At 55.4% G+C, this 114943-nt stretch carries 105 protein-coding genes, 2 tRNA genes, 1 rRNA gene and 1 riboswitch (1 of these 109 cut by a window edge); of the genes, 48 read left to right on the top strand and 60 right to left on the bottom strand.

The genetic code is table 11. The features are described from left to right. Positions 1-123: the 5' end (the start) of a class II aldolase/adducin family protein gene (locus FD737_RS14280; RefSeq protein WP_097119393.1), read on the bottom strand. Its footprint begins 642 nt before the window's first position; only the first 123 of its 765 coding nucleotides appear in the window; its start codon is at positions 121-123; the stop codon falls past the left edge of the window. A 238-nt stretch (positions 124-361) separates the two neighbouring features. Here FD737_RS14280 and FD737_RS14275 point away from each other — a divergent pair, with 238 nt between their 5' ends. Both FD737_RS14275 and FD737_RS14270 read left to right on the top strand, forming a co-directional pair. Next, positions 362-1966: an EAL domain-containing protein gene (locus tag FD737_RS14275; RefSeq protein WP_097119467.1), complete on the top strand. Its 1605-nt coding sequence runs from the start codon at positions 362-364 to the stop codon at positions 1964-1966. Further along, entirely contained in the window at positions 1941-2900 is a 960-nt protein-coding gene (locus FD737_RS14270; protein WP_034819735.1) for a D-2-hydroxyacid dehydrogenase family protein, read from the top strand. The genes FD737_RS14275 and FD737_RS14270 overlap by 26 nt, the downstream gene beginning before the upstream one ends. Here FD737_RS14270 and FD737_RS14265 read toward each other — a convergent pair. After that, positions 2892-3359, bottom strand: coding sequence for a hypothetical protein (locus FD737_RS14265; RefSeq protein ID WP_160833798.1), 468 nt, complete (start codon positions 3357-3359; stop codon positions 2892-2894). The two genes, FD737_RS14270 and FD737_RS14265, sit on opposite strands and share 9 nt — an antisense overlap. A gap of 572 nt (positions 3360-3931) precedes the next feature. Between FD737_RS14265 and proP the strand changes: the two genes are divergently transcribed. The 3 genes from proP (at position 3932) to FD737_RS14250 (ending at position 7621) form a co-directional block, all read left to right on the top strand. Further along, positions 3932-5437, top strand: coding sequence for a glycine betaine/L-proline transporter ProP (proP, locus tag FD737_RS14260; RefSeq protein WP_034819744.1), 1506 nt, complete (start codon positions 3932-3934; stop codon positions 5435-5437). A gap of 117 nt (positions 5438-5554) precedes the next feature. Then, complete coding sequence (gene hemB, locus FD737_RS14255; protein ID WP_034819746.1) at positions 5555-6532, top strand: porphobilinogen synthase; 978 nt, start codon at positions 5555-5557, stop codon at positions 6530-6532. Between the two features lie 114 nt (positions 6533-6646). Further along, the gene (locus FD737_RS14250) at positions 6647-7621 is read left to right on the top strand and encodes a diguanylate cyclase (RefSeq protein WP_034819748.1); all 975 of its coding nucleotides are present in this window, start codon (positions 6647-6649) and stop codon (positions 7619-7621) included. 40 nt (positions 7622-7661) lie between these two features. Here the strand turns inward: FD737_RS14250 and FD737_RS14245 are convergent, their stop codons facing one another. Next, positions 7662-8687 (bottom strand): alpha/beta fold hydrolase, encoded by a 1026-nt coding sequence (locus tag FD737_RS14245; RefSeq protein ID WP_160833797.1) that lies wholly within the window; start codon positions 8685-8687, stop codon positions 7662-7664. A gap of 322 nt (positions 8688-9009) precedes the next feature. Here FD737_RS14245 and FD737_RS14240 point away from each other — a divergent pair, with 322 nt between their 5' ends. Next, complete coding sequence (locus tag FD737_RS14240; protein ID WP_097119397.1) at positions 9010-9498, top strand: helix-turn-helix domain-containing protein; 489 nt, start codon at positions 9010-9012, stop codon at positions 9496-9498. A 196-nt stretch (positions 9499-9694) separates the two neighbouring features. Here FD737_RS14240 and FD737_RS14235 read toward each other — a convergent pair whose 3' ends face one another. Beyond that, positions 9695-10696, bottom strand: coding sequence for a GlxA family transcriptional regulator (locus FD737_RS14235; RefSeq protein WP_160833796.1), 1002 nt, complete (start codon positions 10694-10696; stop codon positions 9695-9697). Positions 10697-10784: 88 nt separating this feature from the next. Between FD737_RS14235 and FD737_RS14230 the strand changes: the two genes are divergently transcribed. Continuing rightward, positions 10785-11480 carry a cysteine hydrolase family protein gene (locus FD737_RS14230; protein WP_160833795.1) on the top strand — a complete coding sequence of 232 codons (696 nt, stop codon included), beginning with the start codon at positions 10785-10787 and terminating at the stop codon, positions 11478-11480. On the opposite strand, the gene FD737_RS14225 is transcribed toward FD737_RS14230, so the two are convergent. After that, positions 11481-11828 carry a hypothetical protein gene (locus tag FD737_RS14225; RefSeq protein WP_160833794.1) on the bottom strand — a complete coding sequence of 116 codons (348 nt, stop codon included), beginning with the start codon at positions 11826-11828 and terminating at the stop codon, positions 11481-11483. 280 nt (positions 11829-12108) lie between these two features. On the opposite strand from FD737_RS14225, the gene FD737_RS14220 reads away from it, so the two are divergent. Beyond that, positions 12109-13101: a glycosyltransferase family 32 protein gene (locus FD737_RS14220; RefSeq protein WP_097119399.1), complete on the top strand. Its 993-nt coding sequence runs from the start codon at positions 12109-12111 to the stop codon at positions 13099-13101. A 66-nt stretch (positions 13102-13167) separates the two neighbouring features. Here the strand turns inward: FD737_RS14220 and FD737_RS14215 are convergent, their stop codons facing one another. Further along, positions 13168-14352 (bottom strand): NAD(P)/FAD-dependent oxidoreductase, encoded by a 1185-nt coding sequence (locus FD737_RS14215; RefSeq protein ID WP_097119468.1) that lies wholly within the window; start codon positions 14350-14352, stop codon positions 13168-13170. A 243-nt stretch (positions 14353-14595) separates the two neighbouring features. Here FD737_RS14215 and pitA point away from each other — a divergent pair, with 243 nt between their 5' ends. Further along, complete coding sequence (gene pitA / locus FD737_RS14210) at positions 14596-16095, top strand: inorganic phosphate transporter PitA (RefSeq protein ID WP_160833793.1); 1500 nt, start codon at positions 14596-14598, stop codon at positions 16093-16095. Between the two features lie 63 nt (positions 16096-16158). Here pitA and uspB read toward each other — a convergent pair whose 3' ends face one another. Then, entirely contained in the window at positions 16159-16494 is a 336-nt protein-coding gene (gene uspB / locus FD737_RS14205) for a universal stress protein UspB (RefSeq protein WP_034819764.1), read from the bottom strand. A 421-nt stretch (positions 16495-16915) separates the two neighbouring features. Between uspB and uspA the strand changes: the two genes are divergently transcribed. Continuing rightward, entirely contained in the window at positions 16916-17353 is a 438-nt protein-coding gene (gene uspA, locus FD737_RS14200) for a universal stress protein UspA (RefSeq protein WP_034819767.1), read from the top strand. A gap of 101 nt (positions 17354-17454) precedes the next feature. Here uspA and rsmJ read toward each other — a convergent pair whose 3' ends face one another. Continuing rightward, positions 17455-18204, bottom strand: coding sequence for a 16S rRNA (guanine(1516)-N(2))-methyltransferase RsmJ (gene rsmJ / locus FD737_RS14195; RefSeq protein ID WP_160833792.1), 750 nt, complete (start codon positions 18202-18204; stop codon positions 17455-17457). An 8-nt stretch (positions 18205-18212) separates the two neighbouring features. After that, positions 18213-20255, bottom strand: a complete 2043-nt coding sequence (prlC, locus tag FD737_RS14190; RefSeq protein WP_160833791.1) for an oligopeptidase A — start codon at positions 20253-20255, stop codon at positions 18213-18215. Positions 20256-20478: 223 nt separating this feature from the next. Here prlC and FD737_RS14185 point away from each other — a divergent pair, with 223 nt between their 5' ends. Together FD737_RS14185 and FD737_RS14180 are read left to right on the top strand one after the other, a co-directional pair. After that, the gene (locus tag FD737_RS14185) at positions 20479-21321 is read left to right on the top strand and encodes a 23S rRNA (adenine(2030)-N(6))-methyltransferase RlmJ (RefSeq protein WP_034819774.1); all 843 of its coding nucleotides are present in this window, start codon (positions 20479-20481) and stop codon (positions 21319-21321) included. A 62-nt stretch (positions 21322-21383) separates the two neighbouring features. Further along, positions 21384-22199, top strand: a complete 816-nt coding sequence (locus FD737_RS14180; RefSeq protein ID WP_160833790.1) for a CPBP family intramembrane glutamic endopeptidase — start codon at positions 21384-21386, stop codon at positions 22197-22199. Here the strand turns inward: FD737_RS14180 and rnz are convergent. Next, positions 22196-23107, bottom strand: coding sequence for a ribonuclease Z (rnz, locus tag FD737_RS14175; protein WP_160833789.1), 912 nt, complete (start codon positions 23105-23107; stop codon positions 22196-22198). The genes FD737_RS14180 and rnz overlap by 4 nt on opposite strands. A gap of 125 nt (positions 23108-23232) precedes the next feature. Between rnz and gorA the strand changes: the two genes are divergently transcribed. Beyond that, complete coding sequence (gene gorA / locus FD737_RS14170) at positions 23233-24585, top strand: glutathione-disulfide reductase (RefSeq protein ID WP_034819777.1); 1353 nt, start codon at positions 23233-23235, stop codon at positions 24583-24585. A gap of 27 nt (positions 24586-24612) precedes the next feature. Here gorA and FD737_RS14165 read toward each other — a convergent pair whose 3' ends face one another. Then, a complete protein-coding gene (locus FD737_RS14165) occupies positions 24613-25611 on the bottom strand; it encodes a LacI family DNA-binding transcriptional regulator (RefSeq protein ID WP_283003407.1) in 999 nt (332 codons plus the stop codon). A gap of 108 nt (positions 25612-25719) precedes the next feature. On the opposite strand from FD737_RS14165, the gene FD737_RS14160 reads away from it, so the two are divergent. The 6 genes from FD737_RS14160 (at position 25720) to FD737_RS14135 (ending at position 32399) form a co-directional block, all read left to right on the top strand. Next, on the top strand, positions 25720-26469 hold the full coding sequence (locus tag FD737_RS14160; protein WP_160833787.1) for an SDR family oxidoreductase: 750 nt from the start codon (positions 25720-25722) through the stop codon (positions 26467-26469). Between the two features lie 19 nt (positions 26470-26488). Continuing rightward, the gene (locus tag FD737_RS14155; RefSeq protein WP_160833786.1) at positions 26489-28102 is read left to right on the top strand and encodes an FGGY-family carbohydrate kinase; all 1614 of its coding nucleotides are present in this window, start codon (positions 26489-26491) and stop codon (positions 28100-28102) included. Between the two features lie 230 nt (positions 28103-28332). Next, positions 28333-29265, top strand: coding sequence for a nucleoside recognition family protein (locus tag FD737_RS14150; protein ID WP_160833785.1), 933 nt, complete (start codon positions 28333-28335; stop codon positions 29263-29265). A gap of 259 nt (positions 29266-29524) precedes the next feature. Next, positions 29525-30304: an L-threonylcarbamoyladenylate synthase gene (locus FD737_RS14145; RefSeq protein WP_160833784.1), complete on the top strand. Its 780-nt coding sequence runs from the start codon at positions 29525-29527 to the stop codon at positions 30302-30304. A gap of 230 nt (positions 30305-30534) precedes the next feature. Next, the gene (locus FD737_RS14140; protein ID WP_160833783.1) at positions 30535-30963 is read left to right on the top strand and encodes a hypothetical protein; all 429 of its coding nucleotides are present in this window, start codon (positions 30535-30537) and stop codon (positions 30961-30963) included. An 8-nt stretch (positions 30964-30971) separates the two neighbouring features. Then, positions 30972-32399, top strand: coding sequence for an XRE family transcriptional regulator (locus tag FD737_RS14135; protein ID WP_160833782.1), 1428 nt, complete (start codon positions 30972-30974; stop codon positions 32397-32399). 184 nt (positions 32400-32583) lie between these two features. Here FD737_RS14135 and FD737_RS14130 read toward each other — a convergent pair whose 3' ends face one another. Both FD737_RS14130 and FD737_RS14125 read right to left on the bottom strand, forming a co-directional pair. Continuing rightward, positions 32584-33600: an NAD(P)-dependent alcohol dehydrogenase gene (locus FD737_RS14130; RefSeq protein ID WP_160833781.1), complete on the bottom strand. Its 1017-nt coding sequence runs from the start codon at positions 33598-33600 to the stop codon at positions 32584-32586. Positions 33601-33734: 134 nt separating this feature from the next. Further along, on the bottom strand, positions 33735-34556 hold the full coding sequence (locus FD737_RS14125) for an SDR family oxidoreductase (protein ID WP_160833780.1): 822 nt from the start codon (positions 34554-34556) through the stop codon (positions 33735-33737). A 95-nt stretch (positions 34557-34651) separates the two neighbouring features. Between FD737_RS14125 and FD737_RS14120 the strand changes: the two genes are divergently transcribed. Next, complete coding sequence (locus tag FD737_RS14120) at positions 34652-35554, top strand: LysR family transcriptional regulator (protein WP_097119410.1); 903 nt, start codon at positions 34652-34654, stop codon at positions 35552-35554. 1 nt (position 35555) lies between these two features. Here FD737_RS14120 and FD737_RS14115 read toward each other — a convergent pair whose 3' ends face one another. Beyond that, positions 35556-36197 carry a hydrolase gene (locus FD737_RS14115; protein WP_034819796.1) on the bottom strand — a complete coding sequence of 214 codons (642 nt, stop codon included), beginning with the start codon at positions 36195-36197 and terminating at the stop codon, positions 35556-35558. Between the two features lie 253 nt (positions 36198-36450). On the opposite strand from FD737_RS14115, the gene FD737_RS14110 reads away from it, so the two are divergent. After that, positions 36451-37368: a bestrophin family protein gene (locus FD737_RS14110; protein ID WP_160833779.1), complete on the top strand. Its 918-nt coding sequence runs from the start codon at positions 36451-36453 to the stop codon at positions 37366-37368. 120 nt (positions 37369-37488) lie between these two features. Here the strand turns inward: FD737_RS14110 and FD737_RS14105 are convergent, their stop codons facing one another. The 4 genes from FD737_RS14105 to FD737_RS14090 form a co-directional block, all read right to left on the bottom strand. Then, a complete protein-coding gene (locus FD737_RS14105; RefSeq protein ID WP_097119413.1) occupies positions 37489-38334 on the bottom strand; it encodes an alpha/beta hydrolase in 846 nt (281 codons plus the stop codon). A 526-nt stretch (positions 38335-38860) separates the two neighbouring features. Next, positions 38861-39208: a hypothetical protein gene (locus FD737_RS14100; protein WP_160833778.1), complete on the bottom strand. Its 348-nt coding sequence runs from the start codon at positions 39206-39208 to the stop codon at positions 38861-38863. 26 nt (positions 39209-39234) lie between these two features. Then, on the bottom strand, positions 39235-40584 hold the full coding sequence (locus FD737_RS14095) for a sodium:proton antiporter (protein WP_097119415.1): 1350 nt from the start codon (positions 40582-40584) through the stop codon (positions 39235-39237). Between the two features lie 53 nt (positions 40585-40637). Beyond that, on the bottom strand, positions 40638-41846 hold the full coding sequence (locus FD737_RS14090) for an MFS transporter (RefSeq protein ID WP_160833777.1): 1209 nt from the start codon (positions 41844-41846) through the stop codon (positions 40638-40640). Between the two features lie 92 nt (positions 41847-41938). On the opposite strand from FD737_RS14090, the gene FD737_RS14085 reads away from it, so the two are divergent. Next, on the top strand, positions 41939-42868 hold the full coding sequence (locus tag FD737_RS14085) for a LysR family transcriptional regulator (RefSeq protein ID WP_097119417.1): 930 nt from the start codon (positions 41939-41941) through the stop codon (positions 42866-42868). A gap of 39 nt (positions 42869-42907) precedes the next feature. Here FD737_RS14085 and FD737_RS14080 read toward each other — a convergent pair whose 3' ends face one another. The 9 genes from FD737_RS14080 to FD737_RS14040 form a co-directional block, all read right to left on the bottom strand. Then, positions 42908-43405 carry a TIGR00645 family protein gene (locus tag FD737_RS14080; protein WP_034819827.1) on the bottom strand — a complete coding sequence of 166 codons (498 nt, stop codon included), beginning with the start codon at positions 43403-43405 and terminating at the stop codon, positions 42908-42910. 54 nt (positions 43406-43459) lie between these two features. Then, a complete protein-coding gene (gene kdpD, locus FD737_RS14075) occupies positions 43460-46135 on the bottom strand; it encodes a two-component system sensor histidine kinase KdpD (protein WP_160833776.1) in 2676 nt (891 codons plus the stop codon). Between the two features lie 45 nt (positions 46136-46180). After that, the gene (gene kdpC / locus FD737_RS14070) at positions 46181-46753 is read right to left on the bottom strand and encodes a potassium-transporting ATPase subunit KdpC (RefSeq protein WP_160833775.1); all 573 of its coding nucleotides are present in this window, start codon (positions 46751-46753) and stop codon (positions 46181-46183) included. 11 nt (positions 46754-46764) lie between these two features. Beyond that, positions 46765-48813, bottom strand: a complete 2049-nt coding sequence (gene kdpB / locus FD737_RS14065) for a potassium-transporting ATPase subunit KdpB (protein WP_160833774.1) — start codon at positions 48811-48813, stop codon at positions 46765-46767. Between the two features lie 7 nt (positions 48814-48820). Further along, complete coding sequence (kdpA, locus tag FD737_RS14060) at positions 48821-50500, bottom strand: potassium-transporting ATPase subunit KdpA (protein WP_160833773.1); 1680 nt, start codon at positions 50498-50500, stop codon at positions 48821-48823. Beyond that, positions 50500-50589: a K(+)-transporting ATPase subunit F gene (gene kdpF / locus FD737_RS14055; protein WP_100701897.1), complete on the bottom strand. Its 90-nt coding sequence runs from the start codon at positions 50587-50589 to the stop codon at positions 50500-50502. Before kdpF ends, kdpA begins: the two co-directional genes overlap by 1 nt. A gap of 108 nt (positions 50590-50697) precedes the next feature. Beyond that, positions 50698-51861 carry an HD-GYP domain-containing protein gene (locus FD737_RS14050; RefSeq protein WP_160833772.1) on the bottom strand — a complete coding sequence of 388 codons (1164 nt, stop codon included), beginning with the start codon at positions 51859-51861 and terminating at the stop codon, positions 50698-50700. Between the two features lie 180 nt (positions 51862-52041). Then, a complete protein-coding gene (locus FD737_RS14045) occupies positions 52042-53001 on the bottom strand; it encodes a 2-hydroxyacid dehydrogenase (protein WP_160833771.1) in 960 nt (319 codons plus the stop codon). Then, positions 52982-54376 (bottom strand): MFS transporter, encoded by a 1395-nt coding sequence (locus FD737_RS14040; protein ID WP_097119425.1) that lies wholly within the window; start codon positions 54374-54376, stop codon positions 52982-52984. Before FD737_RS14040 ends, FD737_RS14045 begins: the two co-directional genes overlap by 20 nt. Before the next feature lie 503 nt (positions 54377-54879). Between FD737_RS14040 and FD737_RS14035 the strand changes: the two genes are divergently transcribed. After that, on the top strand, positions 54880-55794 hold the full coding sequence (locus FD737_RS14035; RefSeq protein ID WP_097119426.1) for a sugar ABC transporter substrate-binding protein: 915 nt from the start codon (positions 54880-54882) through the stop codon (positions 55792-55794). A 67-nt stretch (positions 55795-55861) separates the two neighbouring features. On the opposite strand, the gene FD737_RS14030 is transcribed toward FD737_RS14035, so the two are convergent. Then, a complete protein-coding gene (locus FD737_RS14030; RefSeq protein WP_097119427.1) occupies positions 55862-56356 on the bottom strand; it encodes a GNAT family N-acetyltransferase in 495 nt (164 codons plus the stop codon). 61 nt (positions 56357-56417) lie between these two features. Here FD737_RS14030 and FD737_RS14025 point away from each other — a divergent pair, with 61 nt between their 5' ends. Then, entirely contained in the window at positions 56418-58250 is a 1833-nt protein-coding gene (locus FD737_RS14025) for an ABC transporter ATP-binding protein (RefSeq protein WP_160833770.1), read from the top strand. Here the strand turns inward: FD737_RS14025 and FD737_RS14020 are convergent. The 3 genes from FD737_RS14020 to FD737_RS14010 form a co-directional block, all read right to left on the bottom strand. After that, the gene (locus FD737_RS14020; protein WP_160833769.1) at positions 58247-59371 is read right to left on the bottom strand and encodes a GNAT family N-acetyltransferase; all 1125 of its coding nucleotides are present in this window, start codon (positions 59369-59371) and stop codon (positions 58247-58249) included. The two genes, FD737_RS14025 and FD737_RS14020, sit on opposite strands and share 4 nt — an antisense overlap. 164 nt (positions 59372-59535) lie before the next feature. Beyond that, positions 59536-59865 (bottom strand): type II toxin-antitoxin system RelE/ParE family toxin, encoded by a 330-nt coding sequence (locus FD737_RS14015; protein WP_160833768.1) that lies wholly within the window; start codon positions 59863-59865, stop codon positions 59536-59538. After that, the gene (locus FD737_RS14010; RefSeq protein WP_034819879.1) at positions 59834-60070 is read right to left on the bottom strand and encodes a ParD-like family protein; all 237 of its coding nucleotides are present in this window, start codon (positions 60068-60070) and stop codon (positions 59834-59836) included. The genes FD737_RS14015 and FD737_RS14010 overlap by 32 nt, the downstream gene beginning before the upstream one ends. Positions 60071-60262: 192 nt before the next feature. Between FD737_RS14010 and FD737_RS14005 the strand changes: the two genes are divergently transcribed. From FD737_RS14005 to FD737_RS13995, 3 genes are all read left to right on the top strand, one after another. Beyond that, complete coding sequence (locus FD737_RS14005; protein ID WP_160833767.1) at positions 60263-61162, top strand: LysR family transcriptional regulator; 900 nt, start codon at positions 60263-60265, stop codon at positions 61160-61162. A gap of 99 nt (positions 61163-61261) precedes the next feature. Beyond that, entirely contained in the window at positions 61262-62203 is a 942-nt protein-coding gene (locus tag FD737_RS14000; protein WP_160833766.1) for a glutathione S-transferase family protein, read from the top strand. Between the two features lie 11 nt (positions 62204-62214). Next, positions 62215-62820: an alpha/beta hydrolase gene (locus FD737_RS13995; protein WP_034819904.1), complete on the top strand. Its 606-nt coding sequence runs from the start codon at positions 62215-62217 to the stop codon at positions 62818-62820. Here the strand turns inward: FD737_RS13995 and FD737_RS13990 are convergent. Both FD737_RS13990 and crcB read right to left on the bottom strand, forming a co-directional pair. Next, a complete protein-coding gene (locus FD737_RS13990) occupies positions 62817-63614 on the bottom strand; it encodes a sugar phosphate isomerase/epimerase (protein WP_160833765.1) in 798 nt (265 codons plus the stop codon). The two genes, FD737_RS13995 and FD737_RS13990, sit on opposite strands and share 4 nt — an antisense overlap. Positions 63615-63732: 118 nt before the next feature. Next, the gene (gene crcB, locus FD737_RS13985) at positions 63733-64110 is read right to left on the bottom strand and encodes a fluoride efflux transporter CrcB (protein ID WP_160833764.1); all 378 of its coding nucleotides are present in this window, start codon (positions 64108-64110) and stop codon (positions 63733-63735) included. Between the two features lie 91 nt (positions 64111-64201). Further along, positions 64202-64277, bottom strand: a riboswitch (Fluoride riboswitch). A gap of 107 nt (positions 64278-64384) precedes the next feature. Here crcB and FD737_RS13980 point away from each other — a divergent pair. Next, positions 64385-65302, top strand: a complete 918-nt coding sequence (locus FD737_RS13980) for a nucleoside hydrolase (protein ID WP_160833763.1) — start codon at positions 64385-64387, stop codon at positions 65300-65302. A 478-nt stretch (positions 65303-65780) separates the two neighbouring features. Here the strand turns inward: FD737_RS13980 and FD737_RS13975 are convergent, their stop codons facing one another. Then, entirely contained in the window at positions 65781-66809 is a 1029-nt protein-coding gene (locus tag FD737_RS13975) for a zinc-binding alcohol dehydrogenase family protein (RefSeq protein ID WP_097119435.1), read from the bottom strand. Between the two features lie 135 nt (positions 66810-66944). Between FD737_RS13975 and FD737_RS13970 the strand changes: the two genes are divergently transcribed. After that, positions 66945-67847, top strand: a complete 903-nt coding sequence (locus FD737_RS13970; RefSeq protein ID WP_160833762.1) for a GntR family transcriptional regulator — start codon at positions 66945-66947, stop codon at positions 67845-67847. 172 nt (positions 67848-68019) lie between these two features. Then, the gene (locus FD737_RS13965) at positions 68020-69372 is read left to right on the top strand and encodes an MFS transporter (RefSeq protein ID WP_097119437.1); all 1353 of its coding nucleotides are present in this window, start codon (positions 68020-68022) and stop codon (positions 69370-69372) included. 144 nt (positions 69373-69516) lie between these two features. On the opposite strand, the gene FD737_RS13960 is transcribed toward FD737_RS13965, so the two are convergent. Together FD737_RS13960 and FD737_RS13955 are read right to left on the bottom strand one after the other, a co-directional pair. Beyond that, on the bottom strand, positions 69517-70425 hold the full coding sequence (locus tag FD737_RS13960) for a LysR family transcriptional regulator (RefSeq protein WP_160833761.1): 909 nt from the start codon (positions 70423-70425) through the stop codon (positions 69517-69519). A gap of 2 nt (positions 70426-70427) precedes the next feature. After that, entirely contained in the window at positions 70428-71477 is a 1050-nt protein-coding gene (locus tag FD737_RS13955) for a dipeptidase (protein WP_097119439.1), read from the bottom strand. Between the two features lie 199 nt (positions 71478-71676). Between FD737_RS13955 and FD737_RS13950 the strand changes: the two genes are divergently transcribed. The 6 genes from FD737_RS13950 (at position 71677) to FD737_RS13925 (ending at position 78434) form a co-directional block, all read left to right on the top strand. Continuing rightward, positions 71677-73272: an ABC transporter substrate-binding protein gene (locus tag FD737_RS13950; RefSeq protein ID WP_160833760.1), complete on the top strand. Its 1596-nt coding sequence runs from the start codon at positions 71677-71679 to the stop codon at positions 73270-73272. Next, positions 73272-74282: an ABC transporter permease gene (locus FD737_RS13945; RefSeq protein ID WP_160833759.1), complete on the top strand. Its 1011-nt coding sequence runs from the start codon at positions 73272-73274 to the stop codon at positions 74280-74282. The genes FD737_RS13950 and FD737_RS13945 overlap by 1 nt, the downstream gene beginning before the upstream one ends. Further along, positions 74279-75178, top strand: coding sequence for an ABC transporter permease (locus tag FD737_RS13940; protein ID WP_058960683.1), 900 nt, complete (start codon positions 74279-74281; stop codon positions 75176-75178). Before FD737_RS13945 ends, FD737_RS13940 begins: the two co-directional genes overlap by 4 nt. Continuing rightward, the gene (locus FD737_RS13935; RefSeq protein ID WP_097119442.1) at positions 75179-76006 is read left to right on the top strand and encodes an ABC transporter ATP-binding protein; all 828 of its coding nucleotides are present in this window, start codon (positions 75179-75181) and stop codon (positions 76004-76006) included. Positions 76007-76111: 105 nt separating this feature from the next. Further along, on the top strand, positions 76112-76852 hold the full coding sequence (locus tag FD737_RS13930) for an ABC transporter ATP-binding protein (protein WP_160833758.1): 741 nt from the start codon (positions 76112-76114) through the stop codon (positions 76850-76852). A 70-nt stretch (positions 76853-76922) separates the two neighbouring features. Continuing rightward, entirely contained in the window at positions 76923-78434 is a 1512-nt protein-coding gene (locus FD737_RS13925; RefSeq protein ID WP_160833757.1) for a serine hydrolase, read from the top strand. Between the two features lie 72 nt (positions 78435-78506). Here FD737_RS13925 and FD737_RS13920 read toward each other — a convergent pair whose 3' ends face one another. The 10 genes from FD737_RS13920 to mntP form a co-directional block, all read right to left on the bottom strand. Continuing rightward, positions 78507-79343, bottom strand: a complete 837-nt coding sequence (locus FD737_RS13920) for a fumarylacetoacetate hydrolase family protein (RefSeq protein ID WP_160833756.1) — start codon at positions 79341-79343, stop codon at positions 78507-78509. Between the two features lie 245 nt (positions 79344-79588). Next, the gene (locus FD737_RS13915; protein ID WP_160833755.1) at positions 79589-80410 is read right to left on the bottom strand and encodes a M55 family metallopeptidase; all 822 of its coding nucleotides are present in this window, start codon (positions 80408-80410) and stop codon (positions 79589-79591) included. 208 nt (positions 80411-80618) lie between these two features. Next, complete coding sequence (locus FD737_RS13910; RefSeq protein ID WP_160833754.1) at positions 80619-81665, bottom strand: P1 family peptidase; 1047 nt, start codon at positions 81663-81665, stop codon at positions 80619-80621. 2 nt (positions 81666-81667) lie between these two features. Further along, complete coding sequence (locus FD737_RS13905; protein ID WP_097119447.1) at positions 81668-82552, bottom strand: ABC transporter permease subunit; 885 nt, start codon at positions 82550-82552, stop codon at positions 81668-81670. Further along, entirely contained in the window at positions 82552-83481 is a 930-nt protein-coding gene (locus tag FD737_RS13900; protein ID WP_045814153.1) for an ABC transporter permease, read from the bottom strand. Before FD737_RS13900 ends, FD737_RS13905 begins: the two co-directional genes overlap by 1 nt. Before the next feature lie 73 nt (positions 83482-83554). Continuing rightward, entirely contained in the window at positions 83555-85096 is a 1542-nt protein-coding gene (locus FD737_RS13895) for a glutathione ABC transporter substrate-binding protein (RefSeq protein ID WP_160833753.1), read from the bottom strand. Between the two features lie 21 nt (positions 85097-85117). After that, entirely contained in the window at positions 85118-86986 is a 1869-nt protein-coding gene (locus FD737_RS13890; RefSeq protein WP_160833752.1) for an ABC transporter ATP-binding protein, read from the bottom strand. A gap of 15 nt (positions 86987-87001) precedes the next feature. After that, positions 87002-87967 (bottom strand): N-acetyl-D-Glu racemase DgcA, encoded by a 966-nt coding sequence (gene dgcA / locus FD737_RS13885; RefSeq protein ID WP_160833751.1) that lies wholly within the window; start codon positions 87965-87967, stop codon positions 87002-87004. A 1-nt stretch (position 87968) separates the two neighbouring features. Next, the gene (gene dgcN, locus FD737_RS13880; RefSeq protein ID WP_160833750.1) at positions 87969-88976 is read right to left on the bottom strand and encodes an N-acetyltransferase DgcN; all 1008 of its coding nucleotides are present in this window, start codon (positions 88974-88976) and stop codon (positions 87969-87971) included. Between the two features lie 441 nt (positions 88977-89417). Next, complete coding sequence (gene mntP, locus FD737_RS13875; protein ID WP_058960691.1) at positions 89418-89990, bottom strand: manganese efflux pump MntP; 573 nt, start codon at positions 89988-89990, stop codon at positions 89418-89420. A 283-nt stretch (positions 89991-90273) separates the two neighbouring features. On the opposite strand from mntP, the gene FD737_RS13870 reads away from it, so the two are divergent. The 4 genes from FD737_RS13870 (at position 90274) to FD737_RS13855 (ending at position 93458) form a co-directional block, all read left to right on the top strand. Further along, positions 90274-90516 carry a DUF1158 family protein gene (locus tag FD737_RS13870; RefSeq protein WP_160833749.1) on the top strand — a complete coding sequence of 81 codons (243 nt, stop codon included), beginning with the start codon at positions 90274-90276 and terminating at the stop codon, positions 90514-90516. Positions 90517-91048: 532 nt separating this feature from the next. Continuing rightward, the gene (gene mqo, locus FD737_RS13865) at positions 91049-92659 is read left to right on the top strand and encodes a malate dehydrogenase (quinone) (RefSeq protein ID WP_160833748.1); all 1611 of its coding nucleotides are present in this window, start codon (positions 91049-91051) and stop codon (positions 92657-92659) included. A 131-nt stretch (positions 92660-92790) separates the two neighbouring features. Next, positions 92791-93096 carry a type II toxin-antitoxin system HigB family toxin gene (locus FD737_RS13860; RefSeq protein WP_034820085.1) on the top strand — a complete coding sequence of 102 codons (306 nt, stop codon included), beginning with the start codon at positions 92791-92793 and terminating at the stop codon, positions 93094-93096. Beyond that, the gene (locus FD737_RS13855) at positions 93093-93458 is read left to right on the top strand and encodes a type II toxin-antitoxin system HigA family antitoxin (protein ID WP_080748118.1); all 366 of its coding nucleotides are present in this window, start codon (positions 93093-93095) and stop codon (positions 93456-93458) included. The genes FD737_RS13860 and FD737_RS13855 overlap by 4 nt, the downstream gene beginning before the upstream one ends. A 54-nt stretch (positions 93459-93512) precedes the next feature. Here the strand turns inward: FD737_RS13855 and FD737_RS13850 are convergent, their stop codons facing one another. Then, complete coding sequence (locus tag FD737_RS13850; RefSeq protein ID WP_160833747.1) at positions 93513-94100, bottom strand: LysE family translocator; 588 nt, start codon at positions 94098-94100, stop codon at positions 93513-93515. Between the two features lie 136 nt (positions 94101-94236). Here FD737_RS13850 and FD737_RS13845 point away from each other — a divergent pair, with 136 nt between their 5' ends. After that, positions 94237-95727 carry a PLP-dependent aminotransferase family protein gene (locus FD737_RS13845; RefSeq protein ID WP_160833746.1) on the top strand — a complete coding sequence of 497 codons (1491 nt, stop codon included), beginning with the start codon at positions 94237-94239 and terminating at the stop codon, positions 95725-95727. Here the strand turns inward: FD737_RS13845 and FD737_RS13840 are convergent. Further along, positions 95694-96317, bottom strand: a complete 624-nt coding sequence (locus FD737_RS13840) for a glutathione S-transferase family protein (protein ID WP_160833745.1) — start codon at positions 96315-96317, stop codon at positions 95694-95696. The two genes, FD737_RS13845 and FD737_RS13840, sit on opposite strands and share 34 nt — an antisense overlap. Before the next feature lie 113 nt (positions 96318-96430). On the opposite strand from FD737_RS13840, the gene FD737_RS13835 reads away from it, so the two are divergent. Then, positions 96431-97279 (top strand): PhzF family phenazine biosynthesis protein, encoded by an 849-nt coding sequence (locus tag FD737_RS13835; RefSeq protein ID WP_160833744.1) that lies wholly within the window; start codon positions 96431-96433, stop codon positions 97277-97279. Between the two features lie 96 nt (positions 97280-97375). On the opposite strand, the gene FD737_RS13830 is transcribed toward FD737_RS13835, so the two are convergent. Further along, positions 97376-98134 (bottom strand): SDR family NAD(P)-dependent oxidoreductase, encoded by a 759-nt coding sequence (locus FD737_RS13830; protein ID WP_160833743.1) that lies wholly within the window; start codon positions 98132-98134, stop codon positions 97376-97378. Between the two features lie 115 nt (positions 98135-98249). On the opposite strand from FD737_RS13830, the gene FD737_RS13825 reads away from it, so the two are divergent. The 3 genes from FD737_RS13825 to FD737_RS13815 all read left to right on the top strand — a co-directional run bounded on the left by FD737_RS13825 (position 98250) and on the right by FD737_RS13815 (position 101820). After that, positions 98250-99149 carry a LysR family transcriptional regulator gene (locus tag FD737_RS13825; protein ID WP_160833742.1) on the top strand — a complete coding sequence of 300 codons (900 nt, stop codon included), beginning with the start codon at positions 98250-98252 and terminating at the stop codon, positions 99147-99149. A gap of 45 nt (positions 99150-99194) precedes the next feature. Then, the gene (gene yhjD / locus FD737_RS13820) at positions 99195-100196 is read left to right on the top strand and encodes an inner membrane protein YhjD (protein WP_034819999.1); all 1002 of its coding nucleotides are present in this window, start codon (positions 99195-99197) and stop codon (positions 100194-100196) included. 289 nt (positions 100197-100485) lie between these two features. Next, positions 100486-101820, top strand: coding sequence for an MFS transporter (locus FD737_RS13815; protein ID WP_160833741.1), 1335 nt, complete (start codon positions 100486-100488; stop codon positions 101818-101820). Positions 101821-102083: 263 nt separating this feature from the next. Here FD737_RS13815 and ilvC read toward each other — a convergent pair whose 3' ends face one another. Continuing rightward, the gene (ilvC, locus tag FD737_RS13810; protein WP_160833740.1) at positions 102084-103559 is read right to left on the bottom strand and encodes a ketol-acid reductoisomerase; all 1476 of its coding nucleotides are present in this window, start codon (positions 103557-103559) and stop codon (positions 102084-102086) included. A 161-nt stretch (positions 103560-103720) separates the two neighbouring features. Here ilvC and ilvY point away from each other — a divergent pair, with 161 nt between their 5' ends. Beyond that, positions 103721-104602, top strand: a complete 882-nt coding sequence (gene ilvY / locus FD737_RS13805) for an HTH-type transcriptional activator IlvY (protein ID WP_034820008.1) — start codon at positions 103721-103723, stop codon at positions 104600-104602. Here ilvY and ilvA read toward each other — a convergent pair whose 3' ends face one another. The 6 genes from ilvA to ilvL all read right to left on the bottom strand — a co-directional run bounded on the left by ilvA (position 104603) and on the right by ilvL (position 111165). Then, positions 104603-106150, bottom strand: a complete 1548-nt coding sequence (ilvA, locus tag FD737_RS13800) for a threonine ammonia-lyase, biosynthetic (protein WP_160833739.1) — start codon at positions 106148-106150, stop codon at positions 104603-104605. A 6-nt stretch (positions 106151-106156) separates the two neighbouring features. After that, positions 106157-108007, bottom strand: coding sequence for a dihydroxy-acid dehydratase (gene ilvD, locus FD737_RS13795; protein ID WP_160833738.1), 1851 nt, complete (start codon positions 108005-108007; stop codon positions 106157-106159). Between the two features lie 61 nt (positions 108008-108068). Beyond that, positions 108069-108998 (bottom strand): branched-chain amino acid transaminase, encoded by a 930-nt coding sequence (locus FD737_RS13790; RefSeq protein ID WP_034820022.1) that lies wholly within the window; start codon positions 108996-108998, stop codon positions 108069-108071. A gap of 18 nt (positions 108999-109016) precedes the next feature. Beyond that, entirely contained in the window at positions 109017-109274 is a 258-nt protein-coding gene (ilvM, locus tag FD737_RS13785; protein ID WP_034820026.1) for an acetolactate synthase 2 small subunit, read from the bottom strand. Then, the gene (gene ilvG / locus FD737_RS13780) at positions 109271-110917 is read right to left on the bottom strand and encodes an acetolactate synthase 2 catalytic subunit (protein ID WP_160833737.1); all 1647 of its coding nucleotides are present in this window, start codon (positions 110915-110917) and stop codon (positions 109271-109273) included. Before ilvG ends, ilvM begins: the two co-directional genes overlap by 4 nt. 149 nt (positions 110918-111066) lie before the next feature. Further along, positions 111067-111165 (bottom strand): ilv operon leader peptide, encoded by a 99-nt coding sequence (ilvL, locus tag FD737_RS13775; RefSeq protein ID WP_071531048.1) that lies wholly within the window; start codon positions 111163-111165, stop codon positions 111067-111069. 327 nt (positions 111166-111492) lie between these two features. On the opposite strand from ilvL, the gene FD737_RS13770 reads away from it, so the two are divergent. Continuing rightward, positions 111493-113013 carry a YifB family Mg chelatase-like AAA ATPase gene (locus FD737_RS13770; RefSeq protein ID WP_160833736.1) on the top strand — a complete coding sequence of 507 codons (1521 nt, stop codon included), beginning with the start codon at positions 111493-111495 and terminating at the stop codon, positions 113011-113013. A gap of 30 nt (positions 113014-113043) precedes the next feature. Here FD737_RS13770 and FD737_RS13765 read toward each other — a convergent pair whose 3' ends face one another. Then, entirely contained in the window at positions 113044-113382 is a 339-nt protein-coding gene (locus FD737_RS13765) for a DUF413 domain-containing protein (RefSeq protein WP_007888811.1), read from the bottom strand. A gap of 121 nt (positions 113383-113503) precedes the next feature. Here FD737_RS13765 and hdfR point away from each other — a divergent pair, with 121 nt between their 5' ends. Beyond that, on the top strand, positions 113504-114325 hold the full coding sequence (gene hdfR, locus FD737_RS13760; protein ID WP_034820037.1) for an HTH-type transcriptional regulator HdfR: 822 nt from the start codon (positions 113504-113506) through the stop codon (positions 114323-114325). 123 nt (positions 114326-114448) lie between these two features. On the opposite strand, the gene FD737_RS13755 is transcribed toward hdfR, so the two are convergent. From FD737_RS13755 to rrf, 3 genes are all read right to left on the bottom strand, one after another. After that, positions 114449-114524: transfer RNA gene (locus tag FD737_RS13755), tRNA-Trp, on the bottom strand. Positions 114525-114531: 7 nt separating this feature from the next. Beyond that, a tRNA-Asp gene (locus FD737_RS13750) sits at positions 114532-114608 on the bottom strand. Between the two features lie 102 nt (positions 114609-114710). After that, positions 114711-114826: ribosomal RNA gene (rrf, locus tag FD737_RS13745) — 5S ribosomal RNA — on the bottom strand. Positions 114827-114943: the final 117 nt, after the last annotated feature.

Here is a 114943-nt window from a genome sequence, read left to right as displayed (position 1 = left end):
ATGGTCGGTCCAGCGCAGCCTGGCCGCCAGGTGATAGGCCTGCGCCAGCTTCACACGCGCCTGCCATTCGCCTTCGCTGATGCGTTGGCGCAGGGAAGCCACATCCAGGGTTTCAGTGCTCATTTTCGCTCCTCATTTCAGGTCAATATGCTTTCCCATCATCGTGGCACAGCGCTTTTCCCGCTGGGAAATGCCAATAACGGCAAAACATTGTCAATTAACGCAAAGCGACGCCGATATTTGACCTGAGTCAGCCCAGAGCAAAATCAAAACGCTAATATGCACGGCCCCTGGAAGTGTTATGCTGCTGACGCCGCAGCTTAGCCCTCATCTGCTGCTTAAAATGACCGAGGAAAGTCAGGTGCCACCGCAAAGAAAAAATCGCGATTTTGGCTGGCTGTTAATTGTCTGTGCCGGGTTATTACCACTGGTACTGGGCATCCTTTGTACGGCCATTGAAGCGCGGCACACGGTGAGCCAGCAGCAGATCTCCACCGCTGACTCCTTACTCACTCAAGCCGAAAAAATGAGTGATAACGCCTGGGATATGATCACCCAGCTGCGTCAGTACCATTATCAGCCTTGTGCGAAGATCGAGGATCAACTGCAGCGCGCTGGCACCCTCAACGCCTATTTCCGTTCCGTCGGTCTGCTGAGTGGCGAGAACATCAGCTGCTCATCAGCGTTTGGTTTGGTGCATGGCACCCTGACCCAGATGATGATGCAACCACCGCCGATCACGGGTAAAGCCTGGTGGAGCCTCTCCATTCGTGGCACTTACGGCGTGCCCAATCGGCCCGCCGTGGTGTTTGTGCGTCAACTGCCAGATAGCACCGGCTTCTGGGCGGTGATTGATGGTCAGTATCTGATGGACTTTATGCACGCGATTGGCGAATCGCGTGGCTATCAGATGAGCATGCGCTTTAGCGGCGGTGCACCCATTACCAGCGGCCCGGCCGATATCGAACCCGAACTGTATCTGAAAAGTGAGCCTTATCAGGCCGAATCCGGCCGCTACCCCATTAGCGTGAATGTCACCGTGCCTGCCTCCGAGTTGCTGAAAGCCTGGCGTCAGGCGCTGTTTATCTTCCTGCCGATGGCGGCGATTTTTTCTATCCTGCTGATGGTATTGACCGCCAACTGGCTGCGCCGCCGCATTTCGTGGGCCGATGAAATCCGCCGCGCGATGCGAAGCCGTCAATTCTCGGTCCATTACCAGCCGGTTTACAGCACGGAAATCGAGCGCTGCAAAGGCGCGGAAGCCCTGTTGCGCTGGCAATTGCCGAATGGTGAGATGATCCGTCCGGATATCTTTATCAGCCACGCCGAATCTGAAGGGATCATTGTGCAGCTGACCCAGCATTTGCTGGATCTGATGGCGGAAGATATTCAGGGCTGGCAGGTTGAGCCCGGTTTCCATATTGGCCTGAACGTGGCGGCAGAACACTTGCAACATGCCGATTTCGTGCAGGACATTCAGCGCTTTGCCCGCCGCATTAAAGACAAGCAGATGGTGGTGACGCTGGAGCTCACTGAGCGCAGCCTGATTGATGACGGCGAACTGGTGGCGCGTAAACTCCGCTACCTGCAGTCACACGGCATGAAAGTGGCGATTGATGACTTTGGTACCGGCCACTGCTCACTCTCTTATCTGCTGACCTTCCCGCTGGATTACCTGAAAATCGATCGCGGCTTTATTAACGCCATTGAAGGTCTGGAGGTAGAAACGCCGGTGCTGGATGCCATCATAAATCTGTGCCACAAACTCAAGCTGGATGTGCTCGGTGAAGGTGTGGAGACCTCGTTGCAGTTCGACTACCTGAAGCAACGTGGCGTTGTCTACATTCAGGGCTACTATTATGCCCGTCCGATGGATAATGACCGGTTTCGCGCCTGGCTCAATGAGCAAGGGCGTCAGCCACTTCTCGTTGAGGAATCCCATGAGCCTGAATTGCGTCATTCTTGATGATTACCAAAACGTTGCCCTGTCGCTGGCCGATTGGGCATCGCTGCAACCAACCGTACACACCACCGCACTAACCCAGCATTTTGACAATGAAGATGAGCGGGTGCGCCATATCGAACACGCCGATATCCTCGTTGTTATGCGCGAGCGCACACCACTCACGGCCGAACTGATTGGTCGCTTGCCTAACCTGAAACTGGTGGTCACCTCCGGCATGCGTAATGCCTCGATTGATCTGCACGCCTGTGCCGAGCGCTATATCGCCGTGTGCGGCACCGCCAGCAGCAGCGCTGCACCGATGGAGCTCACCTGGGGTTTGCTGATTGGGCTGGCACGCCACATCAGGTTAGAAAATCAGGCAATGCGCAATAACGGGCCGTGGCAGCAAACGCTGGGGCTCGGTTTGCAGGGCAAAACGTTGGGCTTAGTGGGGCTGGGTAAAATCGGTGGCGAGATGGCCAAAGTGGCGCAGGCCTTTGGGATGCGCGTTTGCGCATGGAGTCAAAATCTCACCGACTCACGCGCGACCGAATGTGGCGCAGAACGGATGCCTTCGCTGCACGCCTTGATGCAAGCGAGCGATTTTGTCTCGGTGCACCTGGTGCTCAGCGAGCGCTCGCGACACGTGATTGACCACGCTGCACTGGCGCAGATGAAGCCCGGCGCGCTGTTGATCAACACCTCACGCGCCGCACTTGTCGACCAGCAAGCGATGATTGCCGCGCTGCAATCCGGTCAATTGGCTGGGGCCGGAATCGATGTGTTCGAACAGGAACCGCTACCTGCTGACCACCCGTTGCGCCATCTGCCCAATGTGCTGGCCACGCCGCACCTTGGCTATGTCGCCGACAGCAATTACCGCACCTACTTCACGCAGGCAGTGGAAGATATTCAGGGATGGATAAGCGGCGCACCACTGCGATCGCTACTCTGAGCGACGGCGTTTTCCGGCGATACGCAGCGCCACTTCCAGTGTGTCATCCGCCAGCGTGACTGGCGGGCGCTGGCCATTCAGGCGCTGGTTAATACGTTCTAAGGTCGGCGTCAGCTGTCCCACCAACTGCTGATACTCATCAAGCTGGGTAATGGGTTGATTACGCGCGATACTGGTTTGCGTCAGGCGTTGCAGCTGCCGCAAACTCTCGGCCGCCTGGCTGGTGAGCAATCCCGCCTGCCGCCAGGTTTTCAGGCGTTTCAGCAGTTCATCAGGTTGTTGGGCCAGTAATGCCAATTGGGCATCGGCACGTTCACCGCAGTCAATCCAGCCAATCGGTGCCACAGGATCGGTAAACGTTCGCCGTGCATCAGGCGCATAATTGATAAGATTCTTTTCTTCACTGTCAATTTGCGACAGCCAGGGATTCTCAAACAATCGGGCGTTTTTTCTCGACATGAACACTCCACCTGAGCCAGGCGGCAGAGTATTACCGAATGATGACAGGCTGGCAAGCAAAGCTTACCGCTTCGCTTAATGATAAGAATTTCTTATTCATTTGCGCAACAATCAGGTATAGCAATCAAGCCGCCACTTGTCAGAACAATGGATTAATCAATCAGCGATGCGCAGTTGATATCGCTGATAATCATCAAAATTTTCCCCGCGTTTTTTCAAAAAAAAATAAATGACACCCTTTGCCACCCTTTTGAAGCATTCCTGGCTGAAACGCACGCATTACGCGGCCTGACGCGCGATAACCAGGATTTTATAAGCTGCGTTTTCCTTGTCATTCAGCCAGAGTTTTAGCCAAAAAATAGCCAGTTGCTGGCTGAAACATGACAAATATCACACAAAATCGGTATACTCTGTCGCGGGACGTAATCATTTCGCCCCTAATTATTACCGTTGCTACGCCGGATAAAGTCCTCTTTCACGGCTATGCTTAAATCTTCTCAACGCCGTGGACTGGCCACAAAATGTAGTCTGCAGCGTTGAGGATTTTTCGAATTCCAATACAGGGTTACAACATGAAACTACGTAGGAAGCGTGTAAAACCTATCGGGCTGGATGACGTCACGATTATCGATGACGCCCGTTTACGTAAAGCCATTACCGCTGCGTCTCTGGGCAACGCGATGGAGTGGTTTGATTTCGGTGTTTATGGCTTTGTGGCGTATGCGCTGGGTAAGGTGTTCTTCCCGGATGCATCGCCTAGTGTGCAGATGATTGCTGCACTGGGTACCTTCTCGGTTCCCTTCCTGATTCGCCCACTGGGTGGACTATTCTTCGGTATGCTCGGCGACAAATACGGTCGTCAGAAAATCCTCTCAATCACCATTGTCATCATGTCGATCAGTACCTTCTGTATCGGCCTGATCCCCTCTTATGCCACCATCGGCATCTGGGCACCAATTCTGCTGCTGCTGGCGAAAATGGCGCAGGGCTTCTCGGTGGGCGGTGAATATACCGGTGCCTCGATCTTTGTCGCGGAATATTCGCCTGACCGTAAGCGTGGCTTTATGGGCAGCTGGCTCGACTTCGGCTCCATAGCCGGCTTCGTGCTGGGTGCGGGCGTCGTGGTGCTGATTTCCACCGTCATCGGTGAAGCGAAATTCCTTGAGTGGGGCTGGCGTCTGCCGTTCTTCCTCGCGCTACCGTTAGGGATCATCGGTCTGTATCTGCGTCACGCACTGGAAGAGACACCGGCGTTCCAGCAGCACGTTGATAAGCTAGAACAAGGCGATCGTGAAGGTCTGCGTGACGGCCCGAAAGTATCCTTCAAAGAGATTGCCACCAAGCACTGGAAAAGTCTGCTGGCCTGTATCGGTCTGGTGATTGCCACCAACGTGACCTACTACATGTTGCTGACCTACATGCCGAGCTACCTGTCGCATAACCTGCACTACTCGGAAGATCACGGCGTGCTGATCATTATCGCCATCATGATGGGTATGCTGTTTGTGCAGCCGGTGATGGGCATGCTGAGTGACCGCTTTGGCCGTCGCCCGTTTATCATCATCGGCAGTATCGCGCTGTTCGCCTTCTCGATTCCGGCCTTTATGTTGATTAACAGCGGCGTGCTGGGGCTGATTTTTGCGGGTCTGCTGCTGCTGGCGGTGATCCTTAACGCCTTTACCGGCGTGATGGCTTCGTCGCTGCCGGCGATGTTCCCAACGCACATTCGTTACAGTGCGCTGGCCAGTGCCTTCAATATCTCGGTACTGATTGCCGGTTTAACCCCGACCTTCGCCGCGTGGTTGGTTGAAACAACCAACAATCTGTATATGCCGGCTTATTATCTGATGGTGGTCGCGGTGATTGGTTTGATCACGGGTATCTATATGAAAGAGACCGCCAACAAGCCGCTGCGCGGTGCCACACCGGCGGCGTCGGATATTGAAGAAGCGCGTGAAATCCTGCAGGAGCATCACGACAACATTGAGCAGAAAATCGAAGATATTGATGAAGAGATCGCTAAGCTCGAGGCGAAACGTAAAAACCTGGTGCAGCAGCACCCGGACATCAACGAGTAATCTTCCCCACTCCCGCCGCCCGGCGGGAGTTTTCGTTTCCGCACACAATCCTTCATCCCCGCTGGCGAAAAGGGGTAAACTGTTGTCACTTTTTTCACCAGCAAAAGTTGTACGAACATGTCTGAATTCAATCTTCTCCAACGTCCAAGAAGACTGCGCAAAAGCGCATCAATGCGTGAAATGTTCCAGGAATCCCACCTTCGTCTGAGCGATCTGGCCCTGCCAATCTTCGTTGAAGAAGGCGTGGACGATTACGTGCCGATTAACGCCATGCCGGGTGTGATGCGTATTCCTGAGAAACGTCTCGCCTATGAGATTGAGCGTATCGCCAAAGCCGGTATTCGCTCTGTGATGACCTTCGGTATCTCGCATCACACGGACGCAACCGGCAGCGATGCATGGAATGAGAATGGCCTGGTGGCGCGTATGTCGCGTATCTGCAAAGACACCGTGCCAGAAATGATCGTGATGTCCGATACCTGCTTCTGTGAATACACCAGCCACGGCCACTGTGGCGTGCTGTGCGATCACGGCGTGGATAACGACCAGACATTGATTAACCTCGGCAAACAAGCCGTGGTCGCCGCGCAAGCCGGTGCGGATTTTATCGCCCCTTCAGCGGCAATGGATGGCCAGGTGAAAGCCATTCGTCAGGCGCTGGATGCCGCAGGCTTCACCGATACGGCCATCATGTCTTACTCCACCAAGTTCGCTTCTTCATTCTACGGTCCGTTCCGGGAAGCAGCAGGAACGGCATTAAAAGGCGATCGTAAAACTTATCAGATGAATCCGATGAACCGCCGTGAAGCGATTCGCGAGTCCCTGATTGATGAAGCCGAAGGGGCTGATTCACTGATGGTAAAACCGGCGGGTGCTTACCTCGATATTCTGCGTGATATCCGCGAACGCACTACTCTGCCGCTGGCTGCGTACCAGGTGAGTGGTGAATACGCGATGATCAAATTCGCCGCGCAGGCGGGTGCCATCGACGAACGTAATGTGGTTCTGGAAAGCCTTGGTGCGATTAAACGTGCCGGTGCTGACCTGATTTTCAGCTATTTTGCCCTTGATCTTGCCGAGCAAAAAGTGCTCTGAAAATCGTTACGCTTAGCAATGGATATCGCAACCGTTGCTAAGCGCTTTATGCCGTTATGGCAGCAAAGCACCAGTCAAGTTGTACCCGAATAATTTAAAAGAAAGAGTAACGCGATGAAAGCACCTGCACTGCCTGCGGACGAGTCACGTCGTCTGGCCCAGTTACGTGCGCTCAACATTCTGCACACGCCTGCAGAAGAGCGTTTTGATCGTTTAACCCGCCTTGCTCGTCGTTTGTTCGGCGTGCCGGTTGCGCTGGTTAGCCTGCTGGAGGAGGACCACCAGTGGTTCAAATCTATCGCTGGCCAAAGCGCGGCGACCGCACCCCGTAATACGTCGTTCTGTGGCCACGCGGTCCTGCAAGACGATGTGATGGTGGTCGAAAACGCCCTTGAAGATGAGCGTTTCCACGATAATCCGTTAGTGAAAACCTCAGAGAATCCCGTGCGCTTTTACGCGGGTTGTCCGCTGCGTACGCCAGCGGGTGCCAAAGTGGGCACGCTCTGTATCGTCGACCACCATGCGCGCGAATTTAATGCGGATGACATGAATACGCTGCGCGATTTGGCCGCGATGGCCGAAGCAGAGTTGGTGGCGTTCCAGACAGCGACCTCGGATGAACTGACACAAATCACCAACCGTCGCGGATTTATGACGCTGGGACAGCTCGCGCTGAATGAGTGCGAAGTCAGGCAACTCCCGGCCAGTTTGACCTTCCTCGACCTCGACCGTTTCAAAGCTATCAATGATACGCTCGGCCACCGCGAGGGGGATCGTGCATTGATGGATTTTGCGGATGCGATGAAAGTGAGTTTCCGCCACGCTGATATCTTTGCCCGCCTGGGCGGTGATGAGTTTGTGGTGCTGTTTAACGGCTTACAGCAGGCCGATGCCGAGGGCGTTTTGGCGCGCTTTGATCGTTTCCTGCAAAAGCAAACTCAGGATCTCGACCGCCGCTACGCACTGCACTTCTCATCAGGCATTGTGGAGTTTGATCCCGACCATCCGCTGTCGCTGGAACAGCTGCTGGAAGGCAGCGATGCGCGTATGTACGAAGCCAAAAACGGCAAAAAAAAGCAGGCACAGTAATGCCAGGGCGTGCATAAGCACGCCCATTTGCCACCGCATCTTACAATGGACGCGCCAGATCGCTAATCAGCGTCTGATTAAACTTCTGCGGCTCTTCCATCTGCGGCGCATGTCCCATACCTGGGAACTCAATTAAATGTGCCTCCGGAATCATCTTTGTCACCTGTTTGCCCAACACATTGTAATGACCTAACTGCGCTTTGATCGCAGCGGGAGCAATATCGCTGCCAATCGCGGTGGTATCGGCGGTTCCGATCATTAGCGTTGTCGGCACTTTCAGGTCTTTGAATTCGTAATAGACCGGCTGGGTGAAAATCATGTCGTAAATGAGCGCAGAGTTCCACGCCACCTTCATGTGGCCTGGCCCGCTGTTGAGACCTGCCAGCATATCCACCCACTTGTCGTACTCCGGCTTCCACTGACCGCTGTAGTAAGTCGTCTGCTCATACTTTTTAATACCCGCCGCACTGAGCTTCAGTTCGCGCTGATACCACTGATCCACCGAGCGCCACGGTGCGCCTTTGGCTTTCCAATCCTCCAGTCCAATCGGGTTCACCAGCACCAGCTTCTGTGTCTGCTGTGGATACATCAGCGCATAGCGCGTCGCCAGCATGCCACCGGTTGAATGCCCGATAATCACCGCCTTAGCAACGCCAAGATGCGCTAACAGTTGATGGGTATTCAGCGCCAGTTGCTGGAAGCTGTATTGGTAATTGGCGGGTTTCGTCGAGCTGCAAAAGCCAATCTGGTCCGGCGCAATCACCCGATATCCCTGCTGGCTAAGCGCTTTGATGGTGTCTTCCCAGGTTGCACCACAAAAATTCTTACCGTGCAGTAATACCACCGTTTGACCATTAGCCTGCTGCGCGGGTTTGACATCCATGTACCCCATGCTCAGCGGTTGCTGCTGTGAGGAGAAATTAAAGTGTTCAAGTGGATAGGGATACTGAAAACCTTCCAACTGCTCGCCATACACATTGGCCGCTAACGCGGAGGTGGTGGGTAGCGCAGCCATCGCCGTCAAAATCACGGCAAGTGACTGTTTTAGCGGGAAACGAAAAGCCATGCGCACTGCTCCTGAGCTATGAAAAAACCATCAGTCTGGCACGTTAATCGCCAGTGCGTATTGATGAGGTGTGCCAGCGCCACGTTTTCTCATACTGTTAAGCTCGGCAAAGTGATGGAAAATTTGAGTTAAAAATAACGGGCGTGATTACGCTAAATATTCAACATCGATTCAACAAAAGCGGCCTTAATTTCACTAAAAGCAAGACCAGCCTTGATGACAAATAATAAAACAGCCAATTCCTTATAAAACTTTACGTTAATCGGATGTATGGAAAGATTAATTATTTTACACTATGTCCAGTTAATGGAGGATCAAAAAGATGCCGCAAAAATACAACGAAGGGGTTATTGATTCGGTGACCAAATGGATTATGGACAATCTGGATCAGCGCTTAAGCATTGATGATATCGCAGTGAAATCGGGTTATTCTAAATGGTATTTGCAGAAATTATTTGCCCGCTATCATAATGAAACGCTGGCACGGTATATCCGTAAAAAGAAACTGGCATGCTGTGTCAGCGAGCTGAAATACAGCAACGCACCGATCATCAGTCTGGCCGTAAAATACCATTTTGAAAGCCAGCAATCGTTCACTCGCTCCTTTAAGCAAGTGATGGGTTGCACCCCACTCTACTGCCGTAAGCGTCAGCTGGGGAGCGAAGCCGAGCAGCAATCGAAAGAAAGCACTGATCCATGCGTGATTTGCCGTAAGCATGGATTTAACAGCAGTGAGAAAATGAAAGAAGTGAGAACGCCAGCGCTGCGCTCAGGTCAATTTCCCTCACGTATTGATTGTGTGATGCGTTAATAATTCGCGTCACTATTTTTCTTTGCAGGATTTGCATAACAACGGATAGTTCGCCATCCGTTGTTAAGAATAGCCCTCATTGGCCACGCTGAAATATTCTTCTCATCAGATAGCCTGACAAAATGATCCGGGAATAATTTTATCCGCCCTATTTTCAATGCATTCTTATCAATAGGTTGATTTACAAACCATTAATTCACACCCGACCACGAAATGTTTTCCGGTATTGTAACGGAGACGTATTCAAATTCTTTTTAAAATGTCGCCTTAACATTAATGGCGAAGAGAATCCGGCTTTTTCTGCGATCAGCTCAATCGGCTGGTCGGTTTTTTCCAAAAATCGCTGCGCCAATGCCAGACGCTGATTCACTAACCAATCACTGAAACAGCTGCCGGTGGTTTGGTTAAAACGGCGCGTAAAACTGCGACGACTCATCAACGCTCTCTCCGCCAACTGATCCAGCGTGAGGGCCTGCTGCAAATTTTCGGTGGCCCAACTGAGCGCCGACATAAATCGATCGTTGCCCGCCGAGTGATAGACCGGCTGCTCAATATATTGTGCCTGGCCGCCCTGCCGATGCGGCGGTACCACCAGCATGCGCGCCACACTGTTGGCCACATCCACTCCACACTGTTCACGCACCAGATGCAGGCAGCAATCGATACTCGCTGCAGTGCCCGCCGAGGTCACAATCTGCCCTTCGTCGATATACAACACGTCACGGTCAATCGTCACATCGGGGTAAAGCCGTTCAAAATCACTCATCCAACGCCAGTGTGTCGTGGCGCGCTGCTGATGCAGCAAGCCAGCGGCTCCAAGCACAAAGGCGCCAAGACACAAGCCAACAATCTGAGCCCCACGCTGGGCAGCCTGCTGTAACGCCTGCAACAACGCGGGCGGTGGCGCAACGGCAGGATCGCTCCAGCTGGGCACCACCACCATATCCGCTTCGGCCAGCATAGCCAGTTCATGCTCCGCGACAATCGAAAAACCGCTGTTGGTGCGAAGCGGACCGGCGTGGGTGGCACAGATCATTAATTGGTAGCAAGCTCGGCCATCTTCGCGTTCCGCCTTCTCAAACACCGCACAGGGAACGGAAAGATGAAACGGGATGATGTCGTCAAACACCACAATACCGACCTTAATGGGCGCATCCAGTTGCGCCATTTTTGGCGCAAAGTGAACGTTATTTGTCATGCGCAGTACTCCTTCACTTTCGGCACAATCGCCATACTGCTGTGCATCGGAAGTCACCCTGACTTCCCAATCAAAGAGATGATTAGTGATGAAAACCCTTTTTGCTTCAGGCACCTTAGCATTAGCGATGGCAATTTCAGGCAGCGCTATTGCCGAAGAACACAAAGCTGAAAATGCACCGACCATTCGTACCATGAGCGGTGCCACCGCCACCCCCCAGCTGACGGCCAATCAAACCGCGGTCATCGTGATTGATATTCAGAACGAATACTTCGCTGGCGGCAAAATGCCCATTCCAGACGGTATGAAAGCACTGCAAAACAGCAAGCGCCTGGTTGAATTTGCACACAAGCATGGCATGCCGGTGTTCTTCGTGCGCCATGAAGGCGCGGCAGATGGCCCGCTGTTCGCCAAAGGCAGCCGCTTCGCTGAATTCCACAAGGATTTGCAGCCGGGCAAAAATGATCGTGTCATTACCAAAGCCACACCGAGTTCTTTCGTGGGAACCGATTTGAAACAACAACTCGACAGTCTGGGCATCAAGCAGTTAATTGTCACCGGTCTAATGACCCATATGTGCGTGTCGTCCACCGCACGTGATGCCGTACCGCTTGGCTACTCGGTCATTATCCCGGAAGATGCCACCGCCACGCGCGATCTGGCGACCTGGGATAACAAGGTAGTCGATCACAAGGTGCTGCAGCAGAGCGCATTGACAGGCGTTGCTGATGTGTTTGCCGAGATCAAAACCACCGACGCGGTATTAGCGCTGCCCGTGCATTAATCACTGCACTGCTTTACCCGGTAATAACTTTTCAGACATCACCTTGCGGCAGGACAGACTCTCCTGCCGCGCCTGCTGTTGCTGCTCCGCTGACAAATCCTGCCACACGCTTTGCAGATGTTCTGCCAGACCTGACTGGAAATGAATTTTCTGCAGCGCATAGTCCGAGTTGCTGCCTTCAATAATCTGTTGCATCGCCAGGAGTGAGTTGTCGCGCCCGTCATGGGTCAAGGTGCAGAACATGGCGATGTAATAGCCTTTATCTTCATCGCTATAGTGCGGCATCAGCCACCAAACAGCCGCGCTGATGACGATAAGCACGGGCAGAAGGAATTTAAGTTTGAACATGGAATCATGGGCCTGTTGGAAAAAACGCGGCGATCTTAACAGATTCATCGGTTAACAGCCCTTAAACACCCACGGCAACGGTACGGCAAGTGAATGCGCCTGCGTATTCTCTGAAAGTAACGTTTTCAGAGTTTATTTATTGAGCAGCTCGGCGCTGTTTGTTAATTTTGAGCCACTTTTCGCGCCATTGCGCTTCATCGTGCCCGCTGTCACAGGGCCAGTTTTTCGCCCTAAAGCGGCAGAAGCTGGGATAGCGGCCGACAGGGTTACAGGAATGATCATGTCCAACCATAAACTCAAAATGCATTTGATTTCGCTGGCGTTGCTGGCGGAAAAAAAGCTGACCACACGCAAACGCCTTCCCGCCTATCACGCCGCAGCCGAACAGGATATTAACCTGCAGGGTCGTGCTAATCCGCCTGCGCCCATTCCGCGTCAGGTTTGGATGTACTGGGAAAGTGAAAAGCTCCCGGCTGAAGTCCAGATTTTTGTCGATAAGATTGCCCGTGAAAACCCTGGCTATGCGTTGACGGTAATCAACAATCTCAATCTGCATGACTATTTACCAGGCCTGAAGTTTGTCCACGCGGGGATGCGGGCTTCGCACAAAAGCGATGTGATTCGCCTGGAGCTGCTGCATCGTTATGGCGGAATCTGGATGGATGCCACCATTATCCTCAATCGCAGCCTCGATGAGCTGTTAGCGGTGAATGCGGATGAGCGTTATGACCTGGTGGCTTTTTATCGCGAGGAATCCACCCGCGATCGCGCTTATCCGGTTATGGAATCCTGGTTTCTCGCCGCGCCGAAAAACAATGCCTTTATCGGCCGCTGGCTGCACTGCTTCCGTCCGATTGTGGAGTTAGGCTCTGAAGCCTTCTTCCAGCAATTATTGGCGCTGCCGAACTACGACACAATTCTGCAGGGCATCAAGACGCCGGATTATCTGGTGGTGTATATCGCTCAGCAGCAGGCGCTGCGGGAAGAGAATCACTACAACTTCTACTTACGCAAAGCGGAAGCCGGTGCGTTATTGTATCAAACGCTGAGCGGCTGGCGTCCGGTGAAGCTGAGCCGCATGCTGATGGTGGACGCTTTACCGGAGGTGTTGCCACCAGTGTATAAGCTCACCAGCTTTGACCGCAAATATATCGCAACGCATCTGAAGTATGGCGTGGTCAACAGCGATAGCCTGCTGGGGCAAGTATTGCTGCACGACCAGCCGAAAAACCTGACACCTGCAGTGACGCCGTTACGCAGAGCCAGGCATTAGCGCTGCAACCTCAGCATAAAGCTGAACCTCGTACACTGGCGTCGCCTTTGATGGCGACGTGATAACTCACAGCGCCTGCGCACATGCCCAGGCTGAACTCCACGCCCACTGGAAGTTGTATCCGCCGAGCCAGCCGGTGACGTCCACCACTTCACCAATAAAGTACAAACCGGGCACATCGCGCGCTTCCATGGTTTTGGAGGAGAGTTGCGTGGTATCGACGCCGCCCATCGTCACTTCGGCAGTGCGATAACCTTCGGTGCCATTCGGCTGCACGCGCCACTGATGCAACGTGATGACCAACTCGGCCTGCTGCTTGCTATTGAGCTGCTTCAGCGTCACATCCGGGATCTGCTTCAGCTCCTGCAACACTTCCACCAGACGCTTCGGCAGGATTTTCGCCAGGCTGTTTTTCAGGCTGAGATTCGGATGCGCCTCGCGCTGCACGTTGATGAATTCTTCCAGCGAGGTTTCCGGCGACAGGTTAATGGTGACAAACTCACCCGGCTGCCAGTAGCTGGAGATTTGCAATACCGCCGGACCCGACAAACCGCGATGGGTAAACAGCATCGCTTCTTTAAACAGCGTGCCATCCTGCGCGGTGATGGTGGTGGGCAATGACACACCCGATAAGGAATTCAGCTGCTCAAGCAGTGGCTTATGCAGCGTAAACGGCACCAGGGCTGCGCGCGTCGGGAACACTTTCAAACCAAACTGCTCGGCCACTTTATACCCGAATGGTGTCGCGCCCAGACCCGGCATCGATAAGCCACCGCTGGCGATCACCAATTTCTCAGCCTGCACCTCGGAGCCATTCAGTTGCAGCCTGTAGCCATTTTCATCACGCGTCACGCTCAGCACTTCGCTGCGCAAGCGCAACGTAACCTGCCCGTCTTCGCACTCTTTTAACAGCAAATCCACGATCTGCTGCGCCGACTCATCGCAGAACAACTGGCCGAGGGTTTTCTCGTGATACGCAATCTTGTGGCGATTCACCAGATCGATGAAGTCCCACTGGGTGTAACGCGCCAATGCCGACTTGCTGAAATGCGGATTGTGCGAGAGATAGGCGGCCGGTTCGGTGTACATATTGGTGAAGTTGCAGCGGCCGCCGCCGGACATCAGGATTTTACGTCCCGCTTTTTTGCCGTTATCCAGCAACAGCACCCGACGACCCAACTGCCCTGCCTGCGCCGCACAGAACATGCCGGCAGCGCCTGCACCTATTACGATAACGTCAAACTTGTCCACAGCGTCTAATCCACATAATTGAAAGGCGGTGATTGTAGAGATCTGCGGCATTTCGCGCCAGCGTCAAAAAAATGCCGTAAATGTGTCATATTGTAACTCGCTTATTTTTCAGTCTTTTTACCTTGTCTGATGGGGTTTGTGGCAATTTTAAGACAAAAAAGGACTATATTTTCCTTTCACATCATGCGGGTTGTCGCCGATAATGCGCCGCGTTCATGTCCTCCAAAAAATGGCGTAACGTTTATGCTACATCTGTTCGCTGGTCTTGACCTCAGTACCGGCCTGTTTTTGGTTATCGCTCTGCTGTTTGTATTGTTCTATGAGGCAATCAACGGTTTCCACGACACTGCTAACGCAGTCGCTACCGTCATCTATACCCGCGCGATGCGGGCGCAATTGGCGGTTGTGATGGCGGGTGTTTTCAACTTCTTAGGCGTTTTGCTGGGCGGCTTGAGCGTGGCTTATGCCATCGTGCATATGCTGCCAACTGATTTACTGCTGAATGTGGGTTCCGCGCACGGCCTGGCCATGGTGTTCTCCATGCTGCTGGCGGCGATTATCTGGAACTTAGGTACCTGGTATCTGGGCTTACCGGCATCCAGTTCTCACACCCTGATTGGCGCCATTATCGGTATTGGTCTCACCAATGCGCTGATGACCGGCACCTCGGTGGTTGATGCCCTCAACCTGCCGAAAGTCATTAATATCTTCCTGTCACTGATCCTGTCGCCGATTGTCGGCCTGGTGATTGCGGGCTCGCTGATTTTCATCCTGCGTCGTTACTGGAGCGGAACCCCTAAACGTTCGCGCATCCACATGACACCGGCTGACCGTGAAAAGATCGATGGCAAGAAGAAGCCACCGTTCTGGACGCGTATTGCCTTGATCGTTTCGGCGATTGGCGTGAGCTACTCCCACGGTGCGAACGATGGTCAGAAAGGCATTGGCCTGATTATGTTAGTGCTAATCGGTGTTGCGCCTGCGGGTTTCGTGGTCAACATGAATGCCTCAGGTTATGACATCACCCGTACTCGCGATGCGGTGAATCATCTGGAACAGTATTATCAGCAGCACAGCGATTCACTCACCCATATCGTCCAGATGGCGCCGCCTGCGGTGCCAACGCCGGAAGAGTCTGTGGGCGGGCCGCATGAGTTCCATTGCGACAGCAGTCGTGCGCTGCAGGCTATCAATCGTGCACAAGTGTTGCTGACCAATCTGAACAGCTATGACCAACTGACGGTGGATCAGCGCAGCCAGATGCGTCGCCTGTTGATGTGCGTCTCGGACACGGCCGATAAAGCCGCGAAACTGCCAGAGACCACCCCGGACGATAAGCGCTTCCTTAACAAGTTGAAGGGCGATTTGCTGGGCACCGTCGAGTACGCGCCGATCTGGATCATCATGGCGGTGGCGTTAGCACTGGGCCTCGGCACCATGATTGGCTGGCGTCGTGTGGCAACCACCATCGGTGAGAAAATCGGTAAGAAAGGCATGACTTATGCGCAAGGCATGTCAGCGCAGGTCACTGCGGCAGTGTCGATTGGTATCGCGAGCTATACCGGAATGCCGGTTTCGACCACGCATATTCTGTCATCATCCGTTGCCGGTACCATGCTGGTGGATGGCGGTGGATTACAGAGCCGTACGATCAAAAACATCGCCATGGCGTGGGTGTTCACCCTGCCGGTCTGTATTGTGCTGTCAGGCTCGCTCTACTGGATCGCGCTGAAAATTATCTAAGCCTTTAACGGCAAACAAGAGGGCGACTGTTCAACACAGATCGCCCTTTTTTATTGCCGCTATTTAATGCCAGATCGCCAGGCCAACCAGACTCACCACCACCAAAAAACAGAGCCCGCTGGTCAGGACAAACTGCCTGCGTACGCGCTCGCAGCGGCGAATAAATTCGTCGTCGTGATGATCGCGATAGCGTTTATCCCAGATATAACGCACCAGCCGCACCTGCTTGCTCGGCTGACCATGAGACGTGAAGAAACCCGCCCCATCCACATATTGATACAGCAGCGGATCGCAACCGCGCAGCACAGCCAATAGCGAGCGCAAAGAAGAGAAGTAGCGCGCCATATTCACCAGACAAACCACACACAGAGCCCAAAAAAGCGCGATAGTGCTGATCATGTTCCCCTCCCAGCTGGAGCCGTAATGACGTCGAAGGCAGCGGGGAAATGCTGTAGACGCCCCACGGGAAATTAACCAGCCACAGATGAATCGAATTGCATTGTTGTTATGCGAACCCGAGCGCGTCACCCAGACGGCAGTGGCACTCATTTTCAGTGTAGGAGATCTGTTCAATTTTTTTCCAGCGATGATTTTCGTTCACCGCGAGTGAAAATCGCGATAGCGCTTGATCTTCCTCACAAGCGAGCCGTGGATTGCAGCATTTGTTAACAACTCTGGCTATACTCAGGACATAACAACAGAACGCCTGCAGGGCATAAATTGTGGTTGGTGGCGCTTCATCGCTGTTTCGCGCAAAGGATTTCGCTCGCCGAGCGGCGGGAATTCAGGTAGCCCCAGAATCTTGAGAAGGAGTTTTATCATGGCTTATAAACACATCCTGATTGCAGTAGACCTTTCCCCGGAAAGCCAGTTACTGGTTGATAAAGCCGTTTCGCTGGCCCGTCCTTACGATGCAAAAATCTCGCTGATCCACGTTGATGTGAATTACTCAGACCTCTACACCGGGCTGATTGATGTCAATCTGGGCGACATGCAGAAACGCATTTCTGAAGAGACGCACACTGCGTTGAAAGAGCTTTCCACCAATGCCGGTTACCCGATCAGTGAAACCCTGAGCGGCAGCGGCGATCTCGGCCAGGTGCTGGTGGATGCGATTAAGAAATACGATGTGGATTTAGTGGTCTGTGGCCACCATCAGGATTTCTGGAGCAAGCTGATGTCATCAGCGCGCCAGCTGATCAACACCGTGCATATCGATATGCTGATTGTGCCGCTGCGTGACGAAGAAGACGAATAAAAACAGGGCCAGTAATGACCCTGTTTTTTGGTAGCGGCGTAATACATCGCGCGTCTTTAAAGCCCGCGCGATAAATCACGCCGTAACGCCATTGTGCAGAATCATACCAATGGCGGATAAATATCAAAGCGATGGCTTTTGGTGACCACGGCCGATTGGGTTGCAACGCCCGCTAACGGCGGCGCGGAATCCGGGCGTTTCACCACAATGCGCTTCTTCGCCAGACGACGAGCGGGTTCCAGCAGCGCATCGGCATCCTCATCGGGTCCCACCAGCGACTGAAACACCCGCATCTCCTTCTTCACCATCGCGCTCTTTTGACGATGGGGATACATCGGATCGAGATACACCACATCTGGCGCGGGCGTGATATCACTCAACGCCTGCTGACTCACCACATGCAGCAGCGTCAGACGTTCACGCAGCCAGCCGCCAATCTCCGCATCTTCATAGCCACGACGTAAGCCATCATCGAGCAGAGCCGCAACCACCGGATGGCGTTCCAGCATGCGCACCCGGCAACCCAGCGCCGCCAGCACAAAGGCATCGCGCCCCAATCCTGCCGTTGCGTCGATCACGTCCGGCAAATAGCCACCTTTGATGCCCACCGCTTTCGCCACCGCCTCGCCGCGCCCACCGCCAAACTTGCGGCGATGCGCCATAGCTCCGGTGACAAAATCCACAAAGATGCCACCCAGTTTAGGCTCATCCAGTTTGCGCAGCTCAAGGCGCTCCGGCGTCAGCACCAGGGCCATTACAGCCTGATCGTCATGCTGTAAGCCCCAGCGCTGCGCCAGATGTAATAAGGCGCCGTCTCCGGCGCCTGATTCATCGATTAAACCGATTTTCACAAGCAGGCTTATCCCTGAATTCCGTAGTGTTCCAGCATCGCATCCAGCTGTGGTTCACGGCCACGGAAGCGTTTGAACAGCTCCATTGGCTCTTCGGAACCGCCGCGCGTCAGGATGTTGTCGAGGAACGACTGGCCGGTTTCACGGTTGAAGATGCCCTCTTCTTCGAAGCGCGAATAGGCATCCGCCGCCAGCACGTCGGCCCACAGATAGCTGTAGTAACCTGCGGCATAACCGCCGGCGAAGACGTGGCTGAACGCATGTGGGAAGCGGCCCCATTCCGGGCTTGGCACCACGGCAACCTGTTTCTTCACTTCACGCAGGGTTTCGAGGATTTGCGCACCTTTTTCCGGATTGAACTCGGTATGCATACGGAAATCGAACAGGCCGAACTCCAGCTGACGCAGGATAAACAGCGCCGCCTGATAGTTCTTCGCTGCCAGCATTTTATCCAGCAGATCTTTCGGCAGCGGTTCGCCGGTCTCGTAGTGGCCGGAGATAAACGCCAGCGCGTCCGGCTCCCAGCACCAGTTTTCCATAAACTGGCTTGGCAGCTCGACCGCATCCCACGGCACACCGCTGATACCCGACACGCCCGGCGCTTCGATGCGCGTCAGCATGTGGTGCAGGCCGTGACCAAACTCGTGGAACAAGGTGGTGACTTCATCATGGGTAAACAGCGCGGGCTTGCCCTGTACCGGACGGTTGAAGTTACAGGTAAGGTACGCCACCGGCTTCTGCAGGCTGCCATCGGCTTTACGCATCTGGCCGACGCAATCGTCCATCCACGCCCCGCCACGCTTGTGTTCACGCGCATACAGATCGAGGTAGAAGCTGCCGCGCAGCTCGCCGCTTTCATCAAACAGGTCGAAGAAGCGCACATCTGGATGGTACACATCCACGTCTTTACGCTCTTTGGCGGTGATGCCATAAATGCGTTTCACCACTTCAAACAGGCCGCTCACCGCGCGCTCTTCCGGGAAGTACGGACGTAACTGCTCATCGCTGATGGTGTAGAGATGCTGTTTCTGCTTCTCGCCGTAATAGGTGAGATCCCACGGATTCATCTCGTCAACGCCACACTCTTTTTTGGCGAAGGCGCGCAGCTGAGCTAACTCTTTCTCACCCTGCGGACGCGCACGTTTGGCGAGGTCGGTCAGGAAGTCGATCACCTGAGCCGGGTTCTCAGCCATCTTAGTCGCCAGTGATTTGTGCGCGAAGGAGTCAAAGCCCAGCAGCTGTGCCAGTTCGTGACGCAATGCCAGCTCTTCGGCCATGATCGGGCCGTTATCCCATTTACCGGCGTTGGGACCCTGCTCAGAAGCACGCGTTGAATAGGCGCGGTACATCTCTTCACGCAGCGCGGCGTTATCGCAATAGGTCATGACTGGCAGATAGCTTGGAATATCCAGCGTCAGCAGCCAGCCTTCTTGTTCTTTAGCTTCGGCCTGCGCTTTGGCCGCAGCCAGCGCGCTTTCTGGCATGCCCGCCAGATCGGCCTCATCGGTGATCAACTTGCTCCAGCCCATGGTGGCGTCGAGCACGTTGTTGCTGTAGGTCGAACCCAGCTCAGACAGGCGCGCGGCAATTTCGCCGTAGCGCTTCTGCTTCTCTTTATCGAGACCGATACCGGAGAGTTCGAAATCACGCAGTGCGTTATCCACCGCTTTCTTCTGCGCGATATCCAGCGCGGCATAGCTGTCGCCCTGTTTCAGATCGCGATAAGCCTGATACAGGCCTTCGTTCTGTCCCACCCAGGTGCTGTATTCTGACAGCAGCGGCAGCGTCTGCTCATAAGCTTCACGCAGTTCCGGGCTGTTCTTCACCGAATTCAGGTGGCTCACCGGCGAGAAAATACGGCTCAGACGGTCATCCACTTCTGCCAGTGGCTGCACTAAATTGTCCCAAGTGTAAGGTGCACCCTGTGCTACAACGCGTTCAACTTCAGCGCGGCAGTTGTTCAGCGCTTCAGTCACAGCGGGAACCACGTGCTCAGGTTTAATCGCGGAAAACGGCGGTAGCGTGTAAGGGGTGAGTAACGGATTGGTCATAAGCGCAGTCCTTTCTTCATGGAGTGGGGGTGGCGCGCAATGGCGCGACGCAATCTTTCTAACATGCGGTCAGTTAACGTGAAAATCAATGCTACTGAGAATGGACCCGTAAAGAAAAAAGCGCGAGCGCCGAAACGTCAGCAATTTTTACGCAGCGCGGCTATAATCGCGCCACACACGATGTTTTTATCTCCTTTGATCCAACCGCGGACCCCTCTTTTTTATGCTGAGTTATCGCCACAGTTTTCATGCCGGCAACCATGCCGACGTGCTCAAACATACCGTTGAAAGCCTGATCCTCACCGCCCTGATGGAGAAGGAAAAACCGTTTCTCTATCTGGATACCCACGCCGGTGCCGGACGTTACCAGCTGAGCGGAGAGCACGCCGAGCGTACCGGTGAATATCTGGAAGGCATTGCGCGCATCTGGCAGCAGCCGGACGCGCCAGAACTGCTGAAGCCTTATCTGACGGCCGTTCGCAACCTCAACCCGCATGGCACCTTGCGCTACTATCCAGGCTCGCCGCTGATCGCCCGCTATCTGCTGCGTGAAGAGGACAAGCTGGAGCTGACCGAACTGCACTCCAGCGACTATCCGCTGCTACGTTCCGAATTCAGCAAAGATGCCCGTGCACGCGTAGCGCGTGGCGACGGCTATCAGCAGTTAAAAGCCAAACTGCCTCCGCTGAGCCGTCGTGGTCTGATTCTGATCGATCCGCCGTACGAAATGAAAAGCGATTATCAGGATGTGGTGAAAGGCATTCAGGAAGGCTACAAACGCTTTGCTACCGGTGTGTATGCGCTGTGGTATCCGGTGGTGCTGCGCCAGCAAATCAAACACATGATTAAAGACCTGGAAGCCAGCAACATCCGCAACATCTTGCAGATCGAACTAGCGGTGCGTCCGGATAGCGATCAACGCGGCATGACTGCCTCCGGCATGATCGTGATTAACCCGCCGTGGAAGCTGAAAGCGCAGATGGAAGAGCTGCTGCCATGGCTGCATCAGAAGCTGGTGCCGGCGGGTACCGGTCACTACAGCGTGACGCAGATCGTTCCAGAATAACGGGCTTATAGGGTGCGGTTTCTGAGCCGCCCTTTGCCGTTGCCCTTCTAAGGACACTTTTTATGTGGATCATTCTGGCTGGCGCACTCACTGTGCTGTCACCTGCCAAACGCCTTGCCGTACTTCTGCTGTTATTGGCGACGATAATGGGCCTGTTCCAGGATGTGCTGGACTGGCCTGCTCTCGCCATTTTAGGTGCCATCGCTTTGCTGGCGTGGGTGCGGGTGGAAAATCCCACCAACCGTGCCTTGCTGCTGATCAGCGAAGCGCTGCTGGTGCTGATCGCCGGTGGCCTGTTCCTGCATCTGCTGCCTGGCTTTAACAACCCGCGCCAGATCGAGGAGATGCAGGTTGGCCCCAACAGTGTGCCGTTCAGCTTCTACTACAACTTTGATAAAGCCCTGATTCCCTTTGTGCTGCTGGCTGCCTTGCCCACGCTGTTCCGTACGCAGAAGTTTCCTGCGCCGCACAAGGTTCTGTGGCTGCTGTTACTGGCGGCGATCCCGCTGCTGCTGTACGTCGCGGTGCTGCTGGGTGGACTGGCGATTGAGCCACACTGGCCGGACTGGCTCGGCAGCTTTATGCTGGCAAACCTGTTCTTTGTTTCGCTGGCCGAAGAAGCGTTCTTCCGTGGCTATGTGCAACAGCGCCTGCGCCAGAAAATCGGTGGCGTAGCGGCACTGTTGCTCACCGCACTGCTGTTTGGTCTGGCGCACTTCCCTGGCGGCATGATGCTGGTGGTCTTCGCCACTCTGGCCGGGTTAATTTACGGCCTGGCGTGGCACTGGAGCGGGCGTGTGTGGGTCGCCACCGGCGTCCATTTCCTGTTCAACATGACGCACCTGCTGTTCTTTACCTATCCGGCGTTACAGCACTAAATTTCGAACACCGCGAAATCCCGTGCCAGCTCGGTCGCTGCAAACACCGACTGGCACTCCGCCAGCAGTCTCTCTCGATCGCTCGACAAATAACGCGAACTGAAGTGCGTGGCGATCATGCGTTTTGCACCTGCCAGTTTTGCTACTTCGGCGGCCTGAATCGTCGTGGAGTGGCCGCGACCATTGGCTTTTTCGGCCATTGCGGCTTCCAGCGTGGTTTCATGCACCATCACATCCACATTGGCCGCCAGCGCAAGCGCCGCTTCGGTCGGACCAGTATCGCCGAATATGGCGATCACTTTGCCCCTGGTCGCCGGACCGAGATACGCCGCGCCGTTAATTTCGCGCCCATCCTCCAACCGGATGCGTTTACCCTCTTTCAAATCCTGATACCAGGGCCCGCGCGGCACGCCTTCCGCTTTCAGGCGCGGCGCATCGAGGAAGCCCGGTTTATCATGCTGTTCAATGCGATAGCCATAGCACTCCACCACATGATTCATCGGATAGGCGATGACGCGGAACTCGCCATCATCCAGCACTTCGCCCGCTTCAATTTCTATGATCTCAAGTGGGAAGCCGGTGTAAGAACCACTGAGACTGAGCGCCGTTTCGACAAACTGTTTGATGCCTTTTGGACCGTAAATCGTCATCGGCTCCAACAGCCCGGCCATCGAACGGCTGGTGAGCAAGCCCGGAAGACCGAAGATGTGGTCACCGTGCAAGTGGGTAATAAAGATTTTTTCCAGCCTGCTCGGCTTGAGTGCGGAGCGCATAAACTGGTGCTGCGTCGCTTCACCGCAGTCGAACAGCCAGGTGTCGCCCCGTTTCGACAGCGTCAGTGCAATCGCCGTGACGTTACGTTGCAGGCTCGGCGCACCCGCGCCAGTGCCGAGAAAAGTCAGATGCATAATGTCTTCCATGTAAGCGGAACCTGGATTTAACCCTATCACAAACATAGGCTGAACCTTTGCGCCTCTCGCGCAAGCAGCGTTACACTCTATGCCAATTTTCTTCCAAAAGATGGACACAACGGATGACCAGACATTTTGACTACCTCGCCATCGGCGGCGGCAGCGGCGGTATCGCCTCGATTAACCGTGCCGCGATGCATGGCCAGAAATGCGCGCTGATCGAAGCGAAAGAATTGGGCGGCACCTGTGTCAACGTTGGCTGCGTGCCGAAAAAAGTGATGTGGCATGCCGCGCAGATTGCCGAAGCTATTCACCTGTACGGCCCGGACTACGGTTTCGATACCACCGTGAACAATTTTGACTGGTCAGTGCTGGTGAAAAACCGCAGCGCCTATATCGATCGCATCCACACCTCGTACGACAACGTACTGGGTAAAAACAACGTTGAAGTGATCAAGGGCTTCGCGCGCTTTATCGATGCCAACACCGTGGAAGTGAATGGCGAAACCATCACGGCCGATCACATCCTGATCGCCACAGGCGGTCGTCCAAGCCATCCAAAAGTGCCTGGCGCGGAATACGGTATCGACTCTGACGGCTTCTTTGAGCTGGATGCGCTGCCGAAGCGTGTCGCGGTGGTAGGCGCAGGGTATATCGCGGTAGAGCTGGCCGGTGTGGTCAACGCACTGGGCGCCGAAACCCATCTGTTTGTGCGTAAGCATGCGCCACTGCGCAGTTTCGATCCGCTGATTGTCGATACGCTGGTAGAAGTGATGCAGGCCGAAGGCCCAACGCTGCATACCGAGTCGATTCCAAAAGCGGTGATCAAGAACGCCGACGGCAGCCTGACGCTGCAGCTGGAAAATGGCCATGAGCAAACTGTCGATTGCCTGGTGTGGGCGATTGGTCGTGAACCGGCTACTGACAATCTCAACCTGTCCGTAACCGGCGTCGCGCTGAACGAGAAAGGCTATATCAACGTTGATAAGTTCCAGAACACCAACGTGAAAGGCATCTATGCGGTGGGCGATAACACCGGTGCGGTGGAACTGACGCCTGTCGCGGTGGCCGCCGGTCGTCGTCTTTCGGAACGTCTGTTTAACAACAAACCGGACGAGCACCTGGATTACAGTAATGTGCCGACCGTGGTATTCAGCCATCCACCGATTGGCACCGTTGGTTTGACCGAACCGCAGGCGCGCGAGCAGTACGGCGACGACCAGGTGAAAGTGTATAAATCTTCCTTCACCGCGATGTACACCGCCGTCACCCAGCATCGCCAGCCGTGCCGCATGAAGCTGGTGTGCGTTGGCCCGGAAGAGAAGATTGTCGGCATTCACGGTATCGGTAACGGTATGGACGAGATGCTGCAAGGCTTCGCTGTGGCACTGAAGATGGGCGCTACCAAGAAAGATTTCGACAACACCGTGGCGATTCATCCGACGGCGGCGGAAGAGTTTGTCACCATGCGTTGATCAATGGGGCGGCATTTGCCGCCCTTTTTACTGCATCAGCAACACCGGCACTTCCACTACCGCCACGTCCTGCTCACCGCTCTCCATCAGGCGGAACACCGTTTCCATCATGCCTGCCACATCCTGTTTCACCATGCTGATGTCTTTACACAACAGCGCGACGAACGGGTCCCAGTCGAAACAGCCAATCGCCGGGTGTTTATCATCGGATAACAGATCCTCAGCACGCAGAAACTGCACCACCCCTTCCAGCGAAATGGTCGAATTCACAAACAGGCCAAATTGCCCCGTTACATACTGCTGAAAGTGATTTTTCAACGCCGTTTGCGCTTTTTCTGGCTCGTAGCCACACAGCAGCAGATTTTCCTCCGGCACAGAAATGCCTCGTTCCTGATGTGCCGCCAAAAAGCCGCGCAGGCGCTCTTTACTGTTATGATCGCTGGCACGCCCCCCGATAAAAATCAGCGGCTGCGGGCACTTCTCCAGCAGGCTAAGCGTCAGGCTCAATGCGCCATTAAAGTTATCCGAAATCACTGAAGGCGCCAGCGAACCGGGCAGATCAAGATTCAGCGAGGGAACGCCCGCGGCCTGACAAAGTGCAGTGATGCGATCTGGATCGGTGGCCCCGGTCACCACCATGTAATCCACCTGCCAGGAGAGCATGGTGCGCGCCGCTTCGAGTTCCAAATCAGGATCGCGCTGCGTACAGGTAATGACCGGGAACAGGCCGCGATCGCGCGCCATCTGCTCAAAACTTTCCACGATTGAGCCAAAATAACGGTTGTCGTATTTAGGCACGATCATACCGATGGTTTTCGAGCGCGTGGTTCGCAGCATGCTGGCCTGTCGATTCAGCGCATAACCCTGCTCTTGCGCAATCCGGCTCACCTTCTCAGCAGTGCTGGCACTGATGCGCCGCTTCTTCCAGTTGCCGCTTAAAATCGCGCTCACCGCGCTTGCCGAAACTCCCGTGAGTTCCGCGAGGTCATAAATGGTGGTTTTCTTGTTTTTGCCGATCCCCGTCACAGAACCCATCCCTTTATTGCTCTTTTTGTTGCTGGTTAAAAGTCGGGGTGATAGTTGTGCTTCATCGATTGAGCACCACCTAAAACGCCATTGATAAAGGATTATAAGATGAACACGAACCTCTTCTCCATGCATAACCCACTCAACGGAAAAGTTGCCGCCATTACTGGCGCTGCCTCCGGTATCGGTCTGGAATGCAGCAAAGTGCTGCTGCAGGCCGGGGCTAAAGTCGTCCTGATCGATCGCGATGGCGACAAGTTGCAGCAGCTGGTGGCGGAACTGGGTCCTCAGGCATTGCCATTGCAAATTGACCTGATGGACGGCAAACAGGTTGACGGGATTCTCGACGACATTATCAAGCTGGCGGGCCGCCTCGATATTTTCCACGCCAACGCCGGTGCCTACATTGGCGGGCCAGTGGCGGAAGGCGATCCCGATATCTGGGATCGCGTACTGAAACTCAACACCAGCGCGGCCTTTCGCTGCGTGCGTTCGGTGCTGCCGCATCTGATCGCGCAGAAATCGGGTGACATCATTTTCACCAGTTCGATTGCGGACGTGGTGCCCGTGGTCTGGGAACCGATCTACACCGCATCCAAATTTGCAGTGCAGGCTTTTGTGCATTCAACCCGTCGTCAGGTGGCGCAGTCTGGTGTGCGCGTCGGTGCGGTACTGCCGGGTCCGGTGGTCACTGCCCTGCTCGATGACTGGCCGCAGGAGAAACTGGAGGACGCGCTGGCCAATGGCAGCCTGATGCAGCCCATTGAAGTGGCGGAATCGGTGCTGTTTATGGTGACACGTTCGCCGGGTGTCACAGTGCGCGATATTGTTATCCTCCCCAACAGCGTTGACCTGTAACCAGCCGAGGTGCAGCAGCATGAGTAACGAAAAATATCTGATTGGTGTCGATGTTGGTTCGGCCAGCGCTCGCGCGGGCGTGTTTGACCGCGCGGGAAATCTGTTAGGCCATGCAAAACAGTCCATCACCACCTTCCGTGCCCACGGTCATGTGGTTGAGCAATCCGCCAATGAGATTTGGCAGGCGGTCAGTCACTGCGTGCGCGAGGCGGTGGCCACTGCCGCTATCGATCCCGCTGCGGTGGCTGGCATTGGTTTTGATGCCACCTGCTCGCTGGTGGTGATCGATGAACAGCGGCAACCGTTGCCCGTCAGCCCAAACGGAGAGGCAGAACGCAATATTATTGTGTGGATGGATCACCGCGCCACGCAGCAGGCCGATGCCATTAACGCGACGAAACATCCGGTGCTCGACTACGTGGGCGGACGCATCTCACCGGAGATGGAGATGCCAAAGCTGCTGTGGCTGAAAACCCACAACCCGCAGACATTCCAGAACGCCGCACACTTTTTCGATCTCACCGATTACCTCAGCTGGCGCGCGACAGGCGATACGGCGCGCTCATCCTGCACCGTCACCTGTAAATGGAACTATCTTGCGCATGAGCAGCGCTGGGATGCCGACTACTTCAGTGCCATTGGCCTGCCGGAGTTTGCCGAGGAGAAGTTTGCGCGTATCGGACAGCAGATCGTCGAGCCAGGCACACCGTGCGGCACAGGTTTAACCGCGCAGGCCGCCGCCGACTTTGGCTTATCTGCTGGCACGCCCGTGGCCGCCGGGTTAATCGATGCCCATGCAGGCGGCGTCGGTACGCTGGGCGCAGATGGCAGCCCGGAGGATAAACTCGCCTATGTGTTTGGCACCTCGTCCTGCACCATGACGCCGACGCGTGAAGCCGCGTTTGTGCCAGGTGTGTGGGGTCCGTATTACTCGGCGATGGTGCCGGGTTTATGGTTGAGTGAAGGCGGACAAAGCGCGGCAGGCGCCGCCATCGACCGCCTGCTGGAGATGCATCCAGCGGCTGCAAGGGCACAGCAGGCTGCCGATGCCGCTGGCCTTTCACTGCCGGTTTACCTTGCGGAACAGGCTTTGCAGCAATCTCGCAGTGAATCAGCAACGGTGGATTTAGTCGAAGGTCTGCATATCGTGCCGGAATTTGCGGGTAATCGTGCACCTTTTGGCGACCCTTACGCGCGAGCGGTGATTTGCGGTCTGGGTATGGACAATGACGAAGCCAGCCTGATCGCACTGTATATCGCCGGCTTGTGCAGCCTCGGCTACGGCCTGCGCCAAATCATTGAGGCGCAAACCAGCAAGGGTATCGTCACGCGGTCGATTGTCATCAGCGGCGGTGCCGGGCAACACTCGCTGGTACGCCAGTTGCTGGCGGACAGCTGCCAGCTTCCTGTGCAATCCACCCACTGCCCTGAGCCGGTATTACTGGGTTCAGCGATTCTTGCCGCTGCCGCCAGTGGCGTATATTCCGACGTCACCTCGGCGATGGCCAACATGACCACCGATGAAAAGCGCTGGCATCCTGAGCCGTCGGTTTCGCCACTGCATCAGCACCGTTATGATGCATTTAAATTATTGCAGAGCACCGCGCGTAATATTCGTCAGATAAGCGAATAAACGTCGAATAATATTTCCGTGCGCCGCACAAACGTCGGCGCACGGTTATTTTGCCCTGCCATTTCCTGCAAGATAAAATTTAATTTCTTCACTACTCAAGTTTACACCACCGGGATACTATTTATCCCTTAGCTAGCGCCCTTCGCGCTGGCATTTTTATGCGTTTTTTAAGGCAAGGGGAGCTGTATGCTTATCGGTATTAAGCCGTGGTTCGAGGTTCAGGCAACCGCATGAATATCATCAGCATTATCATGTCTGCGGGCAAATCCTCGGTGGATGTCGCGTTGTACACGCTTATTCCTATCATGGTGGTGATGTTATTCATCATGAAATATCTGGAAGTGAAAGGTGTGCTGGATTTTGTGGTACGTCATTCCACACCGTTATTAAAACCTTTAGGTATTACCGGACTGGCATTATTTGCCCTGATCCAGCTGAACTTTGTCAGTTTCGCCGCGCCGTTGGCGGCATTAGCGATTATGGAAAAACGTGGCACTTCCGATCGCCATATGGCGGCCACGCTGGCGATGCTGTTTGCCATGGGGCAAGCCAACGCTTTTTATCCGCTGATTCCTGCCGGGCTCAACTGGAGTGCCGCGATACTCATCTCCATCTGCGGCGGGGTGCTGGCGGCAGCCACCACTTATCATTTCTTTGGGCGCAAGCTCTCGGATGCAGCGCTGCTCAATGAAGATGAAGCCGTTGCGAATAATGAAAGCAAAATGGGACTGATCGCCATCATCAACAGCGCGGGTGCGGACGCGATTCGTCTGGCGCTGGGATCGCTACCGATGCTGATTCTCTCACTGTCGGTGGTGGGGATTTTGAAAGAGTCCGGCGGGATTGAGATGCTTACCCGGCTGGTTTCTCCGCTGCTGGACAGATTCAACATCTCTGAAGTGTATATTCTGCCTGCACTGACCAAATGCCTGGCAGGGGGCACCGCCTACTACGGCGTGGTAGCCGGGCTGGTCGAAAAAGGTTTATACAGTGCGCACAACATCAACACCTCGGCGGGTTGGTTTATTCAGACCTTTGATTTGCCGGGGATTGGTATCTTCCTTGGCCTGTCGAGTCGTTTCCCGCGTCTGTTCCGTTTCGCCGTGCCGGGCATCATCCTCGGCATTGCGCTGCGCGGTGTGGCACACGCTCTGATATTTTAATTAACCCTGGCGCTGAAAGACTTATTCAGCGCCTTGTTTAAATAACACTACAATTCCCGCGTGTTATTTTGAATTAACCCTATTCCTTTCATCGTTATTTTCATCAGTTGCATCACCTTTAATTATCGTACTATTATCACCAGCATGGTTTTGCACAAACCCATTAATCCCGATGAATTATCCGGTTAATTAATTCCTTAATTACATTGCAGGTAATATTCCTGTACGTCATCTATTGATACGCAGATAGGGTAGATCCATGAGCGGTAAGCAAATAACGTGGAATGGCGGATTACAACCTGAAGCCATCGAGATTTTGTCCCAGGACGGCGGCATGATTGTGAGCCCAACGAAAGTCGGTTACATCATCATGACCTCCGATAAAGTCGGGTTAGAGCGTAAGTTTGAAGCCAAGCAGCGCAAGCGCAACAAGCCAGGCGTGGTACTATGTGGCTCGCTGGAACAACTGCGTTCACTGGCTCAACTGACGCCGGAAATTGACCAGCTTTATCAGCAGCATTGGGATCAGGATATTTTGCTGGGCTGTATTTTACCGTGGCGCGAAGATGCGTTGGCGCGTATTCCGGCTGACGGTTCAAAAGAGCTGATGATGGATGGCCGCCAGACCAGTTGTTTCGTGATTAAATTTGGTCGCCCAGGCGAAAATATTGCGAAAGCGCTGTGGGAAGATCACGGGAAATTCTCTTTCGCCAGTTCAGCCAACCCATCGGGTCAGGGAAACCGTGGTCTGGTTGAGGGTATTGGCGAACGTATTGAATCGCGTGCCGATTTAATTATTGAAGCCAATGACTACGTGAATTCCATTCAGCCTAACGACGAAAATAAAGTGCGCTACGAACAAGGCGTAATGGTGTCGATGGTCGATAGCGAAGGTCGTCTGATTCCACAGCAAAACGGCGAGCGTAAAATCACCCCGTGCCCGGTATTGATTCGCAAAGGCCTTGATGTCGATAAAATCATGGCGTTGCTGTCGGACATCTTCCCGTCCTGGGATTACCGTCACGGCGATTACTACTGATTATTGAATCACATGGAATGTTCATTGCTAATGATTATGCAAGTGGTGAGCATTCTTAATCCCCCCTCCACTAAATCATTTCAGGCTAAGTCCGCGGCCTCGGATTTCGAATTACATTCATATTTAGTTCTCAAATACGCATTTTAGCTCTAAAAAGGCTAAAGATTCGTTGACAAAAAAAGCCAAAAAGAGTAAAAAACCACCACTAACACAACAAAAAAGTTGGGAACATGCCAAGTTTTGATGTCACTGGTTATCTCCCCCAAGGCATACATTTTTTGACTTGGGACGAATTGAAGCAACAATTTGGTTACAATCCCAAAAGAGCCTTTCTTTTGGATGGTTTAGAGTTGCTCATCCAGAACTTAAGATTTGCTGGGTGTAAATTGATTTACATTGATGGCAGTTTTGTCACCAACAAAGAGCTTCCCGGTGATTACGACATGGCGTGGAGCATAGTAGGGGTAGATCCCTCCAAATTGGATCCTTGCCTACTATTAAATAACGGAAAAAAAGATAGAGATTTAATTGAAAAACGTTATAGAGGTGATGTGTTTCCCGCTGAATTTCCAGAAGGGGCTTCGGGAAAAATTTTCAGAGATTTTTTTCAAGAAGACAGAGATGGTAACCCTAAAGGTATAGTAGCGATCAACATCTGAGGTGAGCGATGATTAAGAATGACAAACAACTTACGATCACTAAACGTAAAGCTAAAGAGTTTGAGGCTGCTATCCAAAACATGAAAAATGAAGGCATTCATCCTTTATTATTTCAAGCTCAGATTAATGCTCTCAAATTGCAGCATGATGAGCTTATCAGTGAAATTGAAGATTATGAGCAAGTTAAGTCCGGAAGCTATGCGGTTTTTGATGTGAAGAACATTTCGGAATTACCTAAGGCATTAATTAGGTCCAGGGTATATTTGGGTTTAACACAATTAGATCTGGCTCAAAAACTTGGAATGAAAGAGCAACAAGTCCAGCGATATGAAAACACAGAGTATGCTTCTGCAAGTTTTTCAACAATATTATCGGTTGTAGATGCATTGGACCTTAAAATTACCGAGGGAGTGTTTCTTCCTGAAGCATCGAGAGAAAAAAATCTTTTACTAGAAAAACTTAATGATGCGGGACTTGATCCTGCATTCATTGAAAAAAGAATTTCACCTCGAGACATTAACAAGCTAGATATAAGTTTATGGGTTGATAAGGTCAGTGAGAGAGTGAGTGAAATATTTGGTTGGTCCAAACATCAACTATTGAGCGACAATCCATTATCAATTGGTCGGGATGGATCATTAGTCGCACGATTTAAAATGCCTGCTGGTGCAAGGCTCGAATATGCTAGTGCTTATACGCAGTATGCTTATTCATTAGCAAAAATTCTTGCGCAATATCATCTGAACTCTCCTAAACCAATATCTTCTTCGCCAGAAAAAGTGAGGAATGAAATACTTCAGAAGTATGGATCTTTAAAATTTGAAAATATTTTAAAATTTGCAAATGAACATGGCGTCGTTGTTGTAGGGTTGAATGACTCAGGAGCTTTTCATGGGGCAACATGGAGAATTAACTTTAAAAATGTTGTTGTCCTCAAACAAAAATCATCTCATTGCTCTAAGTGGGCATTTGATTTATTGCATGAGCTGTACCATACGAGTCAACATCCTGAACTTTCTGAGTTTTCCTTAATTGAACTTAGCGAAACAAGTGATGAAAGAAGAACAGCCCAAGAAGAGATCGAAGCTAATGATTTTGCCTCTAAAGTGCTACTGGGATCAAGGTCTGAAGAATACATAAATATGTGTTTCTCCTACGCTAAAGGTAAAATTTCGTGGCTAAAAAATGCTGTTATCCAAGTTGCTCAACAGGAAAAACTTGATTGTGGAATCTTAGCTTATCAAGTTGTAAATAAGCATGAAGAGTTACAACGCAAAGAGGGAAAACATTCAACTTGGTGGGGAACTGCGCATAATCTTCAATCAGATGAGGATAATCCCAGGGAGCTATGTATAAAAATCCTTAAGGAAAATATATCGATAAACAGTATGAGTGATTTCGAGCGGGAATTTTATGAGCAAGCTGTAGCATCATGAGATTAAAATTTCATTAAAAAAGTTAATTTTATGAATATGTTAAGTGCTTATTAACATTCTTCACTACCACTATTGAAATCATGGCGTTGCTGTCGGATATCTTCCCGTCATGGGATTACCGCCACGGTGATTACTACTGATGTCACTAGCCTGTTTCCTGGTTTGGAAAACAGGCTAATTCGCGTTACCACTCCACGGTGATTTTGCCGAAGTGTCCCGCCGACTGCTGATGCTGGAAGGCCGCAGGCAGATCGTTCAGCGCACCGTAACTGTCACTGATCACCGGGCGAATACCCGTTTGCTCTAACGCGCGCACGAAATCCTGCTGCTGACGACGATGGCCGACAATCAACCCCTGAATACGCGCCTGCTTTGCCATCAATAGCGAGGTGGGTATCAAGCCTTCGAACCCGGTCAGCACACCAATTAACGCGATATGACCGCCCACGCGCACCGCTTCAATCGACTGTGCCATGGTGCCCGGCCCGCCCAGTTCAATCACCACATCCGCGCCTTTGCCCTCAGTCAGCTGCTGAACCGCTTTGCCCCACTCCGGCGTGGTGCGATAGTTGATGCCCGCATCGGCCCCCAGCTCTTTGGCTCTGGCCAGCTTCTCATCCGATGAAGATGTGACAATCACTCGTGCGCCCATCGCTTTGGCAATTTGCAGCGCAGTAATCGACACGCCGCCGGTGCCCAACGTGACGATGGTATCGCCCGATTTAATCTGCGCATCGCCTACCAGTGCGCGCCATGCCGTCAGGCCAGATGTGGTAATCGTCGCGGCTTCGGCATGCCGCCAGCCGCGCGGTGCGAGGGTAAAGTGATGCGCAGGACGCACCACCACTTCGGCGGCAAAGCCGTCTGTTCCATCGCCGGGTGTCTGGGTGAAATTGCCGACCTGAGCAAACGGTAGCCCATCCTGCCACTGTGGGAAGAAACAGGACACCACATGGTCGCCGGGATTAAAGTCGGTGACGCCTGCACCGACCTCTTCGACCACGCCCGCACCGTCCGCCATCATAATGCGATCTTGCTCGGTGGGGATCGATCCGTTAGCCACCAGCAAATCGTGGAAGTTAAGTGAGGTGGCATGGATCGCCACGCGGATCTCTCCGGCGCCCGGTTTACCGGGATCGGGCAGATCCGCCAGCTGCAAGTGCTCTAAACCGCCGGGTTGTTTCAGGATCATCGCTTTCATAACCACTTTCTCCTTAGCAAAACGCTCAATACAAAGCATGCCGCTGCGAAACGTGCATGCCTTCTTTTGTGCGCTAAGTTTGGCAGCGATGCCGCTTCCCTGCCTGTTACTCCGTGCGGTTATGCGAAAAGCTTTTACACATCCGCACGATAGGCTATCTCTTTCTGCAAACGCAGCTCTGCCAGGCGTCGTTCCAGCGCGGCTTCGATATTGTCATACGCCGTGCTGCCCAGTGCCAGACGCAGCGGCATGGCGGGTTGATCCAGCGTGGCGATCATCGCGGTGACAGATTTCGCGGCATCGCCTTTGATCGCGAACTCGCCAGACATAATCGCGCGGCGCACTTCACCGGAGGCGGTGTCCCGATAAACCTCCTGCGCCTCAGCAATATCCAGCCCGGCACCAAAGTGAGTGGCGGTTGGACCCGGCTCCACCAGCAGGAAATCGATGCCAAAGCTGGCAACTTCCTGGCGTACCGCTTCAACAAATCCTTCGATGCCCCACTTACTGGCGTGATACAGGCTGAAGTTGGGATAAGCCACCTGCCCGCCTTCCGAGGAAACCTGCGCGATGCGCCCGCCGCCCTGCTGGCGCAGCAGCGGAATCACGGCGCGAATTAGCTGGATTGAGCCGGTGAGGTTGGTGGCGATCTGACGATCAATCTGCGTATCGCTCAGCTCTTCCGCCGCGCCAAACAGACCATAGGCGGCATTGCTGACCACCACATCGACGCGCTCAACGTTGGCAAATGCCTGCGCGATGGCTGGCGCAATGCTGGCGGTGTTCGCCAAATCCAGCATCATGACCTGTAACTGCCCACCGTATCGCGCTTGCAGATCCGCCATTGCCTCAGTGCGACGTACGCAGGCCAGCACGCGATCGCCACGTGCCAGTAAATCTTCACTCATCAAACGGCCCAGCCCACTGCTGGCACCGGTAATTAACCAGGTTTTCATTTTGTCGTCCTCCGGTTGAAAACCCGATGATAGATCGCTTTACTGGTGGTCATAATCTCCCTAATCGCGCATGACCTGGTGAGGAAATACCACCAATGAGAAGACCTTCCTGGCATGAACTTCAGGCCATCAAAACGTTGGGCGAGCAGCGCAGCTTCCGCCGTGCCGCTGAGATGCTCGGCCTGAAGCGCTCTTCACTCAGCCATCTGGTGAAAGCGCTGGAACAGAATCTGGGGGTACAGCTTTTTCAGCGCACGACCCGCAGCGTATCGCTCACTGATGCCGGGCAACAGTTAATCGATCGCCTCGCTCCACTACTGAATGAAATGGATGAAGTGCTACACGATGTCAGCGCCCGCCGCCAGCAGCACGCAGGCACCTTACGCATCAGTGCCAGCGATGCGGCTATTAGCATCCTGCTGGAAAAAGTGGTGCCGGGATTTTGCGCTGATTACCCGAACATTCAGCTCGATTTTGCCGCGCAGGGTGAACTGGTGGATATCACAGCCGCCGGGTTTGATGCCGGCATTCGGCTGATTGAAGATGTGCCGCAGGATATGGTGGCGATTGCGCTGGGCGGCCCGCTGAATTTTATCACCGTGGCTTCACCGGCCTATCTCGCCGCACACGCCCCCATCAAGCAGCCGCAGGATTTGTTGCAGCAGCAGTGCATTCGCCATCGTCTGCCGAGCGGGAAACGCTATCGCTGGGAGTATGAGAATGCGGGGAAACGCTATGAACTGGATGTACCGGGCACGATCACCTTAGATAATAACGCGCTGATGACCCGCGCGGCCATCAGCGGATTGGGCATTGCTTATGTACCGTCGCTTTACGCCGAAGCGGCGCTGCAATCCGGCCAGTTAGTGGAACTGCTCGCCGACTGGCGGGTGCAGTCGGCAGGTCTGGCCTTGTGGTTCCCGCCCAACCAGCATCAGTCGATGGCGCTGCGGCTGTTTATCGATGCTCTGAAAAACAGCCTGCCGCGCCAGTCGTAATTCAAGCCTGACGCTGTGGCGCTTTGTGCACCATGGTGTAAGCGTAATCCACGCCCATGCCGTATGCGCCGCTGTGCTCACGCACCAGATCCATCACCGCATCGTAGGTTTCTTTGCGTGACCAGTCGCGCTGGTATTCCAACAGCACTTGCTGCCAGGTCACCGGCACCGCACCGGCCTGCACCATGCGCTGAATCGAACGCTCGTGAGCATCGACGCTGGTGCCGCCTGAAGTATCGGTCACCACATACACTTCAAAGCCCTCTTTCAGCGCCATCAGGGCCGGGAAAGTCAGACACACTTCCGTCCAAAGCGCTGAAATAATCAATTTCTTACGGCCGGTTTTCTTCACCGCTTCAACGAATTTGGCATCTTCCCATGAGTTCATCGAGGTGCGTTCAATCGGCTTCGATTCCGGGTGCACCGCCAGCAGTTCTGGCCAAATATAGCCGCTAAAACTTTCGGTTTCTACAGAGGTATAAATCACCGGCACGTCGAAAACTTTGCCCGCTTTTGCCAAAGCGACGGTGTTATTTTTGAGCTGCTGGCGATCAATATTGGCGACGCCGAAAGCCATCTGCGGCTGGTGGTCGATAAAGATCAGAGTTGAGTTCTGTGGGTCGAGCAGGTCGAGTTTAGACATGATGTATTCCTCTAAAGTGTTTTTAAATTTGTGTGTTGTGCTGCTGGAATGAACTTTAGAGAAAGGGGCGATGAAGAGATAACGCAAAGAATTTTACAACTTGTTCAAACTGTTTTTAGAAGACTGATTTAAAAAGATAAATTAACACTCAACACAGCAATTTCAGCCTCAAATGCGCTGTTTTTCACATTGCTTCCGGTGTATCAGCAGGCGTAACCTGTGCCAACAAAATCATAAAAAACACCATCGCAAAATGATCGTACGTCCTCGTCAACACTGGTTCATCAGGTTGTTTGACTGGCACGGCTCGGTGCTGGTTAGCATTGTGTTTCGCCTGTCGCTCAACCTGCTGATGTCGGTGATCGCCATTATCGGCTATCCGTGGTACTCCACTTTCGGCATTCACCTCACGACTGCACCGTTCAGCTTGATTGGCGTGTCGATTGCCATCTTTCTTGGCTTCCGCAATAACGCCAGCTATGCGCGTTTTATTGAAGCGCGCACGCTGTGGGGCAATATGCACATCACGCAACGCTCACTGCTGCGCCAGATAAAATGCATTCGCGGCATCAGTGCAGCGCAAGTGCAGGAGTTTGTAGGGCTGCAGCTGGCATTTAGCTGGGCAATGAAACATCGGCTGCGTAAAACCGATGCGCAGGCCGATCTGGCGCGCTTGCTGCCGGAGAAGTGGCACAGTGCCGTATTGAGCCATCCGATGCCGACCTCACAGACCTTGTTATGCATGGGCGAATGGCTGGCGCAGCGGCGCGATGAGGGTTTGGTGTCGGATAATGTCTGGCAGAGTATCGATGACAATCTCAATCATCTGTCGGCTTATCTGGGCGGCTGCGATCGCCTTGCCAGCACGCCGATTCCGTTTGCCTACAGCCTGATTCTGCATCGCACCGTGTACCTGTTCTGTACCCTGCTACCGTTTGCGCTGGTGGCGGATTTGCATCTGATGACGCCGTTGGTGTCGGTGTTTATCTCGTACACCTTCCTGTCGCTGGAGTCACTGGCGGAAGAGCTGGAAGATCCGTTCGGCACTGCGCCCAACCATCTGCCACTGGATGCGCTGTGCGTGAATATCGAACGTAATTTGAAGGCGATGAACAATGATTTCCCGTTGCCGGAACCGCGCCAGCCGGATGAGCATTTTAATCTGACGTAATGCGTCCATTTGCCTGGCGCGCATAACAACACAGCCGGGCATATGGCTAACAGATCAGACCGACCACATAGCTAACACTTTTGTGGTCCGTCTCTTCGGATAATACGTTTTTTTGCCCGATTAACTGTGCAGATCCAGCCAGCGCACATACGCCTGATCCCAGAGCGCAGCAGGCGTACCCGCTTTCCCCAGACCAAAGCCATGCCCACCGCTGCTGAGTTCAATCAACTCCACTGGCACCTGCATCCGACGGCAGGCATCGCGCATCATTTCAGTGTTATGGGGATTGGAGGTGTGATCATCTTCCGCCTGCGCCAGGAACGTCGGTGGATATTGTCGGGTGACATAATTCTGCACTGACCAGTTCGCTTCCTGAGTGGGTGTCGCGTGATCGCCTACCATCATCAGGTGCGTCTTGGTGTTCTGATATGGCGCTTCAAGGGTGATGACCGGATAGATCAGGCCAACGCTATCGGCCGTTGGACGGATCTGGTCAAGCGGGTCCTGCGCCGGATAGGTTTCGAAATCAGGACGTGCGGCCGCCATGCCAAGCAGATGTCCGCCAGCGGAGAAGCCGAGCAGATGCACTTTACTCTCCATAGAACGCACCAGACGAATGGCGCGCTGCGCATCCTGCAGCGGCGCGAGGTTGCCCGCCTGCCACTTTTCTCCCGGCAAGCGGTAACTCAGCACATACACGGTGTAACCGTTGGCATTTAACCAGCGCGCCACCGGCCAGGCTTCACGCCCCATGCCGATAAAACGATAGCCGCCGCCAGCCGCCACGATCACCGCTTCGCCGTTGGGATTTTCCGGACGGAAACGCTGAATCGCCGGAGATACAATGTTGGTCCAGGAGCCATTCATACTGACTTTCAATAGCCCAGACGGTCCGCCACCGCCTGGCGGATCGTCTGGCCACAATGGGATGATGTCATCACGGGCAAACAGTTTGCCTGCGGTCATCGAAAGGACGGTTGCCCCGGATGCTTGAAGAAAACCACGCCGTGTAAGTTTCATGCCCAGTAGCCAGTATTGAAATAAACATGTCAGCCTTGTGGGCTGCGTCTCGTTATGTGATACGTGTCAACTTTCAACGCTGGCGATTATGTACGCATTTTGTACAAAAGATCCATAGAAAAAGCGCCTATAAAGGCGCTTATTTTATAGTGAATCCGCCAAATTTTTCCGCTAAATGAAAGAGAACACTCGAGATCACGTAATTGGTTAGACGCTGAAATCCCCTAAATAATTCGAGCTGTAGCAAGGCGGCAAGTGCGTGAGTCCCCGGGAGCTTACTTCAGTAAGTGACCGGGGCGAACAAACGCAGCCAACGCCGCTACAGCTTGAAGTATGACGGGGATTTAATTCCCTAAATAATTCGAGCTGTAGCAAGGCGGCAAGGATGCGAGTCCCCAGGAGCTTACTGCAGTAAGTGACTGGGGCGAGCAGACGCAGCCAACGCCGCTACAGTTCGAAGTATGACGGGGATTTAATCCTGTTGCTGGAATTGGGTCATAACTGTTTGCTCGCACTGCTGCTGATTATGGCGCAGCTGCGCGCGCTCATCCTCGCCCAGTTCCATCCAGGCGCTGATCACTTCCTGCGCCGTTTCTTCATTGAATTCAGTCTTATCCATCGCCGAAGAAGACTGGCTGGCAGCCAGCTGAGACTTCATCTTCGCGGTATAGGTATCCAGATCGCTGGTCTTTTTTTCGCTGCTTACCAGATGGCACAGCTGGCTGGCATACACATTCTCTTCGCTGGTGTTATCACCGTCAGCGGCGATGGCACTGGCGGAGAGCGAGAGCCCAACGAGGGCGATTAATATGGCTTTCATAACAGACTCCAGTAATTTCCAGAAAATCACTTTTGATTATGTTGCGCACGTGCCGCCTGACGGGCGGCACGCCAGTTTAATAACGGCGTCACCGTGATGCCGTGCAGTACGATGCTGCACACCACTAACGTCAACGCCATATCCACCATTTGCTCTGCTTGTGGGCCACGCATGCCGTGCACCCAGGCGTAAGCAATGTAATTGATACTGCCGATGCCGCGAATCCCCAGCCAGCCAATGAGCAAACGGCGCATGAGCGGTATCTCACAGCGCCAGGTGGTGATCCATACCGCCAGCGGACGCACGACCACAAACAGCAGCAGCGCGAGGCCAATGCCAGTTAGATTCCAGTGATGCGCCAGCGTGATACCCAGTACTACCATCAGGCCGGCAGCCAGCAGGCGTTCGATGGTATCGCCAAACGACAACGCATCGCCGACTACCAACCCCATTGATTTGACCATACCGCTGCCACCGTGCGCCAGTCGTTGATTGGGATTGACGCGCGCCTCAGCGGGCAAGTATTGCTCCTCTTCTGACAACTCGTCTTGCGGATAGTGCTTTACCACACGCAGCTCAGCGCGACGTAGCCCAACACCCGCCGCAAAGGTGGCGAGGAAGCCGGATGCATCTACCGCTTGCGCCGCCGCATAACTAAGCGCGATGAGTGCCAGCGCGAGAAAATCATTAGGTGCAATATCCTGATGCGCGCTGCGCAACTGGGTCGCCAGTTGGCCAATCAAGCGACCGAGCAGATAGCCAATGGCTACCCCGCCGCCGATGGCCCACAGCCCATCTCTCAACGCCCATTCACTCAAATGGCTGATACTCAGCGTATCGGACTGCATCATGAGCAGCGCCAGCATCAACAGCGGCAGCGCCGATCCATCGTTCATGCCCGCTTCGCTGGAAAGCGCCACGCGTAATGCGTCATCATCGCGCGCATCGTTAACGGAAATCAGGCTGGCCAGCACCGGATCGGTCGGTGCCACAATGGCACCAAATGCCAGCGACAGCGCCCAGTCAAAACCGGTCATCCAGTGCACCAGCAGCGTCATGCCGCCTACGGTGAGAAGCATGGCAGGAAACGCCAGCCGCACCCCCAGGCGCCAGGCATGGGCTGTGAGTGGCACGCGTAATTTAAGGCCTGTGATAAACAGCGAGGCTGCCATGGCGATTTCGGTGAGATGGGCGGCGAGTTCGGCGTGCCCGAGAATATCGAGTTGCAGCAGATTGAGCAGCCATGGGCCGCAGAGAATACCCGCGAACAGGTAAAGTCCAAATGCGGTCACTGGCCCACGGTGAATCCAACCGGAAGCCAGTGACATGAGAAGTAACAGACCACCGGTAGCGGCAGTCCAGGCCAGGAAGTTCATAACGCTCCGTTTTTAAATAACATTCTCCCTTAAGCCTGGCACAGGATTGACGATCAGTTTTTCAGATGGCGGCTCGCCAGACGGATCATTAAAGCAAGCGCAGCGGCGAGTGTGGAGAGTGCTACCACACCGGTCCAGCCAAAGTGCGCCAGCGCCAGGCTTCCAAGTGCCGCACCGGTCGCCATGCCAATAAACACCACGGTAAACATCAACGCATTCAGTCGGCTACGCGCTTCTGGTGCCAGGCTGTAGACCAGCGTCTGATGCGCTACCAGTGTGGCCTGCACGCCCAAATCGAAGCCAATGGTGCTGATGATGATCAGGCCAATCTGAGCCGGAACCGGCAACAGTGGCAGCAGGAACATCAGCGCAAATGACACCATCACCAGCGTGGCACCATACTGGGTGACACGGGCAGGGCCGATGCGATCCGCCACGCTTCCCGCCAGCGGTGCCGCCAGGGCCCCAGCCGCACCCGCCAGACCAAACGCCCCTGCTACTGCACTTTCAAAATGGAAGCGCTCACTCAGCATCAGCGCCAGCGTTGACCAGAAGGCACTGAAACCCATCGACAGCAAGCCCTGTGCCAGTGCGGCACGACGTAGCGTCTGATGATGTTGCCACAGGTGCGCCAGCGACAGCAGCAGACGTGGATAGCTGACAGAGGTGCCCGGTTTGAAGCGCGGCAACACACGCCACAGCGCGAGGCTAATCAACAGCACGGCCACCGCCGCCACCATGTACATGGTGCGCCAGCCCAGATATTCCGCCACCACGCCGCTCACCACGCGTGACAGCAGAATACCGACCAGCAAGCCGGTCATCACCGTGCCAACAGTTTTACCGCGACTGCGCTCCGGCGCTAACGCCGCCGAAGCTGGCACGATGTCCTGTGCCACGGTCGCGGTTAAGCCGGTGACAAAGCTGGCGATCAGTAACGCGTTGATGCCGCCCGAGAAGCCACACAACAGCAGCGCGGCGACCAGCATCAGTCCTTTAATCAGGATAATGGTGCGGCGATCGTGACGGTCACCGAGCGGTGCCAGCAGCAGAATACCCAGCGCGTATCCCGCTTGCGTCAGCATCGGCACCATGCCGACGCTACCAATTCCAACGTTAAATTGTTTGCTGATGATATCCAGCATCGGCTGACTGTAGTAAATCGATGCCACGCTAAGCCCGGCACCTGCAGCAAGCGTGAACACCAGCGGCGCTGGCAGTTTTTCAGCTGGCAATGCAGTAGATTGCGAAATGGCTGACATAGTGAATTCCCCCGTGAAAGTGCGCTTATTAAAGCGCGTCGCGGCCATACGCGGTAGACTCGTCAAACACAGAACTGTTATGCACGGTGCGTATGAACAATCCAACCAGTATTGACCGTATTGAACTGATGCAGACCTTTATTCGTATTGTCGAAAGTGGATCGCTGTCAGCCGCCGCTGCGCAGTTGGGCACGACACAACCCACCATCAGCCGCCGGTTGCAGGCACTGGAACAGCGGTTAGGACTGAAGCTGATTCTGCGCACGACTCATGCATTGAAACTCACCGATGACGGCGAACGTTGTTATGCGCAAGCGCGGCAGTTGCTGGCGACCTGGCATGCGCTGGAAGATGAACTAACGGGTTCCAGTGACGATCCGATTGGCACACTGCGCGTGCGTGCGCCCCATGCGTTTGGCCAGGACCAGTTGATCGATCCGCTGGTGGATTACCTGCAGCGTTACCCGCGTCTGACGGTGGAGTGGATGCTCAATGATCGCACGCCGGACTTTATCAGCGAAAATGTCGATTGTGCGATTCAGGTGGGTGCAGTGAACGATCCCTCGCTGGTGGCGATTCTGCTGGCCGAAGTGCCGCGCTTTGTGGTGGCCGCACCTTCACTGCTGGCACAGCATGCGCCGATCGAGGATGTCAGCCAACTGACCGACCTGCCATGGCTGGCGCTGACCAGCTTTTACCGCAATGAGCTTGCACTACAGCGCTTGAGTGATGGGCAGCCGATGAATCTGCCGATTGCGCCTCGCCTCGCCAGCGACAGCTTATACGCCATCCGCAAAGCCGCTCTGGCGGGCATGGGTGCGGCGATTGTGTCGTCGTGGGTAGTACAGGAGGACTTAGCAAAAGGGGATTTGATTCAGCTGGTGCCCGAGTGGCAAGCGCCGCCGCTGCCGGTGTGGCTGACCTATCCGTGGGCCAGCTATTATCCCGCTCGTATGCGGCAGTTTTTTGCGATGATCAGAGAGGTGATGCCGAAACTGGCGGGCACACAGCCGGTGCGGTGAGGGGCCAGGGCGCCATAATGGCGCACCTGGCACACCAAATTACTTCTTCTCGACCTTCGACATATTATCCAGCCAGCCCATCACGAAGGCCGACAGCACAAAGGTCAGGTGGATAATCACGTACCACATCAGCTTGCTGTCATCGACATTGCGCGCGTCCATAAAGATGCGCAGCAGGTGGATCGATGAAATCGCTACAATCGAAGCCGCGACTTTGTTCTTCAGCGAGCCGGAATCCATCTTGCCCAACCAGCTCAGCTTCTCTTTGTTCTCATCAATATCCAGCTTAGAAACAAAGTTCTCATAGCCAGAGAGCATCACCATCACCAGCAATCCGCCGACCAGCGTCATGTCCACCAGCGACAGCAGCAGCAGAATCAGATCGTTCTCAGCAATGCTGAGTATGTTGGGCAACAGGTGAAAAATTTCCTGGAAAAATTTAACGGTCAGCGCCAGCAGCCCCAGCGAAAGTCCAATGTAAACCGGTGCCAGTAACCAGCGCGATGAATACATCAGGTTCTCGATAAAACGTTCCATAATTTCCCATTAATCAACAGACAAGTGGTCGATTATAACCGAACTTGTGTGAAGTTATTTCAGCGGTTCTTCAGAAATTTCAGGGGCCGCTGGCAGCGGCAGTGACAAGCGAAACTCTGCGCCCCCTTCCGGTCGGTTTTCCGCCCAAATACGCCCGCGATGGGATTCAATAATGGTTTTACTGATCGCCAGACCGAGCCCGACACCCGGCACCGCCGACTCCTTATCGCCGCGCGCAAATTTGTCGAAAATGCGCGTCATATTCTCTTCGGCGATCCCTGGGCCGTTGTCCCAGACGGCAATCTCCAGCCGCTCTTTGTCACGCCAGGCGCGAATGCCGTGCTGCGCGGCGTTGCCGGCATATTTGAGGCTGTTCTCGATCAGGTTGGTGAACACCCGCTCCAGCATCGCGCTATCGCCTTTGATCAGCACCAGTTCCGGCGGCAAATCGAGTGCAAAATCGTGTCCTTTCAATGAGGGGCCCATACTGCTCAGCGCCCCGCCAATCACTTCATCCAGCGCCACCCACTCCTCGCGCAGGTTGAGTCCACCAGACTGAATACGTGCCATATCCAGCATATTGCTCACCAGCCGAATGGTGCTTAACGTCTGTTCCCGAATCTGGTTCGCCTGGCCGACATATTTTGAGTTATCGCCGGCCAAATCCAGCATCAGCATTTCCGCCTGACCGAACAGCACCGTCAGCGGGGTTCGCAGGTCGTGTGAAAGTGCCGATAGCAGGGCATTACGCAGTTGCTCACGCTCTGCCGCCAAACGAGACGCCGCTTCACTCTGTGACAGCGCCATGCGCTCCAGCGCGTTGGCGATCAGCACCGTAAAAGTTTCAACTAAACGCTGCTGTTCCGGGATCATCAGTTGGCGCAGATTTTCCGGCTCTACCACCAACAGTCCACGGCAGTGATTCCCGCTTTTCAACGGCAGAATTTGATACGGCACCGCTGGCAAGGTATCGGTGCCTGCACCGGCGGGCTGTGCTTTGCTAAAGCTCCATTTGGCGATGCCGAGATCGGGCGGCGTACCAATACTGCTCTCACCCACCGCCTGTAACTCGCCCTGCTCATCCGGCAGCAGCAGCTGGCTGCGTGCCTGCAAGGTGACATCAATCACGCGCTGGCTGGTGGCGGCGATATCCTGCGGCGTGAGCGCGCTGCCGAGCGATTTTGCCATCTCATACAAATGCCGCGCACGCTGTTCACGATAGCGCGCGACTTTAGCCTGATAGCGCACGCCTGCTGTCAGGTTCCCGACGATCACCCCTACCGCCAGCATCACCGCGAAGGTCACCAGATACTGCAAATCCGATACCGCCACGGTGCCGGTCGGGGCGACAAAGAACAGGTCAAAAGCCAGGATGTTGATCACCGTGGCAAACACCGAGGGCCAGCGGCCAAAGCGCAGCGCGACTAACACCACGGCTAACAGATAAATCATCACGCCGTTGGCCGGATCGAACTCCACCAGTAGCCAGCGACCTACGATCGTCACCAGAATACACAGCGCAATCGCCATAAGGCAGCCGCGCAGATGCAGCCGCCACTTATCACTGTTGGCCTGTTTACCGCCCATCGGATGCGGCGCGTCGCGCACCGGTTCGTCCAGTGCCACCACCAGCAAATCGAGGTCTGGGCCAAGCTGGCCCAAACGCTGGGCAAAACTGTCGCGCCGCCAGCGCCGTTGCGGCTGACGACCGGTGACGATTTTGCCGAGATTATGCTCGCGCGCGTAACGCAGCACGGCGCGGGCTTCATCGGGATCGGACAGGGTGGCGGTTTCCGCACCCAGCTCTTGGGCCAGTTGCAGCGTGCGTAAAATGGCACGACGACGTGCTTCCGGCAGGCGATTCAGACGCGGCGTTTCTACGTATACTGCGTGCCACTCGCTGCCGAGACGCGCGGCTAAACGCGCGGCGGTGCGCACCAGTTTTTCACTGCCGGTGTCATCGCCGATGCACAATAAAATGGCGTCACGTGTGTGCCAGACTTTGTCGCGGCCTTGCTGGTCGCGCCAGGCACGCATCTGGTCGTCCACGCGGTCTGCGGTGCGGCGCAGTGCCAGTTCGCGCAGGGCAAACAGGTTGCCTTTGCGGAAGAAGTTTTCAATCGCGCGCTCGGCGCGATCGCCGACGTAGACTTTGCCCTCTTTCAGCCGCTGACGCAGATCGTCCGGCGGCAGATCCACCAGCACTACCTCATCGGCGCTATCGAAAAACGGATCGGGTACGGTTTCGCGTACCTGAATGCCGGTCACACCACCAACCACATCGTTGAGGCTTTCCAGATGTTGCACGTTGACGGTAGTGATCACGTCGATGCCCGCTTCCAGTAGCTCTTCGATGTCCTGCCAGCGCTTGGGATGACGCGAACCCTGTACGTTGGTGTGCGCCAGTTCGTCCATCAGAATCACCGCCGGATGACGCGCCAGTGCCGCATCCAAATCGAATTCCGCGTGCCGCGAACGTCCGGTGGCGCGACGCGGCAATACCGCCAGGCCATTGAGCAGCGCAGCGGTTTCTTCACGTCCATGGGTTTCCACCACGCCCGCCAGCACATCGAGGCCTTGCGCACGTAAACGCTGCGCCTCCTGCAGCATGGCGAAGGTTTTCCCCACGCCCGCGCAGGCGCCAAAGTAGATTTTCAGCTTACCGCGATGGCTGTCGCTGTGATTCAGCAACAGCGCATCGGGATCGGGGCGGGTGATTTCATCGTTCATCAGTTATCCGTCGAGAAAAGCGCGATAAATCGCGCTATCAATCAATTATCCCTGCAGCGCATCCAGCGCCATATTCAGCCGCAACACGTTCACCGTCTCTTCACCGATAAACGGCAGCAGCGGACGCTCAGTATTACGGGCAATCAGCGCTTCCACATCCTTCAGCGCCATATTGCGCGCTGCCGCCACACGCGGTGCCTGCCACAATGCGGCTTCCGGTGAAATATCCGGATCGAGCCCACTCGCCGATGCGGTCACCAGCTCAACCGGTACCGCAGTTGGAGCCTGTGGATTGGCGGTGCGCAGGGCAGCCACGCGCTCGTCCACCGCTTTATCCAGTGCCGGATTGCTCGCCGCCAGGTTGCTGCCGCTGGAAGCCAATGCGTTATAGGGCGCATCGCCGGTTGCCGATGGACGGCCCCAGAAATGGCCGGGCTGCGTAAATACCTGACCAATCAAATCGGAACCGCGCTCCGCGCCATCCTGCTCAATCAACGAACCGTTGGCCTGTGACGGAAACCACCACTGCGCTAAGCCGGTGGTCAGCAGCGGATAGACCGCGCCGGTTAACAGCGTCAGCAGTATTAACAATACAATAGCCGGACGTAACTGACTCATTTCTCTTCTCCTTAAACCAGGCCAAACAGCGTCAGCAGCAGGTCGATGGCTTTAATGCCAATAAACGGCACCACTAATCCGCCGACACCGTAAATCCACAGGTTGCGACGCAGCAGCGCGGCAGCACTCATTGGGCGATAACTCACACCTTTCAACGCCAGCGGGATCAGGAACACAATCACCAGCGCGTTGAAAATGACCGCCGACAAAATCGCTGAGTTCGGTGAGTGCAGATGCATCACGTTCAGCATATTGAGCTGCGGATAGGTGGCCGCAAACGCCGCCGGGATAATGGCAAAGTACTTCGCCACATCATTGGCGATACTGAAGGTGGTCAGTGAACCGCGTGTCATCAGCATCTGTTTACCGATGTGCACCACTTCCAGCAGTTTGGTTGGGTTGGAGTCGAGATCGACCATGTTCCCAGCCTCTTTCGCCGCCTGCGTGCCCGAGTTCATCGCCACTGCCACGTCCGCCTGTGCCAGTGCGGGGGCGTCGTTGGTGCCGTCGCCGGTCATCGCCACTAAACGCCCTTCCGCCTGATACTGACGAATCAGTGCCAGCTTGGCTTCTGGTGTGGCTTCCGAGAGGAAATCATCCACGCCCGCTTCTGCCGCGATGGCCGCCGCCGTCAGCGGGTTATCGCCGGTAATCATCACCGTCTTAATGCCCATTTTGCGCAGCTCGGCAAAACGTTCTTTGATGCCGCCTTTGACGATATCTTTTAGCGCCACCACGCCCAGCACCTGTGCGCCTTCGGCCACCACCAGTGGTGTGCCACCCGCGCGCGCCACTTCTTCGACGCTGGCGTTCACTTCTGCCGGGAAACGGCCGTTGTTGGCTTCGATATGGCGGCGAACCGCGTCAACGGCCCCTTTACGAATCAGACGATCCTGCACGTTGACGCCGCTCATGCGCGTCTGTGCCGAGAACGGAATAAAACTCGCGCCCATGCTGCTGAGATCGCGTTCGCGCAGGTTAAATTTTTGCTTCGCCAGCACCACGATGCTGCGCCCTTCCGGGGTTTCATCCGCCAGCGAGGCCAGCTGCGCGGCATCCGCCAGCTGCTGCTCGGTGACGCCGGGCGCAGGCATAAACTGCGTCGCCTGGCGGTTACCCAGCGTGATGGTGCCGGTTTTATCCAGCATCAGCACATCGACGTCGCCCGCTGCTTCCACCGCACGACCGCTGGTGGCGATGACGTTAGCACCGAGCATGCGGCTCATCCCCGCCACGCCAATCGCCGACAGCAAGCCGCCGATAGTGGTCGGAATCAGACACACCAGCAGCGCCACCAGCACCGTTACGCTCACCGGCGTGCCGCCGTAGGCCGAGAACGGCCACAGGGTGGCCGTCGCCAGCAGGAACACGATGGTCAGCGACACCAGCAGAATAGTCAGCGCGATCTCGTTCGGCGTTTTGCGACGTTTGGCACCTTCGACCATAGCAATCATGCGATCAAGGAAGGTTTCGCCCGGATTGACGCTGCACTGGATCACCAGCCAGTCGGACAGAATGCGCGTACCGCCCGTTACCGACGAAAAATCGCCACCGGATTCACGGATCACCGGAGCCGATTCGCCGGTAATCGCACTCTCATCCACTGAAGCGCCGCCTTCCAGCACTTCGCCGTCACACGGGATGATGTCACCCGCTTCCACCAGCACCATGTCGCCTTTACGCAAGGTGTCTGCCGCTACCGGCTGCCACTGCGCGCCATGACGTGGCTCAGCCAGCTTTTTCGCATCACTGGTTTTGCTGATGCCTTTCAGGCTGTTGGCCTGCGCCTTACTACGCCCTTCCGCCAGCGCTTCAGCGAAGTTGGCAAACAGTACCGTGAACCACAGCCAGATGGCGACACAGGCGGTGAACCCGGCGTTACCGCTCAGATGGCCTGTCAGCATGCCGATGGCCAGCAGCGAGGTCAGAACGCTGCCGAGCCACACCAGGAACATTACCGGGTTGCGAAACTGCACGCGCGGATCGAGTTTCTTCACCGCATCCAGCACCGCGGTTTTCGTCAGCGCTGCATCAAACAGCGCCAGTTGTTGACGACTCATGATTCCGTTATCCCTGGATTAATTGCAGATGTTCCGCCACCGGGCCGAGAGCCAGCGCGGGGATAAAGGTCAGTGCCCCCACCAGCAATACGGTGCCAATCAGCAGCGCGATAAACAGTGGACCGTGGGTCGGTAACGTACCGTTGCCCACCGGCTGGATTTTCTTCGCCGCCAGTGAGCCAGCGATCGCCATCACCGGAATGATGATGCCGAAGCGTCCCACCAACATGCAGAAGGCCAGCAACAGGTTCCAGAACGGGGTGTTGGCGCTCAAACCGGCAAAAGCACTGCCGTTGTTGTTAGATGCAGACGAAACGGCATACAGCACTTCGCTGAAGCCGTGGATGCCTGGATTCGCCATACCGGCGCGCCCTGCATCCGTCATCATTGCCAGTGCAGTGCCGAGCAGCACCAGGGTAGGCGTCACCAGAATCGCCAGTGCGGTCATTTTCATCTCCCACACGTCGATTTTTTTACCCATGTATTCAGGTGTGCGACCAATCATCAGACCGGCGATAAATACCCCGAGCAGCACGAACAGCAGCATGCCGTACAACCCGGCACCGACGCCGCCGAACACCACTTCACCCAGCTGCATCAGCCACATCGGCACCATGCCGCCCAGTGCAGTAAAGGAGTCATGCATGGCATTCACCGCACCGCACGAGGCTGCGGTGGTGATCACCGCAAACAGGCTGGAGTTGAGGATGCCAAAGCGCGTCTCTTTGCCTTCCATGTTGATGGCGCTGTCTGCACCGAGTGCCAGGAAGTGCGGATTACCGCGCAGCTCTGCCCACATCACGGTAACCACCGCCAGCACAAACATGATGGTCATCGCCCACAGCAGCATGTGGCCCTGACGGCGGTCGCCCAGATGCTGACCGAAGGTGAAGCACAGCGCCGCCGGGATCAGAAAGATACTCAGCATCTGCACGAAGTTGGTCAGCGCGGTCGGGTTTTCAAACGGATGGGCTGAGTTAACGTTAAAGAAGCCGCCGCCGTTGGTGCCGAGCATTTTGATCGCTTCCTGCGAAGCCACCGGACCGAGTGGCAGCGTTTGCTTCGCCCCTTCCAGCGTGGTGAGTGCGTGATAAGGCTCAAACGTCTGGATGCTGCCCTGATAAACAAAGAACAGCGCTATCAGCAGGCTGATCGGCAGCAGCACATACACCGTGATGCGTGTCAGGTCGCGCCAGGCGTTGCCCAGCGTATCCAGTGAGCGATTGGCAAAACCACGGATCAGCGCAAAAGCCACTGCAATACCGGTCGCCGCCGACAGGAAGTTTTGCACCGTGAGGCCCGCCATCTGGCTAAAATAGCTCACCGTGCTTTCGCCCGCATAAGCCTGCCAGTTGGTGTTGGTGACAAAGCTGACGGCGGTGTTGAGTGCCAGGTCCCAGCTTAGATTAGGCAGGTGTTGCGGGTTGAGCGGCAGCGACCCCTGCGACATCAAAATCGCCAGCAATAATAAGAACCCCAGCGCGTTGAACAGCAGGATCGCCAGCAGATAGTGCGGCCAGCGCATCGCGCCACTCTCCACACCGGCCAGCCGCCACAGCGCCCGCTCGGTACGCGGCAGCAGCGGCTTGTCGGCCACTAACACCGCAAGAAAACGCCCCAGCGGTTGTGCCAGCACCATTAGCACCAGCAGATAGACCGCAATCAGTAAAAACGCATTCGCAGCCATCAGAATGCCTCCGCATTAAGCAGGGCATAAATCAGGTAGCCCAACAAGATAAACACCAGCACGATGCCGGCAATCACGCCCACGCTCACAGCAACCTCCAGAGGATTTGGTAGTGCTGCAAGCATGCGCGGCGCGGCATAAAGAAGGGGTAAAAAGGCGGGAATCCGGCGTAAAGAAAGTATAAAAATGCTGTCGAATTAGGCGGTTTCCAGTGCCCAGATGCGATTGAGGTCGATGTTCTGCCACAGGCCACTGTCTTCGGCTCCGGTAATGCTGTCGGTGCAGAATGAATCACCGAGATCCAGCTCTTCCGGCTTCACTTCACGTTGCGCGTGTAAAGACCAGAACACATGCACTTTGGGTTTTAACAGCGATTTTTCACCGGCCTGCACCACCAGCGCCACGCGCCCGGAAGCCAGCCTTACCAACGATCCCACCGGATAAATGCCGATGGTGCGCACGAAAGCATGCAGCAGCGTGTTGTCGAAGTGACCGCGCCAACTCAGCATATTGTGCATCGCTTCGGCGGGGGTCCAGCCTTTGCGATAGGGGCGATTTGAAGTCACGGCATCGTAGACATCACACACCGCAGCCATGCGTGAAAACAGCGAGATCTCTTCCGCTTTCTGGCCATGCGGATAACCACTGCCGTCAAATTTCTCATGATGATGTAGCGCAATATCCAGCAGGTCTTCACCCGCATCGGCTTCCATGAGCATCTGCGCACCGACAATCGGGTGCTGACGCATCACGGTAAACTCTTCTTCAGTGAGCTTGCCGGGTTTATTGAGGATCTCCAGCGGCACTGCCGATTTGCCGACATCATGCAGCAAACCGCCCATGCCCACGCGCCGCTGCTGGTGTTCATCGAGCCCCATTTTTTTGCCCAGCGAGATCATCAACCCGCACACCGCCATGGAGTGCAGATAGGTGTAATCGTCGTGATTTTTCAGCCGCGCCACGCTAAGCAGCGCAGTGGGTTCACGGGTAATCGATCCGGCTATTTCGTCCACCAGGTCCATCGTATAATTGAGGTCCAGCCCCTGACCCATACGCGCTTCGTTGAACATCGCCAGCACCTGCGGCTTGCCCTGATTGAAGATGGTTTGCGCCTGGTCCAGCTCTTTGAAAAATGGGGTTTGCGGAATGGCTTTCTTCGGCGCAGGCTTCGCAGGTGCCTGCACCGACTTATCGAGATCGATCCAGATTTGCTGGATCCCTTCGTTGCGGATCATCGCGATCTGGCGTTTATCGGTGATCAGCATTTGGTTGCGAATGCGTTTGTCCTTGAGCCACCAAACCTCCAGTTTGTGGATGAACATTCCTTGCCGCAATTCGTCAACGGTAATCAGCTTTATCACGATATCTCTCCTTAATATCAGTGGATGGTAAGGAGAGGTATCGGCAGCTGAGCAAATAATCTTCAGGAGTGATTTGTGCGATCTTTGAGAGGGGAAGTGATTTGGATGGGCGCAATAAATTTGCACCGCTACGTTTGCCTGATGGCACTGGTGACGGCGCGATTTATCAAGCGACAGAATCTACACCACCCGCGTTAACACCGCTTCGCCCTGCGAAAACGCCAGCAGGTTTTCAAACACCAAATCTGCCATCGACGCCATGGTTTCATGGGTGCTGCTGGCGAGATGCGGGGTGATCACCACATCATCACGCTGCAGTAACGCAGCAGGCACAGCCGGTTCATGCTCGAACACATCCAGACCGGCACCCGCAATCTCACCGGCTTCGAGCGCCGCAATCAACGCCTGCTCATCCACCACACTGCCGCGCGCAATGTTGATTAAAAAGCCCTTTGGCCCCAGCGCACGTAACACTTCAGCATTCACCAGATGATGTGTGGCGGCACCGCCGGGTAGGGTCAGCACCAAAAAATCCGCCTGCTTTGCCAGTGATAACAGCGAATCGTGGCGCGTGTAAGGCACATCCGGGCGTGAACGCGGGTTGTAAAAATGCACATCCATATCAAACGCCTGAGCGCGCTTGGCCAGCTCCTTACCAATCCCGCCCAGCCCGACAATCCCGCACACTTTACCGCCTACTTTGGTGGTCAACGGATAGCGCCCTTTCGCTTGCCAGTTACCGGCGCGCACATAACGATCCGATGCGCTGATGTGGCGCGCCACATCCAGCAGCAGCGCCATGCCGGTATCCGCCACGCAGCTGTTTAAAACGCCTGGCGTGTTGGTCACCACGATGCCACGCGCTTCGGCGGCAGCAATGTCTATCGCGTCATAGCCCACGCCGTTACTGCAAATCACCTTCAGATTGGGCAACTGCGCCAGTAGCTCAGCACTTGCTCCCATCAACGCATTGCCGCTGGTCACCAGCGCATCAATACTGGCACCGTGCTCTACCAGCCACGCCGCCTGATCCTCCTGTTGCCACAAGCGTGAAGTGGTGAAGTGCGCATCCAGATTATCCTGCAGCCGCTGCGGCAACAGCGGCCCTTTTAGCAATACGTTAAACGGCTTTGATCCCATCTTGTTTCCCCTGATTTTCGTAGGATGTTGCAGACGAATCCTGCTCGTCGCCGACACGTTCAATCGGGCCCATCACCAGCAGGAACAGCAGCGCCGCGACGATGCAATGCGCGCCAACGAACACCAATCCAATGCTGTAGCTGCCGGTCAAACCGACGATGATGCCGAACAGCAGTGGCGTGATAAATCCGGCCATATTGCCGATGCCATTGAAGATCGCGCCCGCCAGACCTACTGCTTCTTTCGGTGCGGTATCACTGACAATCGTCCAGGTACCCGCGCCCGCCGCCACGCCTTTCCCGAAGAAGGCAAACGACATAATGGCGATAATGCCGGCATTGGTCGGGATCACCGCAGCCAGAATCAGCGAGGCGGCCATCAGCATGCCGACGATATACGGCGTTTTACGCGCCCACGACAGGCTCCAGCCGTTAGCCAGCAACTTGTCAGAGATGTAACCGCCGCTGATGCCGCCCAGGAAGCCAAACAGCGCCGGGGCGATGGTGGCAAAGCCCGCTTCCATGATGTTCATGCCGCGTGCCTGCACCAGGTAAATCGGGAACCAGGTGATAAAGAAGTAGCTGAGCGCAATGATGCAGTATTGCCCGAGATAGGCGCACCACAGCATGCGATTGCTGAGCAAAGTTTTAAACATCGCTTTGCTCAAGGGTGGACGTGCTTTGAGCGTTTGTGCTGAATCGATATCCACCAGCGCACCGCCCTCCTCAATGTATTTCAGCTCTGCGGCTGACACATGCGGATGCTGTTTCGGGCTGCGCATATACCAACCCCACACAAACACCGCCAGCACGCCAATACCGCCCAGCACAAAGAATGGCCACTCCCAGCCAAAGCGCGATACCAGCCAGCCGGACAGCGGCGAGAAGATGGCAACGGCGAAGTACTGCGCCGAGGCAAACAGCGACGAAGCTCGACCGCGTTCGGCACCGGGGAACCACATGATCACCGCACGCGCGTTGGCCGGAAAACTCGGTGCTTCAATCAGTCCGAGGGCAAAACGCAGCGCAAACATCAGCGTCAGCGCCATGGTCATGCCGTTGGAAAACTCGCCAATAAAACCCATTAAAATGGTCGAAACCGACCACAGCGCCAGCGTCACGCCATAGACTTTTTTCGTACCGAAGCGGTCAAGGAAAATCCCGCCGGGGATCTGGCCGATCACATAGGCCCAACTGAATGCCGAGAGGATCAGGCCAAGCTGGATCGCTGATAAACCGAACTCCTCTTTGATCGCCGATCCGGAGATCGACAAGATCGAACGGTCGGCATAGGCCACCACGGATAGAAACAGGATCAGACAGAGGATCCAGATACGCACATGACTGTTCTCATTGCGGTTTTTGCTTAGTAACATGGCTGAACCCCTTGATGAAGGAGCGTCCTGCTCCGAAGCGATGATGTTCAGGAATACCGCTTAAATTTCACTGTTCAGCAACTATAGAGAGCCAGATATGGAGTGGTCATTGTGCGGATGGAGGAATCCGCGCGGCTTTTTTGCGCTGGTTTTGGCATCTGCCACAAAGCAGGGTGCGGCGCTGCACAGAACCTTAAAGAAGCCGATGCTTTTGCACCGGAATGTGCGCCAGCTCTGAGAAAAACCTTCGCAACATCACTATGAGCCTGCAAAGCATCATGTATCGGCTCGCCATAAAAAGCCGCAAAGCATCATGCACCGGCTCGTCATAGGAGGCCGCCTGCATCCTGCACCCGCGAGCAAAATGTGCGCTTAGCTGCAAAATCCATACATGTTGATTGTCAGGGTCCTTACCGCCTCGTAGTCTGAAAATGATTTCATTGAGCCATTTTCACTCTCATTGAAACATTCATTCTAATAACAAGCTTACCCTGGAGTCCGCAATGAAAACCCTCAAGGCGATACTGTTGCTTGGCCTGCTGTCCAGCTCTGCCTCGGCGTTGGCAGAAAAGATCGGCGTATCAATGGCGTATTTCGATCAGAACTTTTTAACCATTATTCGCCAGTCGATTGATAAAGAGGCCAAAGCGCGCGGGCTCGATGTGCAATTTGAAGATGCGCGCGGCGACGTTGGCCGTCAGACCGATCAGGTGCAGAGCTTTATCGGGGCGGGCGTCGACGCCATCATCGTCGATCCGGTGGATTCCGCCAGTACACCGCAGCTGACCAAATTGGCGCAGCAGGCGAAAATCCCGCTGGTATATGTTAACCGCACACCAGGCGACAAATCGCTGCCGTCCGGCGTGGTGTTTGTCGGTTCAGACGAGCGCGAATCGGGTACCTTGCAAATGGAAGCGCTGGCGAAAATGGCCAACTACAAAGGCAATGTGGCAATCATGATCGGCAATCTGACCGACGCAGGCGCACTGCAACGCACCAAAGATGTCGAGCAGGTGGTGGCGAAATATCCGGGCATGAAAGTGGTGCAGAAGCAGCCAGCGAACTATGCACGTAACGAAGGCATGGATTTGATGCTCAACTGGATTGGCAACGGCGAAGCGATTGATATCGTTGCCGCTAACAACGATGAAATGGCAATCGGTGCCGCGATGGCGCTGGCGAAGAGCAACAAGAAAATTCTGGTGGGCGGTATTGATGCCACGCCGGATGGCCTGAAAGCCATGGCGCAGGACAAAATGCAGGTCACCGTGTTCCAGGATGCGATTGGTCAGGGCAAAGCCTCGGTGGATGTAGCGCAGAAGCTGATGAAAGGCGAGAAAGTGGATTCACACGTGTGGATCCCGTTTGAACTGGTGACCAAAGAGAATATGCAGAAGTACGTGGAGAAGAGTCAGTAATTAAGGCCAATACCGCGCGATAAACCGCGCCGTCCTGCGACGGCGCAATGTATTGCGCAATCCACGATTACTCCCGCAGTTTCGCCATGACCACGATGTCGTGATACTCCCCCTCACGCAGGCAGGCTTTACGCTTCACGCCCTCTTGCTCAAAGCCGAGGCGCTGGTACAACCGTATCGCACGCGCGTTGTCATGAAACGCTTCCAGCTCAATACGCACCACACCGAGCCAGTTAAAGGCATAGTCGATGGCGTTGCGAATCAGTTTCTCACCGATACCCCGCCCGCCAAACGCTGGATCGACGCTGATACCAAAACTGATGCTGTGACGCGTACGCGGGCGCTGTTCGACAAACAGCGTCAGCTCGCCCACCATCTGCCCATCAATTTCGGCCACGAAACCGATATAGCCCGCCGCGTCCATGTTTTCGAATTTTTTCTGCCAGGTTTGCACGCTGGGAAACGGCAGCTGCGTGGTCCAGCGATACACGTCGGGGTGGCTGTAAAGGCGTTGATAAGCGGCCGCATCGGCCGGTTCGCGACCGCGAATGATCAGATCCATGTCGGTAATCCCTTTCACTTGCACTAAGCTGTTAACTCTCACCAAACGGAAGAGTGACTTTATGTTGTATCGTCGTTTTGAACGTTTTATCAATATTTTCCAGGATGCACCAACCGATTCTCCCCCTTCCAGCGTCTGGCCGTTTTACCTCTATTATCTGCGTCAGGTGTGGCCGAGCTTTGTCGCCCTGCTGATTGTGGGATTAGCGCAGGCGCTGATTGAAGTGGCGCTGTTCAGCTATCTCAGCCGCATCATCGATCTGGTCAATCACTCGACGCCCGCCACGCTGTTCACCGACAACTGGCAGGTGCTGCTATGGATGGGGTTTGTCGCGCTGATTCTGCGGCCGGTGATTATCGCGCTGCACGATATGCTGGTGCATCAGAGTATCAACCCGAGCATGACCAGCATGATCCGCTGGCAGCATCACAACTACGTGCTGCGCCAGAGCCTGAACTTCTTCCAGAACGATTTCGCCGGACGTATCGCCCAGCGCATCATGCAGACCGGCAACTCCCTGCGCGATTCCGCGGTGCAGCTGGTGGATGCCATCTGGCATGTGGTGATTTACGCGGTGACTTCGCTGGTGCTGTTTGCCGAGGCCGACTGGCGCCTGATGATTCCACTGATTATCTGGATTGTGGCGTATAGCGTCTCTCTGAGCTTCTTTGTGCCGCGCGTGAAGCAACGTTCGGTGGTCTCTTCCGAGGCGCGATCCAAACTGATGGGCCCCATCGTCGATGGCTATACCAATATCGCCACCATCAAACTGTTCGCACATAACGATCTGGAGAAACGCTACGCGCGCGAAGCGATTCAGGAGCAGACCGACAAAACCCAGCACGCCAGCCGCATGGTCACCACCATGGATATCACACTATCGACGCTGAATGGTCTGCTGATTGTCAGCACTTCTGGCCTGGCATTGTGGCTGTGGAGCCAGTCGCTGATCAGCGTCGGTGCGATTGCGTTGGCCACCGGTCTGGTGATCCGCTTAGTGAACATGTCCGGCTGGATCATGTGGGTGGTGAACGGCATCTTTGAAAATATCGGCATGGTGCAGGATGGATTGAACACCATCGCGCAGCCGCTCAGCGTACAGGATGAGCCGCAGGCGAAAAACCTGCAGGTAACGCAGGGTCAGATCCGCTTTGAAGATGTGCGCTTTGATTACGGCGGCAGCCGCCAGGTGATCAATCGCCTCAACCTGAATATCAAACCGGGTGAAAAAATCGGCCTGATTGGGCCATCCGGTGCCGGTAAATCGACAATGGTGAACCTGCTGTTGCGGCTTTATGACATCAACGGCGGGCGCATCCTGATTGACGATCACAACATCGCCGAAGTCACGCAGGAGAGCCTGCGCGGCCAGATCGGCATGATCACTCAAGACACGTCGCTGCTGCACCGTTCGATTCGAGAAAACTTGCTGTACGGACGCCCAAACGCCACCGAAGACGAACTGCAGGCGGCGATTATCCGCGCCCGCGCCGATGAGTTCATTCCGCTGCTGTCCGATCCACAGGGCCGTACCGGGCTGGATGCGCATGTGGGTGAGCGCGGAGTGAAACTGTCCGGCGGTCAGCGTCAACGTATCGCCATCGCCCGCGTGCTGCTGAAAGATGCGCCGATTCTGATCATGGATGAGGCCACTTCCGCCCTCGATTCCGAAGTCGAAGCGGCGATTCAGGAAAGCCTGGAAACGCTGATGCAGGGCAAAACGGTGATTGCCATCGCGCACCGTCTCTCGACTATCGCCAAAATGGATCGACTGGTGGTGCTGGATAAAGGTGAGATTGTTGAGATGGGCAACCACCGCGAACTGCTGGCGCACAACGGGCTTTACGCGCGCCTGTGGCAGCATCAGACCGGTGGCTTTGTCGGCGAAGATTAATCGCCGCGTCGATATGGCAGGGCTTCGCGCGCTTCAATGGCATAGGCGCGGATCCCTGCCCGCTCCTGCACTAAATACTCTTCTACGGCTTCGCGCAATCCCGGATGACACAGGTAGTGCCATGAGTGGGTGATCTGCGGTTCGAAGCCGCGCACCAGTTTGTGCTCGCCTTGCGCTCCCGCATCAAAACGCTGTAATCCCTCGGCAATCGCAAAATCCATGCCCTGATAGAAGCAGGTTTCAAAGTGCAGGCGATCGAACTCCGCCAGGCAGCCCCAGTAACGCCCGTACAGCGAGTTGCCATCCACCAGATAGAACGACATGGCGGCCGGATGGCCCTGTAGCGTGGCGATCACCACGCGAATCGATCGCGGCATGCGTTCGGCCAGCAGGCTGAAGAATTGCCGCGTGAGATAAGGACGCTGCCCGCGCACCGCATAGGTGTTGGCGTAGCAGGTGTAGACGAAATCCCACTGATCTTCGCTGAGTTCGTCACCGCGATACCAGTTGAACTCAAAGCCGCTGCTCGCCACCTGTTCGCGCTCTTTACGCAGTTGTTTGCGTTTGCGTGACATCAGCGTGTCGAGGAAATCCTGAAAATCGCGGTAGCCTTTGTTGTGCCAGTGATACTGGATGCCGAGACGCGCCAGCCAGTCGGGCTGCTGCTCCATCACATCGTTGGCAAACGGCGTGGTGAAATTGATATGTGCGCCGCTCAGGCCGTTTTGCAGCAGTTCATCGGGCAACGCTGCGAGCAGCTGGCTGATGGCGGCTTGCTCGCCCAATAAACGCGCACCCGTAACCGGGCTGAACGGAATCGCCCCCAGCCACTTTGGATAGTATGGAATGCCGGCGCGGTGACAGGCATCAGCCCACGCGTGATCAAAGACGTATTCACCTTGCGAATTGCGTTTGCGATAGCCCGGCAGCGCGGCGCTCAGCACGCCCTTTTCACGCCACAGCAAGTGATCCGCCTGCCAGCCGTTTTCCGGCCGCACACTGCCACTCTCTTCCAGCGTGAGCAGAAAGGCATGGCGTAAAAACGGTTGATCGTCAGGTAACAGCGCATCCCATTCGAGGGCGGAAATCTCCGCCAGCGACGACAGGTGAAGCAAAGACATGCATGGCTCCCGGCCAGCTTAAGGCGAACAGCTAGTTCAACAGGTTTTGTCGCAGGGGAAAAGAGGGGGCGCACTGAATGTGCATCGACCATCTATTGGCATGAATCACGCCGGAGGGGTTTGGATTGGAAAGGACGCTTCCACCGCTTAAGGAAGCGACTCTGTTAGCCGATGAGTTTCAGGTCGTTTTTACGATGTTGCTTCTGGTCGTCATAATAATTTTCGTGTGTACCGAGGCTCAGAAGATAGATTTCCAGTCTCTGATCGACCCAGCTGTAACCCAACAGATATTGCTGCTTGCTCAGGTAAAACTTGTGCACCCAGAGATAGCTCAGGTCGCCCTTTTTGCGTTCACCGATCTCTGGGATAGCAATAATGCGGCCAATCTCTTGATCAACACCCTCCTGATCCTGTTCCGTCAGGCGGTTAAAAGCCTTGTCAAAACGGCGGGTCTGATAAATCTCAACTTCCTGTCCGGTCTTTTCTGCGCACATATTTTTTGACCTTGCCGTTATCCATTTCTGCTTTAGCCAGTAAGATTTCGTTGATGAAGGAGAACGTCAGATCGGGGTTATCCTCTGCGATGCGACCAATCTTCGCCCAATGCTCAATCTGCTTAGGCACGCTGCGGCTCATGGCTTCTGCATGTGTTTTCACATCTTCAACAAAATCATCGTCTAAGCGGACGCTGGTTGCCATATTTAAACCTCTTATTGTCGTCACCCGATACGTTGTTGTGAGGGTGGTTCCATTGATACGTCATTGCCAGACGTACAACAGAGGTGATTGTGCGACATATTGTCGCATTTGGCAATCAGTGATAGCAGCACGATTTACCGTGCCTCGATAACGAATGTGTATACTCACCTTTTTCGCTGTTCAGGAACCGCCATGGATCGTCTCGATTGTGACCGCATGTTTGTCGCGGTGCTGGAAGTAGGCAGCTTTGCCGGGGCGGCCGAGCGACTGGGCACCAGCAGCGGGCAGGCCTCCAAGCTGGTTTCCCGGCTGGAGCAGGAACTCGGCGTGCAGTTGTTCAAGCGCAGCACGCGTGCACTCTCAGCCACTGAAGTGGGTCGCGCCTATTACGAACGCGTGAAAACCCTGCTGGATGCTTTCGACACGCTGGATGCCACGGTACGCGAAAATGCCACCACGCCGACGGGGCGCTTAAAAATCAGTGCGCCCGGCACCTTTGGTACGGCGGTGCTCGCCAGCGTATTGGTCGCATTTGCGCGTCACTATCCGTTGATTGAACTGGACGTTAACTTCTCCGATCGTGCAGTTAACATCGTCGATGAAGGCTTCGATATGGCGATTCGCATTGGCAAATTAGATGACAGTAGCCTGATTGCACGTCGTTTGGGCGATGTGCCGATTCGCGTAGCGGCTTCGCCGGGCTATCTGCTGCAACAAGGCACGCCGCAGCACTGGCGCGATCTGGCTGCACATCAGTGTATCAGCGACACCAATTTCCGCGATCCCTGGCACTGGCCGTTTGTGACGCCCTGTGGCGACAGCGTAAGCATGCCGATTCGCGGCCGCCTGTGTTTCTCCAATACCGAAGCCTGTTTACAAGCAGCCATCGCCGGATTGGGTATCGCACGTTTACCGGGTTTTATTGCCGCACCTGCGCTACAACGCGGCGAGATCGTCTCGCTGCTGGATAACTTCGCCACGCCGCCGATGGGCCTGTTTGCCCTCTATCCCCCCGCTCGCCATCTGGCGCAGAAAACCCGCTTACTGATTGATTTCATCGCCGATCATTTCCAGCAGCATCCTCCCGGCTGATTCCTTCCAATTTGGAAGCAATGAAAGCCATTTTGCCCGGATTATCACCCAACCAGCAGCGCGGTATGCTCACTCCATCACCAGAGAGGAGTCGAGCATATGTTGGTTAACGGTAAGTGGAGCGCAGAGTGGCACCCGGTTCAAGCCACCGATAAACAGGGCGGATTTGTCCGTCAGACGTCCAGTTTTCGCCACTGGATCACCCCAGACGGCTCGAGCGAATTTGCCGCCGAGCCGGATCGCTATCATCTGTATGTGGCACTGATCTGCCCATGGGCATCACGCACACTGGTAGCACGCAGCCTGAAAGGACTGGAGAAAGTGATCAGCGTCTCGGTGGTCGAGCCGCAGCTGGGTGCGCAGGGCTGGCACTTCGGTGACTATCCGGGTGCTGATCGTGACTGGCTTAACAAAGCCGAGTACATCCACGAACTCTATACCCGCGCCGATGCTGACTTTACAGGCCGCGCCACGGTGCCGGTACTGTGGGATAAAAAGACGCAGACCATCGTGAACAACGAATCTGCTGACATCCTGCGTATGCTGAACAGCGGGTTTGGCGATCTGGCAGACAACAGCCTCGATCTGTATCCAGAAGATCTGCGCGCTGAGATCGACGCGATCAACGCATCGATCTATCCACGTCTCAACAACGGCGTGTATCGTACCGGCTTTGCCACCACGCAGGTGAGCTATCAGCAAGCGTTTAATGATGTGTTCAGCCAGTTAGACGAACTGGAACTGCGTCTGAAAGATGGCCGTACTTTCCTGCTGGGCGAGCGCCTGACCGAAGCCGATATTCGGCTGTTCGTGACGCTGGTGCGTTTTGACGTTGCTTATCATGGTCTGTTCAAATGTAACCTGCGCTGCCTGCGCGACTATCCGCTGCTCGATCGCTATCTGAAGAGTATGCTGGCGGTTTCGGGTGTGCGTCAGACAGTGAACATCGACCATATCAAGCAGGGCTACTATTCGATTAAGGCACTGAACCCGAACGGGATTGTGCCAGTAGGCCCGGATATGGCGGATTACGGACTTTAAGGAGCAGGATGATGGCAAAAGCGTTGGTGATTTTTTTACATGGTGTGGGCAGTAATGGCGACGATCTGGCAGGACTCGGCCAGCATTGGGCCAGCCTGCTGCCGGATGTGGCTTTTGCCTCGCCGAATGCGCCCTATCCGTTTGAACATGCAATGGGCTATCAGTGGTTTAGCCTGACGGGCATTACCCCAGAAAATCGTCCGGCGCGGGTGCGTGAAGCCCGCGCAGCGTTCGATGAGACACTGCAACAGTTGATGGCGCAACACGGCATGGCGGACGCGTGGGATAAAGTGATTCTGGTAGGCTTTTCTCAGGGCTCGATCATGGCGCTGGATGCACTGGCACAGGGCCGTCATCCGCTGGCGGGCGTGGTGGCGTTTTCCGGACGATTGTCGTTTGACGGTGCATTAACCCCGGCTTCGCACACGCCTGCGTTGCTGATTCACGGCAAAGCGGATGGTGTGATTCCGTATAGCGAGAGTGAGTCAGCAGCACAGCGCCTGCAAGCGGCAGGCGTGACGGTGGAAGCGCGCTTTGAAGCCGCCACCGGTCATACCATTTCTTCACAGGGTGCGATGCAAGCGGCCGCCTTTATCGCCCAGTGCTTGCAGGATTAAGGCCAGTAGCGATTTAACGCGTTCCAGGCTTGTTGCGCAGCCACTTCGGGTGGCTGCGCTTTTAATCCATCGTTAAACACTTCAATGCCGACCGGGCCACGATAGCTGGCGCTTTTCAGCTTATCGACAAAGCGTTCCACTTCGATAATGCCGTCGCCGGGCAACAACCGCTGATGGCGCGCATAATCACTTAGCGCGCCCTTCTCTTGCGGCGGCATCTCCGCCATATCGCACAGTTGCACTTCATAGATACGATCGGCAGGAATGCCATCCAGCTGTGAGGCGTCCCCACCCAAGGCACAAATGTGGAACAGATCGACCACCAGTCCAATATTCGGTTGGTCCAGGCGCTGCAATCGTTCCCACGCCAGCGGCAGCGTATTATCAACGCTGCACCACGCCATGGGTTCGTACATGATGCGCATGTTATAGCGCGCGGCTTCTGAGGCCATCCAACGCAGATCTTCATCGATGCGCTCCGCCACGCAATCTTCACGCGTGGTGGCCGGTGCCTGAATGGTGTTGCAACCGATTGACTGCGCAATCTGGATAAACTGCCGCAGCTCTTCACGCTTTTGCAGACGTTCACGATCTGGCGCACCGGTAAAATCACGCAGCACCTGCAAATTGGTAAAGCCAAGATTTAACTGTTGAGCCAGCTGCGCTGTGGCTGCCTCAACATCATCCCGCCAGATTTCGACCTGATCGAAACCGGCGGCACGGGCCGCGCGCAGTTTCTGTTCAGGTTCACCGTTTAACAACACCAGGTTAAGGAATTTGGGGTTACTTCGCATCAACGGGCTCCCTAATCGTCCGGATAAATCGGTGACAGGTTCTGCTTGTCACGCAAACAGAACACCGACCAGTATCTACCTCTTAGGCGTTATTTCAAGCCCGTGATGCGGAGGGCTTTTATCCCAGCAGATTCACCACTGCAAAGCCGGCGAAGGTCATCAGCAGTGAACCAATCACATGCACCATCACGCTCGACATCGCCCAGAGGTATTTACCGGTTTGCAGCAAGCCGACAATTTCCGCTGAAAAGGTAGAGAAGGTGGTTAAACCGCCGCATAAGCCAGTGACAATCAGCAGTTTCCAGAAAGGGTCAATATGCGGATTGCGGACAAAAAACGCCAACGCTGAACCGATGATAAAACCACCGACCAGATTCACCATTAAAGTGCCCGGTGGCAGATTGGGAAACAGCGCGTTGAACCGCAGAGAAATAAGCCAGCGCAGTGAACAGCCCACGGCACCACCGAGCATCACAGCCAGTAACGACTTCAACATACTTTTGGAGCTCCTGAAATGAGTTACGCGCAGGGCCGCGGCAGGACAGAAAAACACCTGACACACCGCCGTTTCCCGCGCAGGGATACGAGTGTTGTCAGGCGTCATCAGCCGTCTGTTTCCAGAACGGCGGTTGGGGAAGGTGGCACGCCATCACCTTAGCGGCATGATAATACGCTGGCGTCGCGGGGGTGACAATATCGGTCAACGATTGGCTTACCTTTGCACACGATTATGTTTTAACGTGGAGAACAACATAAGAGAGGAGATCCCGATGCGTACCCTGATTTTTGATACTGATATTGGCGTGGATGATGCCTTTGCGCTGGCGTATGCGGCGCGGACGCAGCGGTTGCTGGGGATTACCACGGTGTTTGGCAATGTGGCGGTCGGGCAAGCGGTGAAAAATGCCCGGCTGTTCTGCGAGAAGATGGAGATTGAGGCACCAGTCTATCGCGGTTGCTCCCGTCCGTTAGCATTAGCCCCTTCTGCGCCCGCCACGCTGCACGGCCTGGATGGATTAGGGGATGCATTCGAGAACTCACACAGTGAAGCAGCACCCAGCGCGGTGCAGTTTATTATTGATAGCGTGCGCGCACAGCCCCATGCCATCACCATCGTGGCGATTGGGCCGCTGACCAATATCGCCAGCGCCATCAATCAGGCGCCGGATATCATTCCGCTGGTGAAAGAATTGGTGATCATGGGCGGCGCATTTGGCACCGACGGCCATTCCGGCAACGTCTCGCCGTTTGCCGAGTTCAATATCTGGAAAGATCCGCATGCCGCCGATCAGGTGCTGGCCTCGGCGCTGCCGGTGGTGATAATACCGCTGGATGTGACGCACAAGGTGCTGATGACGGGTGATGAAGTGCGGCAGTTAAATCAGCCTGTACTCAGCGCGATATGCCGTCCGTATCTGGCGTACAGTCTGCAAAAGGAAGGGTTTGATGGCATGGCGCTGCATGACACGCTCACGCTCTCCTGGCTGGCTTTGCCACAGGCGTTTACCGTGACCGAAGCACCAGTGCGCGTGATAACGGAGGGCATCAGCCGTGGTCAGACAGTGAGACGCCTCAGCGCCCTCGCCTCACGTGAAGACCCGTTTGCTGGCTTACGCCCACAGCGCTTGTGCCTCGGCGTGGATGCCGAAGCAGTGCGGGAACACTTTTTTGCCGCACTGCGGGCATGAGATGGGTGGTCGCTATCAATGGCGTAATGCTTGCCAGTTAAGCGCCGGGTGATCACGCAGTCTGTTAAAAGGACACAATGGTTGAGGCCAGAGCGCGCCTCTTACCCTGAACAGCCCCAGCACGCTCTTCAGCTACAGTGCATGCTGTTAATAACGGCACGATGGCTGAGGCCAGAGCGCCTCTGCTGCTGCAAGGGCTATCCGCAGCGCTGAGGCTTTTACGTTGGGCCAGGAGCCAGGCGCAGGGAGGCGACTGGCAGTTCGGGTTGGCCAGGACGGCCTTACCTGAACTGAACCCCTTAACCCGAACGGTCCGCAGGCGCGACGTGGAAGCCGAAGGCACCGCGTCAGCGGCGCGAGGACGGCCCGGCAGCAGCAGAGGTGCTCAGGCCCGCATGCGCGCGCAGTGAGACGCGAGTACGGCCCGGCAGCAGCAGAGGCGCTCAGGCCCGCATTCGCGCGCAGCAATGCGCACCGACTACCTCGCGAAATGAATCACGCCCTTAATCAACTCACGATTGTTGATCACCTCTGACTCAAAGGTCTCCGCCAAAGTAGAAAAGTCATAATGACGATTCAGCATGATATCGGCACGTAGCTGCCCACTCGCCATCAATTCGCCGACTTTTGCGAAATCTTCGTGCGTCGCATTGCGACTGCCCATCAACGTTGTTTCACGTTTGTGGAACTCAATGTCTGGAATCACCAAATCACCTTTGTGCAGGCCGACAAACACAATGGTGCCGCCATGACGAATCAGCTTCACCGCACCGTTCATCGCCGCCGGGTTGCCGGTGGCATCAATCACCTTCGCAGCCAGACGCCCACCAAACTCTGCACGTAGCGTGATTTCGAAATCTTCTGCCATCGGGTTGAGGGTCGCGAGCCCCAGCTTTTCTGCGACATGCGCACGTCGCGGTTCGCTGGTATCGGCCACCACTACCTGCGCGCCCGCGGCCGCCGCAATCGCGGCTACACCTAAACCAATCGGTCCGGCACCGACCACCAGCACCTGCTCATCCGCTGCCACCGCCGCACGACGTACCGCATGCGCACTGATCGCAAAAGGCTCGATCAGTGCCGCCGCTTCCGGCGCCACATCATCAACAGCTAACAGGTTGCTGGCGGGTACGCTGAGGAACTCGCAGAAGCCACCATCCTGATGTACGCCAATTACCGAAATATTCTCGCAGCAGTTAGTTTTACCACTCAGACAGGCATCGCACTGCTGGCAGGAAACATAGGGAATCAGCGCCACGCGCTGCCCTACTTTGAAATCCGTTACCCGACAGCCCAGCTCCACCACTTCGCCACACAGCTCGTGGCCCAGAACGCGTGGATAGCTAAAGAACGGCTGATTGCCCGCCCAGGCATGAATATCGGTGCCGCAAATCCCGGCGGCAATCGGTTTAATCACAACCTCCTGGTCGGCCGGAGTCGGTTTCTTACGCTGCTGCCACACCATATTGCGCGGCTCGGCAACCACCAGGGTTTTCATTGTTGTCATGGGCTTCTCCTGTGCTGATGTCGCAGTTTTGGCGAAAATCAGCCACCCGCGCCGTTTGCACATGCTGAAGTGTGAGGCAGCGCCCTTTTTTTGGGCTTTGTGTGATTTTTAATAAATAAAAAACCGGAGAAGCGCATGAGCCGAAGCCTGAATTTACGCCAGAACGTGATCAATCAAATGCTGGAAGGCATCGCTAAACGCCACATCCGCTCTCCGCTGCCACCGCAAGCCGCGCTGGCGGAAATGTTCAATATCAGCCGCACCACCGTGCGCCATACCCTGCAGCATCTGCATGAGCGCGGCGTACTGGATAAAGTTGAAGAAACTTACGTTATCGTGCGCGATCCCAGCGAAGAGGATGGTTTTAGCGCGTTAACGCCGCCGATCGATCAACAAGCGCGTTTGTTTGAACAGGCGTTTTTTAATCTGATTAACCAGCGACAGCTGATGCCCGGCGACAGTTTTAGTGAGTTGCAGTTGGCACAACAGGTCAAGGCCAGTCCGGTAGTGGTGCGCGAGTTCCTGCTGCGGTTTATGCGTTACGACCTGCTGGAACCGGTAAAGCGGGGTCACTGGCGCATGAAAAAGTTTGATCAGCCCTACGCCGAAAACCTGTTCGAACTGCGTGAAATGCTGGAAACACATGCACTTACCCGCTTCCTTAACCTGCCTTCCAGTGATGAACGCTGGATTCAGGCACGTGAACTGCTGGACCGTCACCGTGCCATGCGTGACACCATCGCCAGCAACTACCGCCACTTTGCCGCGCTGGATAAAGAGATGCATACGCTGATTCTGTCAGCGGCGAACAATCCGTTCTTCAATCAGTCACTGGAGATCATCTCGGTGATTTTTCATTCGCATTATCAATGGGATGAAACGGATTTAAAGCAACGTAATATCGTGGCATTGGAGGAGCATATGGCGATTCTGACCGCGCTAATCAGCCGCCGGGATGTTGAAGCCCTGTGCGCGTTACATAACCATCTCGGTACAGCTAAATCGTCGATGATTCGCTGTATTCGTCAGTACAATTAAAAACCGATTAAAAACCACAATTCTGAAGCGCCCGCACGAATCTGAAACATCCTCGCAACATCCCGACCGGTTTACTTCTAGTCTCCAAAGCAATCTGTTGTGGCAGCACCGTTTCGCTGCCGCAGGACCCCAACCCTCAATAACGATAAGACCCCATACCTGGGAGGTTGCAATGGAAAATACATCTGCACGTGGCCGTGACGCCGCGCCAACATCCGCCGTCGATGGACAAGACTTTGTCCCGGCACGCGGCGATGTGGTGCGCTCACCGCGCATTAAGAAGATTCAGGTTACCGCCATGTTGTTGCTGCTGTTTGCGGCCATCATCAACTATCTCGATCGCAGTTCACTGTCGGTGGCCAATATGACCATTCGCGGTGAGCTGGGCTTATCGGCCACGGAGATCGGCGTGCTGCTCTCGGCGTTTTCGCTGGCCTACGGCTTAGCGCAGCTGCCATGTGGTGCACTGCTGGATCGCAAAGGTCCACGCATCATGCTGGCGCTCGGCATGTTTGTCTGGTCACTGTTCCAGGCCGCTGCCGGTCTGGTGCATAACTTCACGCAGTTTGTGCTGGTGCGTATCGGGTTGGGGATTGGTGAAGCGCCGATGAACCCGTGCGGCGTTAAGGTGATCAACGACTGGTTCAACATCAAAGATCGCGGCATGCCGATGGGGATGTTTAACGCCGCGTCGATGATTGGCCTGTCGATTGCGCCACCGATTCTGGCAGCGATGATGCTGGTAATGGGCTGGCGCGGCATGTTCGTGACCATCGGTGTGCTGGGTATGTTCCTCGCCATTGGCTGGTATGTGATGTACCGCAACCGCGACAACAGCAAATTGAGCGGTGAAGAGATTCACTATCTGCAAGCGGGCAGCGTGGCATCACGCAAAGAGCCGCTGAGCTTTGCCGAGTGGCGCGGTTTGTTCAAGCAGCGCACCATGTGGGGCATGATGATTGGCTTCAGCGGCATCAACTATACCGCGTGGCTCTACATTGCCTGGCTGCCGGGTTATCTGCAATCGACCTATCATCTGGATCTGAAAAGCACCGGGTTGCTGGCGGCGATTCCATTCCTGTTTGGCGCAGCGGGCATGTTGCTGAACGGCTATGTGGTAGATGCGCTGGTGCGTCGTGGAATGGATGCAGTGAAAGTGCGTAAGGTATCGATTGTCAGCGGCATGCTGCTGTCTGCAGCCTTCACCACTTTCGTCACCCGTGCAACAGACACCGCCAGTGCAGTGACGCTGATTGGCATGGCGCTGTTCTGCATTCACTTTGCCGGGACATCTTGCTGGGGCTTGATTCACGCTAACGTTACCGCACGTATGACGGCATCGGTGGGCAGCATCCAGAACTTCGCCAGCTTTGTGTTTGCCTCGTTTGCGCCGGTGATCACCGGTTGGGTGCTGGATACCACCAAGTCATTCAGCCTCGCGCTGATGATTTGTGCAGGCGTCACCGTGGTGGGTGCGCTGGCTTATCTGCTGCTGGTGCGTAAACCGATTACGGATGGGGTGTAAGTCGTCAATAGCGCGATAAATCGCGCCGCTAGGGCAGGGTGCATATCTTTGTAGCGCGATGAATCGCGCCGCTACGGCAGAGCGCATGTTTTTTGTAGCGGCGCAATTTATTGCGCAATCAGTTCGTAGCCAGTTCGCCGTCATTTACAGGGTAAAAAACCGCGTTTCACACTGCCGCGCGATCTCCCACAGCTTATTGCGAATCACCTGTTTCAACTGCAAGGTCGATTGCGATTGTGGCTGGTCGCGGCGGCTGATCAGCATCACTTCAAACGGCAGCGGTTGTGCCACCGGCAGCAGTTTTAGCTGGTCGGCATAGCGGCAGGCGGTAAACAGATCCACCACGCCCACACCGCCGCCTGCCAGCACCATATCAGCAATCACCGAATAGGTTTTGATCGACAACGACACCGCCGGGTCCAGCCCTTTGTCACGCAAAGCGCGATGCAGCACGCGCCCAAGTGGGTCTTGGTTCTGCATCATCAACAGGTTGTTGGCACACAACCACTCCAGCGTGGCGGGTTCGTTATGCGTGTGATGCTGCGGCAACAACGCCACCATCGACGATTGAAACAGCGGCTCCGCCAGCAGATCGGCATCCACCTGCTGACCAAATACCAGCGCGAAATCAAGCTGATTATCCATAATCATCTGGCACAGCGTGCTGAAGTGCTCGGTCACCAACTCCACGCTCACCGATGCCGCCTGTTGCCGCCAGTTGACCAGTGCGGGTGCCAGCACCATCTGACCAAAAGCGTGTGCAGCACCGAGACGCACCATCTGCCCTTCGCCGCGCCGCAACTGCTCGGTAAGTTGGGTGATGGAGTGTAAACGCTGGTAGAGATCTTCCACTTCGGGCAGTAAACGCCGACCTTCTGCGGTGACCACCATCCCCTGCGCACGCCGTTCAAACAGGGCAAAACCCAGCTGCTGCTCGGCGTGCGTTAAGACGCGACTGACATTTGGCTGCGACACATTGAGCAATCGCGCCGCCGCACTGATGCTGCCGGTCTGCACTATCGCCTGAAAAACCTCAATGTGTCGCAATCGCATAATTACTCGCCCCAGGTCGCTTCAAGCACGCGCAGCCAGTTGCCGTGGCAAATTTTTTCCAACAGTTCGCGCGAATAACCACGCGCCGCCAGCGCGTTCACCACCAGCGGGAAACCGGCCACATCTTTCATGTCGCCTGGCATGGTGGCACCATCCAGATCCGAGCCAAAGCCGACGCCATCTTCACCGACTTTTTCCAGCAGGTATTCCACATGCTGCACGATGGCATCCACGGTGGTCGGCGCATGACGATCGCCATCTTCACGCAGGAACGGCACGGCGAAGTTCACGCCGACAAAGCCGTGGGTTTCTTTAATGGCCGCCAGCTGGCGATCGGTAAGGTTGCGCGACTGCGCACTGATGACATGGGCATTGGAGTGGCTGGCCACCAGCGGCGCATCGCTGATCTCTGCGGTATGCCAGAAGCCCTTCTCATCCATGTGCGACAGGTCAACCATGATCCGGCGTTGATTACAGTCGCGCACCAGTTGCTTGCCCGCCGCCGTTAAGCCGTTGCCGACATCCGGCGATGACGGATACAGGAACGGCACGCCCTCACCAAATTGATTCGGGCGACTCCACAGTGGCCCCAGCGTACGAAGACCGCTGGCATACAGGATATCCAGTAGCTCGCCGTTGGTATCCAGCGCTTCCGCCCCTTCCACGTGCATCACCACCGCCAGCACGCCCCTGGCCATACAGTCGCGAATATCGCGCACGCTGCGGCAAATTTTCACTTGCCCCTCTGAGGCCTGTTCGATGCGCAGCAGCAACGCCAGCATCGAAAAAGTGGCATCACGCGCAGCGCCAATAATTTCCTGAGGAAAATCTGAGAGGTCTGGCGCACTTCTTGCAATCAGAGGGTGAGACGGCACCCAGGTGGCAAATATCCCACCTACCATATTTCCTTGACGGATACGCGGCAGGTCCATCTGACCGCGTCCAGTACCCTGCAGGAAGGCCTGCACCGCGTTGGGTTGATGGTGTTGCCAGAGTTTATTGAGCACATCGTTGTGACCGTCAAAGACCGGAATATTGAAGATGTCAGACATGTTGTATCGATTCCATGTTCGGGAGAAAGCGCAAGTTCTGCCTGCTGGCGGGGCAAATTGCACCAAAAAGAGGCAAGGCTTCACGCATGAAACAAATGACTTAATCCCATTATTAATCCTCTCGCACAGCGGGAAAGTCAAGACAAAAAACAGCAAAATAACTAAATTTAATTTTAATAATCAATAACTTGGAGTTGTCATGGTAACCAGAAGACGTTTTCTCGCAGGATGCGCCGCCGTCCCTGCTTTTTCCTATCTGAGTCTCAACACCGCCTTCGCTGATACGCCACCGAGTATGTTCGTGATGGCGATGCAGCTGGACAACATTACCAGCCTCGATCCCCATGAAAGCTTTGAAGCCACCGGCGGCCAGATTTGCGGCAACATGTATCAGCGCCTGGTCACGCCGGACCCGCAGAAAGCCGATAAAGTGATTGGCCAGTTGGCGAAGAGCTGGGATGTGAGCAGCGATAACAGCACCTATACCTTCCACCTCGACCCGGCAGCGAAATTCGCCGATGGCACAGCGCTCACCGCAGAAGATGTCGCCTATTCGATTGAACGTATCGTCAAGCTGGATAAAAGCCCGGCCTTTATCATTAACCAGTTTGGCTTCACTAAAGACAATGTGACGCAGATGGTCACGGCGAAAGGTGCGCATACCGTGGAGATGAAACTCGGTGCACCCGCAGCGGAAACCTTCCTGCTGTATTGCCTCTCCGCCACCGTTGGCAGCATCGTGTCGAAGAAGGCCTGTGAAGCCAATCAGCAGAACAACGATTTCGGTAATGCATGGCTGAAACAGCACAGCGCCGGTTCGGGTGCCTTCACTTTGCGCACCTGGAAAGCCAGTGAAACGGTGATCCTGGAACTGAGCCCGCTGTATGCCGACAAGAGCAAAATTAAGCGCGTGATCCTGAAGCACATCACCGACCCGGCTGCTCAGGCGCTGATGGTGAAGAAAGGCGACGTGGATGCGGCCTACGATCTCACCACCGAGCAGTTGTTGCAGGTGAAGAACGACAGCAACGTGTCGCTGGTGAATCAGTCGCTGTCAGCCATCATGCTGATGTCATGCAACACCAATAATGAATACCTGAAAAAGCCGCAGGTGTGGCAAGCCCTGAAGTGGGCGCTGGATTACGACAGCATCCAGAAGAACATTCTGTCGATGAGCTTTATTACCCATCAAAGCTTCCTGCCGAGCGGCTTCCCGGCAGCGCTGGACGACACGCCGTTCCATAAAGACGTGGCGAAAGCTAAGTCGCTGCTGGCGGAAGCGGGTTATCCCAATGGATTTGAGATCACCCTCGACCACTACTCAATGCAGCCGTATCCCGATATCGCTCAGGCGATCCAGACTCAGTTGGGTGCGATTGGCATCAAAGTGTCATTGATTGCCGCCGAAAACCGACAAGTGTTGACCAAGATGCGTGCGCGTCAGCATCAGCTGGCGCTGACCGTGTGGGGCGCGGACTATTTCGATCCAAACTCCAACACTGAAGCCTTCTGTGTGAATACCGACAACAGCGAAAATGCCCGTAGCCGCACGCTGGCCTGGCGCTGCAGCTGGTCAGATGAAGAGTTCAACAAACTGACTGAGCAGGCACTGCACGAGCCGGATCCGGCGAAGCGTATTGCCCTCTATCAGCAGATTCAGCAGTTGGGCCGTGAGAAAAGTCCGTTCATCTTCATGATGCAGAAGACCAAGAATGTCGCCTGTGGCAAAAACATCTCAGATGTGCACATGACGGTACTGGAGCAGTGGCCATACGATCAGGTGAAAAAAGCCTGATGCCTTTACTGAAGAAAATCGTCAGCACCCTGGGAAGCCTGGTGCTGACGCTGTTTGGTCTTTCTGTACTGACCTTCTTTATCGGCCGGGTGATGCCTACCGATCCGGTGCTGGCGGCGGTGGGCGATAACGCACCGCAGTCCGTGGTGGATCGCGTGCGCCTGGAAATGGGGCTGGATCAGCCCCTCTACATTCAGTTCGGCCACTACCTCAATCAACTGCTGCACGGCGATCTCGGGAAATCGGTTCTCACCTCAAACCCGGTGACCACCGATATTGCGCGCTTCTTCCCGGCGACCATGGAACTGGCGACTGCCGCGATTATTATCGCCGCGCTGGTCGGTATTCCGCTGGGTGTCTGGGCCGCCGTGCGCCAAAGCACCTGGGTCGATCAGACCATTCGCGTGGTGTGCCTCGCTGGACACTCACTACCGGTGTTTGTGCTGGCGCTGCTGAGCCTGCTGGTGTTCTACGCCGTGCTCGGCATTGCGCCGGGTCCAGGACGGCAGGACATCATCTGGCAGGATATGGTGCCGCAGGTCACCGGCTTTCTTACCATCGACTCATTGCTCGCCGGTGAAACGGATGCCTTCTGGGATGCGCTGGCACACATGGCGCAGCCGGTCTTGATCCTTGCCTACTTCAGCATGGCCTACATCACACGTATGACGCGCACCTTTATGCTCAATGCCTTGACCGGTGAATTTGTGATCACTGCGCGTGCGAAAGGGCTGTCATCGCGCCGGGTGATCTGGCGGCATGCCTTTCCGACCGTGGCGGTGCAACTGGTGACAGTGCTGGCGCTGACCTACGCCGGATTGCTGGAGGGCGCGGTCGTCACCGAAAACGTCTTCTCCTGGCCCGGCCTCGGCCAGTATCTCACCACCTCGCTGATGAACGCCGACATGAACCCGGTGGTCGGCGCCACGCTGCTGGTCGGCACCGTGTATGTGCTGCTCAATCTGCTGGCTGACCTTCTCTATCGACTTTGGGACCCACGCGTAAAATGATCTTCTTCTCTCGTGACTGGCTGCTGGACGATACGCCAGCCAATCGCCGTCAGGCGGTGTGGGGCCGACGCTATCGCTTGTGGCTCAGCCTGCGCAGCAACCCGCTGGCGATGGCCGGATTAGCAGTTATCGCCGTCATGCTGTTGCTGGCGCTATTTGCCCCGTGGCTGACGCCGTTTGATCCAGGCGCACAGCATCTGGAAAACCGTCTGGCGGCTCCTTCTGTCGCACACTGGCTCGGCACTGATGAACTCGGCCGCGATGTCTGGACGCGCATTATCTATGGCGGACGCACCACGCTTGGCATGGTGATCGCCGTGGTGCTGCTCACCGCCCCGCTCGGCCTGCTGATTGGCTGTATCGCGGGCTATGCCGGTGGCATTGTGGATAAGACGCTGATGCGTATCACCGACATCTTCCTCGCCTTCCCGCGTTTGATTCTGGCGCTGGCGTTTGTGGCCGCGCTGAAACCCGGCGTGGAGAGCGCGATTCTGGCAATTGCCTTAACCGCCTGGCCGCCGTACGCGCGTCTGGCGCGTGCCGAAACCATGCAGTTCCGCCACAGCGATTTTATCGCCGCCAGCCGACTTACTGGCGCGTCACCGCTGCGCATCATCCTGCGCCACATCATGCCGCTGTGCGTGCCGAGCCTGATTGTGCGCGTCACGCTGGATATGAGTTCCATCATCATCACCGCCGCCAGCCTTGGCTTCCTGGGGATGGGCGCGCAACCGCCTTCACCTGAATGGGGCACCATGATTGCCACCGCGCGCCGCTTCCTGTTCAGCGAATGGTGGGTGCCGCTGATGCCGTGTATCGCCATTTTCCTGACCTCACTGGCATTTAACTTTCTCGGCGACGGTCTGCGCGACGTGCTGGATCCTAAGGAGCGCTAAATGCTGGTGGAAATTGAAAACCTGCGCATTGCCTTCCGCAGTCGCACAGAGATCTTTGAAGCGGTACGCGGCGTCAGTTTTAGCGTGGGCCGCGAGAAGTTTGCCATTGTTGGCGAGAGCGGATCGGGCAAGTCGCTGACCGCACGCTGTTTGATGCAATTACTTCCGGGCAATGCGGAGGTGACCGCCGACGTATTGCGTTTTGACGGTATCGATCTGCGCGGCGCCAGTGAAAAAGTGCTGCGTCAGATTCGCGGCAAACGCGTGGGCTTCATCCTGCAGGACCCAAAATATTCACTCAATCCAGTGATGACCATTGGCCAGCAGATCGCAGAAGCCTGGCGCGAGCACAAAGGCGGCAGCCGTAAAGCGGCAATGCTGGCAGCGATTGATCTGCTGGAGCAGGTGAAAATTCGTGATGCTGCCGCGGTGGCGAAGCGCTATCCGCATGAGGTTTCCGGCGGGATGGGCCAGCGCGTGATGATTGCCATGATGCTGGCACCGGATCCGGAACTGCTGATCGCCGATGAGCCCACCAGCGCGCTGGATGCCACGGTACAGGCAGAGATCCTCAAGCTGATTGACGATCTGGTTTCCGCGCGCGGCATGGGGTTGATCCTGATCAGCCACGATCTGCCTTTGGTGTCGCACTTTTGCGATCGCGTGGCGGTGATGTACGCCGGGCGCATTGTCGAATTGCTGGACGCCGGGCAGTTACAGCAGGCTCAGCATCCGTATACGCGCGGCTTACTGGCCTGTTTGCCGTCGTTAAAACATCCGCGCGAGCGCTTACCGGTATTACAGCGCGATGCGGCGTGGCGGGAATAGCGCAATGCCCATCAACACGGTTATACCCCCATGCCCGCTTTACGCCCGCAGGATGCGTATGGATGCGTACCGTTCAACGAACGCACAGAATTTACAGGCGGCTTCATGATTGAAATTGATAACCTGCGCATCGCCTTTGGTGCGCATCAGGTAGTGAAAGGCGTCAGCTTCGCGGTCGCCAACGGCGAAAGCTTTGGCATGGTCGGCGAAAGTGGTTCGGGCAAATCCACCATTCTGCGCGCCCTCGCCGGACTCAATGCTGAGTGGCAAGGCAGCATGAAATTTGGCGGCATGGAACTGGGCGCCAAACGCAGCCGCGCGTTCTATCGCCAGGTGCAGATGGTGTTTCAGGATCCGTTTGGTTCGCTGCATCCGCGTCAAACCATCGACCGCATCCTGCATGAGCCGTTGCTGGTGCATCAGCTTGATCGCGCGGAACAGCGCATCAGCCAGGCGCTGAGCGAGGTCGGCTTACCGGCCGCTGTGCGTTTCCGCTATCCGCATCAGCTTTCCGGTGGTCAGCGTCAGCGCGTGGCGATTGCCCGCGCGTTGATTGCCGAGCCAGAAGTGCTGCTGCTGGATGAGCCCACGTCGGCGCTGGATGTGTCGGTGCAGGCGGAAATCCTGAATTTACTCAGCGATCTACGCACTGATCGCAAACTCACCTACATTATGGTGACGCATAACCTCGCGGTGGTGACCCATCTGTGCCAGCGCATTGGGGTGATGCAGCACGGTGAGATGGTGGAGCAATTGAGCGCGGAGGATTTACGCGCGCGCCGCATCCAGCATCCGCATACCGCTCAACTGTTTGATCTCAGCATGACGCTGGAGGAACCGGCATGACCGCGAACGGGCAACAGTCTGCTGATATCGCACCACTTTTCGATCTCAGCATGACGCTGGAGGAACCAGTATGACCGCGAACTGGCAGCAGGCCGCCGAGGTGGCGCAGCAGATAACACAAGGCTGGCAGCAGCCCGGCGCACCGGGTGGTGCGTTAGTCCTGTTTGATGCCCATCATATTCACTCGACACACTGTGCCGGTCTGGCCGATCTGGCGCAACAGACCCCCTTCGGCGCCGACAGCGTGGTGCGTTTTGCCTCGATAACCAAGCATCTGTTTGCCGCGCTGGTCACCGGGCCTGGCCGTCGCTACCTGCAACTCAACGATAAGCTGGTGCAGCATCTGCCGCAGCTAACAGGCGCCAACGGCCAGATCACTGTCGGCCAGGCGCTGGACATGAGCAGCGGCTTGCCCGATGTGCGTGAAACCCTGTCGCTGCTCGGCTTGTCGGTGTACAACGCCACCAGCGCTGCTGATCTGCTGGATTTTGTCGCACAGGAAGGCGATCTCAGTTATCCGCCGGGCAGCGAGATTTCATACACCAACACCGGCTACCGCCTGGTGGAAGAGGCGCTGAAAGCCAAAGGTGTGCTGTTCAACGATCTGCTGCAGCAATATATCTGCGAGCCGCTGGATATCAGTTTGGTCGCGCCGGAAACCTGGTTCGATATCGTGCCGGGACTGGTGCCGGGTTACTGGCAAAACGGCGCGCAGTGGCAGCTCTCCAGCGCTGGATTGCATCTTTCCGCCTCGGGCAGTGTAACCGGCAGCGTCAATCATCTGACGCGCTGGCTGCAAAGTCTGCTGGCGGACAGCGGACCCGGCGCGGGGGTGCTGCAACGCCTGAGCGCGCCACGCTATCTCAATGACGGCCGTACCAGCGGCTACGGGCTGGGTATCACCAGTTCCACGCTGGGCAGCCAGACGCTGTTCGGTCACGGCGGTTCGCATGCGGGTTATAAAAGCTATTTCCTGCTGCATCCGGAGCTGAAGCTGGGCGTAGCGATTGTTGCCAACCGTGAAGATGTGGCGACCTCAGAAAGTGCACTGCGGGTGATGGCGGCGCTGCTGGATCGCTCGCTGCCGGAGAAAGGGCATGATTTGACGCCGGGCTTATACGTGGCAGAAAACGCCGCCGACTGGCTGGAGATTCAGGGTGTGACCGCGACCTGGCTGGGTGCCGGTGAAACGCTGTGGCGCGCCGATCCTCATGGCGATGCAGTGTCGCTCTCCAGCACTTTCCCGATCAAGCTACGCCATGATGGTGAAGCGATTGTCGGTGAGATTGGTCATGCTCCACGCCGTTTTGTGCCGGTAGAGGCGGACAGCGCCAGCCTTGAGCATCTGCAAGGCCGCTGGTTTGCACATACCTGGCGCAGTCAAATGGTGATTGAGGGCGATCGCCTGATTATGGGCATCGGTCCGGCAGCGATTCATGCCAGTTTGCAATCGCTGGGCGGCGATCGCGTGCTCGCCACCGCGCAGGATGGCCCCTGGGAGAAACGTTTTGTGATCGCGCGTGAAGGTGACAAAGTGCGGCTGCTGTTGAATCGCAGCCGCGTGGTGAGATTTACGCGCTAAGCGGTCGTCGTCTGGTCAATTCAACACACATCAGTCAAAGCTGCCATTTTTATAAATGGCAGCCTTTTTTCTTTAAACCACTGTGTGGCGCAGACGACCAATTTTTTCGATCTCGACTTCAATCACATCGCCGGGGAACATAAACAGCGGTGGCGTGCGTTTTTTACCGACGCCGCCTGGTGAACCGGTGATGATCACATCGCCTGCTGACAGCGGGCTGAATGCCGAAATGTATTCGATGATTTTCGCCACCGGATGCACCATGCTGGCGGTGGTGTCGTTCTGCACTTCACGCTGATTCAGCCAGGTTTTGATCGCCAACTGCTGCGGATCGGGGATCTCATCTGAGGTGGTCATCCACGGACCAAAACCGCCAGTCTGCTGCCAGTTTTTTCCGGCGGTAAACCAGGTGAACTGCATGTCACGTACGGTGGCATCCATAAAGCAGCTGTAACCCGCAACGTGTTGCAGCGCATCGGCCGCTTTAACCTGATAGGCAGGCTTACCGATAATCACCGCCAGTTCACCTTCGTAATCAAATTCCTGGGTGGTGGCCGGTTTTAACAGCGGCTGCTCATGCCCCGCCAGGGAATCCGCGAAACGGACGAACAGCGTCGGCGCTTCGATAGTCTCGGCAAACTCTTTACGCTTGTCCGCGTAGTTCATGCCGACACAGAACACTTTCCCAGGATTTTCCACTACCGGAAGGAAACGAATGGCGCTGAATGGGTGATCTACTGGTTGAGAACGAAAGGCTTCCAGGTCGCTGACCGCGCCGCGTTGTAACAAAGATTTCAGGTCCGGGCATGCCGCGCCGAGGCGTGAACCGACGTCAATCACGCCCTCTTCCCGCACGATTCCGTAACTTTTTCTTTCCTGGTCAATAAGATAAAAACTGCAGAGCTGCATGACTGCCTCGTTGTTATATATAAATTGCGCGCAGGTTACCAAAAGCCAGCAGGAAATGCGGTACGACCTGCCAATAATGTGCCTAAGCGTTGATACGTGATTGCTAATCTATTGATTGCCATCCATGGCAACCCTACGAGCGTCTGCGGGGTACGCGGTCATGGCAACCCTACGAGCATCAGTTTGGTGCGCTGTCATGGCAACCTTCCGAGCATCTGTAGGGTGCGCATTCATGCGCACCAACATTACGACTGGGTGCTGGCCAGATAGGAGAATGCGCTTAACAGGCTGATCAGCGTGCCCATCTGCTCGGCACGATAGCTTACTGTCACGCCATCAATCCTGGTGACGCCGGGAATCAGACAGAACAGATCCGCCAGTACCGGTTTGCTGGCTTGTAACTGCATCTCATAAGGTGCGGTCAAACGCGTGGTGCTGACCTGGCGCGCACGCTGTACCGCCGCAGTAGCGGCGGCACGAATGGCGTTTTGTGCGGCTTGCGGGCTAATGGACTCCGCGCAGGTGTGGGAAATCGCGCGTTTTACGCAGACGTAATCCACCGACGGATAGTGTTCGGTGATCCAGCCTTGCAGTTGATCGTCCCCGCTCACCAGCCACAGCGGTGTACCCTGTTCGGCGGCGGCGGCAGCGTAGATATCGCTTTCACCCATCACTTTACCGTTGATATGGATGCGCCAAAACGCACGGCCGTTGATGGTGTGCGCCAGCACGCCGGGCTCGCCCGCCGCGCTGTGATAGCCGATAAAGAACAGGCCATCGAAGCGCTGCTGCTCAATGCCCTCCACCATCGACAAGCCACGCGGCTTGCCTTGCACCATGCGCGCGCGCGGATCGATGTTTTCCGCGCGCAGGTTGGTCATTTGCGCATGGCTGTCGGCCACCACCACTTCGGTGGCTCCGCCAGCGAAAGCACCGTCGATGGCGGCATTCACTTCCTGTTCCATCAGCCCGCGTGCCAGCTGGTGTTCCGCATGGCCGGGTGAGCACTGTTCCGGACGCATCACGCCCGCGATACCTTCAATGTCAGCAGAGATGAATATTTTCATAAGTCAGGCAAATTCCATGCGGGTTGGAACACGGTCGCCATAAATGGCGACACTACGGGGAACAGTGCGTCAAAGGCCGCTTTCAGGCTGACCACAGGCGCTGCTGTAAGAGGCGCCAAAAATGGCGACATTACGGTTAACTTAACGTCAGAGGCGGCATTCAAGCTGAACACAGGCGCTGCTGAAAGAGGCGCCATAAATGGCGGCCCTACGGTTTGGCCAATTCATCCAGCACCTGCGTCAGTGACGGACGATGATGGCCGCGAAAACCAGTGACCGCTTCGGCGCTTAATAGCGCATCCAGCACCGCGTGTTCAGTGGCATCAGCGGCGGCGGCAAGCAGCGGTTCCAGTGCCGCATCTTCCGGTGGGTTTGGCTGCGTTTGCGTGGAGAAGGCCACGGCAATATCGCCTGAACCATGTCCCCAATAACTGCCTAAACGGCCTAATCCGGCACCGGCGCGTTTAGCGATACGCTTAAGCTGGCGCGCATCCAGCGGCGCATCGGTGGCCATAATGATGATGATGGAGCCGGCATCGCGCTGCGGTGCCAATTCTGGCAGCAGCGGCCCAATCATGTCACCCATGCGCACACCATCCAGCGTGAACGCATTCAGTGCCCCAAAGTTAGCCAGCACCAGCACGCCCAACGTGGCACTCAGTGACGGAATTAAGCGCGATGCGCTGCCAATCCCGCCTTTCAAGCTGAAGCAGCTCATGCCACGTCCGGCACCGACGCTGCCACGGGCGAAATCGGCCTGCGCCGAATCGAGCGCGTCCTGCACCATGGCTTCGGTAACGGCCAGCGCCTGAATGTCATTCAGCCAGCCGTCGTTGCACTCCAGCGCCAGCGGATTGACGGTAGGCAAACTGCGACCCAACTCCGGGTTACGGCTGATGGCGTCACGCACCAGTGTGGTAAACAGCGTGCCGACTGCCAGCGTGTTGCTGAGCAAGATCGGCGTTTGCAGCACGCCCAACTCTTCGATTTGCACCAACCCGACCGGCTTGGCAAAGCCATTAAAGACCGCCGCGCCGCAGGGTAACGGCTTGAGAAACAGGTTATCGCCTGGCGGCACAATCGCCGTCACACCGGTTTGTCTCTCACCGTCTGCCAGCGTGTGATGGCCGACGCGCACGCCGGGCACATCGCTGATGCGGTTGGTGGCGCCGCAAGCACTGCGTGGTTGCCCGAGCTGGCGTTCAGTGCGCCAGCGTTGCAGCAGTAGATCACGCTGCAGTTGTTGAAAATCCATGTTTAGCTCTTCAGTTTGGGATCGAGCGTATCGCGCAGCGCATCACCCAGCAGGTTAAACGCCAGCACAGTAATGAAAATTGCCAGGCCGGGGAACACGCTGACGTGCCATAAACCGCCCATCATCATGCTGCGGCTCATCGCCAGGATATTCCCCCACTCCGGCACATCCGGTTCCGGGCCCAGGCCAATAAAGCTGAGGCCCGCTGCCGTTAGAATACTGGTGCCGATACGCATGGTGAAATAGACAATCACATTGGAGAGCGTGCCGGGCAGAATGTGGCGCAGCAGGATCACGCGATCGGGCGCACCGGCGCAGCGCACCGCTTCGACATACGCAGCCTGTTTGAGCGACAGCGTCGAGGCGCGCACGATGCGGGCAAAGACCGGCACGCTGAACACCGCCACGGCGATAATCACGTTATTCAGTCCCGGACCGAGAATCGCCACCACCGCAATCGCCAGCAGCATGCCGGGAAAGGCAAACAGCACGTCGGAACCGCGCATGATCAGCATGTCAATCCAGCGACCGTAATAGCCCGCCAGCAAGCCGAGCAGCACGCCCACCACCATGCCCAGCGTCACCGACAGTACGCCGACGTAAAGCGAGATGCGTGCGCCAAAGATGATGCGGCTCAACAGGTCGCGTCCCAGATCATCAGTACCCATCCAGTGTGCCGCTGAGGGCGGTGATGATAAGGCCATCCAGTCCGGTGCCATCGGGTCCCATGGTGCCAGCCAGGGCGCGAAGATCGCCACAATCACCAGCAGCAGTACAAAGCCGCCGGAGACCAGCGCCAGCGGATTACGCACAAAGGCGTGCAGGAAATCGCGCCACGGCGAGCGGATGGTTTGTGGTGTTGCGGCAGAGAGAGATTCTGTACTCATCACGACTCCTGTCGCAGGCGAATGGCTGGATTGACCACGGCATACAGCAGATCCACCAGCAGGTTAATCACAATAAATTCAAACACGAACAGCATCACCAGCGCCTGAATCACCGGCTGATCTTGTGCTTTGATCGACTCGATCAACAGCCAGCCCAAACCGGGCCAGTTGAAGACGCTCTCCACCACGATCGATCCGCCGAGCAGAAAACCGAACTGCAAGCCGAGCATGGTGATCACCGGGATCAGGGCATTACGCATTACGTGCTTCCACGTCACCAGCCGATTGCGCAGCCCTTTGGCTTTGGCGGTGCGCACATAATCTTCCTGCGCCACTTCGAGGAAGGCGGAACGAGTGAAGCGCGCCATCACGGCGGCCACCGAGGAACCCAAAGTGATAGCAGGCAGGATAATGTCGCTGGCCTTGTTGAACCCGCTCACCGAGAACAGGCCAAAGGGCATGGCAACGAACTGGATCAGCAACAGACCCAACCAAAAAGTGGGCATTGAGATGCCGCCGACGGCGACGCTCATCAATGTCCAGTCCTGCCATTTACCGCGTTTCAGTGCGGCCAGTACACCGAGAAACAGGCCGAGGATTACCGACCAGGCAAAGCCCGCCAGCGCCAGCCACAGGGTTGGCATAAAGCCTTGTTTGATCACTTGCAGCACCGGCTGTTGCGTGCGGTAAGTGACGCCGAGATCGCCACGTAGCAGCCCACCGATCCAGTTAACGTATTGCTGCGGCAGCGGATCGTTGAGTCCGAGATGCTGGCGCGCGGCTTCGACCGCTTCGATCGGGGCGTCTGGACCGGCGTAAATGCGCGCCGGATCGCCGGGTAGCAGCTTAATAAAGCCGAACACCAGCAGCGAGACCACCAGCAGGACAGGGATCATCTCCAGCAGCCGACGAATAATGTATGCGAACATGCGCTTCCTTTAAATTGGGGACGCCCTCTCCCGTTTGCAGGAGAGGGTTAGGGTGAGGGATTAACGCCCTGCCTTACTTAAATGCCGCCTGGGTGTAGAGGAAGTTGCCATCTGCCAGCATCGATACGCCGGTCAGGATGCTGCGCTTGCCCACCAGGTTATCTGGCGTGCCGAGGAAGGCGACGGGCGCATCTTTCCACAGCATTTTCTGGGCTTCCGCATAGGCTTCACCGCGCTTAGCCGGATCGGCGGTGGCTAACCCACCAGCAATGGCTTTATCCACATCCGGATTGCTGAAGTACGAAACGTTATACGAGGTCGGTACCCAGGATTCGGTGGCATACAGCGGGCGCAGCGCCCAGTCCGCATCACCGGTCGAGGTTGACCAGCCGCCGTAATAGAGGTCGAATTCGGCTGCTTTAGGATCCTTCACGCCCCACAGTTTGGCGTTGCGCGTACCGGAATCCATTGGCGTCACCGTGGCGCGAATGCCCACCGTTGCCAGCTGGGCTTTCAGCACCTGCGCCGCGCGCACGCTGGCGGTGGTGTTGGTGGTCCACAGTTTCAAATCCAGACCGTTCGGATAGCCGGCAGCTTTCAACAAGGCTTTGGCTTCATCCGGGGCGTAGTGATAATTCGGTTCGCTCTGCTTCTGATAGAACTGCACCCCTTCCGGCATCGCGGACGAAGCGGGTTTACCCATGCCAGCAAACGCCACTTTCAGCCACAGATTGCGGTCGATGGCGTAGTTGATCGCCTGACGCACGCGCACATCCGCCAATGGTTTGTGCTGAGTGTTGATCGCCATGTAGTAGAGATAAATACTCGGATCGCGCTGGATCGCTAATTTGCTGTCGCTCTGCACAGTCGCGATCAGATCCGACGGCAGCGGCCAGATCGCATCCACCTGTCCTGATTTCAGTGCGGCAACGCGGGTGGCATCTTCCGGACTTGGCGAGAAGGTCACTTTATCCACCTTCGGCCAGCCTTTCTGCCAGTAGCCATCATACTTCACCAGCGAAACGGCCTTGCCCGGCTGCCAGTCAACAAACTTGAACGGACCGGTGCCGACCGGATGCAGGCGCAGCTGTGCTTCTTCCGGGTACTGTTTGAGGATCGCCGGGCTCCACATCACCGCTGACGGGTGTGCCAGGGTGTTGATGAAAGCACCAAAGGATTGGTTGAGGTCAATTTTCACCTGATCCGGCGCCAGCACCGTGACGTTGGCAATCATCTTATACAGGCTGTTGCGCTTCAGGCCTTTGGTCTGATCGGCGAGGCGATCGAGGTTGGCCTTGACCGCTTCAGCATCAAACGGCGTACCGTCCTGGAAAGTGACACCTTTGCGCAGCGTCAGGGTAAATTCGGTGGCGTTGTCATTATTGGTATAACCGGTCGCCAGCCAGGGTTGCAGTTTCATCTGCGCATCGAACTGGAACAGGCGTTCAAAGATACCGCTCTGCACCGAATAGCTGACGTTATCCGAGGTATCGTGTGGATCGAGACCGGTGATATCGGCATACATCGAAATACGCAGATCCTGCGCCTGCGCGGCGGCAGCCAGCGCGAGGGTCAAGCCAAAAGCCAGTGACGAACGGCGAAAAAGGGTTTTCATGAAATCTCCTGGTATTGAGCGTTAGCGCGATGCAATGTCGTCAGCGACCCAGTGTTGCGGGGCAACCTGGCGATAACGGGGTTTGGTGACCGTTTCGCCCAACTTGCGCAGCGGCGAAGGAATTTCGCTATCTTCGAAAGTACGGGTCTGACGGTTCTGTGGATCGGCCACCGGCACCGAGGCCAGCAGACGTTGGGTATACGGATGTTGCGGTTGGTTGAACACCGACTGACGCGGGCCAAGCTCGACAATCTGGCCGAGATACATCACCGCCACGCGGTTAGCGATACGCTCCACCACCGCCATGTCATGCGAGATGAAAATCCACGCGACACCAGTCTGCTTTTGCAGGTCCATCATCAGGTTCACCACCTGCGCCTGGATCGAGACATCCAGTGCCGAGACGGCCTCATCGGCGATGATGACTTTCGGTTTCAAGGCCATGGCGCGGGCAATCGCAATACGCTGGCGCTGGCCGCCGGAAAACTCATGGGGATAACGCGTGGCATGTTCGGGCAACAGACCAACGCTTTTCAGCAAGGCTTCAACCTGCGGCGTGGCTTCTTCCAGCGATTTCACCAGACCGTGCAGCAGCAGCGGCTCGGCAATGGTGAAGCCCACGGTCAGACGCGGGTTTAAAGAGGCGTAGGGATCCTGAAATACCATCTGGATTTCGCGGCGCAGCGGTTGAAACTCCGCCTCTTTCAGATTAGCGATTTCATTGCCCTGGAAATGAATGCTGTCAGACTGACTCTTGATCAGGCGCATCAGCGCGCGGCCGGTAGTGGATTTGCCGCAGCCGCTCTCACCCACAATCGCCAGGGTTTCACCCGGCCACAGGCTGAAGTCGATCTGCTCCACCGCATGCACCTGATGGGTCAAGGCGGAAAAGATGCCACTGCGAATCGGGTAATAGACTTTTAAACCGCGCACATCCAGCAATGGCGTTTCGTCATAACGGGCGGTGCGCTGCTCACCGCTATCGGCGGGCTGAGTGGCACCCAACAGTGGGAAGCGCTGCGGCCAGCGTTGCTCGCGCATGTCACCCAGTTTCGGCACGGCAGCAAGCAGCGCTTTGGTGTAAGGATGCTGTGGCGCGTTGAAGATGTCCGCGACCGTCCCCTGTTCCACGACTTCGCCGCGCAGCATCACCACCACGCGGTCGGCAATTTCCGCCACCACGCCCATGTCATGGGTGATAAACAGCACTGCCATCTGCTTCTCGCGTTGCAGGTCGCGCAGGATGTGCAGAATGCGCGCCTGCACGGTGACGTCCAGCGCGGTAGTGGGTTCATCGGCAATCAGCAGCTGTGGATCGCACGCCAGCGCCTGCGCAATCATCACGCGCTGGCGCATGCCGCCTGACAGCGAGTGCGGGTAGCTTTTCATCACGCGATCGACATCGGCGATGCGCACCTGGCGCAGCAGTGCCCGCGCACGCGCATCCGCAGCGGCTTTGTCGCACATCTGATGGTCACGCAGTGCTTCCGTCAACTGATCGCCCACCCGCAGTACCGGGTTGAGCGAGGTCATCGGCTCCTGAAAAATCATCGCCATTTCGCGCCCGCGCAAGGTGCGGCGTTGGGTTTCATCCAGCGTTTCCAGCGTGTGGGCTTTACCCTGACGATCGCGGAACTGCATGCTGCCGCGATCGATACGGCCTGAAGCGGCCAGCAGGCCCATCACCGCCAGCGAAGTGACCGATTTGCCCGAGCCGCTTTCACCGACCACGGCGACGACTTCACCGGGATAAATGGCAAAACTGATGCCTTTCAGTGCCTGATTTACGCCGCTGCGGCCGCGAAACGAGACGCTAAGATCCTGTATCGCGAGTACCGGCGCGGGACCGGCAACGCTGGCGGCGTTGGGGGTAAGTAAAGTGTCCGTCATCGTTGCCTCTTGCGGTTACAGCCAGATTCGGCCTTGAGCGTAGGAAAGGAAGGGTGAGCTATCGGCGGCCAGCCAGATGGGGCCATCAAGATCCACGTGTTCTGCAGCAATCGCCACCGGCAGCGCAGCTTCCATTGCGAGTGAGGAGCCCAGCATGCAGCCGACCATCAGACGCATATCCAGCTTTTGCGCTTCTTCGACCATCGCTAAGGCTTCAGTCAGGCCGCCGCACTTATCCAGCTTGATGTTGATCATCTCGTAGCGATTACGCAGCTCGGCGATGTCTTCACGCGCGTGGCAACTCTCATCGGCGCACACCGGGATCGGGTGGTTAAACCGTTGCAGATCCTGGTCTTGTCCGGCAGGCAGCGGCTGTTCAACCATGGCGATGTTGTACGCTTGCAGCGCGATAAGCAGGCTTTGCAGATCGACGCCCGACCAGGCTTCGTTGGCGTCAATGATCAAGGTGGCACGTGGCGCAGCCTTTCTGATGGCCGCCACCTTCTCTAAAATCTCTTCACGATTCAGTTTGATTTTCAGCAGGATGGCACCACGCGATACGGCATCAGCCGCCGCAGCTGCCATGTTTTCGATGGAGTCGAGGCTTAAGGTCTCCGCCGTGATCACCGAAGGCGGTGCAGTGCGTTCGCACTGCTGCCACAGTGTCTGCTTCGCCAGCGCGGCATCAAGGCGCCACAGCGCACAGTCCAGCGCATTACGCGCTGAACCGGCAGATAAACGGCTTTGCAGATCGATTCGGCTTAAGCCCGCTTCGACATCCTTACGCATCACTTCCAGCTGCGCCTCGACGCTATCTGGTGTTTCATCGTAACGCGGTGTCGGCGTGCACTCGCCACGACCAATAAAGCCGTTCTGCTCCAGCGTGACGCGAATGACAGTGACGGCGGTACGCGTGCCACGCGAAATAGCGAAAGGACGCGCCAGCGGCAGCTCCAGCACTTCAATCTGCATGCGCCGCATCTTAGCCACGCTCCTGCAGCAGGGCGGCGATATCCGCGATACCAAAACGCACCGGATCGGTGGCCGGCACGCCGAATTCGGCGCTAACGTCCGCACAATAGGCGCGAGCTTCTTCTTCGCTGTAGTTGGAGGTGTTGATGGCAAAACCGGCCAGTTGCACATTATCGCTGGTGACATCGGCCGCGCGCAGGTTGGCCTCCACGCAATCTTTCAAACTCACCATCGGCTGATGCGGTAAATGACGCATGTGCGGACGGCCCATTTCGTGACACATCACCAGCCAGTGCGGCTGCGCACCGTGAATCAGACCCATGCTGACGCCCGCATAAGAAGGATGGAACAGCGAGCCCTGACCTTCAACGATATCCCAGTGGTCGGCATCATTGGCGGGTGACAGGGCTTCTACAGCACCGGCGATGAAATCGGCAATCACCGCATCAATCGCGATGCCTTCACCAGCAACCAGAATGCCGGTTTGTCCGGTGGCGCGGAAATCCGCCTTCATGCCGCGTTCACGCATTGCCGCTTCCAGCGCCAGCGAGGTGTACATCTTGCCGACTGAGCAGTCCGTACCGACAGTAAGTACACGCTTACCTGTACGCTTTTTACCGCTGCCAACATTCAGTTTTGGACGCATATGGCGCAGGTCAAACAGCTCAACGCCAAACTCCTGGGCTAACGCCACCAACTCTGGCTCATCTACCAGGCGATGGTGCAAGCCGCTCGCCACGTTCATGCCCGCTTTGATCGCGCCTTTAACGGTATCAAGCCAGTGCTCCGGCAGATAACCACCGGCATTGGCGGTGCCCAGTACCAGCGTTTTCGCGCCACGTTCTTTTGCCGTGGCGATATCGAGTACGTCCAGACCTAAGCTGACAGTACAGCCCGGCAGTTTAATTTCGCCGACGCACTGCTCAGGGCGCCAAACGTGAATGCCGCGCGCCGTTTTAGCGGCCAGTGGATCGGTGACATCGCCAAGGAACAATAAATAGGGTTGAGGGATCAGCATGATGTTTCTCGTTTCAGACGGGTTAGAGGGTCTGAATCGACTATTCCATGCGGGTTAAGAGGTGACGAATGCTTGTTTGGTAGCGGGGTATAACATCAGGCTATAGCCAGATCCAAAACTGATGGTTAAGGGTACTAAGCCATTGATAGAGAGAAAATTCGAGTCGATATTGAGCGGGGGAGATAAGAAAATCATTGATAACCACAGGTCGATCCCTGACCGCGATTATCGAGGGTATAAGTGCGATTAATGCAGTGCGCCTGGTGGGACGTGCTTGAAAGTCTCAACATATGCACGAAACACGTAGCGGAAAAAACGTTTCATTGGATACCTGGCTCAAAAATTGTTGAAGAAATACGCGAAAAGTATAACTAACGCGCGTTTTTCACGCAATTATTTTTGAGCCAGATCACAAAATGAGGGGTTTGGCAGATGCCTGAATTAGCCGAAGAGGTTGAGATGTTGATTAAGGATGGTGCAGCCGATGCTGATCAGTACCAGTCCACCCAGCACTTCCGCCCATTTACCCATCACCGGACCGATAAAGCGACCCACCATCACGCCAGTCGTGGCCATGATGGTGGTAGCGGCACCAATGGTCAGCGCGGTAAGCACAATATTCACCTGCAGGAATGCCAGGCCGACGCCCACCGCCAGCGCATCAAGACTGGTAGCCACCGCGGTCAATGCTAAGACCATAAAGCCATGACGCTGTGGTGCTTCGCAGGGTTCATCCGCCGTCTGACGGAAACCTTCCATCATCATGCGGCCGCCAAGAACGGTTAACAGGGCAAAGGCCACCCAGTGATCCCATGCCATGATGTAGCGACTGGCCGCCAGGCCAATTGCCCAGCCAATCAGCGGCGTCAGCATTTCAATCACACCAAAGATCAGGCCGGTGCGCAGCGCTTCTTTGAAGTTCGGGCGATGCAGCGACGCGCCTTTACCCAGTGCTGCGGCGAAAGCGTCCATCGACATACCAAAGGCCAGAATCAGAGTTGCGATAAATGTCATGGGTTTTCAATCAATGCCGCGAAAAATGCCTTCAAGCGAGCGATTTTCCGCATCTATTGTTCAGTAATGAAAAAGTGCGCGCAGTCTAGCACGCAAAATCACCAAAAAAAAGACAGTAAAATCATGGATTTAAGTATAGCAAAGGCTATAACTCTTAACTTGCGCTATTTATGACGCTAAGTGGATGGAATAGAAGAATTTTCTTAGGGTGACCAGGCACAGGGATTGCACGCCAGCACGCTTTTATGCGCTAATGCCCGCGCTAATTGATAGGAAACCTGCGATGAAAAACCCGTTTGAAACGCTGATTATCCCTGGCGGAATCCTGCTGCTGGGCTTTCTCTCCGCGCTGCTATTGCCCGCGCCGCAATTCGGCCTGGAATTATCCAGACGGATTCAGGAGATGCTGCATTTGCAGGACCTGAATCAGCTCTACACTATCGTGTTTTGCCTGTGGTTCCTGCTGCTGGGCGCGATTGAATTTTTTGTCATCCGCTTTGCATGGCGTCTGCTCGCTAAGAAGTGATCCCCCACCGCCGCGTAATGCATTTTTCCTCTGACCTCTGTCTGCCGCGGCGGAGAAATTAATACCCACAAAAATGTAACATTAGTTTTACACGATCTGGCGAAATATCACGCAACATAAAAACCGCATAAATAATCAATTCATCACAAATTCAATTTTATCATGCAGTTAAGATGTGACGCCGCTCACTCTCTGAACATTACCCTGTGCATTCCTCTCACAATATCGCAACAACTGCATTACCATAACCCTCTGATTAAGGGATAAAAATCCCTTATGACGGCGGGGTCGAGCTGATTAATTCTTATGCTGAATCATTTCGGCCTTTAAAAAATAAACAAACGTTTAATTCCGATACGAGAATGTTATATTCAAATGCATATGCATAACGTGCAGTTAACCGTTATCGTCCCCTGACTTAAACCTGAGTCTTAACCTTTGAGAAATAGCGCGACGCGCTCGAAAGAAGCGTGGCTGTTTCGCCTGCGAACCTGTTGAACTTCAGGTCAACAGAGAGAGGAGATGTCGCCTCATGAGTACTACTGCGGTAAACCTGGCGCTCGCCGCCGCTGGTATGGATAGCGCAAACCTTCAGGAACGAAAGGATGTCGACGTACTGCTGATCGGCGCAGGCGTGATGAGTGCCACCCTTGGCGCATGGCTGCAGGATCTGGAGCCGGACTGGTCGATTGAGATGGTGGAACGCCTCGACGATGTCGCGGTGGAATCCTCCAATGGCTGGAATAATGCCGGGACCGGTCACGCTGCGTTGGCCGAGCTGAACTATACGCCGCAGAAGGCGGATGGCAGCATCGACATTGCAAAAGCGGTGGCGATCAACGAATCGTTCCAGATTTCTCGTCAGTTCTGGGCGTACCACGTTCAGAAAGGCAACCTGCGCAATCCAAAAAGCTTTATCCACAGTACGCCGCACATGAGCTTCGTCTGGGGCGACGATAACGTTGAGTTCCTGCGCAAACGTTTCCAGGCGCTGCAAAAAAGTACCCTGTTCCGTGGCATGAACTATTCAGAAGATCGCGACCAGATCACCCAGTGGATTCCGCTGGTGATGAACGGCCGTGACAGCAAACAGAAAGTGGCCGCCACCTGGACCGAAATGGGCACCGACGTCAACTTCGGTGAAGTAACGCGTCAACTGATTGCCTCTTTACAGAAGAAAGCCAATTTCCGCCTGCGTCTGCGTCAGGAAGTGCGTGATATCAAGCGCCTGAGCGATGGCCGCTGGCAGGTGACGCTGCACAATCTGGCCAGCGGTGAAAATCGCCTGCTGACCACGCGCCAGCTGTTTATCGGTGCGGGCGGTGCGGCGTTGCCACTGCTGCAAAAATCCGGCATTCCGGAAGTAAAAGGCTACGCCGGTTTCCCGGTGGGCGGTTCCTTCCTCGTGACCGAGAATCCTGAAGTGGTGCAGCAGCACATGGCGAAGGTGTACGGTAAAGCCAGCGTGGGCGCACCGCCGATGTCGGTACCGCACGTCGATACTCGCGTGCTGGATGGCAAGCAGGTTCTGCTGTTTGGCCCGTTCGCCACCTTCTCGACCAAATTCCTGAAACAGGGTTCGCTGCTGGATATGTTCGGCGCGATGAACGGCAGCAACCTGTTGCCAATGATGCAGGTTGGCCTGAAGAGTTTTGACCTGGTGAAATACCTGGTCGATCAGGTGCTGCAAAGCGACGACGATCGTATGGAAGCGCTGCGTGCTTATGTTCCGCAGGCGAAACAGGAAGACTGGCGTTTAGTCACTGCCGGCCAGCGTGTGCAAATCATCAAGAACGATGAGCAAGAGGGCGGCGTGCTGCGTTTGGGTACAGAAGTCGTGACCTCTGAAGATGGTTCGATTTCTGCCCTGCTCGGCGCATCACCGGGTGCGTCTACTGCGGCGCCGATTATGCTGGAGCTGATGGCGAAAGCCTTCCCAGAGCAGATGCGTTCACCTGAGTGGCAGACCAAAATCCGCGCGGTGATCCCAACCTGGGGCCGTAAGATGAACGGTGATGTGGCGCTGACCGAGAAGATTCTGGCGGAAACCAGCCGCGTACTGCAACTCGACTACGCACCGATCGTTACGCCAGACGCGGCGAACGACGAAGCCCGCGAGACGGCGCACGTGGTGGGGAAGTAACCAGGCAATCCTGATTGCCGTGAATAATGATAAGGCCGCGCAAGCGGCCTTTTTTATGGCTAAATGCGAGAAATGTCCCAAATTGGGATATAAGTTTGCTATAGTCCCAAGGCGGGACTAAGATGCGCGACATGAGAATCATATCGGTACGGACACTCAGGGAGTTCATGACGGCGAACCCCGACTCAGCTCAGCCGTTGAGAGCCTGGATTGATGAAGCGCAAAAGACCAATTGGTTAAATCCAGCAGACATCAAGGATCAATACCGCAGCGCCAGCATTTTGAAAGGCAGTCGCGTGGTATTTAACATTAAGGGAAATGATTATCGACTGGTTGCGGCCATCGCTTACCCGCAGAAGCTGATTTTTATAAAATTTATCGGCACACACCGGGAATACGATGCCATTGACGCAAACACAGTGGAGCAACGTAAATGACACTGACCATTAAACCCATTCGCAACGAACTTGATTACGAAGCGGCCCTGGAGGCCATCTCTCCGCTCTTTGATGATGTGCCTGAGCTGGGCACGCCAGAAAGCGATTATATGATTGTGATGAGCATGCTGATCGAAGCGTGGGAGAAAGAGCACTACCCTATTGAAGCTGCCGATCCGATTGAGGCGATTAAATTTCGTATGGAACAACAGGGATTGACTGCCAAAGATCTGGAGCCTGCCATAGGCCGACGTAATCGCGTCTATGAAGTGTTAAACGGCAAACGCTCTTTGTCTCTGGAGATGATTCGCAATCTGCACAAGCAGTTTGGCATTCCTTTAGAGAGCCTGGTGGGTCTCTAAAATTGCAGGGGCGCCAATGATAGCGCCCCATTTGCTTCCATTGCATGCTTGGTTTTAGCTCAGCAGTACCGCGTCGTACAGCATCCAGGCCGTGGTGGCCACCAGCGACATTGCCATCAAACTGTTAAACGCCTGACGTTTCCACGCCACTTGCAGATGACTGCGCAGACGATCCCCCATCGCGGCCCAGATCAGGATGCAGGGCAGATTCAATGCAGCAAACCCCAGCAATACCGTGATAACGCCGTTGCTGTTGGCGTACATCAGCGCCACGTTAGTCACCATCAGCCAGGCTTTGGGATTCACCGCCTGAAAACAGATGCCGCCCACTAGCGTCATCGGGCGCGGACGCTCACGCGCTTCTGGCGCTGCGGCACGAAAGATTTTCCATGACAGCCAGAGTAAGTAACTGCATCCCACCACCGTGAGTGGTAAACGAATGGATGCCATCCAGTGCAGCAACACATCCAACGCCATACTTGCCAACAGCATCTGTATCGCACAGCCCACCAGAATGCCAAACAGCATCGGCAAGGTGCGCCTGAAACCAAAATTGACGCCTGATGTGGCGAGCAGCAGGTTGTTCGGGCCGGGGGTGATCGACATCACCGTGACGTAGCTGAAGAATGAAGGGTCGAGCATGATGCGCTTCCTGATGGTCCAAAGTTAACATCATGCTAATGCGTACCGGGCAATGGCAACAGAGACACAAAACCACTATTGTAATGGATACAGTTAACATTAATTTAGATTGTACCCATCGCACGCGGAGGCTTTTGTGTCCCTTCCCCTTTCATCCGGTCAAACGCTGTATCAGCAGCTGGCAGATAGCTTTGCCGAGTCGATTCATCAAGGCACACTGAAGCCGGGAAAACGGCTGCCCGCTATTCGCCGCGTGGCACAATCGCATCAGGTTAGCGTCAATACTGTGCTCAATGCCTGGCAAATCCTTGAAGATCGCGGCTTAATCGAAGCGCGCCCGCAGTCGGGCTATTACGTGCGTGGCGTGATGCCCGCCGTGACGCGTCCGCTCAAACCGCTGACCGCGAAAATCAACGACCCCAGCACGCAGAAGCTGGAACTGATTGAGCAGGTGTTTGCCGCGCAGAATAACGCTGATTACACCAATATCTCTCTGGCCTGCCCGCAGGATGGCACCTTTTATCCGGCAGCGCGCTTAGGTCGAATCACCTCAGGCATTTTACGGCATAACCCCGACATCATCGGGCGTTATGCGCTTCCGCCGGGTAGTGAGCGCTTACGGGAGGAGATTGCACGTCGCAGTCTGCACACCGGTATCAATCTGACCGCGCAAGAGATCACCCTCACCCACGGCTGCATGGAAGCGTTACAGCTGGCGCTGCGGGCGGTGACCAAGCCCGGCGACTGCATTGGGCTGGAATCTCCCACTTACTTCTTCCTGTTCCCCCTGCTGGCCTCTCTGGGCCTGAAGGCGCTGGAGATTCCCACCGATCCACAGCAAGGCTTGTCGCTGGATGCGCTGGAGATGTTGTTACAAGAGAAGCGCATTCAGGCGCTGATTGCCATGCCCGGCGCGCAGAATCCTCTCGGCTATGTGATGCCACTGGAGAATAAGAAGCGACTGGCGAAGTTAGTGAATACTTACCACGTTCCGATGCTGGAAGATGGGTTGTATGACGAACTGCAGTTTGACTGGCCACTCTCACCGCCGGTGAAAGCCTTTGATAGCGATGGCTGGGTGATTTACTGCACCAGCTTTACCAAAACCGTGGCGCCGGATTTCCGCGTGGGCTGGACTGCGGCCGGTCGCTTCCACCAAACCATTGCCCGTTTGAAAGCCGTCTCTTCGATGTCTGAATCGCGGCTGTTATGTGAAACCCTCGCCGAATTTCTGGCCAGCGGCGGGTACGATCATCATTTGCGCTCGCTGCGCCGCCGCTATGCCGCCAATCTTGATGCGGCACGCGGCATCATGGCGCGCCATTTTCCCCAGGGAACGCGCGCGACACTGCCAAAAGGTGGCTTTGTGTTTTGGGTAGAATTGCCGGGTAAAGTGGACACCGTGGAGATGTTCCATCGGTTACTGCAGGAGCAAATTTGCGTCACGCCGGGCGCGCTCTACACGCTGAGCGATCGTTATAAACACGCGCTGCGCCTCTCCTGCTGTTACCCGTTTGATGAACGTTATACGTGGGCACTGAAACGCACCGGCGCGCTAGCCTGTGAAATCACAGGCCTGGCACCGGGACAGGATCAGGGTTTGCCGTTGCGGCCCCAGGTGGTGTAACCCTCACGCTCGGTCAGACGCTCGTAATAGAGTTGCACGGCTGGGAAGTCAGGGTGCTCAAGCGGAGTTTCAAACCAGCGGTTAACGGCCAACCCTACCGGAATATCGGCCAGTGAGAAGTTGCGTCCTGCGACGTAGCGCCCGGTTTTTTGCAGATGCTGGTCAAGAATATTCATGGTGTGCGTCCAGCCTTTAATCGCGGCGGCCAGCAAACGCGGATCCTGATGGGCGGGCGAATTGCGCACCAGTGACATAAACGCATAGCGCCAGGAAGTATTGAGTTCGGTGGCTTGCCAGTCCATCCACTGATCTACCGGTGCACGCGCACGTGGGTTTTCAGGATAGAGCCAGTCGCCGCCATTGCTGTTGGCGAGATAGCGCAGAATGGCGTTGGATTCCCACATCACGAAGTCATCTTCGATGATCACCGGCACCATGGCATTAGGGTTGAGCGCCATGAATTCCGCCGAGTGCAGCGATTGCGGGTCTTCACCCCAGGGTTCGAGCTCATACGCGAGATCCAGTTCTGAACACAACCACAGAACTTTGCGCACGTTGATTGAAGAAGTACGACCAAGAACTTTTAACATAGCGGACTCCGATTCCAGAATTCTTAACCTATTCATAGTCCTGTTGGCTGCCATTAGCAATCTGCAGGATGTAAATCAGGATGTCAGAGTGCCTCAACCAGCAAGGAGTGAAAATGAAAGTCGCGTTTAAGCAGGTGGATGTGTTTACCTCATCAGCGTTCAAAGGTAATCCGCTGGCAGTGATTATGGATGCACAGGGATTAAGTGACGCCCAGCTGGCTGCTATTGCCCGCTGGACCAATTTGTCGGAAACCACCTTTGTCCTGCCAACACAGGATGCTGCGGCCGATTACCGGGTGCGCATTTTTACCACCGAAGGGGAATTGCCGTTTGCCGGGCATCCGACGCTGGGAGCAGCTCACGCCTTGCTGGAAGCGGGCTGGCAAGTGAAAACGCCGGGTAAGATCGTGCAAGAATGTGGCGTCGGCCTGGTGGATGTGCGTATCAGCGAGGATGGCGCGCTGGCCTTTGCGGCACCCAACGTGACGTTAACGCCATTTGATGACGCGTTGATGAGCAGCGCATTAAACAGCGAGGCCTTTGACACCCACCAGACGCCGACCATTGTCGATATGGGCATTCGCTGGCTGCTGATTCCGATGAACAGCGCACAGGCGGTGCTGGATGTGCAGGCCAGCGCGGCGGATCTGCTGCGCTTGCAAAAGCATGCCGACGTCAATGGGACTGCGCTGTTTGGCCCGCTGCCAGAGGATTGCGGCGAGCAATACGAAGTGCGCGCGCTGCTGGTTGAGAACGGCAGCCTGACCGAAGATCCGGTAACCGGCAGCGCCAACGCCTGTCTGGCACGTTACTTTGCGGCGCAGGGGAAAACTGAGGATTATCGCGCACGTCAGGGCAGCGCCATTCAGCGTGAAGGACGGATTCAGGTGAGTTTTAGTGGTGAGAGCATCTGGATTGGCGGCCAGACGGTGACCGTGATTGACGGGACGATTGAGATTTAAAACACGCGCAATAAATTGCGCCGCTACGTCCATCTGCACGGTTGCGTAGCGGCGCGATTTATCGCGCATTATTACAGCGTGCTTAATCGTGCATTCTTACAACGCCTGCCCACCTGAAGCTTCAATACGCTGCGCGGTGATCCAGCCGGTATCTTCGCTCAGGATGGCGCTGATGGCGTCACCGATATCATCTGGCTGGCCAACGCGACCCAGCGATGTCACCGAGGCAATGTGATCGTTGAGATCTTTGGTATCGCGCACGCGTCCACCGCCGAAATCAGTTTCAATCGCACCCGGCGCCAGAATATTGACGCGAATACGACGCTCGCCCAGCTCTTTGGCCTGATAGCGCGTCAGCACTTCCATCGCCCCTTTCACCGAGGCATAGGTGCCTGAACCCGGCAGCGTCATGCGCGTTAATCCGCTGGAGATGTTCAGGATGCGGCCACCATCGATAATCAGCGGCAGCAGCTTCTGCGTCAGGAAGTAAGGCCCTTTGAAGTGCACATTGATCAGTGCATCAAATTCTTCTTCCGTGGTTTCCGCAAACAACTTGTAGTGACCGTGACCGGCGTTGTTCACTAAATAATCAAAGGTGTCACGCTGCCAGGTTTTTTGCAGTGTCTCTTTCACCTGCGCCACGAAGCTGTCGAAGGTGCTGCTGTCGCCGACATCCAGCTGTAACGCCACCGCACGTGCGCCCAATGCTTCAATCTCTTTCACCACGGCCTGCGCTTCTTCCGCGTGACCACGATAGGTAAAAAGGATATCCACGCCTTTGGCCGCCAGTTTCAGCGCACCATTCTTGCCCAAACCGCGGTTACCGCCGGTAATCAATGCAATTTTATGACTCATGTTTCGCTCCAGATGGAAAATTGAACACGGGATAAGGATATTCGCTATAAATTGATCTATAAACGCAGAGGAATACGCAGCACTGTTTCACTAACAACAACAATCGGTGAACAACATGGATAAAATTCACGCAATGCAGGTTTTTGTGCGGGTGGCAGAAATGGGCAGTTTTACCCGTGCGGCTGAAAGTCTTGGACTACCTAAAGGCAGCGTATCGCGCCAGCTTCAGGCGCTGGAAAATCAAATGGGCACGCGTCTGCTGCATCGCACCACGCGGCGTGTTCATCTCACCCAGGATGGGCTGGTCTACTACGATCGCTGTCTTGATCTGTTGTCGATGCTCGACGATATGGACAGCCTGTTCCAGCACGATCCCGCCACCCTGAGCGGCAAGTTGCGCGTCGATATGTCGGTCGCCATGGCCACCGGATTTATCCTGCCGCGTTTGCCTGAGTTTCTGCAGCAGTATCCCGGCATCGAAATTGAGCTTAGCAGCAGCGATCGCCAGGTGGATGTGATTCGTGAAGGTTTTGACTGCGTGATCCGCGTGGGCGAGCTGAAAGATTCGGGTCTGATTGCGCGAAAAATCGGATCACATGCCTTGATTAATTGCGCCAGTCCCGACTACCTTTCCCGCTTCGGCATGCCGGTGCGCCTCGAAGATCTTGCACAGCACGCGATGGTGCATTACACCCAGCAGCTGGGGCAGCCCTCTTTGGGGTTTGAATATTTTGATGGTAAGCAGTGCCACTATGTTCAGACCGGCGGCGTGGTGACGGTGAACAGCACCGAAACTTATCGTGCCGCCTGCATCGCGGGATTAGGCATTATTCAGGTGCCCGCGATTGGTGTGCAGCCACTGCTGGAATCAGGCCAGTTAGTGGAAGTGCTGCATCACTTCCCCGCCAAGCCGATGCCGATTTCGTTGCTTTACCCACATCGCCGCAACGTAGCACGTCGCGTGCGGGTGTTTATGGAGTGGCTGAGTCAGGTGTTGCAGGAGTATGTGACATAAAGGGCTATAATTTTAATTTCGCAGTGAACAGGATGATTATCGTCTATGACAGACAAACCTAACCAAGAACCCACGGCTGAAAAGAAGCCGCTGATAGATATCAAGACCGGTAACAAAACCGTGGATGGCTCAATCCAGAACGTGTCGCGCTTTGCGGCCTGGTTCCAGGCCATTCCGGCGGTGGCGCATTTTATGCGCGCGCTGGATCGGTTTAACGATCGCCTCGGCAGCCAGTTTGGCGCAGCGATCACTTACTTCTCCTTCCTATCTCTGATACCGATTTTGATGGTCTCCTTTGCGGCAGTCGGTTTTGTGCTGGCGTCGAATCAGGATTTACTCACCGAGTTGATCAACAAAATCGTTAACAGCATCAGCGATCCTACGCTGGCCACTACGCTAAAGAACACCGTGAACACCGCGATTCAGCAGCGCGCGACGGTCGGGTTAACCGGTTTGCTGCTGGCGCTCTACTCTGGCATTAACTGGATGGGCAATTTGCGCGAGGCGGTGCGCGCGCAATCGCGTGATGTTTGGGAGCGTAAGCCGGACGATCAAGAGAAGTTATGGAAGAAATATGCGCGTGATTTGGTGTCGTTGCTGGGTCTGATGCTGGCGCTGGTGATTACCCTGTCGCTGACCTCCATTGCCGGTGCCGCGCAGAATGCCATCGTCAACGCGTTGGGATTGGAGGATATCGAGTGGCTGCGCCCGGCAATGACCATCATTGCGCTGTCGATTTCCATCTTTGCCAACTATCTGTTGTTCCTGTGGATTTTCTGGATTCTGCCGCGCCATAAGCCGCGCAAAAAAGCACTATTTCGCGGCACGCTGCTGGCGGCGATTGGTTTTGAAGTGATTAAATTTGTGATGACGCTGACGCTGCCAAAGCTGGCCACTTCGCCCTCTGGGGCAGCCTTTGGTTCAGTGCTGGGATTAATGGCGTTCTTTTACTTCTTTGCCCGTCTGACACTGTTCTGCGCCGCGTGGATAGCCACCGCAAAATACAAGGATGATAAAGAGATGCCGCAGCCGCATCAGGGCAATTAACATCGCAAAATTGTTACATTTGCCGCAACAGCTAAAAATGTTTCCTGCTGGCTATTATTCCAGCAAAAACCAGCAGGAAACGCTAAAGGGTCACTTTAATTTGGCCCTTTTGCAGAGATTCCCGCCAAAAAAGTGACACTTCCCGTTCCCATCACCCGCCGATTGCCGCAACTCAGAAATTATCCACTTTTTCGCCGAAAAAGCCTGTTCTGGCGCGGGTTTTCATCATTGAATGCCGCAAAACAGGTGCGTAAGATTCTCTGTCTACATTTACAATTAAGAAACAGTCATGCAAGCCTCCATCACAGAAACACTCGACAAAAAACACGACGACACGCCCGTAAACTCACGCGGAAAAGTGGTCGTGGCATCGCTTGTCGGCACCGCGATCGAATTCTTCGATTTCTATATTTATGCCACTGCGGCCGTCATCGTCTTTCCGCATATTTTCTTCCCGCAGGGTGATGCCACCGTGGCCACGCTACAGTCGCTGGCTACGTTTGCTATCGCCTTCGTCGCGCGCCCGATTGGTTCTGCGCTATTCGGTCACTTTGGCGACCGCGTAGGCCGTAAAGCCACCCTGGTAGCATCGCTGCTGACCATGGGTGTCTCCACGGTATTGATCGGTCTGCTGCCTGGATACCAAACCATTGGCGTTGCTGCTCCGCTGCTGCTGGCGCTGGCGCGCTTTGGTCAGGGCCTGGGTCTTGGTGGTGAATGGGGCGGCGCCGCTCTGTTAGCAACCGAAAATGCGCCAGCGAAAAAACGTGCACTTTATGGTTCGTTCCCACAGCTTGGCGCGCCAATTGGCTTCTTCTTCGCCAACGGTACTTTCCTGTTGCTCTCCTGGCTGCTGACCGATGAGCAGTTCATGAACTGGGGCTGGCGCGTGCCGTTTATCCTTTCTGCGGTACTGGTACTGATTGGCCTGTATGTGCGCGTTTCGCTGCACGAAAGCCCGGTGTTTGCCAAAGTGCAGAAAGAGAATAAGCAGGTCAAAATGCCGATCGGCACGCTGCTGAGCAAGCATCTTACCGCCACCATTCTCGGCACCTTTATTATGCTGGCGACCTATACGCTGTTCTACATCATGACCGTCTACTCCATGAGCTACGGCACCGCAGCTGCTCCTGCCGGTCTGGGCTATTCGCGTAACAGCTTCCTGTGGATGCTGATGGTGGCGGTGATTGGCTTTGGTGTGATGGTGCCGATTGCAGGTCTGCTGGCAGACCGCTATGGCCGTCGTCGTACCATGATCACCATTACTTTGTTGATCATCGCCTTCGCACTGATGTTCCCGATGCTGCTGGGTTCAGGCTCACAGATTCTGGTAATGGGCTTCCTGTTGCTGGGTCTGAGCATCATGGGGCTGACGTTTGGCCCGATGGGCGCGCTGCTGCCAGAGCTGTTCCCGACCGAAGTGCGTTATACCGGCGCATCCTTCTCTTACAATCTGTCGTCGATTTTGGGTGCGTCTGTTGCGCCATATATTGCGACCTGGCTGAACGCCATCTACGGTTTGCAGGCGGTTGGTTTCTATCTGGCTTCAATGGCGGTACTGACGCTGATTGCGCTGATTGCCTGTAAAGAGACGCGCCATCAAACGCTGTACGAAGCGGTGTGATGGTTGCAGATTGTTATGATGAACCCGGCTCAGGCCGGGTTTTTTATTGGGTCGGAATTGAGATACGGGCGAATGACATGAGGGCACCGCGTTAGCGGCGCGAGGACGCCAGACCCTAAGCGGCCCCGGACTGCGTGATCGCCATGCGTTACGGCTCAATGGTGTTTTGTCGTGTCTGAGTGTGAGAAACCTATCTGATCAGGCATAAAAAAACCCCGGCAAGCCGGGGTTCTTCTTGTGCTGAAAACGGTGTTGCGTGTGGCTTAGCCAGCAACCGCGATACGTTTCATGTCGGTCATGTAGCCACGCAGCTTACGGCCAACCGCTTCGATTGGGTGCTGACGAACGGCTTCGTTAACATCACGCAGCTGCGCGTTATCAACCTGAGTGCCTTCAATCGCTTTGCCCAGATCGCCCGGCTGCAGGGTGGTCATGAACTCTTTCAGCAGTGGAACTGCCGCGAAGGAGAACAGGTAGTTACCGTATTCTGCGGTATCAGAGATAACCACGTTCATTTCATACAGACGCTTACGTGCGATGGTGTTCGCGATCAGCGGCAGCTCGTGCAGTGATTCGTAGTAAGCAGACTCTTCAATGATGCCTGCATCGATCATGGTTTCGAAGGCCAGCTCAACGCCCGCTTTCACCATCGCAACCATCACAACGCCTTTATCGTAGTATTCCTGCTCTTCGATTTTACCGTCGAACTGCGGTGCGTTTTCGAACGCGGTAGCACCGGTCTCTTCACGCCAGGTCAGCAGGTTCTTATCGTCGTTTGCCCAGTCAGCCATCATACCGGAAGAGAATTCACCCGAGATGATGTCATCCATGTGCTTCTGGAACAGCGGAGCCATGATGGTTTTCAGCTGCTCAGACAGTGCGTAAGCACGGATTTTCGCCGGGTTAGACAAGCGATCCATCATCAGGGTGATACCGCCGAACTTCAGTGATTCGGTGATGGTTTCCCAGCCGAACTGAATCAGTTTTTCGGTGTAAGCCGCGTCGTGACCTTCAGCCACCAGCTTATCGAAGCACAGCAGAGAACCGGCCTGCAGCATACCGCACAGGATAGTCTGCTCACCCATCAGGTCAGATTTCACTTCCGCAACGAAGGAAGATTCCAGTACGCCAGCACGGTCGCCGCCGGTGGCAGCAGCCCAGGCTTTAGCGATTGCCAGGCCTTCGCCTTTTGGATCGTTTTCTGGGTGAACCGCGATCAGGGTTGGAACACCGAAACCACGCTTGTACTCTTCACGCACTTCAGTGCCTGGGCACTTCGGCGCAACCATCACCACGGTGATGTCTTTACGGATGGTTTCACCCGATTCAACGATGTTGAAACCGTGTGAGTAGCCCAGCGCTGCGCCATCTTTCATCAGAGGCTGTACCGCTTTAACTACCGCTGAGTGCTGCTTGTCTGGCGTCAGGTTAACCACCAGATCCGCCTGCGGGATCAGCTCTTCGTAAGTACCCACTTTGAAACCGTTATCGGTCGCTTTGCGGAAAGAAGCACGCTTCTCAGCAATCGCTTCAGCACGCAGTGCATAAGCGATATCCAGACCGGAGTCACGCATGTTCAGACCCTGGTTCAGACCCTGAGCGCCACAGCCAACGATAACGACTTTCTTGCCTTTCAGGAAGCTAGCGCCATCCGCGAATTCATCGCGTGACATGAAACGACATTTGCCTAACTGCGCTAACTGGTTGCGCAGATTCAATGTGTTGAAGTAGTTAGCCATGGGTACTCCGGTTAGATGTTGTGTTTGCTTTTGTTCGGTAACGACACCGTATTCAGTGCCGCGAATGACCCCATCATATGACAGGAAATCCATTGCTTAAATTGATATATTAGCAAGGTCACATTGCAGAATTTGCAACAACACGTTGAGGTGAAACGCGCATGGATTTACGAGACCTGAAGCTCTTTCTTCATCTGGCCGAAAGCTGTCATTTTGGTCGCACCGCGCGTGCTATGCACGTCAGCCCTTCCACGCTCTCTCGCCAGATTCAGCGCCTTGAGGAAGATGTCGGTCACGCGCTGTTCCTGCGTGATAACCGCACCGTGACGCTCACTGAAGCCGGCGAGCGCCTCAAGCAATTTGCTCAGCAAACCTTGTTGCAATATCAACAGCTGCGCCACGTAATGGATCTGAACGGCCCGTCCCTCAGCGGCGAACTGCGCATTTTTTGCTCGGTGACCGCCGCTTACAGCCATTTGCCGCCGATTCTCGACCGCTTCCGCGCCGAACATCCGCAGGTGGAAATCAAACTCACCACCGGCGATGCCGCCGACGCAATTGAGATGGTGCAATCTGGCGAGGCAGATTTGGCCATTGCCGGACGTCCGGAATCGCTGCCCGCCAGCATCGACTTCACACCGCTCGCCATTCTTCCGCTGGTGCTGATCGCGCCCGCCCTGCCGTGTGCGGTGCGCAGCCAGGCCACACAGGCGCAACCTGATTGGTCGCAGATTCCGTTTATCGTGCCGGAACAAGGCCCGGTGCGGCGCGGCATTGATTTGTGGTTCCGCCGCCATCGCATCCCCAATCCACAAATTTACGCCACGGTTTCCGGGCATGAGGCGATTGTCTCGATGGTGGCGCTGGGATGTGGCATTGCGCTACTGCCGGATGTGGTGCTGGAGAACAGCCCGGAGCCGGTGCGTAATCGCGTGCTGACGCTGGAGAATGTCGAGTCGGTCGCGCCGCTGGAGCTTGGCGTGTGTGTACAAAAAAAGCGGCTCGGGGAGCCGCTTATCAGTGCTTTCTGGAACCTGCTGTAGTTACTGCCCGGCGAGGAAGAAACGGAACGCCGGGTTATTCGCTTCATCGTGCCATTCGTAGCCCAACGCCGTGAGATGGGTTTCGAAATCCGGCTCTTGATCGTTGGCTTCGAAGGCCGCCAGCACGCGACCAAAATCGGTGCCGTGGCTGCGATAGTGGAACAGCGAGATATTCCAGTGTGCGCCCAGCGTCTGCAGGAATTTCAGCAGCGCGCCCGGTGCTTCCGGGAATTCGAAGCTAAACAAGCGCTCGCGCAGCGGCTTCGATGGACGACCACCCACCATGTAGCGCACGTGCAGCTTCGCCATCTCATCATCAGACAGATCCACCACCTGATAACCACCTTCGCTGAGCTGGCTGATGATTTCACTGCGCTCTTCCAGACCGCGCGTTAAGCGCACCCCAACGAAGATGCAGGCGTTATCGGCATCCGCATAGCGATAGTTGAACTCGGTGATGGAACGGCCACCCAACGTCTGACAGAAACGCAGGAAACTGCCCTGCTGTTCTGGAATCGTCACCGCCAGCAATGCTTCGCGCTGTTCACCAATTTCACAGCGTTCTGACACGTAGCGCAGACCGTGGAAGTTGACGTTGGCGCCCGACAAGACGTGCGCAAGGCGCTCGCCTTTGATGTCGTGCTGCTGGATGTACTTCTTCATGCCCGCCAGCGCCAGCGCACCCGAAGGTTCCGCTACCGCACGCACATCTTCGAACAGGTCTTTCACTGCCGCGCAGATGGCATCGCTGTCCACGGTGATGATGTCATCGAGATACTCTTTGCACAGGCGGAAAGTTTCGCTGCCGATGCGCTTCACCGCTACACCTTCAGCAAACAACCCGACACGCGCCAGATCCACCGGCTCGCCCGCATCCAGTGCCGCTTTCAGGCAGGCCGAATCTTCCGACTCCACCGCGATCACTTTGATCTGCGGCATCAGCTGTTTAATCAGCACCGCCACGCCCGCTGCCAGCCCACCACCACCGACCGGCACAAACACGCGATCGATATGCGCATCCTGCTGCAACAGTTCCATCGCCAGCGTGCCCTGCCCGGCAATCACTGCCGGGTGGTCAAACGGGTGCACAAAGGTGTAACCCTGCTGCTCGGACAGCTCAATCGCTTTGGCTTTTGCCTCGTCGAAGTTAGCACCAAACAGATAAGCCTCACCGCCAAATGCGCGCACTGCATCAACCTTGATGTCTGCCGTGGCCAACGGCATCACAATCAGTGATTTGATGCCAAGCGTGCTGGCCGAGAGCGCCACACCCTGCGCGTGGTTACCGGCCGAAGCCGTAATCACGCCGCGTGCTTTTTGCTCTTCGGTCAGCCCGGCAATCATCGCGTACGCCCCGCGCAGCTTGAAGCTATGCACCGGCTGACGATCCTCACGCTTCACCAGAATGGTGTTGCCGAGACGCGATGAAATTTTTTCCATTTTTTGCAGCGGCGTGACCTGGGCAATTTCATACACAGGCGCACGCAGCACTGCGCGCAGATACTCCGCGCCGTTAGGCGACGCGGGTAGCGGTTGAGACTCAGCCATCAGTTGTTAGCCTCCCAGCTTGGACTTATCGCGTACCGCGCCTTTATCAGCGCTGGTCGCGAGTGATGCATAAGCACGCAGCGCGAAGGAGACGGCACGTTCACGATTGTGTGGTGTGTAAGCCGCTTCGCCACGCGCCTGCTCTTTTTCACGACGAGCATGGATTTCGTTGTCTGGCAGATCCAGATGGATACGACGGTTTGGGATATCCAGCTCGATCATGTCGCCATCCTGGATCAGCGCAATGGTGCCGCCGCTTGCCGCTTCTGGCGAGATGTGACCGACAGAGAGACCGGAAGAACCACCCGAGAAACGACCATCGGTGATCAGCGCACAGGCTTTGCCCAGACCCATCGATTTCAGATAAGTGGTTGGATAAAGCATTTCCTGCATGCCCGGACCACCTTTCGGTCCTTCGTAGCGAATCACCACGCAGTCGCCTGCCACCACTTTGCCACCGAGGATCGCGGCAACCGCATCATCCTGGCTTTCGTAGACTTTGGCCGGGCCTTTGAAGGTCAGCAATTCCGCGTCCACACTGGCGGTTTTCACGATACAACCATCTTCAGAGATGTTGCCGTACAACACTGCCAGGCCACCATCCTGAGAGAACGCGTGCTCACGAGTACGGATACAACCCTCTTTACGGTCATCATCCAGCGTGTCCCAACGGCAATCCTGTGAGAATGCCTGGGTGGTACGAATACCGGCTGGGCCCGCGCGGAACATTTTCTTCACTGCTTCGTCTTTGGTCAGCATGATGTCGTACTGATCCAGCGTTTCACGCATGCTCTGCTGCAGAACGTTGCGCGCACTGGTGTCGATCAGCCCTGCACGATCTAATTCGCCCAGAATCGCAACAACGCCACCCGCACGGTGCACATCTTCCATGTGATATTTCGGCGTACTTGGTGCCACTTTGCACAGGTGCGGCACTTTACGTGACAGGCGATCGATATCCGACATGTTGAATTCGATTTCGCCTTCCTGCGCCGCTGCCAGCAGGTGCAGAACGGTGTTGGTGGAACCGCCCATGGCGATATCCAGCGTCATCGCATTCTCAAATGCCGCTTTGGTAGCGATGTTGCGTGGTAATACGCGCTCATCCTCCTGCTCGTAATATTTTTTCGTCAGGCTAACTATGCGCTTACCGGCGTTGAGGAACAGCTCTTTACGGTCGGCGTGGGTCGCCAGCAGTGAACCGTTACCCGGCTGTGCCAGGCCCAGCGCTTCGGCCAGACAGTTCATGGAGTTGGCGGTGAACATCCCTGAGCAAGAACCGCAGGTTGGACAGGCAGAACGCTCGATTTTATCGCTGTCTTCATCGCTGACGTTCGGGTTCGCACCCTGGATCATCGCATCAACCAGATCCAGCTTGATGATTTTGTCGGACAGCTTGGTTTTACCGGCTTCCATCGGGCCGCCGGAGACAAAGATCACCGGGATATTGAGACGCAGTGCTGCCATCAACATGCCGGGAGTGATTTTGTCGCAGTTGGAGATACAGACCATGGCATCGGCGCAGTGCGCGTTGACCATGTACTCTACGGAATCGGCGATCAGCTCGCGCGAAGGCAGTGAATACAGCATGCCGCCATGACCCATGGCGATACCGTCATCCACCGCGATGGTGTTGAACTCTTTAGCAACACCACCGACAGCTTCGATTTGCTCAGCCACCAGCTTGCCCATATCGCGCAGGTGCACGTGGCCCGGTACGAACTGGGTGAATGAGTTAACTACGGCAATAATCGGCTTGCCGAAATCGTCATCGGTCATCCCTGTGGCGCGCCACAAGGCGCGGGCACCCGCCATATTACGGCCATGGGTGGTTGTGGCAGAACGGTACTTAGGCATGCTCTATTTACTCCAGTCTGAAATATGACGCGGGCGCAGCTGCACCCGCGTAACTGTCTTGTTATGGATTAACCTGATCCAACCAGCCGTACTTGTCTTCGGTTTCACCTGTGAACAGGCCGAAGAATGCGCTCTGAATTTTGGTGGTGACTGGACCACGTTTACCTGCACCCACCTGGATACCATCAACGCTGCGTACCGGGGTGATTTCTGCTGCCGTACCGGACATGAACACTTCGTCAGCCAGATACAGGGATTCACGCGACAAGGTTTGCTCACGCACTTCGATACCCAGGTCGATCGCCAGCTTGATGATGGCGTCACGGGTGATGCCTGGCAGGGCTGAAGAAGTGAACGGCGGCGTGAACAGAATGCCATCTTTCACTTCGAACAAGTTTTCGCCAGCACCTTCTGAAATATAGCCGTTGGTGTCGAGAGCGATACCTTCCTGATAGCCGTGGCGACGCGCTTCGCTGCCGACCAACAGTGAGGAGAGGTAGTTACCACCGGCTTTAGCCGCGGTTGGCAGGGTATTCGGTGCAACACGGTTCCATGAAGACACCATCGCATCGATACCATTTTCCAGTGCTTCAGCACCCAGGTAAGCACCCCATGGGAAAGCAGCGATGATCACGTCGGTGGTGTAGCCATCTGGCGGGTTCACACCCAGGCCTACGTCGCCAACAAACGCCAGCGGACGGATGTAAGCGCTTTTCAGTTTGTTTACACGAATCACTTCGCGGCAGGCTTCCATCAGCTCATCAACGCTGGCAGCGATAGGGAAACGATAAATTTTGGCGGAGTCGTGCAGACGCTGCATGTGTTCACGGTGACGGAACACCACTGGGCCTTTGTGCGAGTCGTAGCAGCGTACGCCTTCAAACACAGAAGTACCGTAGTGCAGTGCGTGAGACATCACGCTAACCTTGGCGTCTTCCCACTTAACCATCTCCCCGTTGAACCAAATAAAGTCTGCTTTCTTCGTACTCATTGCTATTTCCTTTGGCGACTAAGCGCGGATTTGTTGTGATGTCTGTTGCTGGATCTCGACACAAGCGACATCCATAAGTTTGCTTAACTGTGAAGACAGTAAATCGACCGAACGCTGGCTGGCAACGGTCATTTCGATGTTAATGTTTTCAGCGTTGATCGCAGATGCCATGTTCATCGAGCACACCTGGAAACCACGGTGGCGGACAACACGCAAAATGCGCTCCAATATTTCAGGGCGGAAGCGGGCTTCGATAGACAATTGATGCTGGTTCATGCGGTTTTCTCCATCATGTTTGCGTTGCTGGCACCCGGCGGTACCAATGGCCAGACGTTCTCATGCTCATCAATCGAAACATGCAGGAAGTAAGGACCTTCACTGTTCAGCAGAGCATCTATCGCGGCGTCGACCTGATCTTTACGGCTAATGTGCTGGCCTGGGATATCAAAGGCGCTGGCCAGCGTGAGGAAATCGGGGTTATCGGTGAGGATGGTTTCACTGTAGCGACCATCAAAGAACAACTGCTGCCACTGGCGCACCATGCCCAAACGTTGGTTGTCCAACAGCAAGATTTTCACCGGCAGCTTGCCGCGCTTAATAGTGCCCAGTTCCTGGATGTTCATCATGATTGAGCCATCGCCTGAAACGCAGATCACGGTGTCTTCCGGGCGAGCAACCTGCGCACCGATGGCGGCAGGCAGACCGAAGCCCATTGTGCCGAGGCCGCTGGAGGTGATGAAGTTTTCTGGCGCGGTGAAGCTCATATGCTGCGCAGCCCACATCTGATGCTGCCCAACATCGGTGGTCACCACCGCGCTGTCTGCTTTACGATCGGAGAGCTGTTTCAGCAGCAGCGGCGCGTAAATGGCTTCGCCTGGATGATCGTAACGCCAGTCAAACTCGGCTTTCATCGCTTTAACTTCGGTGCGCCAGCCCTCAATCTGCATCGGCATACTCAACGCAGGCAGCACCTGGTTCAAATCACCTTGCAACGAAACGTGCGCGCGACGCAATTTGTTCAACTCGGCCGGATCGATATCGATATGAATGACGTTCGCATGCGGGGCGAAGGTGTCTAACTTGCCGGTGACGCGGTCGTCGAAACGCGCGCCAACGGCAATCAGTAAATCGCAGGATTGCACGGCAAGGTTGGCAGCTTTGGTGCCGTGCATACCCAACATGCCAAGATAGAGATCGCTGCTGGCGTCTGCGCTTCCCAGGCCTTTCAACGTGGACACCGTTGGGATGCCGGTTGCTTCAGCCATAGCACGTAATGCAGGCACCGCTTGTGCCATGCCAACACCTCCGCCGATATACAGCATTGGCTTATGCGACTGCGCCATTAATGCGCGGGCTTCCGCGATATGCTCTGGCGAATGACTGATCGCCTCTTCAACCGGCAACAGGTGTGGGGTTAAATCGGCATTAGCAATTTGGATGTCTTTCGGGATATCCACCAGAACCGGACCGGGACGACCAGACTGGGCGATGGCAAAGGCTTCGGCCATCACGGAAGGCAAATCTTCGAGGGATTCAACCAGGAAACTGTGCTTGGTGCAGGCTAACGACAGGCCAAGAACGTCGATTTCCTGGAAGGCATCAGTGCCGATAAAAGCAGATGAAACCTGACCGGTGATCGCGACAACCGGGATCGAATCCATAAACGCATCCGCTAACCCGGTGATCAGGTTGGTGGCGCCGGGACCGGAAGTGGCGATACACACGCCGGTTTTACCGGTGGCACGGGCATAACCGATCGCCGCCATCACTGCACCTTGCTCATGACGACACAGTAGGTGTTCCACGCCGCCATCGTAGAGCGCATCGTACACTGGCATGATTGCGCCGCCAGGATAGCCAAACACTGTGTCGACACTCTGCGCGCGTAAAGCCTGAACTACCCACTGTGCACCTGTCATCGTTATTCTCCTGTATTCCTGGTGGAACAACAGAATTTTATGCTACTGCTCATAATCTGTTCCTCGCTGATTCGCTGATATTTAGCCAGGTCGAAAAAAAACCCCCGGACCTTTCGGTGCGGGGGTTTTTGGAATTCCGGGCTTGATTTTTAAGCCTTTCTTTCTCCAAGCGATGCCCCGCACGGTGGGATAATAATCACCACCACGCTAATCACGACTAGGCTAATCACTTGTAGAAGGGCTTTCATGTGTTGTCTGTTTTTTCGATTGTTCGAAGTAATACCTACAGAGTTACCATAGTTATCTACGCATTGACAATTATTTTCATAATGTTTTTTTATGACGTGAGTAATCGGTTTGGGTTATCGCCTTGTAAGTTAAAGGTTATTTTTAGATGTGAATATTTTTCATTACGTACGCGGCGTTACCGTCTTGTTAGTTTTGCGATATTGCCCTCAATTGCAGCGAACATCCTGTAAAAATCAGCGATTCGCTGGAATCAGGCACTGATATTTTTTAATCGCATTCGTATTCTGAATTTGCCCCCCGCATGATGAAGACAACAAGGAGTGGTTATGTCTTTATCAAAGGTTTTAACACGCGCGGCGCTCGGTGTGCAGGCACCATTGGTGACGGTCGAAGTACACATCAGTAAGGGCTTGCCCGCTTTGACGCTGGTTGGCCTGCCCGAAACCACGGTAAAAGAGGCCCGCGAACGGGTGCGCAGTGCCATTATCAATAGCGGATTCACCTTCCCGGCGAAACGCGTCACCATCAATTTGGCTCCTGCCGATCTGCCAAAAGAAGGTGGGCGCTACGACCTTCCCATCGCCATTGCGATTCTCGCGGCCTCAGAGCAGCTTCCTGACGCGAAACTGGCGCACTATGAGTTCCTGGGGGAGTTAGCACTCAACGGCGCGCTCTGTGGCGTTCAGGCCTCTATTCCTGCTGCGATGGCCGCTTTGCAAGCCGGCAGGCAGATGGTGTTAGCTGAAGAGAATCAACAGGATGTCGGATTGATTCAACAAGGGGAAACGCTGGTTGGAAAACATTTACTCGAGATCTGCGCCTTCCTGCATAACCAGTCAACACTCACTGTTGCGCATTATCAACCTGAGGCGCTGCAACAGGAAAGCCAGGATCTCAGCGAAATCATCGGTCAGGAACAAGGGCGCCGCGCCCTGGAGATCACTGCCGCTGGCGGGCATAACCTGTTACTGCTAGGACCGCCCGGCACAGGGAAAACCATGCTGGCGACTCGCCTGCCCGGCATTATGCCGCCTCTGGACGACCAGGAAGCGCTGGAGTGCGCAGCGATTAATAGCTTAGTCAGCAGCCGAAATATCCATCACCAGTGGCGCAGAAGGCCATTCAGAGCACCTCATCACAGTGCGTCGCTGTATGCATTAGTTGGAGGGGGTGCACTCCCGCGGCCAGGTGAGATTTCACTGGCGCATAATGGCGTCCTGTTTCTGGATGAACTCCCGGAGTTCGACCGCAAAGTACTGGATGCATTACGAGAGCCCATTGAATCTGGAGAGATCGCTATTTCCCGTACACGCGCCAAAGTCACTTATCCTGCCCGCTTTCAGTTGATTGGTGCCATGAACCCAAGTCCTACAGGACATTATCAAGGCAATCACAACCGATGCACGCCACAACAGGTGCTGCGCTATTTGAGCCGGCTCTCTGGCCCGTTCCTTGATCGCTTTGATCTGTCTCTGGAAATCCCGCTGCTTCCCAGCGGAACCTTAAGCCATAAACAGGAAGTCAGTGAGAGTAGCGAGAGCGTACTTAAACGCGTCCTTGCCGCGCGTCAGCGGCAAATCCAACGAGCAGGCAAAGTAAACGCGCATTTATCCAATCCGGAGATTGCCCAGTGCTGTGAGTTGAAGCAGGAAGATGCTGTATGGCTGGAAGCCGTATTAAACTCTTTGGGTCTTTCTGTGCGTGCGTGGCAACGTATTTTGAAAGTGGCCAGGACGATTGCCGATTTGGCGGAGGAAGAGAGGATTTCGCGACAGCATTTGCAGGAGGCAGTGGGCTATCGCAGCATTGACCGATTGCTCATCTATCTGCATAAAAGTCTGGAATAAAAAACGGGGCTTGAGAAGCCCCGTTATTTTTTAATCATCGCTATCGCTAAAGTCTTCCACAGTGTCCATCTGCGGCTTACCGCCAGACAATGTGTGGAAACGCTTAGGACGCTTAATACGTGCGGTATATTTCGACCAGACACGTTCAGCTTCCGTTTGCGGCTCACGCAGACCACGACATACTTCTAAAAACGAACGCTCTTCTTCTGTCGTGGGTTCACGCTTGGCGAGGTCCAGTTCATTGAAGGCGTAACCGTGGCGTTCCAGAAGCTGAGCTTCTTTAATGGTGAAGTCACCATGACGTGAAAAACCACGAGGGTAATGTTTGTTATCAAAGAAACGATTTGTTGTTGCGAAGCTATCCGCCATTTTACACGCTCCCGACTCTCTTATGGCCGTGCTATTTATGGCGCGGAGTATTAGATAGGCTTGACAGAGTGTAAAACAAAACATTTAAATCAGTACGACAAACATTTTTTGGGAGAATGCTGTGGATACGGAATTACTGAAAACTTTCCTCGAAGTGAGCAGAACACGCCATTTCGGGCGTGCTGCTGAAGCGCTTTACCTCACGCAATCTGCCGTTAGTTTTCGCATTCGTCAGCTGGAAAATCAGTTGGGGGTTAACCTTTTCACCCGTCACCGAAATAATATTCGTCTGACCTCTGCGGGTGAGCGTTTATTACCCTACGCAGAGAGCCTGATGAGTACCTGGCTGATGGCTAAAAAGGAAGTTTCACATACACAACAGCATCATGAGCTATCGATAGGTGCCAGCGCGTCGTTGTGGGAAGCTTATCTAACCCCTTGGTTAAAAACGCTTTATGAGAATCGTGAAAGTCTTCACCTTGAAGCACGTATCGCACAACGGCATTTGCTGGTAAAGCAATTACATGAGCGTCAGTTGGACCTTTTAATCACCACCGAAGCGCCCAAGATGGATGAATTAACCAGCCAACAGATTGGTCATATTTCACTCGCGCTCTTCCGCGCACGTAAGACTGAGAAACGTGAAAAATATGATTACATTAAACTGGAATGGGGTGCGGATTTTCATCAACATGAAAGTTATTTATCCAGTGATGATGTGCCAGTATTGACCACAACTTCAGCGCATGTGACACGTGAATTACTCCACACTACCGGCGCCTGCGCGTTTTTACCGGATTCATGGCACAGCATTTATAGTGATTTGATGGTTATTCCAGATACACCCGTTGCCGTTCGTCCACTCTATGCGGTGTGGCTGCAGAATAGCGATCAACAAGCACATATTCGTCAGCTGCTTAAATTTCCAGTATTGACGCAATAAAGCAATTGAGAGGGGTTTGAGTGTCGCGCAGTGAAACTCAAACCCTTTTCACTGACGAATTTATGAGGTAAATGCCAAATTTTGGACAAAAAAAATCCTTTGCCGAAGCAAAGGATTGTTTTCTGGCAGGGGCGGAGGGACTCGAACCCCCAACACCCGGTTTTGGAGACCGGTGCTCTACCAATTGAACTACGCCCCTAAAAGGGTGGCGGAACGGACGGGGCTCGAACCCGCGACCCCCTGCGTGACAGGCAGGTATTCTAACCAACTGAACTACCGCTCCACCGATTCTGTACCAAAATCAGAAAACCGTTCTGACTTCGGGTGTTTCGCCCTTTCAATGTCACCTGAAAGGTCACGACTCACGAATGAGTCTTAAATTGATGCCTGGCAGTTCCCTACTCTCGCATGGGGAGACCCCACACTACCATCGGCGCTACGGCGTTTCACTTCTGAGTTCGACATGGGGTCAGGTGGGACCACCGCGCTACAGCCGCCAGGCAAATTCTTGTGCTCTGTCCTGTGTCTTTTGTGCTGATGCTGCGTTGCTCTCCCTCGCGTAACTCAGTCACATACCTCAGTATGCTCCTTCGTTCCGTCCCGGTCGGCGCCTTGCCT

The sequence above is a fragment of the Pantoea sp. Seng genome, assembly GCF_009829935.1.
Taxonomy (GTDB): Bacteria; Pseudomonadota; Gammaproteobacteria; order Enterobacterales; family Enterobacteriaceae; genus Pantoea; species Pantoea communis.
Note: the sequence above shows the minus strand (reverse complement) of the source record. Positions and strands in the feature narration are given on the sequence as shown.

Excerpts from the sequence above, each read along its gene's own strand:
- FD737_RS14270 (WP_034819735.1), top strand. The coding sequence starts at position 1,941 with ATGAGCCTGAATTGCGTCATTCTTGATGATTACCAAAACGTTGCCCTG.
- FD737_RS14265 (WP_160833798.1), bottom strand. The coding sequence starts at position 3,359 with ATGTCGAGAAAAAACGCCCGATTGTTTGAGAATCCCTGGCTGTCGCAA.
- proP (WP_034819744.1), top strand. The coding sequence starts at position 3,932 with ATGAAACTACGTAGGAAGCGTGTAAAACCTATCGGGCTGGATGACGTC.
- hemB (WP_034819746.1), top strand. The coding sequence starts at position 5,555 with ATGTCTGAATTCAATCTTCTCCAACGTCCAAGAAGACTGCGCAAAAGC.
- FD737_RS14250 (WP_034819748.1), top strand. The coding sequence starts at position 6,647 with ATGAAAGCACCTGCACTGCCTGCGGACGAGTCACGTCGTCTGGCCCAG.
- FD737_RS14245 (WP_160833797.1), bottom strand. The coding sequence starts at position 8,687 with ATGGCTTTTCGTTTCCCGCTAAAACAGTCACTTGCCGTGATTTTGACG.
- FD737_RS14240 (WP_097119397.1), top strand. The coding sequence starts at position 9,010 with ATGCCGCAAAAATACAACGAAGGGGTTATTGATTCGGTGACCAAATGG.
- FD737_RS14235 (WP_160833796.1), bottom strand. The coding sequence starts at position 10,696 with ATGACAAATAACGTTCACTTTGCGCCAAAAATGGCGCAACTGGATGCG.
- FD737_RS14230 (WP_160833795.1), top strand. The coding sequence starts at position 10,785 with ATGAAAACCCTTTTTGCTTCAGGCACCTTAGCATTAGCGATGGCAATT.
- FD737_RS14225 (WP_160833794.1), bottom strand. The coding sequence starts at position 11,828 with ATGTTCAAACTTAAATTCCTTCTGCCCGTGCTTATCGTCATCAGCGCG.
- FD737_RS14220 (WP_097119399.1), top strand. The coding sequence starts at position 12,109 with ATGTCCAACCATAAACTCAAAATGCATTTGATTTCGCTGGCGTTGCTG.
- pitA (WP_160833793.1), top strand. The coding sequence starts at position 14,596 with ATGCTACATCTGTTCGCTGGTCTTGACCTCAGTACCGGCCTGTTTTTG.
- uspB (WP_034819764.1), bottom strand. The coding sequence starts at position 16,494 with ATGATCAGCACTATCGCGCTTTTTTGGGCTCTGTGTGTGGTTTGTCTG.
- uspA (WP_034819767.1), top strand. The coding sequence starts at position 16,916 with ATGGCTTATAAACACATCCTGATTGCAGTAGACCTTTCCCCGGAAAGC.
- prlC (WP_160833791.1), bottom strand. The coding sequence starts at position 20,255 with ATGACCAATCCGTTACTCACCCCTTACACGCTACCGCCGTTTTCCGCG.
- FD737_RS14185 (WP_034819774.1), top strand. The coding sequence starts at position 20,479 with ATGCTGAGTTATCGCCACAGTTTTCATGCCGGCAACCATGCCGACGTG.
- FD737_RS14180 (WP_160833790.1), top strand. The coding sequence starts at position 21,384 with ATGTGGATCATTCTGGCTGGCGCACTCACTGTGCTGTCACCTGCCAAA.
- rnz (WP_160833789.1), bottom strand. The coding sequence starts at position 23,107 with ATGCATCTGACTTTTCTCGGCACTGGCGCGGGTGCGCCGAGCCTGCAA.
- gorA (WP_034819777.1), top strand. The coding sequence starts at position 23,233 with ATGACCAGACATTTTGACTACCTCGCCATCGGCGGCGGCAGCGGCGGT.
- FD737_RS14160 (WP_160833787.1), top strand. The coding sequence starts at position 25,720 with ATGAACACGAACCTCTTCTCCATGCATAACCCACTCAACGGAAAAGTT.
- FD737_RS14155 (WP_160833786.1), top strand. The coding sequence starts at position 26,489 with ATGAGTAACGAAAAATATCTGATTGGTGTCGATGTTGGTTCGGCCAGC.
- FD737_RS14150 (WP_160833785.1), top strand. The coding sequence starts at position 28,333 with ATGAATATCATCAGCATTATCATGTCTGCGGGCAAATCCTCGGTGGAT.
- FD737_RS14145 (WP_160833784.1), top strand. The coding sequence starts at position 29,525 with ATGAGCGGTAAGCAAATAACGTGGAATGGCGGATTACAACCTGAAGCC.
- FD737_RS14140 (WP_160833783.1), top strand. The coding sequence starts at position 30,535 with ATGCCAAGTTTTGATGTCACTGGTTATCTCCCCCAAGGCATACATTTT.
- FD737_RS14135 (WP_160833782.1), top strand. The coding sequence starts at position 30,972 with ATGATTAAGAATGACAAACAACTTACGATCACTAAACGTAAAGCTAAA.
- FD737_RS14130 (WP_160833781.1), bottom strand. The coding sequence starts at position 33,600 with ATGAAAGCGATGATCCTGAAACAACCCGGCGGTTTAGAGCACTTGCAG.
- FD737_RS14125 (WP_160833780.1), bottom strand. The coding sequence starts at position 34,556 with ATGAAAACCTGGTTAATTACCGGTGCCAGCAGTGGGCTGGGCCGTTTG.
- FD737_RS14120 (WP_097119410.1), top strand. The coding sequence starts at position 34,652 with ATGAGAAGACCTTCCTGGCATGAACTTCAGGCCATCAAAACGTTGGGC.
- FD737_RS14115 (WP_034819796.1), bottom strand. The coding sequence starts at position 36,197 with ATGTCTAAACTCGACCTGCTCGACCCACAGAACTCAACTCTGATCTTT.
- FD737_RS14110 (WP_160833779.1), top strand. The coding sequence starts at position 36,451 with ATGATCGTACGTCCTCGTCAACACTGGTTCATCAGGTTGTTTGACTGG.
- FD737_RS14105 (WP_097119413.1), bottom strand. The coding sequence starts at position 38,334 with ATGACCGCAGGCAAACTGTTTGCCCGTGATGACATCATCCCATTGTGG.
- FD737_RS14100 (WP_160833778.1), bottom strand. The coding sequence starts at position 39,208 with ATGAAAGCCATATTAATCGCCCTCGTTGGGCTCTCGCTCTCCGCCAGT.
- FD737_RS14095 (WP_097119415.1), bottom strand. The coding sequence starts at position 40,584 with ATGAACTTCCTGGCCTGGACTGCCGCTACCGGTGGTCTGTTACTTCTC.
- FD737_RS14090 (WP_160833777.1), bottom strand. The coding sequence starts at position 41,846 with ATGTCAGCCATTTCGCAATCTACTGCATTGCCAGCTGAAAAACTGCCA.
- FD737_RS14085 (WP_097119417.1), top strand. The coding sequence starts at position 41,939 with ATGAACAATCCAACCAGTATTGACCGTATTGAACTGATGCAGACCTTT.
- FD737_RS14080 (WP_034819827.1), bottom strand. The coding sequence starts at position 43,405 with ATGGAACGTTTTATCGAGAACCTGATGTATTCATCGCGCTGGTTACTG.
- kdpD (WP_160833776.1), bottom strand. The coding sequence starts at position 46,135 with ATGAACGATGAAATCACCCGCCCCGATCCCGATGCGCTGTTGCTGAAT.
- kdpC (WP_160833775.1), bottom strand. The coding sequence starts at position 46,753 with ATGAGTCAGTTACGTCCGGCTATTGTATTGTTAATACTGCTGACGCTG.
- kdpB (WP_160833774.1), bottom strand. The coding sequence starts at position 48,813 with ATGAGTCGTCAACAACTGGCGCTGTTTGATGCAGCGCTGACGAAAACC.
- kdpA (WP_160833773.1), bottom strand. The coding sequence starts at position 50,500 with ATGGCTGCGAATGCGTTTTTACTGATTGCGGTCTATCTGCTGGTGCTA.
- FD737_RS14045 (WP_160833771.1), bottom strand. The coding sequence starts at position 53,001 with ATGGGATCAAAGCCGTTTAACGTATTGCTAAAAGGGCCGCTGTTGCCG.
- FD737_RS14040 (WP_097119425.1), bottom strand. The coding sequence starts at position 54,376 with ATGTTACTAAGCAAAAACCGCAATGAGAACAGTCATGTGCGTATCTGG.
- FD737_RS14035 (WP_097119426.1), top strand. The coding sequence starts at position 54,880 with ATGAAAACCCTCAAGGCGATACTGTTGCTTGGCCTGCTGTCCAGCTCT.
- FD737_RS14030 (WP_097119427.1), bottom strand. The coding sequence starts at position 56,356 with ATGGATCTGATCATTCGCGGTCGCGAACCGGCCGATGCGGCCGCTTAT.
- FD737_RS14025 (WP_160833770.1), top strand. The coding sequence starts at position 56,418 with ATGTTGTATCGTCGTTTTGAACGTTTTATCAATATTTTCCAGGATGCA.
- FD737_RS14020 (WP_160833769.1), bottom strand. The coding sequence starts at position 59,371 with ATGTCTTTGCTTCACCTGTCGTCGCTGGCGGAGATTTCCGCCCTCGAA.
- FD737_RS14015 (WP_160833768.1), bottom strand. The coding sequence starts at position 59,865 with ATGTGCGCAGAAAAGACCGGACAGGAAGTTGAGATTTATCAGACCCGC.
- FD737_RS14010 (WP_034819879.1), bottom strand. The coding sequence starts at position 60,070 with ATGGCAACCAGCGTCCGCTTAGACGATGATTTTGTTGAAGATGTGAAA.
- FD737_RS14005 (WP_160833767.1), top strand. The coding sequence starts at position 60,263 with ATGGATCGTCTCGATTGTGACCGCATGTTTGTCGCGGTGCTGGAAGTA.
- FD737_RS14000 (WP_160833766.1), top strand. The coding sequence starts at position 61,262 with ATGTTGGTTAACGGTAAGTGGAGCGCAGAGTGGCACCCGGTTCAAGCC.
- FD737_RS13995 (WP_034819904.1), top strand. The coding sequence starts at position 62,215 with ATGGCAAAAGCGTTGGTGATTTTTTTACATGGTGTGGGCAGTAATGGC.
- FD737_RS13990 (WP_160833765.1), bottom strand. The coding sequence starts at position 63,614 with ATGCGAAGTAACCCCAAATTCCTTAACCTGGTGTTGTTAAACGGTGAA.
- crcB (WP_160833764.1), bottom strand. The coding sequence starts at position 64,110 with ATGTTGAAGTCGTTACTGGCTGTGATGCTCGGTGGTGCCGTGGGCTGT.
- FD737_RS13980 (WP_160833763.1), top strand. The coding sequence starts at position 64,385 with ATGCGTACCCTGATTTTTGATACTGATATTGGCGTGGATGATGCCTTT.
- FD737_RS13975 (WP_097119435.1), bottom strand. The coding sequence starts at position 66,809 with ATGACAACAATGAAAACCCTGGTGGTTGCCGAGCCGCGCAATATGGTG.
- FD737_RS13970 (WP_160833762.1), top strand. The coding sequence starts at position 66,945 with ATGAGCCGAAGCCTGAATTTACGCCAGAACGTGATCAATCAAATGCTG.
- FD737_RS13965 (WP_097119437.1), top strand. The coding sequence starts at position 68,020 with ATGGAAAATACATCTGCACGTGGCCGTGACGCCGCGCCAACATCCGCC.
- FD737_RS13960 (WP_160833761.1), bottom strand. The coding sequence starts at position 70,425 with ATGCGATTGCGACACATTGAGGTTTTTCAGGCGATAGTGCAGACCGGC.
- FD737_RS13955 (WP_097119439.1), bottom strand. The coding sequence starts at position 71,477 with ATGTCTGACATCTTCAATATTCCGGTCTTTGACGGTCACAACGATGTG.
- FD737_RS13950 (WP_160833760.1), top strand. The coding sequence starts at position 71,677 with ATGGTAACCAGAAGACGTTTTCTCGCAGGATGCGCCGCCGTCCCTGCT.
- FD737_RS13945 (WP_160833759.1), top strand. The coding sequence starts at position 73,272 with ATGCCTTTACTGAAGAAAATCGTCAGCACCCTGGGAAGCCTGGTGCTG.
- FD737_RS13940 (WP_058960683.1), top strand. The coding sequence starts at position 74,279 with ATGATCTTCTTCTCTCGTGACTGGCTGCTGGACGATACGCCAGCCAAT.
- FD737_RS13935 (WP_097119442.1), top strand. The coding sequence starts at position 75,179 with ATGCTGGTGGAAATTGAAAACCTGCGCATTGCCTTCCGCAGTCGCACA.
- FD737_RS13930 (WP_160833758.1), top strand. The coding sequence starts at position 76,112 with ATGATTGAAATTGATAACCTGCGCATCGCCTTTGGTGCGCATCAGGTA.
- FD737_RS13925 (WP_160833757.1), top strand. The coding sequence starts at position 76,923 with ATGACCGCGAACTGGCAGCAGGCCGCCGAGGTGGCGCAGCAGATAACA.
- FD737_RS13920 (WP_160833756.1), bottom strand. The coding sequence starts at position 79,343 with ATGCAGCTCTGCAGTTTTTATCTTATTGACCAGGAAAGAAAAAGTTAC.
- FD737_RS13915 (WP_160833755.1), bottom strand. The coding sequence starts at position 80,410 with ATGAAAATATTCATCTCTGCTGACATTGAAGGTATCGCGGGCGTGATG.
- FD737_RS13910 (WP_160833754.1), bottom strand. The coding sequence starts at position 81,665 with ATGGATTTTCAACAACTGCAGCGTGATCTACTGCTGCAACGCTGGCGC.
- FD737_RS13905 (WP_097119447.1), bottom strand. The coding sequence starts at position 82,552 with ATGAGTACAGAATCTCTCTCTGCCGCAACACCACAAACCATCCGCTCG.
- FD737_RS13900 (WP_045814153.1), bottom strand. The coding sequence starts at position 83,481 with ATGTTCGCATACATTATTCGTCGGCTGCTGGAGATGATCCCTGTCCTG.
- FD737_RS13895 (WP_160833753.1), bottom strand. The coding sequence starts at position 85,096 with ATGAAAACCCTTTTTCGCCGTTCGTCACTGGCTTTTGGCTTGACCCTC.
- FD737_RS13890 (WP_160833752.1), bottom strand. The coding sequence starts at position 86,986 with ATGACGGACACTTTACTTACCCCCAACGCCGCCAGCGTTGCCGGTCCC.
- dgcA (WP_160833751.1), bottom strand. The coding sequence starts at position 87,967 with ATGCGGCGCATGCAGATTGAAGTGCTGGAGCTGCCGCTGGCGCGTCCT.
- dgcN (WP_160833750.1), bottom strand. The coding sequence starts at position 88,976 with ATGCTGATCCCTCAACCCTATTTATTGTTCCTTGGCGATGTCACCGAT.
- mntP (WP_058960691.1), bottom strand. The coding sequence starts at position 89,990 with ATGACATTTATCGCAACTCTGATTCTGGCCTTTGGTATGTCGATGGAC.
- FD737_RS13870 (WP_160833749.1), top strand. The coding sequence starts at position 90,274 with ATGAAAAACCCGTTTGAAACGCTGATTATCCCTGGCGGAATCCTGCTG.
- mqo (WP_160833748.1), top strand. The coding sequence starts at position 91,049 with ATGAGTACTACTGCGGTAAACCTGGCGCTCGCCGCCGCTGGTATGGAT.
- FD737_RS13860 (WP_034820085.1), top strand. The coding sequence starts at position 92,791 with ATGAGAATCATATCGGTACGGACACTCAGGGAGTTCATGACGGCGAAC.
- FD737_RS13855 (WP_080748118.1), top strand. The coding sequence starts at position 93,093 with ATGACACTGACCATTAAACCCATTCGCAACGAACTTGATTACGAAGCG.
- FD737_RS13850 (WP_160833747.1), bottom strand. The coding sequence starts at position 94,100 with ATGCTCGACCCTTCATTCTTCAGCTACGTCACGGTGATGTCGATCACC.
- FD737_RS13840 (WP_160833745.1), bottom strand. The coding sequence starts at position 96,317 with ATGTTAAAAGTTCTTGGTCGTACTTCTTCAATCAACGTGCGCAAAGTT.
- FD737_RS13835 (WP_160833744.1), top strand. The coding sequence starts at position 96,431 with ATGAAAGTCGCGTTTAAGCAGGTGGATGTGTTTACCTCATCAGCGTTC.
- FD737_RS13830 (WP_160833743.1), bottom strand. The coding sequence starts at position 98,134 with ATGAGTCATAAAATTGCATTGATTACCGGCGGTAACCGCGGTTTGGGC.
- FD737_RS13825 (WP_160833742.1), top strand. The coding sequence starts at position 98,250 with ATGGATAAAATTCACGCAATGCAGGTTTTTGTGCGGGTGGCAGAAATG.
- yhjD (WP_034819999.1), top strand. The coding sequence starts at position 99,195 with ATGACAGACAAACCTAACCAAGAACCCACGGCTGAAAAGAAGCCGCTG.
- FD737_RS13815 (WP_160833741.1), top strand. The coding sequence starts at position 100,486 with ATGCAAGCCTCCATCACAGAAACACTCGACAAAAAACACGACGACACG.
- ilvC (WP_160833740.1), bottom strand. The coding sequence starts at position 103,559 with ATGGCTAACTACTTCAACACATTGAATCTGCGCAACCAGTTAGCGCAG.
- ilvY (WP_034820008.1), top strand. The coding sequence starts at position 103,721 with ATGGATTTACGAGACCTGAAGCTCTTTCTTCATCTGGCCGAAAGCTGT.
- ilvA (WP_160833739.1), bottom strand. The coding sequence starts at position 106,150 with ATGGCTGAGTCTCAACCGCTACCCGCGTCGCCTAACGGCGCGGAGTAT.
- ilvD (WP_160833738.1), bottom strand. The coding sequence starts at position 108,007 with ATGCCTAAGTACCGTTCTGCCACAACCACCCATGGCCGTAATATGGCG.
- FD737_RS13790 (WP_034820022.1), bottom strand. The coding sequence starts at position 108,998 with ATGAGTACGAAGAAAGCAGACTTTATTTGGTTCAACGGGGAGATGGTT.
- ilvM (WP_034820026.1), bottom strand. The coding sequence starts at position 109,274 with ATGAACCAGCATCAATTGTCTATCGAAGCCCGCTTCCGCCCTGAAATA.
- ilvG (WP_160833737.1), bottom strand. The coding sequence starts at position 110,917 with ATGACAGGTGCACAGTGGGTAGTTCAGGCTTTACGCGCGCAGAGTGTC.
- ilvL (WP_071531048.1), bottom strand. The coding sequence starts at position 111,165 with ATGAAAGCCCTTCTACAAGTGATTAGCCTAGTCGTGATTAGCGTGGTG.
- FD737_RS13770 (WP_160833736.1), top strand. The coding sequence starts at position 111,493 with ATGTCTTTATCAAAGGTTTTAACACGCGCGGCGCTCGGTGTGCAGGCA.
- FD737_RS13765 (WP_007888811.1), bottom strand. The coding sequence starts at position 113,382 with ATGGCGGATAGCTTCGCAACAACAAATCGTTTCTTTGATAACAAACAT.